The organism is Actinomycetospora aeridis, assembly GCF_037400275.1.
In the GTDB taxonomy this organism is placed as follows: Bacteria; Actinomycetota; Actinomycetes; order Mycobacteriales; family Pseudonocardiaceae; genus Actinomycetospora; species Actinomycetospora aeridis.
The window spans coordinates 507,565-621,907 of sequence record NZ_JBBEGL010000001.1 but is presented as its reverse complement, the minus strand read 5'-3'; the positions used below and the strand labels follow the sequence as shown (position 1 = coordinate 621,907).

103 protein-coding genes and 1 tRNA gene (2 of these 104 running past the window's edge) are annotated in these 114,343 nt (G+C 75.6%); 48 read left to right on the top strand and 56 right to left on the bottom strand.

Annotation, left to right across the window (positions count from 1 at the left end):
- From secA to ahcY, 8 genes are all read right to left on the bottom strand, one after another.
- Positions 1-405, bottom strand: partial view of a preprotein translocase subunit SecA gene (gene secA, locus WCD41_RS02955; protein WP_337711878.1) — the 5' end (the start) only. The gene continues 2,811 nt to the left of window position 1, outside the view; only the first 405 of its 3,216 coding nucleotides appear in the window; it begins with the start codon at positions 403-405; the stop codon falls past the left edge of the window.
- Between the two features lie 131 nt (positions 406-536).
- Entirely contained in the window at positions 537-1,208 is a 672-nt protein-coding gene (gene hpf / locus WCD41_RS02950; protein ID WP_337711877.1) for a ribosome hibernation-promoting factor, HPF/YfiA family, read from the bottom strand.
- A gap of 219 nt (positions 1,209-1,427) precedes the next feature.
- On the bottom strand, positions 1,428-2,174 hold the full coding sequence (locus WCD41_RS02945; RefSeq protein WP_337711876.1) for a ComF family protein: 747 nt from the start codon (positions 2,172-2,174) through the stop codon (positions 1,428-1,430).
- A 104-nt stretch (positions 2,175-2,278) separates the two neighbouring features.
- A complete protein-coding gene (locus WCD41_RS02940; protein ID WP_337711875.1) occupies positions 2,279-4,117 on the bottom strand; it encodes an LpqB family beta-propeller domain-containing protein in 1,839 nt (612 codons plus the stop codon).
- Positions 4,114-6,084: an MtrAB system histidine kinase MtrB gene (gene mtrB, locus WCD41_RS02935; protein ID WP_337711874.1), complete on the bottom strand. Its 1,971-nt coding sequence runs from the start codon at positions 6,082-6,084 to the stop codon at positions 4,114-4,116. The genes WCD41_RS02940 and mtrB overlap by 4 nt, the downstream gene beginning before the upstream one ends.
- 16 nt (positions 6,085-6,100) lie before the next feature.
- Complete coding sequence (gene mtrA, locus WCD41_RS02930; protein ID WP_337711873.1) at positions 6,101-6,778, bottom strand: MtrAB system response regulator MtrA; 678 nt, start codon at positions 6,776-6,778, stop codon at positions 6,101-6,103.
- A complete protein-coding gene (locus tag WCD41_RS02925; RefSeq protein ID WP_337711872.1) occupies positions 6,775-7,491 on the bottom strand; it encodes a dTMP kinase in 717 nt (238 codons plus the stop codon). Before WCD41_RS02925 ends, mtrA begins: the two co-directional genes overlap by 4 nt.
- A 294-nt stretch (positions 7,492-7,785) precedes the next feature.
- A complete protein-coding gene (gene ahcY / locus WCD41_RS02920) occupies positions 7,786-9,270 on the bottom strand; it encodes an adenosylhomocysteinase (RefSeq protein WP_337711871.1) in 1,485 nt (494 codons plus the stop codon).
- Positions 9,271-9,759: 489 nt separating this feature from the next.
- On the opposite strand from ahcY, the gene WCD41_RS02915 reads away from it, so the two are divergent.
- Positions 9,760-11,394: a long-chain fatty acid--CoA ligase gene (locus WCD41_RS02915; RefSeq protein ID WP_337711870.1), complete on the top strand. Its 1,635-nt coding sequence runs from the start codon at positions 9,760-9,762 to the stop codon at positions 11,392-11,394.
- A 54-nt stretch (positions 11,395-11,448) separates the two neighbouring features.
- Here the strand turns inward: WCD41_RS02915 and WCD41_RS02910 are convergent, their stop codons facing one another.
- The 7 genes from WCD41_RS02910 to WCD41_RS02880 form a co-directional block, all read right to left on the bottom strand.
- Positions 11,449-13,005, bottom strand: a complete 1,557-nt coding sequence (locus tag WCD41_RS02910; RefSeq protein ID WP_337711869.1) for an amino acid permease — start codon at positions 13,003-13,005, stop codon at positions 11,449-11,451.
- 164 nt (positions 13,006-13,169) lie between these two features.
- Entirely contained in the window at positions 13,170-14,120 is a 951-nt protein-coding gene (locus WCD41_RS02905; RefSeq protein WP_337711868.1) for a cation diffusion facilitator family transporter, read from the bottom strand.
- Between the two features lie 67 nt (positions 14,121-14,187).
- Positions 14,188-15,405, bottom strand: coding sequence for a mannose-6-phosphate isomerase, class I (gene manA, locus WCD41_RS02900; protein ID WP_337711867.1), 1,218 nt, complete (start codon positions 15,403-15,405; stop codon positions 14,188-14,190).
- A 39-nt stretch (positions 15,406-15,444) separates the two neighbouring features.
- A complete protein-coding gene (locus WCD41_RS02895; protein WP_337711866.1) occupies positions 15,445-16,566 on the bottom strand; it encodes a hypothetical protein in 1,122 nt (373 codons plus the stop codon).
- Between the two features lie 6 nt (positions 16,567-16,572).
- A complete protein-coding gene (locus WCD41_RS02890) occupies positions 16,573-16,794 on the bottom strand; it encodes a Trm112 family protein (RefSeq protein WP_337711865.1) in 222 nt (73 codons plus the stop codon).
- A gap of 23 nt (positions 16,795-16,817) precedes the next feature.
- Complete coding sequence (locus WCD41_RS02885; RefSeq protein ID WP_337711864.1) at positions 16,818-18,281, bottom strand: phosphomannomutase/phosphoglucomutase; 1,464 nt, start codon at positions 18,279-18,281, stop codon at positions 16,818-16,820.
- A gap of 104 nt (positions 18,282-18,385) precedes the next feature.
- Positions 18,386-18,859, bottom strand: a complete 474-nt coding sequence (locus WCD41_RS02880) for a DUF3499 domain-containing protein (protein ID WP_337711863.1) — start codon at positions 18,857-18,859, stop codon at positions 18,386-18,388.
- Positions 18,860-19,106: 247 nt separating this feature from the next.
- Between WCD41_RS02880 and WCD41_RS02875 the strand changes: the two genes are divergently transcribed.
- A complete protein-coding gene (locus WCD41_RS02875) occupies positions 19,107-19,511 on the top strand; it encodes a metallopeptidase family protein (RefSeq protein WP_337712323.1) in 405 nt (134 codons plus the stop codon).
- Here WCD41_RS02875 and WCD41_RS02870 read toward each other — a convergent pair.
- From WCD41_RS02870 to WCD41_RS02860, 3 genes are all read right to left on the bottom strand, one after another.
- Entirely contained in the window at positions 19,508-19,894 is a 387-nt protein-coding gene (locus tag WCD41_RS02870; protein WP_337711862.1) for a VOC family protein, read from the bottom strand. The genes WCD41_RS02875 and WCD41_RS02870 overlap by 4 nt on opposite strands.
- Positions 19,895-19,926: 32 nt before the next feature.
- Complete coding sequence (locus tag WCD41_RS02865; RefSeq protein WP_337711861.1) at positions 19,927-23,469, bottom strand: glycosyltransferase; 3,543 nt, start codon at positions 23,467-23,469, stop codon at positions 19,927-19,929.
- Positions 23,470-23,588: 119 nt separating this feature from the next.
- Positions 23,589-23,849 (bottom strand): WhiB family transcriptional regulator, encoded by a 261-nt coding sequence (locus tag WCD41_RS02860; RefSeq protein WP_337711860.1) that lies wholly within the window; start codon positions 23,847-23,849, stop codon positions 23,589-23,591.
- 325 nt (positions 23,850-24,174) lie between these two features.
- Between WCD41_RS02860 and WCD41_RS02855 the strand changes: the two genes are divergently transcribed.
- From WCD41_RS02855 to WCD41_RS02840, 4 genes are all read left to right on the top strand, one after another.
- Positions 24,175-24,939, top strand: coding sequence for a site-2 protease family protein (locus WCD41_RS02855; protein ID WP_337711859.1), 765 nt, complete (start codon positions 24,175-24,177; stop codon positions 24,937-24,939).
- An 82-nt stretch (positions 24,940-25,021) separates the two neighbouring features.
- Entirely contained in the window at positions 25,022-25,975 is a 954-nt protein-coding gene (gene cofD, locus WCD41_RS02850; protein WP_337711858.1) for a 2-phospho-L-lactate transferase, read from the top strand.
- Positions 25,968-27,338, top strand: a complete 1,371-nt coding sequence (locus WCD41_RS02845) for a coenzyme F420-0:L-glutamate ligase (protein WP_337711857.1) — start codon at positions 25,968-25,970, stop codon at positions 27,336-27,338. The genes cofD and WCD41_RS02845 overlap by 8 nt, the downstream gene beginning before the upstream one ends.
- The gene (locus tag WCD41_RS02840; RefSeq protein ID WP_373695065.1) at positions 27,335-27,916 is read left to right on the top strand and encodes an NUDIX hydrolase; all 582 of its coding nucleotides are present in this window, start codon (positions 27,335-27,337) and stop codon (positions 27,914-27,916) included. The genes WCD41_RS02845 and WCD41_RS02840 overlap by 4 nt, the downstream gene beginning before the upstream one ends.
- On the opposite strand, the gene WCD41_RS02835 is transcribed toward WCD41_RS02840, so the two are convergent.
- Positions 27,901-28,845, bottom strand: coding sequence for a DNA-3-methyladenine glycosylase family protein (locus WCD41_RS02835; RefSeq protein WP_337711856.1), 945 nt, complete (start codon positions 28,843-28,845; stop codon positions 27,901-27,903). The two genes, WCD41_RS02840 and WCD41_RS02835, sit on opposite strands and share 16 nt — an antisense overlap.
- Positions 28,838-29,947, bottom strand: coding sequence for a mannose-1-phosphate guanylyltransferase (gene manB / locus WCD41_RS02830; RefSeq protein ID WP_337711855.1), 1,110 nt, complete (start codon positions 29,945-29,947; stop codon positions 28,838-28,840). The genes WCD41_RS02835 and manB overlap by 8 nt, the downstream gene beginning before the upstream one ends.
- 123 nt (positions 29,948-30,070) lie before the next feature.
- On the opposite strand from manB, the gene WCD41_RS02825 reads away from it, so the two are divergent.
- Complete coding sequence (locus WCD41_RS02825; RefSeq protein WP_337711854.1) at positions 30,071-30,508, top strand: hypothetical protein; 438 nt, start codon at positions 30,071-30,073, stop codon at positions 30,506-30,508.
- Here WCD41_RS02825 and WCD41_RS02820 read toward each other — a convergent pair.
- On the bottom strand, positions 30,505-31,374 hold the full coding sequence (locus WCD41_RS02820; protein ID WP_337711853.1) for an alpha/beta fold hydrolase: 870 nt from the start codon (positions 31,372-31,374) through the stop codon (positions 30,505-30,507). The two genes, WCD41_RS02825 and WCD41_RS02820, sit on opposite strands and share 4 nt — an antisense overlap.
- Positions 31,375-31,502: 128 nt before the next feature.
- On the opposite strand from WCD41_RS02820, the gene WCD41_RS02815 reads away from it, so the two are divergent.
- Positions 31,503-33,701, top strand: coding sequence for a WD40 repeat domain-containing protein (locus WCD41_RS02815; RefSeq protein WP_337711852.1), 2,199 nt, complete (start codon positions 31,503-31,505; stop codon positions 33,699-33,701).
- Between the two features lie 71 nt (positions 33,702-33,772).
- On the opposite strand, the gene WCD41_RS02810 is transcribed toward WCD41_RS02815, so the two are convergent.
- Positions 33,773-34,969, bottom strand: coding sequence for an oxygenase MpaB family protein (locus tag WCD41_RS02810; protein ID WP_337711851.1), 1,197 nt, complete (start codon positions 34,967-34,969; stop codon positions 33,773-33,775).
- Positions 34,970-35,014: 45 nt separating this feature from the next.
- On the opposite strand from WCD41_RS02810, the gene WCD41_RS02805 reads away from it, so the two are divergent.
- On the top strand, positions 35,015-35,632 hold the full coding sequence (locus tag WCD41_RS02805) for a TetR/AcrR family transcriptional regulator (protein ID WP_337711850.1): 618 nt from the start codon (positions 35,015-35,017) through the stop codon (positions 35,630-35,632).
- A 1,869-nt stretch (positions 35,633-37,501) separates the two neighbouring features.
- Here the strand turns inward: WCD41_RS02805 and WCD41_RS02800 are convergent.
- From WCD41_RS02800 to rfbD, 4 genes are all read right to left on the bottom strand, one after another.
- A complete protein-coding gene (locus tag WCD41_RS02800) occupies positions 37,502-38,368 on the bottom strand; it encodes a glycosyltransferase family 2 protein (protein WP_337711849.1) in 867 nt (288 codons plus the stop codon).
- A gap of 17 nt (positions 38,369-38,385) precedes the next feature.
- Positions 38,386-39,297, bottom strand: coding sequence for a tetratricopeptide repeat protein (locus WCD41_RS02795; RefSeq protein WP_337711848.1), 912 nt, complete (start codon positions 39,295-39,297; stop codon positions 38,386-38,388).
- A 39-nt stretch (positions 39,298-39,336) separates the two neighbouring features.
- On the bottom strand, positions 39,337-39,582 hold the full coding sequence (locus WCD41_RS02790) for a hypothetical protein (RefSeq protein ID WP_337711847.1): 246 nt from the start codon (positions 39,580-39,582) through the stop codon (positions 39,337-39,339).
- Positions 39,583-39,652: 70 nt separating this feature from the next.
- Complete coding sequence (gene rfbD / locus WCD41_RS02785; RefSeq protein ID WP_337711846.1) at positions 39,653-40,579, bottom strand: dTDP-4-dehydrorhamnose reductase; 927 nt, start codon at positions 40,577-40,579, stop codon at positions 39,653-39,655.
- Between the two features lie 413 nt (positions 40,580-40,992).
- On the opposite strand from rfbD, the gene WCD41_RS02780 reads away from it, so the two are divergent.
- Positions 40,993-42,948 (top strand): LCP family protein, encoded by a 1,956-nt coding sequence (locus WCD41_RS02780; protein WP_337711845.1) that lies wholly within the window; start codon positions 40,993-40,995, stop codon positions 42,946-42,948.
- A 32-nt stretch (positions 42,949-42,980) separates the two neighbouring features.
- Entirely contained in the window at positions 42,981-43,700 is a 720-nt protein-coding gene (locus WCD41_RS02775; RefSeq protein WP_337711844.1) for a TIGR03089 family protein, read from the top strand.
- 90 nt (positions 43,701-43,790) lie between these two features.
- Here WCD41_RS02775 and WCD41_RS02770 read toward each other — a convergent pair whose 3' ends face one another.
- The 3 genes from WCD41_RS02770 to WCD41_RS02760 form a co-directional block, all read right to left on the bottom strand.
- Entirely contained in the window at positions 43,791-44,327 is a 537-nt protein-coding gene (locus WCD41_RS02770; protein WP_337711843.1) for a DUF805 domain-containing protein, read from the bottom strand.
- A 106-nt stretch (positions 44,328-44,433) separates the two neighbouring features.
- Positions 44,434-45,588 (bottom strand): acyl-CoA dehydrogenase, encoded by a 1,155-nt coding sequence (locus WCD41_RS02765; protein WP_444876293.1) that lies wholly within the window; start codon positions 45,586-45,588, stop codon positions 44,434-44,436.
- A gap of 96 nt (positions 45,589-45,684) precedes the next feature.
- A complete protein-coding gene (locus WCD41_RS02760; protein WP_337711842.1) occupies positions 45,685-46,965 on the bottom strand; it encodes an FAD-dependent oxidoreductase in 1,281 nt (426 codons plus the stop codon).
- A 79-nt stretch (positions 46,966-47,044) separates the two neighbouring features.
- On the opposite strand from WCD41_RS02760, the gene WCD41_RS02755 reads away from it, so the two are divergent.
- Positions 47,045-47,650, top strand: coding sequence for a TetR/AcrR family transcriptional regulator (locus WCD41_RS02755; protein WP_337711841.1), 606 nt, complete (start codon positions 47,045-47,047; stop codon positions 47,648-47,650).
- On the opposite strand, the gene purE is transcribed toward WCD41_RS02755, so the two are convergent.
- From purE to WCD41_RS02740, 3 genes are read right to left on the bottom strand one after another with little or no spacing between them, the layout of a single operon-like run.
- Complete coding sequence (gene purE / locus WCD41_RS02750) at positions 47,623-48,177, bottom strand: 5-(carboxyamino)imidazole ribonucleotide mutase (RefSeq protein WP_337711840.1); 555 nt, start codon at positions 48,175-48,177, stop codon at positions 47,623-47,625. The two genes, WCD41_RS02755 and purE, sit on opposite strands and share 28 nt — an antisense overlap.
- A complete protein-coding gene (locus WCD41_RS02745) occupies positions 48,159-49,358 on the bottom strand; it encodes a 5-(carboxyamino)imidazole ribonucleotide synthase (protein ID WP_337711839.1) in 1,200 nt (399 codons plus the stop codon). Before WCD41_RS02745 ends, purE begins: the two co-directional genes overlap by 19 nt.
- Positions 49,359-49,381: 23 nt before the next feature.
- Positions 49,382-50,287: a GGDEF domain-containing protein gene (locus WCD41_RS02740; RefSeq protein WP_337711838.1), complete on the bottom strand. Its 906-nt coding sequence runs from the start codon at positions 50,285-50,287 to the stop codon at positions 49,382-49,384.
- 142 nt (positions 50,288-50,429) lie between these two features.
- On the opposite strand from WCD41_RS02740, the gene WCD41_RS02735 reads away from it, so the two are divergent.
- Both WCD41_RS02735 and WCD41_RS02730 read left to right on the top strand, forming a co-directional pair.
- A complete protein-coding gene (locus WCD41_RS02735) occupies positions 50,430-51,974 on the top strand; it encodes a sigma-70 family RNA polymerase sigma factor (RefSeq protein ID WP_337711837.1) in 1,545 nt (514 codons plus the stop codon).
- Positions 51,971-52,456, top strand: a complete 486-nt coding sequence (locus WCD41_RS02730; protein WP_337711836.1) for a GtrA family protein — start codon at positions 51,971-51,973, stop codon at positions 52,454-52,456. The genes WCD41_RS02735 and WCD41_RS02730 overlap by 4 nt, the downstream gene beginning before the upstream one ends.
- On the opposite strand, the gene WCD41_RS02725 is transcribed toward WCD41_RS02730, so the two are convergent.
- Both WCD41_RS02725 and WCD41_RS02720 read right to left on the bottom strand, forming a co-directional pair.
- Positions 52,371-53,285, bottom strand: coding sequence for a DMT family transporter (locus WCD41_RS02725; RefSeq protein WP_337711835.1), 915 nt, complete (start codon positions 53,283-53,285; stop codon positions 52,371-52,373). The genes WCD41_RS02730 and WCD41_RS02725 overlap by 86 nt on opposite strands.
- A complete protein-coding gene (locus WCD41_RS02720; RefSeq protein ID WP_337711834.1) occupies positions 53,282-54,448 on the bottom strand; it encodes a cytochrome P450 in 1,167 nt (388 codons plus the stop codon). Before WCD41_RS02720 ends, WCD41_RS02725 begins: the two co-directional genes overlap by 4 nt.
- Before the next feature lie 54 nt (positions 54,449-54,502).
- Here WCD41_RS02720 and WCD41_RS02715 point away from each other — a divergent pair, with 54 nt between their 5' ends.
- From WCD41_RS02715 to WCD41_RS02690, 6 genes are all read left to right on the top strand, one after another.
- Positions 54,503-55,513: a 3-oxoacyl-ACP synthase III family protein gene (locus tag WCD41_RS02715; protein WP_337711833.1), complete on the top strand. Its 1,011-nt coding sequence runs from the start codon at positions 54,503-54,505 to the stop codon at positions 55,511-55,513.
- Positions 55,510-56,265: a glycosyltransferase family 2 protein gene (locus WCD41_RS02710; protein ID WP_337711832.1), complete on the top strand. Its 756-nt coding sequence runs from the start codon at positions 55,510-55,512 to the stop codon at positions 56,263-56,265. The genes WCD41_RS02715 and WCD41_RS02710 overlap by 4 nt, the downstream gene beginning before the upstream one ends.
- Positions 56,262-57,386 (top strand): cytochrome P450, encoded by a 1,125-nt coding sequence (locus WCD41_RS02705; protein WP_337711831.1) that lies wholly within the window; start codon positions 56,262-56,264, stop codon positions 57,384-57,386. Before WCD41_RS02710 ends, WCD41_RS02705 begins: the two co-directional genes overlap by 4 nt.
- Positions 57,376-58,887 (top strand): class I adenylate-forming enzyme family protein, encoded by a 1,512-nt coding sequence (locus tag WCD41_RS02700; protein WP_337711830.1) that lies wholly within the window; start codon positions 57,376-57,378, stop codon positions 58,885-58,887. The genes WCD41_RS02705 and WCD41_RS02700 overlap by 11 nt, the downstream gene beginning before the upstream one ends.
- Positions 58,884-59,804: an NAD-dependent epimerase/dehydratase family protein gene (locus tag WCD41_RS02695; RefSeq protein ID WP_337711829.1), complete on the top strand. Its 921-nt coding sequence runs from the start codon at positions 58,884-58,886 to the stop codon at positions 59,802-59,804. Before WCD41_RS02700 ends, WCD41_RS02695 begins: the two co-directional genes overlap by 4 nt.
- 142 nt (positions 59,805-59,946) lie before the next feature.
- Complete coding sequence (locus WCD41_RS02690) at positions 59,947-60,204, top strand: hypothetical protein (protein ID WP_337711828.1); 258 nt, start codon at positions 59,947-59,949, stop codon at positions 60,202-60,204.
- Between the two features lie 6 nt (positions 60,205-60,210).
- Here the strand turns inward: WCD41_RS02690 and WCD41_RS02685 are convergent, their stop codons facing one another.
- Positions 60,211-61,041: an SDR family NAD(P)-dependent oxidoreductase gene (locus tag WCD41_RS02685; protein WP_337711827.1), complete on the bottom strand. Its 831-nt coding sequence runs from the start codon at positions 61,039-61,041 to the stop codon at positions 60,211-60,213.
- 61 nt (positions 61,042-61,102) lie between these two features.
- Here WCD41_RS02685 and WCD41_RS02680 point away from each other — a divergent pair, with 61 nt between their 5' ends.
- A complete protein-coding gene (locus WCD41_RS02680) occupies positions 61,103-61,975 on the top strand; it encodes a LysR family transcriptional regulator (RefSeq protein WP_337711826.1) in 873 nt (290 codons plus the stop codon).
- 1 nt (position 61,976) lies between these two features.
- Here the strand turns inward: WCD41_RS02680 and WCD41_RS02675 are convergent, their stop codons facing one another.
- Positions 61,977-63,257 carry a sensor histidine kinase gene (locus tag WCD41_RS02675; RefSeq protein WP_337711825.1) on the bottom strand — a complete coding sequence of 427 codons (1,281 nt, stop codon included), beginning with the start codon at positions 63,255-63,257 and terminating at the stop codon, positions 61,977-61,979.
- A gap of 9 nt (positions 63,258-63,266) precedes the next feature.
- Positions 63,267-63,941, bottom strand: a complete 675-nt coding sequence (locus WCD41_RS02670; RefSeq protein ID WP_337711824.1) for a response regulator transcription factor — start codon at positions 63,939-63,941, stop codon at positions 63,267-63,269.
- Positions 63,942-63,990: 49 nt separating this feature from the next.
- Here WCD41_RS02670 and hisN point away from each other — a divergent pair, with 49 nt between their 5' ends.
- Positions 63,991-64,794 (top strand): histidinol-phosphatase, encoded by an 804-nt coding sequence (hisN, locus tag WCD41_RS02665; protein ID WP_337711823.1) that lies wholly within the window; start codon positions 63,991-63,993, stop codon positions 64,792-64,794.
- Here hisN and WCD41_RS02660 read toward each other — a convergent pair.
- Positions 64,791-65,045, bottom strand: a complete 255-nt coding sequence (locus WCD41_RS02660; RefSeq protein WP_337711822.1) for a hypothetical protein — start codon at positions 65,043-65,045, stop codon at positions 64,791-64,793. The two genes, hisN and WCD41_RS02660, sit on opposite strands and share 4 nt — an antisense overlap.
- Before the next feature lie 61 nt (positions 65,046-65,106).
- Between WCD41_RS02660 and WCD41_RS02655 the strand changes: the two genes are divergently transcribed.
- The gene (locus tag WCD41_RS02655) at positions 65,107-65,577 is read left to right on the top strand and encodes a MaoC family dehydratase (protein ID WP_337711821.1); all 471 of its coding nucleotides are present in this window, start codon (positions 65,107-65,109) and stop codon (positions 65,575-65,577) included.
- Here WCD41_RS02655 and WCD41_RS02650 read toward each other — a convergent pair.
- Both WCD41_RS02650 and WCD41_RS02645 read right to left on the bottom strand, forming a co-directional pair.
- Positions 65,531-66,217 carry a PH domain-containing protein gene (locus WCD41_RS02650; protein WP_337711820.1) on the bottom strand — a complete coding sequence of 229 codons (687 nt, stop codon included), beginning with the start codon at positions 66,215-66,217 and terminating at the stop codon, positions 65,531-65,533. The two genes, WCD41_RS02655 and WCD41_RS02650, sit on opposite strands and share 47 nt — an antisense overlap.
- A gap of 32 nt (positions 66,218-66,249) precedes the next feature.
- Positions 66,250-67,083 (bottom strand): biotin--[acetyl-CoA-carboxylase] ligase, encoded by an 834-nt coding sequence (locus WCD41_RS02645; RefSeq protein WP_337711819.1) that lies wholly within the window; start codon positions 67,081-67,083, stop codon positions 66,250-66,252.
- A gap of 116 nt (positions 67,084-67,199) precedes the next feature.
- Between WCD41_RS02645 and WCD41_RS02640 the strand changes: the two genes are divergently transcribed.
- The 3 genes from WCD41_RS02640 to WCD41_RS02630 are packed head-to-tail and all read left to right on the top strand — an operon-like array spanning position 67,200 to position 70,023.
- Positions 67,200-68,843 carry an acyl-CoA carboxylase subunit beta gene (locus tag WCD41_RS02640; protein ID WP_337711818.1) on the top strand — a complete coding sequence of 548 codons (1,644 nt, stop codon included), beginning with the start codon at positions 67,200-67,202 and terminating at the stop codon, positions 68,841-68,843.
- A 25-nt stretch (positions 68,844-68,868) separates the two neighbouring features.
- Positions 68,869-69,105, top strand: a complete 237-nt coding sequence (locus tag WCD41_RS02635; protein ID WP_373695064.1) for an acyl-CoA carboxylase subunit epsilon — start codon at positions 68,869-68,871, stop codon at positions 69,103-69,105.
- Between the two features lie 27 nt (positions 69,106-69,132).
- A complete protein-coding gene (locus WCD41_RS02630) occupies positions 69,133-70,023 on the top strand; it encodes a YceI family protein (protein ID WP_337711817.1) in 891 nt (296 codons plus the stop codon).
- A gap of 3 nt (positions 70,024-70,026) precedes the next feature.
- Here the strand turns inward: WCD41_RS02630 and WCD41_RS02625 are convergent, their stop codons facing one another.
- Positions 70,027-70,437: a MarR family winged helix-turn-helix transcriptional regulator gene (locus WCD41_RS02625; RefSeq protein ID WP_337711816.1), complete on the bottom strand. Its 411-nt coding sequence runs from the start codon at positions 70,435-70,437 to the stop codon at positions 70,027-70,029.
- Positions 70,438-70,532: 95 nt separating this feature from the next.
- Here WCD41_RS02625 and WCD41_RS02620 point away from each other — a divergent pair, with 95 nt between their 5' ends.
- The 3 genes from WCD41_RS02620 (at position 70,533) to WCD41_RS02605 (ending at position 73,144) form a co-directional block, all read left to right on the top strand.
- A complete protein-coding gene (locus WCD41_RS02620; RefSeq protein WP_337711815.1) occupies positions 70,533-71,432 on the top strand; it encodes an alpha/beta hydrolase in 900 nt (299 codons plus the stop codon).
- Between the two features lie 288 nt (positions 71,433-71,720).
- Positions 71,721-72,509: an SAM-dependent methyltransferase gene (locus WCD41_RS02610; RefSeq protein ID WP_337711814.1), complete on the top strand. Its 789-nt coding sequence runs from the start codon at positions 71,721-71,723 to the stop codon at positions 72,507-72,509.
- Positions 72,510-72,520: 11 nt separating this feature from the next.
- A complete protein-coding gene (locus WCD41_RS02605; protein WP_337711813.1) occupies positions 72,521-73,144 on the top strand; it encodes a Maf family protein in 624 nt (207 codons plus the stop codon).
- Between the two features lie 181 nt (positions 73,145-73,325).
- Here the strand turns inward: WCD41_RS02605 and WCD41_RS02600 are convergent, their stop codons facing one another.
- Positions 73,326-74,066: a hypothetical protein gene (locus tag WCD41_RS02600; RefSeq protein ID WP_337711812.1), complete on the bottom strand. Its 741-nt coding sequence runs from the start codon at positions 74,064-74,066 to the stop codon at positions 73,326-73,328.
- A gap of 212 nt (positions 74,067-74,278) precedes the next feature.
- On the opposite strand from WCD41_RS02600, the gene WCD41_RS02595 reads away from it, so the two are divergent.
- The 3 genes from WCD41_RS02595 to WCD41_RS02585 all read left to right on the top strand — a co-directional run bounded on the left by WCD41_RS02595 (position 74,279) and on the right by WCD41_RS02585 (position 78,201).
- Positions 74,279-76,087 carry an acetyl/propionyl/methylcrotonyl-CoA carboxylase subunit alpha gene (locus WCD41_RS02595; RefSeq protein ID WP_337711811.1) on the top strand — a complete coding sequence of 603 codons (1,809 nt, stop codon included), beginning with the start codon at positions 74,279-74,281 and terminating at the stop codon, positions 76,085-76,087.
- Positions 76,088-76,109: 22 nt separating this feature from the next.
- Entirely contained in the window at positions 76,110-76,535 is a 426-nt protein-coding gene (locus tag WCD41_RS02590) for a DUF1707 SHOCT-like domain-containing protein (RefSeq protein ID WP_337711810.1), read from the top strand.
- A gap of 175 nt (positions 76,536-76,710) precedes the next feature.
- Positions 76,711-78,201, top strand: coding sequence for an MDR family MFS transporter (locus WCD41_RS02585; RefSeq protein WP_337711809.1), 1,491 nt, complete (start codon positions 76,711-76,713; stop codon positions 78,199-78,201).
- Between the two features lie 9 nt (positions 78,202-78,210).
- On the opposite strand, the gene WCD41_RS02580 is transcribed toward WCD41_RS02585, so the two are convergent.
- Both WCD41_RS02580 and WCD41_RS02575 read right to left on the bottom strand, forming a co-directional pair.
- The gene (locus WCD41_RS02580; RefSeq protein WP_337711808.1) at positions 78,211-78,684 is read right to left on the bottom strand and encodes an anthrone oxygenase family protein; all 474 of its coding nucleotides are present in this window, start codon (positions 78,682-78,684) and stop codon (positions 78,211-78,213) included.
- Positions 78,685-78,770: 86 nt separating this feature from the next.
- Positions 78,771-80,471, bottom strand: a complete 1,701-nt coding sequence (locus WCD41_RS02575; protein WP_337712319.1) for a glycerol-3-phosphate dehydrogenase/oxidase — start codon at positions 80,469-80,471, stop codon at positions 78,771-78,773.
- 402 nt (positions 80,472-80,873) lie between these two features.
- Here WCD41_RS02575 and WCD41_RS02570 point away from each other — a divergent pair, with 402 nt between their 5' ends.
- The 3 genes from WCD41_RS02570 (at position 80,874) to WCD41_RS02560 (ending at position 86,190) form a co-directional block, all read left to right on the top strand.
- On the top strand, positions 80,874-81,596 hold the full coding sequence (locus WCD41_RS02570; RefSeq protein WP_337711807.1) for an MIP/aquaporin family protein: 723 nt from the start codon (positions 80,874-80,876) through the stop codon (positions 81,594-81,596).
- Positions 81,597-81,666: 70 nt separating this feature from the next.
- Positions 81,667-83,169 carry a glycerol kinase GlpK gene (gene glpK / locus WCD41_RS02565; RefSeq protein WP_337711806.1) on the top strand — a complete coding sequence of 501 codons (1,503 nt, stop codon included), beginning with the start codon at positions 81,667-81,669 and terminating at the stop codon, positions 83,167-83,169.
- Positions 83,170-83,439: 270 nt separating this feature from the next.
- Positions 83,440-86,190 carry a helix-turn-helix transcriptional regulator gene (locus WCD41_RS02560; protein ID WP_337711805.1) on the top strand — a complete coding sequence of 917 codons (2,751 nt, stop codon included), beginning with the start codon at positions 83,440-83,442 and terminating at the stop codon, positions 86,188-86,190.
- Here the strand turns inward: WCD41_RS02560 and WCD41_RS02555 are convergent, their stop codons facing one another.
- Complete coding sequence (locus tag WCD41_RS02555; RefSeq protein WP_337711804.1) at positions 86,191-87,588, bottom strand: NAD(P)H-quinone dehydrogenase; 1,398 nt, start codon at positions 87,586-87,588, stop codon at positions 86,191-86,193.
- A 145-nt stretch (positions 87,589-87,733) separates the two neighbouring features.
- Here WCD41_RS02555 and WCD41_RS02550 point away from each other — a divergent pair, with 145 nt between their 5' ends.
- Positions 87,734-88,204, top strand: coding sequence for a gamma-glutamylcyclotransferase family protein (locus tag WCD41_RS02550; protein WP_337705225.1), 471 nt, complete (start codon positions 87,734-87,736; stop codon positions 88,202-88,204).
- Positions 88,205-88,256: 52 nt separating this feature from the next.
- Here the strand turns inward: WCD41_RS02550 and WCD41_RS02545 are convergent, their stop codons facing one another.
- Together WCD41_RS02545 and WCD41_RS02540 are read right to left on the bottom strand one after the other, a co-directional pair.
- Positions 88,257-91,028 (bottom strand): Tex family protein, encoded by a 2,772-nt coding sequence (locus tag WCD41_RS02545; protein WP_444876295.1) that lies wholly within the window; start codon positions 91,026-91,028, stop codon positions 88,257-88,259.
- Positions 91,029-91,161: 133 nt separating this feature from the next.
- The gene (locus tag WCD41_RS02540; RefSeq protein ID WP_337711803.1) at positions 91,162-92,382 is read right to left on the bottom strand and encodes an amidohydrolase; all 1,221 of its coding nucleotides are present in this window, start codon (positions 92,380-92,382) and stop codon (positions 91,162-91,164) included.
- Positions 92,383-92,669: 287 nt separating this feature from the next.
- Between WCD41_RS02540 and WCD41_RS31085 the strand changes: the two genes are divergently transcribed.
- The 5 genes from WCD41_RS31085 to WCD41_RS02515 all read left to right on the top strand — a co-directional run bounded on the left by WCD41_RS31085 (position 92,670) and on the right by WCD41_RS02515 (position 99,000).
- Positions 92,670-95,660 (top strand): serine/threonine-protein kinase, encoded by a 2,991-nt coding sequence (locus WCD41_RS31085; RefSeq protein ID WP_373695062.1) that lies wholly within the window; start codon positions 92,670-92,672, stop codon positions 95,658-95,660.
- Positions 95,657-96,487: a purine-nucleoside phosphorylase gene (locus WCD41_RS02530; protein WP_337711802.1), complete on the top strand. Its 831-nt coding sequence runs from the start codon at positions 95,657-95,659 to the stop codon at positions 96,485-96,487. The genes WCD41_RS31085 and WCD41_RS02530 overlap by 4 nt, the downstream gene beginning before the upstream one ends.
- Entirely contained in the window at positions 96,484-96,945 is a 462-nt protein-coding gene (locus WCD41_RS02525) for a flavodoxin family protein (RefSeq protein ID WP_337711801.1), read from the top strand. The genes WCD41_RS02530 and WCD41_RS02525 overlap by 4 nt, the downstream gene beginning before the upstream one ends.
- Positions 96,946-97,061: 116 nt before the next feature.
- The gene (locus tag WCD41_RS02520; protein ID WP_337711800.1) at positions 97,062-97,997 is read left to right on the top strand and encodes a DUF559 domain-containing protein; all 936 of its coding nucleotides are present in this window, start codon (positions 97,062-97,064) and stop codon (positions 97,995-97,997) included.
- Positions 97,998-98,064: 67 nt separating this feature from the next.
- Positions 98,065-99,000 (top strand): NADP-dependent oxidoreductase, encoded by a 936-nt coding sequence (locus WCD41_RS02515; protein ID WP_337711799.1) that lies wholly within the window; start codon positions 98,065-98,067, stop codon positions 98,998-99,000.
- 23 nt (positions 99,001-99,023) lie between these two features.
- Here the strand turns inward: WCD41_RS02515 and rsmI are convergent, their stop codons facing one another.
- Positions 99,024-99,890: a 16S rRNA (cytidine(1402)-2'-O)-methyltransferase gene (rsmI, locus tag WCD41_RS02510; RefSeq protein ID WP_337711798.1), complete on the bottom strand. Its 867-nt coding sequence runs from the start codon at positions 99,888-99,890 to the stop codon at positions 99,024-99,026.
- 13 nt (positions 99,891-99,903) lie between these two features.
- Between rsmI and WCD41_RS02505 the strand changes: the two genes are divergently transcribed.
- Positions 99,904-101,466: a dolichyl-phosphate-mannose--protein mannosyltransferase gene (locus WCD41_RS02505; RefSeq protein ID WP_373695061.1), complete on the top strand. Its 1,563-nt coding sequence runs from the start codon at positions 99,904-99,906 to the stop codon at positions 101,464-101,466.
- 51 nt (positions 101,467-101,517) lie between these two features.
- Here WCD41_RS02505 and WCD41_RS02500 read toward each other — a convergent pair whose 3' ends face one another.
- Positions 101,518-102,366, bottom strand: coding sequence for a class I SAM-dependent methyltransferase (locus tag WCD41_RS02500; RefSeq protein ID WP_337711797.1), 849 nt, complete (start codon positions 102,364-102,366; stop codon positions 101,518-101,520).
- 54 nt (positions 102,367-102,420) lie between these two features.
- On the opposite strand from WCD41_RS02500, the gene WCD41_RS02495 reads away from it, so the two are divergent.
- On the top strand, positions 102,421-103,041 hold the full coding sequence (locus WCD41_RS02495; protein WP_337711796.1) for a PadR family transcriptional regulator: 621 nt from the start codon (positions 102,421-102,423) through the stop codon (positions 103,039-103,041).
- A 25-nt stretch (positions 103,042-103,066) separates the two neighbouring features.
- On the opposite strand, the gene WCD41_RS02490 is transcribed toward WCD41_RS02495, so the two are convergent.
- From WCD41_RS02490 to glp, 4 genes are all read right to left on the bottom strand, one after another.
- Positions 103,067-103,139 (bottom strand) — tRNA-Ala (locus tag WCD41_RS02490).
- A gap of 76 nt (positions 103,140-103,215) precedes the next feature.
- Entirely contained in the window at positions 103,216-104,403 is a 1,188-nt protein-coding gene (sepX, locus tag WCD41_RS02485; RefSeq protein ID WP_337711795.1) for a divisome protein SepX/GlpR, read from the bottom strand.
- Between the two features lie 223 nt (positions 104,404-104,626).
- Positions 104,627-105,298 (bottom strand): GNAT family N-acetyltransferase, encoded by a 672-nt coding sequence (locus WCD41_RS02480; protein WP_337711794.1) that lies wholly within the window; start codon positions 105,296-105,298, stop codon positions 104,627-104,629.
- 12 nt (positions 105,299-105,310) lie between these two features.
- Positions 105,311-106,564, bottom strand: coding sequence for a molybdotransferase-like divisome protein Glp (gene glp / locus WCD41_RS02475; protein WP_337711793.1), 1,254 nt, complete (start codon positions 106,562-106,564; stop codon positions 105,311-105,313).
- 79 nt (positions 106,565-106,643) lie between these two features.
- Here glp and WCD41_RS02470 point away from each other — a divergent pair, with 79 nt between their 5' ends.
- The 3 genes from WCD41_RS02470 (at position 106,644) to WCD41_RS02460 (ending at position 109,161) form a co-directional block, all read left to right on the top strand.
- Positions 106,644-108,011 carry a UTP--glucose-1-phosphate uridylyltransferase gene (locus WCD41_RS02470; RefSeq protein WP_337711792.1) on the top strand — a complete coding sequence of 456 codons (1,368 nt, stop codon included), beginning with the start codon at positions 106,644-106,646 and terminating at the stop codon, positions 108,009-108,011.
- Positions 108,008-108,586, top strand: a complete 579-nt coding sequence (locus WCD41_RS02465; protein ID WP_337711791.1) for a 5-formyltetrahydrofolate cyclo-ligase — start codon at positions 108,008-108,010, stop codon at positions 108,584-108,586. Before WCD41_RS02470 ends, WCD41_RS02465 begins: the two co-directional genes overlap by 4 nt.
- Positions 108,587-108,774: 188 nt before the next feature.
- The gene (locus tag WCD41_RS02460; protein WP_337711790.1) at positions 108,775-109,161 is read left to right on the top strand and encodes an FmdB family zinc ribbon protein; all 387 of its coding nucleotides are present in this window, start codon (positions 108,775-108,777) and stop codon (positions 109,159-109,161) included.
- A 241-nt stretch (positions 109,162-109,402) separates the two neighbouring features.
- Here WCD41_RS02460 and WCD41_RS02455 read toward each other — a convergent pair whose 3' ends face one another.
- The gene (locus tag WCD41_RS02455) at positions 109,403-110,314 is read right to left on the bottom strand and encodes a DMT family transporter (RefSeq protein ID WP_337711789.1); all 912 of its coding nucleotides are present in this window, start codon (positions 110,312-110,314) and stop codon (positions 109,403-109,405) included.
- 221 nt (positions 110,315-110,535) lie between these two features.
- Between WCD41_RS02455 and WCD41_RS02450 the strand changes: the two genes are divergently transcribed.
- The gene (locus WCD41_RS02450) at positions 110,536-111,273 is read left to right on the top strand and encodes an SAF domain-containing protein (protein WP_337711788.1); all 738 of its coding nucleotides are present in this window, start codon (positions 110,536-110,538) and stop codon (positions 111,271-111,273) included.
- A gap of 265 nt (positions 111,274-111,538) precedes the next feature.
- Here WCD41_RS02450 and WCD41_RS02445 read toward each other — a convergent pair whose 3' ends face one another.
- A complete protein-coding gene (locus WCD41_RS02445) occupies positions 111,539-112,057 on the bottom strand; it encodes a MogA/MoaB family molybdenum cofactor biosynthesis protein (protein ID WP_337711787.1) in 519 nt (172 codons plus the stop codon).
- A 97-nt stretch (positions 112,058-112,154) separates the two neighbouring features.
- On the opposite strand from WCD41_RS02445, the gene WCD41_RS02440 reads away from it, so the two are divergent.
- The gene (locus WCD41_RS02440; protein WP_337711786.1) at positions 112,155-113,213 is read left to right on the top strand and encodes an NAD-dependent epimerase/dehydratase family protein; all 1,059 of its coding nucleotides are present in this window, start codon (positions 112,155-112,157) and stop codon (positions 113,211-113,213) included.
- A gap of 84 nt (positions 113,214-113,297) precedes the next feature.
- On the opposite strand, the gene WCD41_RS02435 is transcribed toward WCD41_RS02440, so the two are convergent.
- On the bottom strand, positions 113,298-114,343 hold the 3' portion of the coding sequence (locus tag WCD41_RS02435; RefSeq protein ID WP_337711785.1) for a hypothetical protein. Its footprint extends 334 nt past the window's final position; the window shows 1,046 of its 1,380 coding nt (coding positions 335-1,380); its start codon lies beyond the right edge, outside the window — the gene reads right to left on this strand; its stop codon occupies positions 113,298-113,300.

Here is a 114,343-nt window from a genome sequence, read left to right as displayed (position 1 = left end):
GCGCTGGGCCAGGTAGTCGTTGACCGTGACGACGTGCACGGGGTCGCCGGAGATCGCGTTGAGGTACGCGGGCAGCGTCGAGACCAGCGTCTTGCCCTCACCGGTGCGCATCTCGGCGACGTTGCCCTCGTGCAGGGCGGCACCGCCCATGAGCTGCACGGGGTAGTGGAACTGGCCGAGCGTGCGGGAGGCGGCCTCGCGCACGACGGCGAACGTCTCGGGCAGCAGGTCGTCCAGCGACTCGCCCTGGGCGTAGCGCTCGCGGAACTCGTCGGTCTTGCCCCGCAGCTCGTCGTCGGTCAGCTCGGCGATCTCGTCGGCGAACGTGTCGACGTAGTCCGCGATCTTGCCGAGGCGCTTGACCGTGCGCGCCTCGCCGGCGCGCAGCAGTCGGTTCAGGACCACGGTGGTGACCTCGCTCGTCCTCGTCGGCGCCACGGTTCCCCGGGCCCGAGAACGCACCGCGGCGCACACAGCGGCACGGGCCCGTTCCCCATCGTAGGCGCTCGGGGAACGGGCCCTGTGGCCACTGCCCGCTACACCAGCGCGATCACGCCGTACGCGTAGCCGTGACGGCGGTACACGACGCTCGGGCGCCCGCTGGCCTTGTCGGAGAAGAGGAAGAAGTCGTGGCCGACGAGCTCCATCTGCGACAGGGCGTCGTCCACCGTCATCGGTATCGCGTGGTGCTCCTTGTGCCGCACCACCTGGCCGGGCAGGTACTCGTCGATCTCCTCGCCGGCCCCCACGCTGTCGTCGACCGGGAGGCGTGCGGTCGGGACCTCGATCTCCCAGTCCGGCATCTCGGGCATCTCGTGCTCGAGCACCTCCGTCACGGTGGCGGCCTCCGGCGTCGCGAGCCCGCCGGTGGCCCGCGCGACCGAGGTCGGCACGCGGCGTCCGTGGCTCACGCGGCGGCGGTCGTGCGCGCGGCGCATGCGGGCCTCGAGGCGCGCGACGGCCTGGTCCATCGCGCAGTAGAAGTCGGCCGAGCAGCCTTCACCGCGCACGACCGGGCCGCGTCCGCGACCGGTGATCTCCACGCGCTGGCAGTTCTTGGATCGACGGGGGTTCGGCTCGTGGGAGAGCTGGACCTCCATCCGGACGATCTTGTGGTCGTAGCGCTCGAGACGGCCCAGTTTGTCTGCCGTGTGCTCGCGGAAGTGTTGAGGGACCTCGACGTTTCGTCCGCAGACAACGATCTCCAAGACGACCTCCCGGTCTGGGGATACGGTGCGCGGCCCGCTCGTCGGGGAGGGATCGGATCGGCATGCCTCGCCGGGACCGGGACCGCGTCGAAACTGCGTTCGCGCCTCCTGTCGTTCACCGACTCAGGATGTGAGGCGTCACCGTAGTGACAACTCCCGTTCCCATGGAAGGTCCGATCCGTCCGGTGCGACCTCTCGGACGACACCCGGCCGGGCGGTTCACCCCGCGTGTCGGCGTCCGCCCGGGTGACCCGGCGGTTCCCCGCCGGCGCTCACCCGGACGAGCGACCGCCGGCCGCGCGCCCCGGCGACGGTGAGCACCACGACGACGTCGACCGGCCGGCCGGCGGCCGCGAGCAGCCCCGTCGCGGCCCGGGCCGTGGCCCCGGTGGTCAGCACGTCGTCCAGGAGCGCCACCGCGACGCCCGGCGGCGGCAGCCCGCGGGGTCGCAGGCGCAGGTGGCGGGCGAGGTTGTCCGCGCGGGCCGCGGCGTCCAGCCCCACCGCGTCGGCGGCCCCGCGCCCCAGGGCCAGCGCGCGGGACACGCAGGGGACGCCGCCGGTGACCGTACTGCCGGTGCCCGTGCTGCCGGCCACCACCGCCCGGGCCAGCCGCAGCACGTGGTCACCGCCGCGGGCCCGGGCCGCCGCGGGTCGCGACGGCGCCGGGACGAGCGCCGCGGGCGGCACCTCCCCGGCCCGCAGGGCGTCGGCGACCACCGTGGCGAGCGGGCGGGCCAGCTCGCGGCGGCCGCGCTCCTTGTAGGAGAGGAGGACCTCCCGCGCGGAGCCCGCGTACGGGGCGAGCGCGAGCACCGGCGGCAGCCCCGGCACGTCGAGCAGCGCCGGGGTGCGCCACCGGTCGCGGCACGCCGCGCACCAGCGCTCGCCGTCGCGCCCGCACCCGGCGCACGGCGCGGGCAGGAGGAGGTCGGCGAGGGCGAGCAGGGCGGGACGGACGGGCACGCGTCCAGCCTCGGCCCGCCCCGGCCGCGGGGCCAGGACCGGCCCCGCGCCCTGGGGACGCATCCGGACGATGGGGACGGCGTGTGGCGCCGAGCGCGCCCGCGCTAGCCCGGGTAGGCGGGCACGGTGGACGCCCCGAAGCCCGGCACGGCCTGCCAGACGTCGCCGCCCGAGGGGCTCCCGCCGTTGAGGGGCAGGGTCCAGGTGCCGCCCTGGTCGGCGACCACGAGCGGGCGTCCCGGCCGCGCGGCCACCGCCGTCACCGGCGGGGTGAGGTTGGTGGTCGACAGCGACTCGACGTCGAGCCCGTCGACCGAGACCAGCGTGACCGGGCGGTCGGCCCGGTTGCCGACGACGACGAGCTGGTCGGTGCGCGTCCAGCCCAGGTCGAGGACCTGGTCGACCGACTCGGGACGCAGGGAGAAGACCGAGCCCAGGCGGGCCCCGCCGGCGCCGTCTCGCGCGATCGCGCCGACCAGCACCCGCCCCCCGGCCACCAGCGCGATCCGCGACCCGTCCGGGGAGATGCGCAGGGCCGAGATCGAGCCGGAGATCGAGCCGGGAGCGCCCGGCGTCGTGCCCGCCCCGGTCGCGGCCAGGGCCGAGGTGTCCACCGCGACCGGCCGCACGGCCCCGCCGGGCCCCTGCCGGACGGCCCGCACGACGGTGCCGCCGTCGAGCACCGACCACACCTCGGTGCCGTCCGGGGTCCAGGACGGCCGTGCCAGCGACCGGCCCTCGATGCCGCTGGCGGCCAGCTCGGCGCCGCCGACGCCGGTGAGCAGGCGCGCGCGGGTGGCGTTCGGGTCGACGCCGGCGGTGTCCTCGGCGACCACGGCGACGTCGCCCCCGTAGCTCGACGAGGCCGACACGGCCCGGTAGGCGCCCCGACCGGCCGGGCCGCCCGCGGGCTCGCCCGAGAGCAGGCGCAGCCGCCCGCCGTCGGCCACGAGCACCGGCACCTCCGCGTCCCCCGGGCCACCGACCACCGGGTCGACCGGCAGGTCGGGGCGACGCGCGACCTCGGGGGGCAGGCCGGCGAGCGTGTCGCCGACGGTGACCTCCGGGGTCGCGACGAGCAGCGGCTCGCCGTCGACGAGCAGGCGGACCCGCGTGACACCGATGCCGGCGAGCGTCAGCGTCACCTGCTGGGCGATCTCGCGGCGCCGGGGCTCGTCGAGCGGGCCGGTGCGCGACAGGTCGACCACCGCCGTCCCGTCCGGGGTGAGCGTGACGTCGGAGCGCAGGGTCGTGCCGACGGGCAGGGAGCTCACCGCCGCCCCCGCCAGCGCCTCCGACGGCCCGGCGAGCAGGTACTGCAGGGTGCGGGTCGGCACCGACCGGGACGGGCTGGTGGCGAGGTACCGCGGGTCCGAGACCGGGCTCGCCCGCTGCGGGTCGAGGAACCACGCGCGCACCGGACGGGTGTTGGCCCGCAGGTCGGAGCGGCGCACGATCGTGCCCGTCGGCAGCGACGAGATGCGCCACTGGCCGTTCTGCTCGGTGAGGCCCACGTCGACCTCCACCGATCGCGGCCCGGCCACGAACGCGCCCTCCGGGGTGAGCACGCCCAGCGCGGTCGCCCGCACGCGCACCGCGGCCTCGCCGACCAGGCCCGGGCGGTCGGAGAACACGGTGTCGACCTGGTCGTTGACGACGACCGGCGCCGCGCCGTCGTCCCAGGTGCCCGCGGCGGCGGGCGTCAGGAACCCCCGGGCCGCCTGGTGGCGCTCGGCCGTCGACCCCGACGCGAGCACCCAGCCCCGCACGATCTCCAGCGGCCCCGCGTCGCGGGCCGGTCCGGGCGGGGCGGTCGGCTCGGCGGCGTCACCGACCCGGCGCAACACCGTGACGTCCGACGACCCGGGCACCGACGCGCAGCCCGCGAGCACCGCCAGCAGCACGGCGAGGGTCAGGACCGTGCGCGACGACCGGTGCCTCACCGGGTCACCGAGGTGCCGGGGTCGGACGGGGGCGAGGGTGCGGGGAAGACGGGGTCGTCGAGCTCGGGGTCGTAGCCGGTCAGGCCGTCGAGGTCGAGGTCGCCGTCGAGGTCGAGGTCGCCGTCGAGGTCGCTGTCGAGGTCGCTGTCCAGATCGCGGTCGAGGTCGCCGTCGGGACGGTCGCCGTCGGCCCCGTCGCCGTCGGCCCCGTCGCCCTCCTCCGCGCCGGGGGGCGGCAGCGCGGTGCCGGTGGTGGGCGCGGCGTCGTGGATGCCGGGCTCGGCGGCGGCGGGCGCGGCGGCCACGGGCAGCAGCGGCAGGGGGCTGGTGCGCAGGCGCTCGCCGTGGCGCAACGGCAGCGTCAGCCGGAACACCGCGCCGCGGTCGACCTCGCCCCACGCCTGCAGCCACCCGCCGTGCAGGCGGGCGTCCTCGAGGCTGATGGCGAGCCCGAGCCCGGTGCCGCCGCTGCGCCGCTGGCGCGACGGGTCCGCCCGCCAGAACCGGTTGAACACGAGCCCCGCCTCGCCGGGCTTGAGGCCGATGCCGTGGTCGCGCACCACCACCGCCAGCGCGCCCTCGTCGGCGGCCAGCCGGACCTCGATGGGCCGGCTCTCGCCGTGGTCGAGGGCGTTGGCGAGCAGGTTGCGCAGGATGCGCTCGACCCGGCGGGGGTCGACCTCGGCGAGCACGGGCTCGTCGTCGTCACCCAGGTCGAGCAGCAGGGGGGTGTCGGTGGCGTCGACGAGGTGCCGCACGGTCTCGGCGGCCCGGCGCACCACGGCGGCGACGTCGACGACCTCGAGCCCCAGCTCGGCCATCCCCGCGTCGAGGCGGCTGATCTCCAGCAGGTCGGCGAGCAGCACCTCGAAGCGGTCGAGCTCGTCGACGAGCAGCTGCGCCGAGCGCGCCGCGGTGGCGTCGGCGGGGTCGACCTGGGCGTGCAGCACCTCGGCGGCCATCCGCACGGTGGTCAGGGGCGTGCGCAGCTCGTGGCTGACGTCGGAGGTGAACCGGCGCTGGAGCGCCCCGAACTCCTCGAGCTGGCGGATCTGCGACTGGATGCTCGCCGCCATCTCGTTGTACGACTCGGCGAGCCGGGCGACCTCGTCGTCGCCGTGGACGGGCATGCGTTCGTCGAGGTGGCCGTCGGCGAACCGTTCCGCGACGTCGGCGGCCTGCCGGACCGGGCGCACGACCTGCCGCGTGACCACCGACGAGATCCCCGCGAGGAGCACGAGCAGCACCCCGGCCGCGAGCGCGAGCGTGCTCTGGACGAGCGCGAGCGTGCGCTGCTCGGCCGAGAGCGGGAAGAGCAGGTAGAGCTGCAGGTTGCGCCCCGCGGTGCGCACGGGCTGGCCGACCACGAGCGTCGGCACCGGCGCCGCCTGGCCCGCGGAGGCGACCGTGAGGTACTTCGTCGCGAGGAAGCCCTGCAGGACGGGCGCGCGCAGCTGCGGCGGGATGACCTGGGCGGGGCCGGCGCTGACCTCGCCGGTGGAGCCGCCCGACACCGTCGGCAGCGCGCCCGGCACCGAGCCGAGGGTGTCCGAGCCCGCGATGAGCACCGCGTCGAACGCGCCGGCGTCGCTCGTGGGGTCGCTGCCGCGCGTCACGCCGTTCGACCCGGCGTCCTGGCCGCTGGTGGACAGCCGGTCGAGGACGTCGTCGAGCACCGCCTGGGCGCCGTCGCGGTCCGGATCGATGCGGGCGAGGTCACGCTCGAGGGCCTGGCGGGAGATGTCGGCCTGGATGAGGGCGGCCTGCTCCTTGCCCTGGACGAGCCGGTCGGCGATCTGGGTCTGCAGCACGAGCCCGAGCACGGCGACCACGACGATCGACATCGCGAGTGTCGAGAGCACCACCCGCAGCTGCATCGAGCGTCGCCACAGCACGCGGACCTGGCCGACCCGCTCGGCGGCGAACCGGTCGAGGCGGCGCCGGACGCCGGTCAGCAGGGATGTCATGGGAGGGGCACGCCGATCAGGGTGGGCCGGCCTTGTACCCCACCCCGCGCACCGTCAGCACGACCTCGGGGTGCTCGGGGTCGACCTCGACCTTCGAGCGCAGCCGCTGGACGTGCACGTTGACCAGCCGGGTGTCGGCGGCGTGGCGGTAGCCCCACACCTGCTCGAGCAGCACCTCGCGGGTGAACACCTGGCGCGGCTTGCGCGCGAGCGCCACCAGCAGGTCGAACTCCAGCGGCGTGAGTGGCACCGTGCGCCCGTCGCGGCGCACCTGGTGGGCCGGGACGTCGATGGTGACGTCGCCGATCTGCATCTGCTCGGCGGGCTCGGAGGGGAACTGCCGCAGCCGCGCCCGGATGCGCGCGACGAGCTCCTTGGGCTTGAACGGCTTGACCACGTAGTCGTCCGCGCCGGACTCCAGCCCGAGCACCACGTCCACGGTGTCGGTCTTCGCGGTCAGCATGACCACCGGCACCCCGGACTCCGCGCGGATGGCCCGGCACACGTCGATGCCGTTCATGCCCGGGAGCATCAGGTCGAGCAGCACGAGGTCGGGCGCGCTCTCGCGCAGGGCGGGCAGGGCGGCGGGCCCGTCGTTGACCACCGTGGTCTCGAAGCCCTCGCCCTCGAGGACGATCGTCAGCATCTCCGCCAGCGAGGCGTCGTCGTCCACCACGAGGATCCGCGAGCTCATGTCTCAATGGTGTCACTTCTCACCGACGATCCGGAGGCGATCCCGCGCGACGTTCCGTCTCCGAGTCGTTCTGCGACCACCGACTCAGCCGTTCGGGTGAGCGCCGCGCGCCCCTCCTCGGCCCCGACCACGGACCAGGGCGCGAGCCATGTCCGCGCGACGAGCTCGTCGTACACCTGCGCACACCGCGCTTGGAGGGCGGCGTCGGACTCGTACCCGTCAGGAGTACGCGACGGATCCGCGGCGGCGCGCTCGCGGACGCGCCGCGCGGCGAGATCCCCGGGGACGCGGACCAGCACCTGGGCGTCGGGCACCGGCACGCCGAGCCGCGCGATCTCCAGCGCCCGCACCCACGCGACGAACCCGCCGTCCGCGTCCTCCTCCTGCCGCGCGGCCCCGTAGGCGGCGTTGGACGCGACGTAGCGGTCGACGAGGACGAGGTCGTGGGCGTCCCTCGCCGCGCGCAGCTCCGGCGCGGCACCGGACCGGTCGAGCGCGAACAGCACGGCCATCGCGTGCACCGAGGACCGCAGGTCGCCGTGCGCGCCGTGCAGGGCCTCGCCCGCCAGGGCGGCGTGGACGTCGGCGTCGTAGCGCGGGAAGGCGAACGTGCCGACCGTGGCCCCACGACGGGCGGCGGCGTCGGCGAGCGCGGCGACCAGCGTCGCCTTACCCGCGCCGTCGAGTCCCTCGACGGCCACCATCACGCCCACGCCGAGACCTTATGCGGGAGCCCCGTGCGTTCTGAGCGAAGGGCACCTTCGCTCGGATCGGGTGGGGATACCTGTCGCGAGACGGTCGCCGAGATGGAGATCAGCCCCCGCCACCCCCGGCCCCCAACACCCGGAACGACCGAAGGGCCCCTTCGCTCGGAAGAATCGAGCGAAGGGGCCCTTCGGTCAGTGCGGGACGGCGCCCCGCCCGCGATCACTCGGTGATCAACGGGGAGTTCGGACGCCTAGAAGCTGCGAACAGCGCGTTCGCTGCTCACCGCCGGGCGCGCCGCCTCAGTAGCGGTAGTGATCCGGCTTGTACGGGCCCTCGACGTCGACGCCGATGTACTCGGCCTGCTCCTTGGTGAGCTTGGTCAGCTCCGCGCCGAGCGCCTCGACGTGGACCTTCGCGACCTTCTCGTCCAGGTGCTTGGGCAGGCGGTACACGCCGATCGGGTACTCACCGGGCTTGGTGAAGATCTCGATCTGCGCGATCGTCTGGTTCGCGAACGAGTTCGACATGACGAAGCTCGGGTGGCCGGTGGCGTTCCCGAGGTTCAGCAGCCGGCCCTCGCTCAGCAGGATGATCGAGTGGCCGTCCTCGAACTTCCACTCGTCGACCTGCGGCTTGATGTTGATCCGGTTGGCGCCGGACTTCTCGAGCTTCTCGACCTGGATCTCGTTGTCGAAGTGGCCGATGTTGCCCAGGATCGCCTGGTGCTTCATCCGCTTCATGTGGTCGAGGGTGACGATGTCCTTGTTGCCGGTCGTCGTGATGACGATGTCGGCCTCCTCGATGACGTTCTCGAGGACGTTGACGTCGTAGCCCTCCATGAGCGCCTGGAGCGCGCAGATCGGGTCGGTCTCGGTGACCGTCACGCGGGCGCCCTGGCCACGCAGCGACTCGGCCGAGCCCTTGCCGACGTCACCGAAGCCGCAGATCACGGCCTTCTTGCCGGAGATCAGCACGTCGACGGCACGGTTGATGCCGTCCACCAGCGAGTGCCGGCAGCCGTACTTGTTGTCGAACTTCGACTTCGTGACCGAGTCGTTGACGTTGATCGCCGGGAAGAGCAGCTTGTCCTGGTCGAAGAACTCGTACAGGCGGTGGACGCCCGTCGTGGTCTCCTCGGTGACGCCCTTGATGCCGGACGCGACCTTGGTCCAGTGCTGCGGGTCGTCGGAGAGGCTGCGGCGCAGCGTCTCGAGCACGACCTGGTACTCGGCGGGGTCCTCGGCGGTGACGCTCGGGACGACGCCGGCCTTCTCGAACTCGACACCCTTGTGGACGAGCATCGTGGCGTCGCCACCGTCGTCCAGGATCATGTTCGGGCCGCGGGTCTCGGAGTCCTTCCACGCGAGCATCTGCTCGGCGCACCACCAGTACTCCTCCAGCGTCTCGCCCTTCCAGGCGAAGCAGGAGATGCCCTTCGGCTGCTCCGGGGTGCCGTGCGGGCCGACGACGACCGCGGCGGCCGCGTGGTCCTGGGTGGAGAAGATGTTGCAGGAGGCCCAGCGGACCTCGGCGCCCAGCTCCACCAGGGTCTCGATGAGGACGGCGGTCTGCACCGTCATGTGCAGCGAGCCGGAGATGCGCGCACCGTGCAGCGGCTTGGCCTCCGCGTACTCCCGGCGCAGCGCCATCAGACCGGGCATCTCGTGCTCGGCCAGCCGGATCTCCCGGCGCCCGAAGTCGGCCTCGCTGAGGTCGGCTACGGCGAAGTCGATGCCGTTCTTCTCGGCGTACTTCTCGTTGACGGTGCCCACTGCGTTCGTCATGACTCCTCGTCTTCTCGGGTGTGTCGGCGGCGGCGGACCGTGGTCTCGCCCGACCCTGCGGTGCGTCTCGACCGGTGGACGGGACACACCGGGAGGTCACGGGCTGGAGCGCACGGTTCACCACCATCCACAGGCGCCCTTGCGATGGTGCGGACCACTGCCGAGCGTGGCGGATGCCCCGCGGGACGTCCGTTGCAGCGCCACTCGACAGCTTCCGTTCGCACGAGGTGTGCGATCGATGCCGTGGAAGGAAGTCCAGCACAGGCCCCATGGACGGTCAACCGGAACGCGCCGCGACCGGGGCCGCTCGCCCGCGTCCGGTGACCCGTCCGCGCAGGTCTGGTCCGGAACGCCACGGAGTGCGTCAGCCGGGTCACACTGCGCATCCCGATTCCGGCGAGGGGGTGATTCCGGGCGCCGGTCCGTAGGATGCGTGACCGGAACCACAGGGACCGACCCAGAAGACCAGGCATCCAGGAGGCCACGGACGTGCTCGGACAGATGCAGGACTACCCACTCGCCCTGCCGCACGTGTTCCACCGCGCCGAGCAGCTCTTCGCCCACAAGCCGATCGTCGGCGTCGGCGCGGGCGGCACGGTGCACCGGACCGACTACGCGACCTGGGCCCAGCGGGTCCGGCGTGCCGCGGCGGCGCTCGACGCGCTCGGCGTCTCCGCCGAGGGCCGCGTGGGCACGTTCAGCTGGAACAGCCCGGCGCACCTCGAGCTCTACTTCGCGGTGCCGTGCAGCGGCCGCGTGCTGCACACGCTGAACATCCGGCTGTTCACCGAGCAGCTGATCTACATCGCGAACCACGCCGAGGACGAGGTCGTCTTCGTCGACCGGTCGCTGCTGCCGCAGTTCTGGCCGCACGTCGACGAGATGACGACGGTGCGCAAGGTCATCGTGATCAACGACGGCGCCGACACCGCGATCCCCGACGACGAGCGCATCCTCGACTACGACGAGCTGCTCGAGTCGGTGGAGCCGTTCGCCGGCCGCTTCGAGATCGCGGACGAGAACCAGGCCGCCGCGATGTGCTACACGTCGGGCACCACCGGCAACCCCAAGGGCGTCGTCTACTCGCACCGCAGCTCGGTGCTGCACTCCATCGCGGTGCTCATGGCCGACGTCGCCGGGCTCGTCGAGCGCGACACCCTGCTGCCGATCGTGCCGATGTTCCACGCCAACGCCTGGGGCACGCCGTACGCGGCGGTGTTCGCCGGCTCCTCGATCGTCTTCCCGGGGCCGAACATGACCCCCAAGGCGATCGCCGGCATCCTGCGCGACCACCACATCACGGTCACCGCCGGTGTCCCGACGATCTGGATGGGCGTCCTGCCCGAGCTCTCCGAGGGCGACCTGCCCGACCTGCGCCTGCTGCTCTGCGGCGGGTCGGCGGTGCCGAAGTCGCTGTCCGAGGCGTGGCGCCAGAAGATCGGCCTGCCCATCACGCAGGCGTGGGGCATGACCGAGACCAGCCCGATCGCGACCACCGGCGTCCTCAAGAGCGTCCACGACGGCCTGTCCGACGACGAGCTCGCCGACGTGCGGGCCACCGCCGGCACCCCGTCGCCGCTGGTCGACCTGCGCATCTGCGACCCGGACTCCGGCGAGGTCCTGCCCTGGGACGGCGAGACCTCGGGCGAGCTGCAGGCGGCCGGGCCGTGGATCGCGGCCTCGTACTACGGCAACGAGGACGGCGGCAAGCAGTTCACCGAGGACGGCTGGCTCAAGACCGGGGACGTCGCGGTGATCGACCGCTACGGCTACGTCAAGCTCGTCGACCGCACCAAGGACCTCGTCAAGTCCGGTGGTGAGTGGATCTCCTCGGTGGACCTCGAGAACGAGATCATGTCGATGGAGGGCGTCGCCGAGGCCGCGGTCATCGCGATCCCCGACGAGAAGTGGTCGGAGCGCCCGCTGGCGTGCGTCGTGCCGAAGCAGGGCGTCGAGCTGACCCGCGAGGCGGTGCTCGAGCACATCGCGACCCGCGTCGCGAAGTGGCAGGTGCCCGACGACGTCGTGTTCATCGACGAGGTGCCCAAGACCTCGACGGGCAAGTTCTCGAAGAAGACGCTGCGCGAGAAGTTCGCCGGCCACCAGGCGCCCGCGAAGGCCTGAGCGACGACAGCGCCCCCGGAGCCCGAGGCTCCGGGGGCGCTGTCGTGTGCGGGACTACTGCGGCTGGGTCGGCGGGGCGCTCGGGCCGCCGCCCGGGTTGGTCACCGAGGCCTCCTCGCCGCGCTCGCGCTTGCCGAGCACGGAGTTGCGGCGCGAGTAGGCGAAGTAGATGACCACGCCCAGGACCATCCAGACGATGAACCGGATCCAGGTCTCGACGGTCAGGTTGATCATCAGCCAGAGGCAGCAGATCACCGCGAGGGTGGCCACCAGGGGCAGGGCCTTGACGGTGAAGCCGCGCGGCAGGTCCGGGCGCCGGCGGCGCAGGTAGACCGTGCCCACCGCCACCAGCACGAACGCGAACAGCGTGCCGATGTTGACCATCGACTCGAGCTCGTCGATCGGGAAGAAGCCGGCGAGCACGGCGCAGAGCGTGCCGATGATGATCGTGATCTTCACCGGGGTGCCGCGGGAGCCCGTCTGGGCGAGGTTGCGCGGGAGCAGCCCGTCGCGGCTCATCGCGTAGAAGACGCGGCTCTGGCCGAGCATGAGCACCATGACCACGGTGGTGAGGCCGGCGAGGGCACCGATCGAGATGACCGTCGAGGCCCAGTTCGCGCCGACGAGCGAGAACGCCGTCGCCAGGGTCGCGCTCTCCTCGCTGCCGGGCGGGGTGGAGAGCTGGGTGTAGTTGACCATCCCCACCAGCACGAGCGAGACGGCGACGTAGAGGATCGTGACGACGCCGAGCGAGCCGAGGATCCCGCGGGGCAGGTCCTTCTGGGGGTTCTTGGTCTCCTCGGCGGTGGTCGACACCGCGTCGAAGCCGATGAAGGCGAAGAACACGAGCGAGGCGCCGGCGAGCAGGCCGTAGATGCCGAAGTTCGACCCGTCGCTGCCCGCGATCAGCGACAGCAGCGACGCGTCGCCCCCGCCGCCGCTGGAGCGCTCGCCCCCGGGCGGCGGGATGAACGGCGAGTAGTTCTGGGCCTTGACGTAGAACAGGCCGACCACGATGACGAGCAGCACCACGAGCACCTTGACCGAGGTGATGATCGTCGAGACCCGGCTCGAGAGCTTGATGCCCATGACGAGGACCACCGTCAGGGCGGCGATCACGAGGACCGCGCCCCAGTCGAAGGTCACCGGACCGACCTCGAAGGAGGCGGCAGTGCTGCTGCCGCCGAACAGCTCACCCAGGTACTGCGCCCAGCTCTTCGAGACCACCGCGGCGCCGAGGGCGTACTCGAGGACGAGGTCCCAGCCGATGATCCAGGCGATGAACTCGCCGAACGTCGCGTAGGAGAACGTGTAGGCGCTGCCGGCCACCGGCACCGTCGAGGCGAACTCGGCGTAGCAGAGGCCGGCGAACCCGCAGGCGATCGCGGCGATCACGAACGAGATCGCGATGGCCGGTCCGGTGATGTCACCGGCGACGCGCGCCGTGATGGTGAAGACGCCGGCACCGATGAGGACCGCGACACCGAAGACGGTGAGGTCGAAGGCACCGAGCTCGCGCCGGAGCTTGCTGCCCGGCTCGTCGGTGTCGGCGATGGACTGTTCCACCGACTTGGTCCGGAAGAGCCCGCCTTGCGGCTGGGTCGACGTCATGGGCACTCCTGAAGGTCCGACCGGTCGGTCCGTGGTCGGGCGGGACCTTACGCCCGGGAACCCCGCCGATGAGTACGCAGACGACCGAATCCGTGACGGCGTGTTCACCTCGCTGGGCCGAGCGGACGTGCTCCGGCGTCCGCCCGGTGGAGATCAGCGGGAGATCAGCGGGGAGTCGGGTCGAGTGCCTCGTCGACGGGTCCGGCGTCGGAGCGGTCGAGGTCGGGCTCGAGGTAGACCAGCCGCGCCTCGGGCACGGCGGCGCGCAGCCGGGCCTCGGCGTGGTCGATCGCCTCGGCCACCGTCTCGGTGGGCAGCGACGACGAGACCGCGATCTTCGCGGCGACGAGCAGCTCCTCGGGACCGAGGTACTGGGTGCGCAGGTGGATGACGCGCTCCACGGGGCCGCCGACCAGCGAGTCGGTGATCGTGCGGACCAGCGGCGGGCTCGCACCCTCGCCGATCAGCAGGCTCTTCGTCTCCACGATGAGGATGATCGCGATGACCCCGAGCAGGATGCCGATGCAGATCGTGCCCACCGCGTCCCAGATCGGGTCGCCGGTCAGCGTCGAGAGCCCCACGCCGCCCAGGGCGAGGACGAGCCCGATCAGCGCGCCGGTGTCCTCGAGCAGCACGACCGGCAGCTCCGGGTTCACCGACTGGCGGATGAAGCCCCACCACGTCGCGTCGCCCTTGAGCTCGCGGGACTCGTGCACCGCGGTGCGGAAGCTGAACCCCTCGAGCACGATCGCGACGACGAGGATGACCACCGCGACGATCGGGGACGTCAGCTCCTCGTGCGACGAGAGCTTATGGATGCCCTCGTAGATCGCGAACACCGAGCCGAGGCTGAACAGCAGCAGCGCCACGACGAACGAGTAGAAGAACCGGTCGCGGCCGAAGCCGAACGGGTGCTCCGGCGTCGCGGCGCGCTTGGCCCGCTTGCGCCCCAGCAGCAGCAGGCCCTGGTTGCCGGTGTCGGCGACCGAGTGGACGCTCTCGGCGAGCATCGAGGACGAGCCCGTGATGACGAAGCCGACGAACTTGGCCACGGCGATGCCGGCGTTGGCGGCCAGCGCGGCGATGATCGCCTTGCCGCCTCCGGATGCGGACACGGGGCACCTCCTGGGGATGGACTCGGCCGGGACGGATTTCGGGCGGTGTGTGAGTGCGGGGTGAAATCTACTGCCCGTCGCCCAGCCCGTCCGCAGCGGCGAACGCGAGCGCCGGGCCGTCCACCGCGCCGATCGTCACCGGCCCGTCGCACGCCGGCACCCAGGCGGCGGTGCCCCGGCCGACCTCCTGGGTCTGCCCCCGCGACGTGCTCACCCGCACGGTCCCCTCGACGGTGACGACGATCCGGGGGCCCTCGATGCCGAGGTCGGCGTCCTTCTCCTCGGTGCCGTCGAAGGAGCAGCGGGCCAGGCTGAAGTACTCGGACGGCGTGAACCGCGTGACCGGGCCGGTCCCCTCCCCGGGCAGCAGGGTCGGCGCCCCGGGCGCGAAGTCCAGCACCCGCAGCAGCTCGGGGACGTCGACGTGCTTCGGGGTCAGCCCGCAGCGCAGCACGTTGTCGGAGTTCGCCATGAGCTCGACCCCGGCGCCGGCCAGGTACGAGTGCGGCGAGCCGGCCGGCTGGTAGAGGCACTCCCCCGGGGCCAGCGCGACGCGGTTCAGCAGCAGCGCGGCGAGGACGCCCGCGTCACCGGGGTAGCGCTCGCCGAGGTCGAGCAGCGTGCGCGCCTCGGTGGTGAACTCGCCGTGCCCGCGGGCGTGGGCGACGCACCCGTCGAGCAGGGCGGGCACCAGCTCGTCGACGGCGCGCTGCGGCAGCGTGATCCACGTGGTGAACAGCGCCCGCAGGCCGTCGGCGTCGGGCTGGGCGGCGAGGAGCTCGGTGTGGTGGTCGAGGGCGCGCACGTCGAGCGCCCGCAGCAGCCGGACGGTCTCGGCGGGCTCGCGGAACCCGGCCAGCGCGTGGAACTCCGTGAGCGCGCACAGGAGCTCGGGCTTCGGCAGCGGGTCCGGGTAGTTGCGCTCGGCGGCCGTGCGCGGCACCCCTGCCGCCTCCTCGCGCGCGTAGCCCGCGGCGGCCTGCTCGGCCGACGGGTGCGCCTGCAGGCTCAGCGGCTCCTCGGCCGCCAGCACCTTGAGCAGATAGGGCAGGCGGTCCGACCAGCGTTGCCGGCGCCCGGGCCCGAGCGTGCCCGTCGGGTCGTCGCGCAGGGCGTCGACCAGGGTGCGGTCGCCGCCGGTCAACCGGGACGGCTCGTCACGGTGCGCGCCGAGCCACAGCTCGGCCTGCGGGTGGGGTGACGGGACCGGATCGCCGAGCAGCTCGGCGAGGTGCGTGCGCGACCCCCACGTGTACGTGCGCACGCTGCCCCTCAGGACCTCCACCTGTTCCTGCCTCCGTGTCGTGACCGCGCCGAGCGCGGATCAGGTCCGGACCCCGGTCGCCCGCGCCCCGAGGGCCAGACCGAGGTAGACCGCGGTGAAGTCGAGCCGGGTGGCCAGCACGGCCGCGCGCAGCGCGTCCGGCGCGGGCCCCTCCCCGGCCAGGTCGACGTCGTCGATCTCGAGGACGTCCGCGCCCGGGTGGCGGGCACCGACGTCGCTGACCAGCCGGCGCGTCATGAGGTCCTCACGCACCGCCAGCAGGACCAGCCGCGGCGGCGGTGCCGCCGGGGCCGGGTCGTCGAAGGGGTCGGCGAAGATCGACGCCTCCCCGGAGCTCTCGACCAGCCGCGCCCGCAGCGCCGGCTGGGCGGCGGCCGCGGCCGCGGTGGTGGCCTGGGCGACGACGCCCGCGTGCGTGGCCAGCACCGTCGCCCCGTAGCCGGAGAGCAGGCCCGCGACCGGGTCGGCACCCCACAGCAGCGGCGTGCGCTCGGCCAGGCGCAGGGCCAGGCTCTTGGCCGGGTTGACGAACGCCTCCCCGCGCGGGCCGTCGCGCTCGGCTTCGGCGTCGAGGCGGTCGGCGAGATCGTCGAGGTCGAGGTCGAGCAGGTCGAGCGCGCGGGCCACGGCCAGGCCGGTGGCGAGCACGGTGGCGGTGTCGAGGCCGTCGGCGTCCTCGCCGGGCACCGCGAGCGTCAGGCGCGGCGTGACCGCGAGCGCGCGACCCGCGCCCGCGGCGGCCGCCGGCCCCTCGGCCGGGCCGGCGAGCACGACGTGCGCGCCGCGGCGCACCGCCCGGTGGACCGCCTCGGCGACGTCGGCCTCGACCGGGTCGCCCTCCCGCCCGCGGTGGGTGCCCACGACGACGTCGAGCGGGCCGAGCCACGGCGGCGCGACCCCGCTGACGATCACCGGGAGCGGCGCCGTCGGGGTGATCAGCGCGGCCATGAGGCGGCAGGCCGACTCGGTGGTGCCGGGCCGGGTCAGCAGCACGAGCGCGCGGGGGCGCAGGCCCGCGAGCTCGGTGAACACGCCGGCCTCACGGGCCGCCTCCGCGGTTGCCCGCACCTGGGCGCCCGCCGTCGCGACCGCGCGCAGGATGCCGTCGTGGTCGGCGGCGAGCAGGCGGGTCTCGTCGGAGAGCAGGGCGTCGTCGAGCATCACGCCTCACCCCTGCCGGTCGTTCGACTCCGGTCCCCCGGTCGCCTCGGACAGCAGGAGCACCGGGATACCGTCCGTGACCGGGTAGCGCCGGTCGCAGACGGTGCAGGTCAGCACGGGGCTGACCGCGTCGTCGGCGTCCTCGGGCGTGCCCGGGCGCAGCGCCCCGTGATCGGGCGCGGGGCACGCGAGAATCTCGAGCAGGTCGTCGTCCAGACCGAGCGGCATGTGCGGTCTCCTCCCCGGTCGGTTCAGCCTCGGACGAGGTCGAGGACCTCGTCGCGCAGCGCGGCCACGGCGTCGTCGTCGGCGGCCTCGACGTTGAGCCGCAGCAGCGGCTCGGTGTTGGACGGGCGCAGGTTGAACCACGAGCCCGGCTGGTCTCCTGTGGCCGGGAGCGTGACGGTCAGACCGTCCAGGTCGTCGGTGGTGACGCCGTCGCGGTCGCCGAAGGTCTGCTCGACCTCGGCCATCACCGCGCGCGGGTCGTCGACCGTGGAGTTGATCTCGCCGGACGCCGCGTAGCGCGAGTACTGCGCCATGAGCTCCGAGAGCGGCCGGTCCTGCTCGCCCAGGGCCGCGAGCACGTGCAGGGCCGCGAGCATCCCCGAGTCGGCGCGCCAGAAGTCGCGGAAGTAGTAGTGCGCCGAGTGCTCGCCGCCGAACACGGCGTCGGTCTCGGCCATCGTGCCCTTGATGAACGAGTGCCCGACCCGCGAGCGCACCGGCGTCCCGCCGGCCTCGGTGACGATCTCGGGCACGGCGCGCGAGGTGATCAGGTTGTGGATGATCGTCGAGCCGGGGTGCTTCGCCAGCTCGCGGCTCGCGACCAGCGCGGTGATCGCGCTGGGGCTGACGGCGTCGCCCTTCTCGTCCACGAGGAACACGCGGTCGGCGTCACCGTCGAAGGCGAGCCCGGCGTCCACCCGGCCGAGGGTGATGACCTTGCGCTGCAGGTCGCGCAGGTTGTCCGGGTCGAGCGGGTTGGCCTCGTGGTTGGGGAACGAACCGTCGAGCTCGAAGTAGAGCGGCTCGACCTCGATCGGCAGCGGGTCCAGCACCGCGGGCACCGTGTACCCGGCCATGCCGTTGCCCGCGTCGACCACCACCGAGAGCGACCGGACGCCCGCGAGGTCGACCAGCGAGCGTAGGAACGCGGCGTAGTCCTCGAGCATGTCGCGCTGCGTGACCTCGCCGCGCTCGCCCGCGTCCGCGCCGGAGGTCACCTCGCCGGGTCCGCGGTCGAGCAGCGCGGCGATCTCGTCGAGTCCGGAGTCCTGCCCCACCGGAGCCGCACCCGCGCGGCAGAGCTTGATGCCGTTGTAGGTCGCCGGGTTGTGGCTCGCGGTGAACATCGCGCCCGGCATCTCGAGGGCACCCGAGGCGTAGTAGAGCATGTCGGTGCTGGCCAGACCGATGGCGACCACGTTCACCCCCAGCGCCGTGACGCCCTCGGCGAAGGCGTCGGCGAGCTCGGGCGAGGACTCCCGCATGTCGTGGGCGACGACGATGCCCTTGCCCCCGCCGAGGCCGGACCCGGTGCCCTTCGCGTCCTCGTCCTGCAGCACGTGGGCGAACGCGGCCCCCACGTCGCGCACGAAGGCCGCGTCGAGCTGACTGCCCACCAGGCCGCGGATGTCGTAGGCCTTCACGACCTGGTCGATCACCTGGGCCCGGTCGGGCGCGGTGCCCTGCTGTGTCCCCTGCTGCGCCACGTCGCCAGCCTATCGGCGCGCCGGGGCCGCTGCGCCCGCCGGGCGGACACGTCCGCCGATGGGTGAACGGTGGTCCGCGACCGATCCGGCTGTCCCGGTCCGGGTCAGCCCGAGGCCGGGTCGGGCAGCACGCGCAGGTGCCCCCGTCGCCCGGTCGGGGCGCTCGCCACACCGCCCGCGACCCCCGTCGCCATCCCGGTCGCCATGCCCGGCGGCGGGACCGGCGGGAACCCGCCGGTGCCGTGGGAGCCGGCGCCGGACCCGGCCGTCACCCGCGGGCGTCCGTCCGAGCCGTCGAGCGGGCGGTCGGCACGACCGGCCTCGCGCACGGCCTCGGCGAGGGCGGTGAGGTCGTCGGCGGTGGGCTCCGCCGGGAAGTCACCCTCGTAGCGCACGACCTCCCACCCGCGCGGAGCGGTGAGACGGACGGCGTGGCGTTCGCACAGGTCGTAGGAGTGGGGCTCGGCACTCGTCGCCAGCGGACCGACCACGGCGGTCGAGTCCGAGTAGACATAGGTCAGGGTGGCCACGGCCGCGTGACCACACCCGGTCCGTGAGCACTTCCGCACTCCTCGCACGAAGCAGGACAGTAGTCCGCCGAACGGCCCTGACGGCGCAGGCGCGCGCGGCGCGTCGGGGGCCCGGTACCCGCCCACGGTCTTCCGGGACGTCCCACGGCGGCGGCCGCACGCGGCGGGTGCCAGCCGCGCTCCCGGGCCGCGCGTAGGCTCCGGGGCCGTGACCAGGAGCGCGAGCCGCCGCGGCGGCACGCCGGCCCCCGGGCCGCGCCGTCGTCGCCGGGACCGTCGCGGGCGGGGCCTGCGGATGCCGCTCTACCCCTCGGGGTCGCCTGCTTCGCGCACGCGCGCGGAACGCTTCGACGCCCTGGTGCTCGAGGCCCTCGAGCCGATCGAGGAACGGTGGAGCATGGAGCTCGCCGACCTCGACGTGGCCGTCGACGACGTGCCCGAGGTGCCGTCGGGCACGCGCTCACCGGTGGACGACGAGGCCGTGCTCGGCGACGGCGAGGTCCCGCTCGCGCGTCTCGTGCCGGCCGGCATGGACCGGCGCGGCGCCGTGACCCGCGCGCGCATCGTGCTCTACCGCCGCCCCCTCGAGGCCCGGGCGCTCGACGGCGAGGACCTCGCCGACCTGCTCCACGACGTGCTCGTGGAGCAGGTGGCGGGCTACCTGAACGTCGAGCCCGACACCATCGCCGGCGAGGACTAGCCCCAGGTGTGGTGCACGGCCTCGACGTTGTGGCCGTCGGGGTCGCGCAGGAACACCGCGTAGTAGCCGGGGTGGTACTCGGTGAAGATCCGGGGCGCGTGCAGCACCTCCGCCCCGTGGGCCTGCGCGGCCTCGTGCACGGCGTCGACGGCGGCGCGGTCCGGCGCGGTGAAGGCGACGTGCAGCTCCTGCTCGACGCCCTGGCCGGGCGCGAGCCAGAAGCCCGGGTGCCCGCCGGCGCCGAGGCCCACGACCTCGGGCGCTCCGGGCGGACCGGTCGGGATCCGCACCGCGGCCGCGAGGCCGAGGGGCGCGAACACCGACGTGTAGAAGGCGACGGAGGTCTCGACGTCACCGCAGGGGAATCCGACGTGGTCGAACATGCCGGGGAGCCTAGGGCGACCCCCCGACAGCGCTAGTCCAGCCGCGTCCGCGACGGCAGCGCCGAGATCGCCGTGAACAGCACGAGCGCGAGCTGCAGGAGCAGGAGCAGCAGCCGCACGGTGTCGTCGCGGTCGACGACGACGGCCCCGCCGCCGGTGGGCACCGCGACGCCGACGAGGTGGCCCCACGCGGGCACGACCTCCGCCGGCGCGCCGCCGACGCTCGCGGTCCACCCCGACTCGAGCTCCGCCGCCACGACGAGCAGGCGGCGGTCGGCGCCCGGGGACACGCGCACCGCGACAGTGGGCAGGTCCGACGGCACCGTCGTCAGGCCCGCGGGACGGCGCGGGGCGGCCCGGGCCTCGGTGGCGTCGTCGGAGACCGGCGGCTCGAGCAGGACCGCGCCGGCCACGGGCAGCGCGACCCGCGCGGTCGGGCGGCCGTCGGAGACCGGCGGGGCGTCGGTGAGCAGCGGGCCCGCGGCGAGGCGCACCGAGCGCGCGGTCTCGGCGTCGGGCAGCACCACCAGGCCGGTGCCGCCGGTGGCGAGCTCGGCGACGCCCGCCTGGGCCGTGGCCGGGTCGCCGGAGAGCAGCGCGCGCACGTCGCGCTGCAGCCGGGCGGGGGACGCGCCGACGGGCGCGAGGTCGTCGTCGCCGTAGCGCGGGAGCTCCGGGCCGGCGCGGCGGGTGGTGTCCGGGTCGCCGGTCACGACGACCACCCGGGCGCCCGACGCCGCGAGGTCCTCGGCGAGCCGGGGCGCGAGAGCGGGCGCACCCGTGTCGGCGAGCGGCCCCGCGCCGCCGCGCAGCACCGTCAGCACCGCCAGGGCCACCACCGCCGTCGCGACCACCGGCACGGCGACCCCGCGGGCCCTGGCGCTGCGGTCGGTGCCGGAGGCGCGCGGACGGAGGCGGCCGGCCAGGCCCTCGAACGCCCCGGAGAGCCGCCCGCCGAGACCCGCCCCGCCCAGGTCGAGCTCCGAGTCACCCCGTCGCGCCGGGGCCCGGTCGGCCGGGTCGCGCCGCCCCAGGAGCCGGCCGAGCGGCTCGGCGCGGGCCGCCGCGACCTGGGCGAGCAGGCTCCACAGCGCCCCGCAGGTCGCGACGGCGAGCGCGGGGCCGGTCCAGCCGGGCCGCGCATCACCGCCCGCGAGCGGGGGCAGGGCGAACGACCCGACCACGCCGGCGGCGACGATGCCGAGCAGCAGCAGGGCGAGCCCGGGCACCGCCGCCCGCCGCGGTGCGACGAGCGCCCCGCCGACCGCGAGAAGGACCAGCAGCAGGCCCACCCAGGGGATGGTCGCGGCACCGCCGGGATCGAGCGACAGGACGTCGAGGGCGCCGACGAACCGCTCGGCCACCGGCGACCCGGTGCCGTGCAGGAGCACCTCGGGTGCGGCGAGCAGCACCGTCGGCCACGGCAGGAGCAGCAGCACCGGCAGCACGACGATGACGGCCAGGGACATGGCGCGCCGTCCCGCCGCCCGGGGCGGCGCCGGGACCAGCACGAAACCGATCACCACGACGACGAGCACCAGCGCGTGCACCAGCGGCGCGAAGGCGCTGACGACGCCGAGCGCGAGCGCCGTGCCCGCGGCGGTGCTCCACCAGGACCCGCGCCGGCCCGCCACCCGCACGCCGCGCAGCACCGCGACGACGCCGGCCAGCACCAGGGGCAGCAGGATCGCGGCCACCACGCCGTCGAGGCGGCCCTGCGCGACCGCGCCCGCGGTGGTCCCGAGCAGCGCGTAGACGGCGGCCGCGAGAGCGCGCAGCACGCGCCCCACCCGCAGCTCCCGGGTCGCGAGGTACGCGGACAGCCCGGCCAGCGGCAGCGCCGCGACCAGCAGGAGCGACACGGCGGCGGGCGGACCGCCCAGCGGCACCACCGGCCCGCCGAGCACCCCCACGACGGCGAGCGCGGCCGGGGCGGGCGCACCCGTGCCGCCCGCGATCGGGTGCCAGCCCGCGAGGTAGGACGACCAGAGCTCGCGCAGGCCCGGCACCTCGGCGATGCGCCCGCCGGCGAGGCCGAGCCCGAGGCGGGCGCGCTGGGTGAGCACCGAGACCAGGGTCAGGCCGACCACCAGCAGCAGCGGCGGCGCGAGCAGCAGCTCGCGCGCCACCCGGCCCGGGGTGATGGGGACGTAGACGACGCGTTCCCCGTCGGGCGCGGGCCGGGGATCGCTCGGCCGGACCGGCGCGACGGCCTCGGTGGGCGGCTCGGTCGACGAGAGGGCGTCGGCGGGCGCCCGCGGCCCGGGCAGCGCCACCGCGAGGGACTCGCCGGGACGCCGCAGACCGGCGGTCCGCCGGCGCCGCAGGGCCGCGCCGGCGGGCAGGGCCTCGGGGCCGACGGCGCGGCGGCGGGCGGCGCCCTCGTCCCCGTCGTCCGCGGCGCTGTCCTCCCGCGAGCTGCGCTCGGCCCACTCGGGCAGGCGCCCGAGGTCGAGCTCCTCGCGCAGGCGGCCCCGCACGAGGGAGGTGAGCCCGCCGCGCACCGCGTTGCGCAGGCGGGTGGTGCGGCTGGTGAGGAGCCCGCGCAGCTCGCGGGGCAGGGCGGTCGCGCCGGTGCTGCGCCGTCGGCGGGCGTCCGCGAGATCGGCCAGCCCGGGTCCGGAGCCGAGCACCCGGCCGAGGCCGGCGACCTCGGCGCCCGCCGCGCGGGCGCGCCGGACCAGCAGCAGGCCCAGGGCCCGCAGCGCCGCGAGCACCGGCAGCCGCAGGAGCCCGAGCACGAAGGCCGGGCTGGAGCAGTTGGCGAGGAAGGTCCGGACGCCGTGGGCGCGGTCGGTGGCCCGGTAGCGCGGGTCGACGCCCGCCGTGTCGAGCGTGCGGACGCGCGTGGTCAGCGCGCGGGCGTGGCGCAGGCGCGCCGAAGGCGCGCACAGCACGAGCCCGCCGGCGCGGTTGACCCGCCAGCCGTAGTCGACGTCCTCGCGCAGCAGGCCGAGCGCGGTGTCGTAGCCGCCGAGGGTGTCCCACTCGCGCCGGCGCACCAGCGAGCCGGCGGACCCGACCGCGAGCACCTCGGAGTTCGTCGCGAACTGGCCGAGGTCGAGCTCGTCGGCCCCGATGCCGGTCTGCCGCGAGCCGGACGCGTCGATGGAGACACCGGCCTCGACGACGAGCCGCGGGTCGTCCCAGTCGAGGCAGAGCGGCCCGAGGACCGCGGCCGACGGGGAGGTCGCGGCGACCGAGAGCAGGACCCCGAGGCAGTCCGGCGCGGGCGCGGCGTCGTCGTGGAGGACCCAGATCCAGTCCCCCGACCCGTTCGCACCCACCTGGGCGTTCCGGCCCCAGCGGCGGTCGGCATCGTCCACGGCCGTGTGGACGGCCTCGGCGAACCCGGTGTCGCGGGGCATCCGCAGCACCACGTCGACCTGGTTGCTCGCGGCGAGGACGCCGGCCGTGCCGTCGGCGGACCCGGTGTCGACGGCGATCACCCAGCGCGGACGTCGGGTCAGGCGGGCCAGCGCGTCGAGCGTGGCCGGCAGCCAGGTCTCACCGTCGTGGCATACGAGCACCGCGAGCACGGGCGCCGGTCCAGCCACCGGGGAAGGTCGAGCCACGGGCGCCGTCCTTCCCCTCGGGCCACCACCCGAGGGCGCCCACGCTGCGGTCGGCGTCCGAGACTAGGACCCGTCCCGGAGCCGGGACGGTGGGGGTCGGGCGCCGCCCTGCCCAGCGCTCAGACGGCGCGGCGCTTGAGACGCCGCCGCTCGCGCTCGGAGAGCCCGCCCCAGATACCGAAGCGCTCGTCGTGCCCGAGGGCGTACTCGAGGCACTCGCTGCGGACGTCGCAGCTGTTGCAGATCTGCTTCGCCTCCCGGGTGCTGCCGCCCTTCTCGGGGAAGAACGCCTCCGGGTCGGTCTGCGCGCAGAGCGCGCGTTCCTGCCACTCCTGCTCGTCCTCGGTCACCATCGCGAGCTCGGAGAGGACGTCCCTCATCCCGACCTGGCTCCGGCCAGCCGCGAATCCTTCGCTACCCAGCACCACCGACCCGCTCTCCGCACCGTTCACGACGCCTCCCTCGCCTCGACTCCCCCCGGCCCCCACTGAGTGGACGAGGCGCCGGCCCCGCACCGACGTGTCATCGCGTAGGAATTACACCGGTGTCGTTCCATCCGGGTCAAGCCGGGGGCCCCGTGTGGCCGCATGTCGCGACGACCGGTCGTCACATGCGGTGAGCGTCATGCGCTATCCGTAGCAATGCCGCGGCTTTTCGCTCTCCGGCTGCTCCGACCGGCCCTGCCGGGTCGGGGACACTGGAGCCGTGACCCCCCGCACGTCCCGGCTGCGCTCGCCGGTCAGCCCCATCTTCCTGGCCCTCCTGGTGCTCACCGCGGCCGGGGGTGCCCTGACGCTCCTGCCCGCCGAGGGCGCCGTCGTCGGCGGCACCGTGCTGCTCGTCCTCGCCGGCTGGGCGGTGTCGCTGTGCCTGCACGAGTTCTCGCACGCGCTCACCGCCGACCGGTGCGGCGACCACTCCGTGCGCGCCGCGGGCTACCTCACCCTCGACATCCGCCGCTACGCCAACGTCGGCCTCACCCTCGTGCTGCCGCTGCTGTTCCTGCTCCTCGGCGGCATCCCGCTGCCCGGCGGCGCCGTGTGGATCCAGCGGGCCGCCCTGCGGTCGCGGGTCGCGATCAGCGCCGTGTCGCTGGCCGGGCCGCTGGCCAACCTCGTGCTCGCCGGCCTCATCGCCCTCGGCGTGGCGCTCACCGCGCCCCCGCTGCCGCTCGCCGCCGCACTGACGTTCCTCGGCCTGATCCAGGTGCTGACGTTCGTGCTGAACCTGCTGCCGGTGCCGGGCCTCGACGGCTGGGGCGTCCTCGACCCCTACCTGCCGTGGCGCACGCGCACCGCCGCCGCGCGGATCGCGCCGTACGCGCCGCTCGGCTTCATCCTGCTGCTGTTCCTGTTCGCCCCCGCGGCCTCGGTGCTGTTCACCGTCGCCGACGCCCTGTTCACGCTCGTCGGCGGCGACTCGGGCCTCGCGGCCGTGGGGCAGGACCAGTTCGTCTCCCTGCTGCGCTGAGCGGGCGCCGACCCGGGGCGGCCCGCCGTCGGTGGCGGGGAGGACGATCGGTCGGGCACGGCACGCACGAGAGGAGCACCCGGTGCAGGTCACCGTTCTGGTCGGGGGCGTCGGCGGCGCCCGCTTCCTGCAGGGCGTCAAGGCCGCCGCGGGCCCCGGCGACAGGATCCGCGCGGTCGTCAACGTCGGCGACGACATCTGGCTGCACGGGCTGCGCGTCTGCCCGGACCTCGACACCTGCATGTACACGCTCGGCGCGGGCATCGACACCGAGAAGGGCTGGGGCCGCGCCAAGGAGACGTGGTCGGTGCGCGAGGAGCTCGAGGCCTACGGCGCCGACCCGACGTGGTTCGGGCTGGGCGACCGCGACGTCGCGACCCACCTCGTGCGCACCCGCATGCTGCGCGCCGGCTACCCGCTCTCCCAGGTGACGACGGCCCTGTGCGACCGCTGGGCGCCGGGGGTCGAGCTGATCCCCGCGAGCGACGACCGCATCGAGACCCACGTCGTCGTGGACGACCCGGCCGACGGTCAGCGCAAGGCCATCCACTTCCAGGAGTGGTGGGTGCGCCACCGCGCCGCGCTGCCGGCGCTGTCCTTCGCCTCCGTGGGGCGCGAGCAGGCCACCGCCGCCCCCGACGCGCTCGCGGCGGTCGCCGAGGCCGACGTCGTGCTCGTCGCGCCGTCCAACCCCGTCGTCAGCGTGAACACCATCGTCGACGTCCCCACGATGCGCCCCGCCCTGACGGCGGCGCCCGGCAGGGTGGTCGGCGTGTCGCCGATCGTCGACGGGCACGCGGTGCGCGGCATGGCCGAGGCGTGCCTCGCCGCGGTCGACGTCCCGGTCAGCGCCGAGGGCGTCGGGCGCTGGTACGGCTCGCGCACCACCGGCGGGCTGCTCGACGGCTGGCTCGTCGCGCCGGGCGACGGCGCGCAGGTGCCGGGCGTCGAGGTCCGCGAGGTGCCTCTGATGATGACCGACCCGGACGCCACCGCGGCCATGGTCCGCGCGGCGTACGAGGTCGCCGGTGTCTGACCATGCCGATCACGCGTCGGAGGGGCTGACCCTCTGGGGCGTCACCGGGCTGCCCGAGTTCCGTCCCGGCGACGACCTCGCCGCGGCGCTGGTCGAGGCCCTCCACGGATCGCTCGCCGACGGCGACGTCCTCGTCGTCACCTCGAAGGTACTCTCGAAGGTCGAGGGCCGCCTGGTGACCGTGCCCGCCGACCCCGAGGCGCGCGACGCCGCCCGCCGCGCGCTGATCGACCGGGAGACGGTCCGGCTGCTCGCCACCAAGGGCCGCACCAAGATCGTCGCCAACCCGCTGGGGATCGTGCAGGCCGCGGCCGGGATCGACGCCTCGAACGTCGCCGGCGACGAGGTCGCGCTGCTCCCCGAGGACCCGGACGGCTCCGCCGCCGCCCTGCGCGCGGCGCTGCGCGAGCGGCTCGGGGTCGACGTCGCCGTCGTCGTCACCGACACCATGGGCCGCACCTGGCGCACCGGCCAGACCGACGCCGCGATCGGCGCCGCGGGACTCGAGGTCGTGCACGCCTACGGCGGCGCGATCGACGCGCAGGGCAACGAGCTCGTCGTCACCGAGGTCGCCGTCGCCGACGAGGTCGCGGCGGCCGCGGACCTCGTCAAGGGCAAGCTCGGTGGGGTGCCGGTCGCCGTGGTGCGGGGCCTGCCCGCGGCGCTGCGCTCGGAGACCGCGCGGGGCGCCGATCTCGTCCGCCCGGTCGAGGAGGACCTCTTCTGGCTGGGCACCGACGAGGCCCTCGCGCGGGGTCGGACACAGGGCCGGCGCGAGGCGGTGCCCGCCCGGCGGTCGGTGCGCTCGTTCGCCCCGGACCCGGTCGACGCGGAGGCGCTGCGCCGCGCCGGGGCCGCGGCGCTCACCGCGCCCGCCCCGCACCACACCCGGCCCGTGCGGTTCGTGCACCTCACCTCGCCGGGGGTCCGGACGCGCCTGCTCGACGCCATGGCCGAGGCGTGGCGCGACGACCTGCGGGGCGACGGGTTCGGCGAGGACGCGGTCGCCCGGCGCGTCGCCCGCGGCGACATCCTGCGCGCGGCGCCGGAGATCGTGCTGCCGTTCCTCGTGCCCGAGGGCGCCCACCCCTACCCGGACGCCCGGCGCGCCGCGGCCGAGCACACGATGTTCACGGTCGCCGGCGGCGCCGCGGTCCAGGGGTTCCTCGTCGCGCTGGCCGCCGAGGGGCTCGGGTCGTGCTGGGTGTCGTCGACGATCTTCGCGGCCGACGTCGTGCGCGCGGAGCTCGCGCTGCCCGCCTCCTGGGAGCCGCTCGGTGCCGTCGCGATCGGGCACCCGGAGGCCGCGCCCCCGCCGCGCGGCGCGCTGTCCGTGGACGATCGCTGGGTGGAGATGTCGTGAGTTCGGAGCCGACCCTCGCGTCGACCACCAGGGCGGCCGTCACCACGGCCGCCGCCCACGCCGACGCCCGCGCGGTGCTCGACCGCTGGCACCCTGCGGCCCGCGAGGTCGACTCGGTGCGCCTGGCGCTGGTCTCGTACCTCGACGCCCGGCCCGACGCCTGCGCGCGCTCCTGCGCGCCGGGCCACCTCACGGCCTCCACGCTCGTGCTCGACGCCACGGGCGAGCGGGCACTCCTGACGCTGCACCCCCGGGTCGGCGCGTGGATCCAGCTCGGTGGGCACATCGAGCCCGGCGACACCACCCTCGCGGGCGCCGCGCTGCGGGAGGCGACCGAGGAGTCCGGCATCGAGGGCCTCGTGATCGACCCCGAGCCGGTGCACGCCGAGGTCCACGCCCTGACCTGCTCGCTCGGCGTCCCGACCCGCCACCTCGACGTCCGCTTCGTCGCCCACGCCCCGGCGGGTGCCGTCGAGACGATCAGCGCGGAGTCGCTGGACCTGCGCTGGTGGCCGCTGCGCGAGCTGCCGGACGAGGTCGCGTTCGGGCGGGATCTCGTCGGTCAGTACGTCCGGTAGTCCTTCGGCGAGAAGCGCGGCCCGAAGCGCGGGCGGCGGAACCCCGACGCCTCGATGTAGCGCACGGCCCGCTGGCGCTGGGGCGCGTAGCAGGCGAGGACCTCGAGCATCCCGGCGTCGTCGAGCTTGTGCCCCACGAGCGCCCAGCCGACGGTCGACGGGATGTGGAAGTCGCCGACGCTCACGGCGTCCGGGTCGCCCCAGGAGCGCTGGGCGACCTCGGCGGCCGTCCAGATCCCGATGCCGGGGACCTTCTGCAGCAGCGCCCGCCCCTCCTCGCCGCGCATCTCGGCCGCCTTCTCCAGCCGGTGCGCGACGGTGGCGCAGGCGAGGATCGCGCGCCGCCTGCTCTGGTCGACGCCGGCACGGTGCCACTCCCAGTCGGGCACCTCGCGGATGCGCCGCGGGGTCGGCGGCAGCTTCATGCGCCGCGGCGTCGGTCCCGGCGCGTCCTCGCCGAAGCGCCAGCACAGCTCCCGGAACGACCGGCGCGCCTCCGTGCCGGTGACCTTCTGCTCCAGGATCGCGGGCAGCAGCTGGTCCCACACCGTGCGCGTGGCGCCGAGACGCAGGCCCGGCATGCGCCGGCGCGTCTCGGCGACCAGCGGGTGGTGGCCGACGAAGCCGGCGTCGTCGTCCTCGGCGCCCAGGAGTGCCGGCACCCCGTCGACCACCCACGCGGCGCCGGGCCCCCACGCCCGCGCGCGGACCACGCCGTCACGGCGCGAGAGCGCCAGCGTGGCCGGGCCGTCGGGGGTCGGCGTGGCGCGCCACAGCACACCACCGTCCGGCGAGTCCAGCTCGGTGTGGAAGCTCGGGTCGCCCTTGCCGCGGCGCAGCGGGGCGACGAGCGCGCGCAGGTCGAGGACGAAGTCGGGTCGCCAGGTCCGTTCCGCGGCCGGGCTCCCCCGGATGAGCGCCTCAGGCACCACCCGAGAATCGCAGACCGCCGTCGGGGATCACGAGACCGGGCCAGATGCGCACGCCGGCGAGCAGCTCGCAGGACGCCCCGATCGAGGCGCCGTCGCCGACGACGGCGTCGGTGACCACGGTGTCCTCGCCGATCGACGCGCCCGGCCCGATCACGGAGCGCTCGACGAACGCGCCGTCGCCGATCCGCGCGCCGTCGAGGAGCACCGAGCCGGAGACCCGAGCGCCCTCGCCGATCTGCACGTCCGCACCCACGGTCGTCCCGTCGGTGAGCGACGCCGAGGGCGCCACCTTCGCGCCGGGCAGCAGCAGCGCCGTGCCGACCGGCCCGGGCAGCGCCGCGGTGGGCGCGGCCCCCTGCACGAGGTCGGCGCTGCCGCGCACGAACGACGCGGGCGTGCCGAGGTCGAGCCAGTAGGACGACTCGACGTGGCCCTGCAGCCGCGCGCCGGCCGCGAGCAGGCCGGGGAAGGTCTCGCGCTCGACCGACACGGGCCGACCGGCCGGGATCGCGTCGAGGACCTGGCGCCGGAACACGTAGCACCCGGCGTTGACCTGGTCGGTCGGGGGCGTGAGCGTCTTCTCCAGGAACGCCGTGACGCGCCCGTCCGCGTCGGTGGGGACGCAGCCGAAGGCGGTGGGGTCGGGGACCCGCACGAGGTGCAGGGTCGCCTCCGCGCCCGCGGCGCGGTGCTCGGCGACGACGGCACGGACGTCGACCCCCGAGAGGATGTCGCCGTTGAAGACGACCACCTCGTCGACCTCCGGCCCCAGCGCGTCCGCGGCGTGCCGGATGCCGCCGCCGGTGCCGAGCGGCTCGGGCTCGGGGCGGCACACCAGGTCCAGGCCGAGGGAGGCGCCGTCGCCCAGGAAGCCCTCGAACACCTCGGCGCGGTAGGCGGTCCCGAGCACGACCCGGCGGATCCCCGCCGCGGCGATGCGCGAGAGCAGGTGCGCCAGGAACGGCACCCCGGCCGTCGGCAGCATCGGCTTCGGCGTGGAGAGGGTGAGCGGGCGCAGCCGGCTGCCCTGCCCGCCGACGAGGACGACCGCCGCCGTCCGGGCGGGGTCGATCACCGCCGCGTCACCTGCCTGGTTCACCCGTTGACCCCCCTCGTCGATGACGAATCGTGACCGCGGGCGATAGTGTGGACCCTCCCGGGGCTGTCGGGCGCACGACCCCGCCCAGGTCCCGCCGTCGGGGGAACGAGCAGGAGGGGTGCGGTGGCCTCGAATGCGTGGGAGCGCGCCCAGGACGCCATCGCGCACGCCCACCAGCGGGCCACGGAGCGTGACGAGGACGTCGTCACGCCCGACACGGCCGTCTCCCCGTTCGACGCGTCGAGCACGACGGTGCTGCCCCACGCGATGACCTCGCGCCACGGGCGCGGGCAGGACCCGGACCTCACCCAGCGGCTGCCGCAGGGCGAGGGACGCCGGACCAACGGGCATCACCGCGCCGGTCCCGACCAGGACGGCGAGGCGACCACCGTGCGCTTCGACACGCGCCCGAGCACCCACCCGGGCACCTCGCCGTTCCCGGCCAACCCGTTCCCCGGCGGGCCCGGGCCCGAGCGGCGCGACGAGCGGGACGCCCCCGTGGACGAGACCCCGGTGGCCGAGGCCCCCCGCCCGTGGTGGCGGCGCCTCTTCGGGCGTTAGGTCCCGGCCCGGGCGAGGAAGGCCGCGAGCCGGGCGTCGACGGCGTCGGCGTGCGAGCTGGGCAGGGCGTGGCCGGCGTCCGGCCACACCTCGACCTCGACGTCGGGGATCAGCGCCCGGGCCCGCCGTGCCGCGCGGTCGGCCCGCAGCACCGTGCTGCGCCCGCCCAGCAGCGCCAGCACCGGCATCGCCAGCGACCGGAGCGCGGCGTCGGACGGGTAGCCGGGCGGTGCGAGGGCCATCCGGTAGGTCCGCGCGCCGAGCTCCATCACCGGGGTCAGTGGGTCATCGGCCGGTGGCTCCTCGCCGCCCGCGTAGCGCAGGAAGAACCGGCGGCCGCCCACCAGCGAGGCGATCGAGGCGAGGACGAACCCCGGCCGCAGGCGGGCGAGCGTGTGCGCCGGCTCGAGCAGCGCCAGCGAGCGGACGGCGTCCGGGGACCGCGCCGCGAGCTCGAGGCCCCACCGCCCGCCGAGCGAGGCCCCGACGACGTGCACGGGACCGCCGATCGCGTCGACGACCTCGGCGAGCCAGGCCGCCTGGTCGGCGTCGGAGGTGAGCGGCGCGGTCTGCACGCTCGCCCCGGGCTCGCCGAGCAGGTCGACGGCCCACACGGTGTGCCGGGCCGCGAGCGCCGGCAGGTTCGGCGCCCACATCGCCGTCGTGCCGATGCGGCCGGGCACGAGCAGGAGCGAGGTCCCGCCGGCGTCCCCGAACCGGTGGGCGCGGACCGTGCCGAAGGCCGTGGCGACGTCGCGGGAGACGTGCGGCGGCAACCCGGCCATGGCCCGCTCCAGCGCCGCGGCGTAGCGCGCCCGGGCCTCCTCGTCGACGAACCCTCCGACGGTCGTGCGTGCTGTGGTCATGGGATCGAGGAGATCGCGGGCGACGATCGACGCGCCACGGCCGTCCGGCCATTCCCGGTCGCCGGGTGGCCATCGCGGTGTAACGGGCACGTGCGGGGCGTCGACGGGCGGGTGTGGATGGGCCAAGAGTGATCGACGGGTCGTTCTGGTCCGGGCTGGAGACGCGCGTCGCGACCGAGGGGGTCGACGCCGTGCTGGCGTCCCCCGGGTCGCTGCCCGAGGGTCTGCGCCACGTGCTGGACCTGGAGGCCCACCACCTGCGCGGCTGGGACCGGGCCGCCTCCCCGGAGCTGCTGGCGCAGCAGGTCCTCACCCGCGCCCACGCCCTCGGCCTGCCGGACCTCCCGACGGCCGCCCGTGACCGGATCGACGCGCAGCGGTGGACGGTGCTCGGGGAGCGCTGGCGCACCCAGCCGTTCTCCCCCGCGCTCGTGCGCACGCTGTCCGGGCACCGGGGCGGCATCGTGGACGCGGCCTTCGCGCCCGAGGGCCGCCTGTTCGCGGTGTCGGAGGACGGCGAGCTGCGGGTCTGGGACGTGGCGACGGGGACGTCGCGGACCGTCGACGTCGGCACCGGGACGCGCCCGACGAAGCTCGCGGTCTCGTCGGACGGCGGGCTGCTCGCGGTGGCGTGTCTCGACCGGTCGGTCGTCGTCGCGGAGATCGCGGACCTCCCCGACGGGGCCCTCCGGACCGTGGGTCGGCACGACGGCTGGATCCACCGGCTGCGCTTCCTCCCCGGGAGCCCACGGCGTCTGGTGTCGGCCTCGGAGGACCGCACGGTGGTGATCCACGACGTGGAGACCGGCGTGGCCGTCCACGTGCTGACGGGGCACCCCGGGGAGGTCGTGGCGCTGGCGGTCTCGCCCGACGGCGCGACGGTCGTGTCCGGGGCCGGCCGGACGGTGCGGGTCTGGGATGCGGCGACCGGGGTGTGCCGGCAGGTCGTCGAGGAGCCCGACGACGTCTTCGCGGCGACGTTCGTCGACGACGGCACCCTGGTCGCCACCTCCCGGCTCGGACCCGTCCACCGCTGGGACGTGCGTCATGGCGAGCTGCGCGACCGCACGCGGCTGGACGTCCCCCGACCCGACCGGTACGGACCGGGTTGGCCCAAGAGCGTGGTCGCCCTGCCCGGCGGGCGGGCGCTGGTGGCGAACGACGACGCGGTGGTCGACGTCTGGCGCGTCCGTCCCGACGACCCGGCGCGGGCGCGGGTGGCGTCGCTGACCGGCCATCGCGACCACACGTCGGTCGCCGCCGTGAGCGCCGACGGGCGCCTGGCGGTCACGGGGGACGAGGCCGGGATGCTGCTCCTCTGGGACCTCGAGGCGGTCGACGACGTGCCCGACACCCCGCTGGGCCTCTACCTCGACGTGGAGGAGATCGCGGTGTCCCGCGCCGCGGAGACGGTGGTCGTCTGCCCGCAGCAGGCGCTGCGGCTGGTCGCCCGGGACACCCGGACCGGGGAGGAGCGCTGGACGGTGGCGGACGAGGACGACGGGACCCGCGTCGACGTCCTGTGGTTCTCGCCGTCGGGGCGCACGCTGCACACCGCGGACCACCGCACCGTCGAGCACCGCTCGGTGGAGACCGGCGAGGTGGTGTCCCGCGAGGAGATGCCGGGGGTCGTCAAGGCCGGGCGCGGTGACCACGCCGTGGTCGTCACGACCTCCTACCGGCCCGTCGAGCGGCACCACCTCGCCGTCGTCGGGGCGTCCACCGGCGCCGTGCAGGCGTCGGTGGAACTCCCGCCGGAGGTCGGCTGGCCGCGCGCTGTCGCCACGGCGCCGGGCCTGCGCAGCATCGCCGTCGCCGGCGACGACCACCTCCTCGTGTGGGACCCGCTGTCGGGCCACACCGCCACCGTCGCCCTCGACGTCCCCGGGCGGTCCGTCCGCCGCGTCGCGATCGACGACGAGTGCTGCCACGTGCTCGCGACCGACGACGCGGGGCGGGTGCACCCCTGGGACGTCGCGTCGGGCGAGGTGACCGCGGTGCCCACCGGTGGGCGCCTCCTCGCCGTCGCCGGCCTCGCCGGGCACCGCGCGGTGACCGCCGGTCGCGACGGCGCCGTGACGCTGTGGGACCTGGCGCGCGCACGGGCGGTCGGCGCCGCGCCGCTCGACAGCACGCTGGAGGCGATCGCCGTCGACGGCCTCGACGTCGCCGTCGGCGACGGGGCGGGGAACACCCACCTCCTCGCGCTCGTGGTGGGCGCCCCGGCGCCGGCGGTGCCGGAGTCGTCGCGGGCGCCGGTGCCGCCTCCCCCGCCGCCGGGGCCGGCCCGCCCGTCGCTGCTGCGGCGGCTGTTCGGGCGGGGCTGACGCCGGCGAGCGAGTGAGTGGCGTGACGGACGTTGAGTGTCTGCGGAGCCACTCCGCGGACACGACACGCGCTACTCCGGGAGGGGCGACACGCCGGGGCGGGCGCCGGCGAAGCGGCGGGTGATCTCCGCGCGCGTCCAGGCGTCCCCCCGCCGCTCGAGGGCGCGGCGCCCGGCGCGGGTGCGCGCCACCACGCCGGAGAGGACGAGGTTGCGCAGGAGCGTGGGCGGGACGGTCCAGGGCAGCGCGGCCGGCCCCGTGTCGGGCAGGCCGAGGTCCGTCAGCGCCTCGCGACCGAGGAACCACCGCAGCAGGCCGAGCACGTGCTGCCGGCGCCGCGGCGACTGGCCGTCGACGAGGGCCCCGGCGAGCGCCGGGCCGGCGGGGGTCACGTCGTCCTGGACGAGCAGGACGTGGTGCAGGAACCGGTTCTGCTCGCGTTCGGTGGCGAAGAGCCAATCGTCGTCGACGCCCATGAGCCAGCCGACGTAGCGCCACAGGTGCATGACGGCGCGGGACTCGGCGGGCGTCACCACCCACCCCAGCGCCCGGGCCCCGAGCAGGCCGGTGCTGCTGAACAGGCCGAGGGTGGCCGCCTGGTCGGCCTGGTTCACCGGCAGCCCCCAGTGCCCGACGTCCCAGCGCCCGTTGGTCTCGAAACGCCGGTTGACCAGCGCGTGCATGGCCCGCACGTGGACGGTCAGGCGCCAGCCCTCGCCGTCGCGGCGCATCCCGCCCGGGGCGATCACCGCCCGCGCCCACTCGGTCGTCTCCCCGAGCCGGCGCACCGCCGTCGACCCGGTCAGCCCGCCGGTCGCGACGAGCAGGTCGGCGGGGCCGCCGAAGCGGTAGCCGCCGATCAGCGACAACGTGAGCAGGACGTCGTCGAGCGTGCGGCCCATCCGGCGCAGCGCCCGGCCCCCGCGTTCGACCTCGTCGAGGTCGACCCACGTCGGCGTGTCCTCGACCGCCGCGAAGAACCGCGCCAGCGCCGGCGTCTCCGGCTCCCCGCCGGCGAGGGCCCGGTGGAACGAGGCCATCGTGACCCGCTCGGCGTCACCACGGGCGCGGCCCATCGCCGCCGCGAGGTCGGCCCCGAGCTCGTCGCGCGCGAACATCCGCGTGCCGATGCGGTCGAGCAGCTCCTCGTCGACCCCGCGGACCCGGGCCACGACGCCCAGGGGCCGGGCGATGCGCCGTGACCGCTCGGGGGCGGCCCGGAAGCGTCCCGGATAGCGGGTCTGCTGCTCCTGCGCGCGTGCCACCATGACGTCCATGCTGAGACGAGTTCCTGCTCGCGTTCAAGTCGCGTCGTGACCGCACCCCGCCGGCGCCGCGAGCCGCGGCAGGAGCGCTCGCGGGTGATGGTCGAGCGGATCGTCACCGCGGGTCGGGCCGTCCTGCTCGAGCGCGGGGTCGACGGCCTGACCACCAACCACGTCGCCTCCGCCGCCGGCATCAGCCCCGGCTCGCTCTACCAGTACTTCCCCGACAAGGACGCGGTCGTCGACGAGGTCGTCGCCCGGTACGCCGACGACCTCGAGGAGCGCGTCACGCAGGCGTTCGTCGACACTGCCGCGGAGCGCGACCCCGCGCTCGCGGTCCACCGGGTCGTCCTCGCCCTGGTCGACGCCCTCGCCGAGCACCCCGCGCTGCTGCGGGCCGTTGCAGAGCGGCTCCCCCGGGCCGGCGACGACCGGCGCGCGGCGTTCGCGCGGCGGGTGGACGCTCTGCTGACGAGCACGTTGTTGGCCCGTCACGGCGGCGAGCTGCGCCACCCGGCGGGCACGGTGGCGTGGCTGCTGGTGCGCACCGTCGAGAGCCTCGCCGTCGGCTACGTGCTCGAGGAGCCGCCGATCCCCCGCGAGGCCTTCGCCGACGAGGTCAGCGCCCTGGTGCTGGGGTACCTCGGGCGAGCGCTCGACGGATAGCGCGCCCGGCTTCTTCCGATCCCGCCCGCGCTGTCGGGGGTGGGCGCTACGCTCGTCCCGTGTTCGAACAGGTGTTCGCTTCGTTGCCGGAGGGGCTGGCCACGGCCCCGCCCGGCGCGGCGCTGGGCGCCCTGCTCGAGCAGGTCGATCCCCGCGAGGTGTCCCCGCACGACACCGTGGTCCTCGCCGCCGCGTGGCGCCGCCAGCTCTCCCACCACGAGGCCCGCTTCGCGCTCGCGGCCCGGGAGGTCGCCCGCGCCGACCCCGCCCGGCCGGGTGGGCGCTGCCAGAGCTACGGCGAGTTCTGCACCGACGAGCTGCGCGCGGTGCTCAGCGAGTCCCGCACGCGGGTGTCGAAGCTCCTGGGCCAGGCCGAGACGGCCCTCGCCGCGATCCCCGAGCTCTGGCACGCCTGGGACGCCGGACTCATCGACACCGACCGGGTCCGCCTCTGCGCCACGTGGACCTCGTCGCTGTCCGCCGAGCACGCCCGCCAGGTCGTGGTGCGGGTGCTGCCCGAAGCGCCCCGTCTGACCTTGTCCGCGCTCATCGCACGGTTGCAGCAGCTCGCCACGGCGATCGACCCCGACTGGGCCGCCCGGCTCTACGACAACGCCCGCAAGCAGCGACGCGTCCGCGCGCGGCGCACCGACTCCGGCACCCTCAACCTCTCCGGGCTCGACCTCCCTCTCGACGCCGGCGCCCTCTCGGTCGCCCACGTCGAGACCCTCGTCCTGCGCGCCAAGGCCGCCGGGCACCCCGGTCTGCTCGACACCATCCGCGCCGACATCTACCTCGCCCTGCTCAGCCCCCGCCCGCAGGGGTGGGACGACGACGCCCTGGTCGCCCACGTCGTCGCGCACGCCGACCCCGCCGACCCACCCGGCCGCAGCACACCCCGCCACGTCGGCGCCGACGGCCCCGCCCCCGGCGGCGGCGACCCCACCCCCGAGCCGGTCGTCCCCGACCCGGACGACCCCGAGCCCGACGAACCCGAGCCCGCGGCAGGGACGGCGGCACGGGGCTCGCGGCGGGCGCGGATCGAGATGCGCATCGGGCTGCTCACGCTGCTCGGTCACGACGAGAAGCCCGGCACGATGCCCGGCTACGGCATCGTCCTCGCGCCGTTCGCGCGCCAGTTCGCCCGCCGGCTCGCCCACGCGCAGTGGCGGGTCGCGGTCACCGACGACGACGGACACCTCGTCGCCGCCCTGGTCACCCGACGCCGCCCCCGCAGCTTCGCCACGGCCCCACCCGGCGCCACCTCACCCGCCGCCCGCCCGGTGCTCGAGCTCCACATCAGCGAGACCGACCTGATGCGCCCAGGCATGGTGCCCGGAGAGTGGATCGGCGTGCTCGACGACCTACGCGCCCAGCTCCGGACCTGGACCGCGCCGCCGGACGGCGCCGACCAGGCACGCCGCCGCTTCCCCTCCGCCGCCCTCGCCCGCTGGATCCGCACGCGCGACCGCTCCTGCGTCTTCCCCCCGTGCCGGGCGTCGTCGCTGGTCGCCGACATCGACCACACCGTCGCCGTCACCGACCACGGTCCGACGCTCGAGCACAACCTCGACGCGCTCTGCCCCCACGACCACCGCCTCAAGCACGACGGCGGCTGGCGCCTCCACCAGCCGTCACCGGGCAGCTTCGTCTGGACCAGCCCCACCGGCCACCGCTACCACCGCCCACCACGACCGGTCCGGCCCGACCTGCCCGAACCCGCCCCCGGACACCACCGATCCAGCACCTCGCCGGCAGAGTTCGCCTCGGATGCACCGATGTGGACCAACGACCCCTACCCCGACGGCCGCCCGACCGGCAGGCCACCGCCGCGAGCCCCCGGATCAGCGAGGAGGACGACCCGCCGTTCTAGAAGGCGCTGCGGGCGCCCGAGCGCGCCCGCAGCCGCAGCCCCACGCGCAGCACGCCGCGCAGCGGGGCCCAGCGCACGCCGCGGTATCGGTCGGCGAGGAAGCGGTAGGCGCTGCGGTGGTGCTCGGCGAGCATGCGCGCCGAGGTGGGGGCGTCGCGCTCGGTCGCGTGCCCACCGGCGTGGACCACCTCGGCGTCGGGGACGTAGACGTTGAGCCACCCGGCGCGTCCGAGCCGGTCGCCGAGGTCGACGTCCTCGAAGTACATGAAGTAGCGCGGGTCGAAGCCGTCGACCGAGTCCCACGCCTCGCGGCGCAGCAGCACGCACGAGCCCGAGAGCCAGCCCGCGGTCCGCTCGGCGACCGAGCCCTCCTGCCGGTAGGAGCGCGTCCACGGGTTCGTCGGCCACACCGCCGAGAACAGCGCGTGCCCGATCCCGCGCCCGAGGCCCGGCTGCAGGCGCGCCGAGGGGTAGACCTCGCCGCCCGTGCGGATCAGCGGGCCGAGGGCGCCGGCGCGGGGCCAGCGGTCGACGGCCTCGACGAGCGTGTCCAGGGCACCCGGGGTGAACACGATGTCGGGGTTGGCGACGAGCACCCACCCGACCTCGGGGGGCAGCCCGGCCACGCCCCGGTTAGCCGCCGCGCCGTAGCCCACGTTCTCGCCGATGCGCAGCAGCTCGACCCGCTCGTCGGCGGCGGCCGCGGCCTCCGGGGCCCCGTCCACGGAGCCGTTGTCGGCGAGGATCACCCGGTAGGGCCGGGCGGTGGCCTTCTCCAGCGACGAGACGAACTCCGCGAGGGAGTCCCCCGGCGAGTAGGTCACGCAGACGACGGCGAGCGCGGAACCGTAGGGATCGGGCACCGCCGCATTGTCGCGGTTCAGTCGTCGTACTCGTCGACCAGCCCGCGGTACTGCGTCTCGAGCAGGGCGACCGCGTCCGGGTCGCCGCGGCGGGCGGCCTCCTCGACGTAGGGCGCGGCCTCGTCGGCGCGGCCGACGTCGAACAGGAACCGCCCCAGGTGGAACGCCGCGCCGGGCTCGCCGACCTCGTGGGCCCGGCGCAGCTGCTCCTCGGCACCGCGGTGGTCGTCGCGGCGGTCGCGCAGGAACCAGCCGTAGTAGATGTGCCCGCACGGCGCGCCCCCCTCGGCGGCGCGGCGGTAGAGATCGGCGGCCTCGTCGACGCGCCCGGCGGCGAGCCGGCAGTCCGCGAGCGCGAGCAGCGTCGCGGGCCTGGTGTCGTCGAGCAGCTCTTCGGCGAGATCGGTGGCGGTCACCGGGTCGTCGAGCTCCTCGAGGTGCAGCGCGACGAGGTTGAGCGCCGCGAGCTCGTCGCCGAGCCGCACGGCGCGGTCGAGCACGTAGAGCGCCTCCTGCGTGCGTCCGCGACCGCGCAGGAAGACGCCGTAGTCGTTGGTCGCGGCCGCGTCGCCCCCGTCGAGGCCGACGAGGAACGCGGCCTCGGCACTCTCGTGGTCGCCGATGGCGGCGAAGGTCTCGCCCAGCAGCCCGGCGTGCTCGCTCTCGCGGCGGCCCATCACGACGGGGGTCAGGAGGTCGACGGCCTCGCGGCGCTCGCCGCGGTCGAGGTGCGCGACAGCGAGCATCGCGGGCGCCGAGGGCTCACCGCTCGCCAGCGCCCGGCGCAGCAGCACGATGCGGTCCTCGATGCCCGCCGCGGTGGCGCCGCCGGGCGCGGCGGCGAGGTCGCGGGCCTGCGCGCAGAGGGGCTCGTCGTGCGGCTCGCCGCCGGATGCTGCGGTCGCCCCCGACGCGGCCTGCTCCGTCATCGGATCAGTGTGCGCGTCCGGGGACCACGGCGGAACCGTCTAGAGACGGGGCCCGCTCGGGCCGTCGTCGACCGACGGCAGCGTGAGCGGCCAGTAGCGCCAGGCGTCCGGCGCCGCGGCGCGGGCGTCGCGGGCCTCGCCGCGCATCCGGCGCCGGTGCTCGGCGCGCCAGCGCTCGTCGCGGGCGACGCGCGCCCGCAGCCGGTGGCGCTCGCGCCCGGCGTCGATCACCAACCACACGGCGACGAGACCGAGCAGCGCCAGGAGCACCGTCTCCACTGCCATGACCGCTCAACGCGCGACCCGCCCCGGAGGACACGCAAATGACATCGATGGGATTAAGCGATTAGTCCGTTCAGCCGAGCAGTAGCTCCGGATGGTGGCGCACCGCGGTGTGCAGGGCCTCCCGCCAGGGTGGTAGCGGGGCCAGCCCGGCCGCGCGCCACGACGCGTCCGAGAGCACCGACCACGCCGGGCGCGGGGCCGGGCGCGGAAAGGACGCCGTGTCGCAGGGGCGGACCCGCTCGGGGTCGGCGCCGAGCTCGTCGAACACCGCGCGCGCCAGGCCCCACCACGTCGTCCCCCCGCCGCCCGCGGCGTGGAGCGTCCCGGCCGGCGCCGACGACCGGCCCAGCGCGATCAGGCCGTCGGCGAGGTCGGCCGTCCACGTCGGCGAGCCGTGCTGGTCGTCGACGACGTCGAGCGTGTCGCGCTCGCGCGCGAGCCGGGCCATGGTGCGGACGAAGTTCGCGCCACGCGCGCCGTAGAGCCAGGCGGTGCGGACGACGTGGTGGGCGTCGGGCAGCGCCTCCCGCACCCGCTCCTCGCCGAGCCACTTGCTGCACGCGTAGACCCCGGCGGGCGCCGTCGGGTCGTCCGGCTCGAGGGGCCGTCGCGCGCCGTGGGGCAGCGGGCCCAGCACGTAGTCGGTGGAGACGTGCACCATCCTCGCGCCGACCTCCGCGCACGCGGCGGCGAGCAGGCCGGGGGCGTCGGCGTTGACGGCGTGCGCCTGCGCGGCGGCGTCCGGGTCGGTCTCGGCGCGGTCGACGGCGGTGTACGCGGTGGCGTTGAGCAGGACCGCCGGCCCGTCGCCCGCCCCGTCACCGGACGCCGACGCCCACGCGCGCACCGCGGCACGCACCGCCGCGGGGTCGGTGACGTCGAGCTCGGCGCGGGTCAGGCCGACGACCGCGTCCCCGGGCTCGCCCGGCGGAGTCCCCGGCGCGCCGAGCCGGGTCACCAGCTCCGCCCCGAGCGCTCCCCCCGCACCGGTCACCATCCACCGCACCGGAACCCACCCCCCGTCGATCACCCCGGCGCAGTCTCGCAGCCGCGCCCGGGGCCGACTCCCCCGCGGTGGGCGTGTCCGCGTGACCACGCCCCGCCCCTCCCGCGCGGACCCGCCCTGCTCGGGCCCCGTTTCCGGGGTCCCGTCGTGACCAGGAGTCGTCGCGACGCGCCGACGAGCCGTCCAACGGGTGAGAGCACCCGAACGGTCCAGACGCCGTCTAGCCTGCGAGACACCGGGACCCGGCCGTGGCGGCCGGGTTCCGGCGAGAGCACCCAACCGCGCGCCGGGGGCCGCGCGAAGGTGATCGCGAGGCGGTGCGCGTCGCCGAGCAGCGACGGACCAGGATCGACCCGGAGCGACCGACCCGGTGCTCGGGCCCGACGGCGGAGGGAGGCGTGGCGATGGACCGTGACGACCCGGGCCCGCCGCGCCGTGACCCGGCCCGCCGCTTCGGGCCCTCCGCCGCGCGACGCAGCCCCGGTCGCGCCGGCGGACCGCCGGTGGACGAGGCGCCGCGGCCCGACGACAGCATCACCGAACCGGACCGCCGCCCGAACAGCAACGGGAACGGGAACGGGCGGCGCCCCCACGGCGACGGTGCGGCGCCGGCGGGCGCCCGCCTGCGCCGCCGCGACCTGGCCGAGCTCTCGGCGTCCCCGTCCGCCGCGCCGCCCGGCGCCCGCGGGAAGACCCGGAGGGACGCCCCGCCCCGGGACAGGCCCGACCGGCCCGAGCGAGGCGACCGTCCCGAACGGCCCGACCGGCCCCGCCGCGAGCCGTCCCGGGACGCCGCTCGTGACACCGCTCGCGACCGGCCGCGGGACGGCGAGCGGCGCCCGCCACCGCCACCGGGACGGCCGCGGCCGCCGCGGGAGGTCCCGGAGCCGCCCGACGGGGGCGGCCGGCGCCGCGCGATCGCCCGCAGCGTCCGGCTCGGCCTCGTCGTGCTCTCGGTGCTGGTGTTCGCGCTCTCCGGCACGGCGTGGGCCGCGCTGTCGGGCAGCATCAGCGGCACGAGCGCGCTCGGCGACGGTCCGGTCGGCAACGCCGCGGACGGCGCCACCGACATCCTGCTCGTCGGCGTCGACAGCCGCAGCGACGCCCAGGGGCAGCCGCTGCCCGACGACGTCCTGCGCGAGCTCGGGGCCGGCGCCGCGGACGGCGTCGTCAACACCGACACGATGATCCTGGTGCGGGTCCCCAACGACGGCAGCCGCGCGGTCGCCTTCTCGATCCCCCGCGACAGCTACGTCAGCATCCCGGGGGCCTTCCGCCGCGACAAGATCAATTCGGCGTACCCCGGCGCGAAGGCCGAGGAGGCCAACCGGCTCGTGCAGTCCGGCGTCACCGATCCGCGCGAGGTCGACGTCCGCTCCTCCGAGGCGGGCCGCCAGGAGCTCGTGAGCGCGGTCGGTGACCTCACGGGGCTGACCGTCGACCACTTCGCCGAGGTCAACCTCCTCGGCTTCTACACGCTGACGAACGCGATCGGCGGCGTCGACGTGTGCCTGAAGAACCCCGTCGACGACGACCTCTCCGGCGCCCGCTTCCCGGCCGGCCCGCGCACGGTCGCCGGGCACGACGCGCTCGCCTTCGTCCGCCAGCGCCACGGCCTGCCCAACGGCGACCTCGACCGCGTCCGCCGCCAGCAGGCGTTCCTCGCCTCGATGTCGCGCAAGGTGCTCTCGAGCGGCACGCTCGGCGACCCGATCACCCTGACCCGCCTGCTGGACGCCGTGCGCCAGTCGGTGGTGCTCGACGGCAACTGGGACCTGCTGCAGTTCGCGCAGCAGATGCAGGACGTCAGCGCCGGCGCCGTCGCGTTCCTCACGATCCCGACCAACGGCACCCGCAACATCGACGGTCGCGGCGAGGTGCTCGACGTCGACCCCACCGAGGTGCGGACCTTCGTCAACGACGCCATCGGCCCCGAGGACTCCGCCGACGCCAACGACGACGGCCCGGCGCCGGCCACGATCCCCGTCGACGTCCGCAACGCCTCCGACGCCCAGGGCGTCGCCGCCCGCGTCGTCGCGGTCCTGGGGGCCCAGGGCTATGCGCGGACCGTCGCGGGCAACGCGGAGGCGGCCGCACCCCGCTCCGAGGTGCTCTTCGGCCCGGCCGGCGACGGCGGCGGCGCGCGCGTGGCCCGCAGCCTCGGCGACCTGCCGGCCCGCTTCGACCCGACGGTGCCACCGAACTCGGTGCGGGTCCTGCTGGGCGCCGACTACCGCGGGCCGGGCGCCGCCGCGGCGCCCCCGCCGCTGCGCAGCGACGACGACGCCGAGGTCGCCGCCGTCGCGGCCCCGCCGCCCGCGCCGGCGATCACCGCCGAGGGCGTGCCCTGCATCGACTAGGGACGGCGCCGACTGGGTAGCGTCGTCCACCGATGACCACCGTCACCGACGCCCTGCTCGCGCCCCTGCTCGCGGGCGACCCGGCCCGCCCGCTGATCACCTTCTACGACGACGCCACCGGCGAGCGCATCGAGCTCTCCGGGGCGACGTTCGGCAACTGGGTGGCCAAGACCGCGAACCTGCTGCGCGACGAGTGCGACGTCGAGCCGGGCTCGACGGTCGCCGTGCTGCTGCCCGCGCACTGGCAGACGGCGGCGGCACTGTGCGCGGTGTGGGCGTGCGGCGCCCGGGCCGTCACCGAGCCCGACGGCGCCGACGTCGCGCTGGCCGACGGGAGCACGCTGGAGGCCGCCGCGGCCGCGGGCCTGGTCGTCGGGTTCTCCCTCGACGCGTTCGGCCGCGCGCTCGAGGGGCTGCCCCGCGGCGCCGTCGACTACGCGACCGAGGTCCGCGTGCACGGCGACCACTTCGACCCCCTCGCCCTCGTGCCCGACGACGCGCCCGCCCTCGCGGACGCGGACGCCGCGTCCGTCGTCGCCACGGCCCGGGCCCGGGCCGCCGAGCTGGGGCTGGGCGCCGACGACCGCGTGCTCTCCACCGCGGCCTGGCCGCTCGCCCTGTCCGGTGGGCTGGTGGACGGCTTCCTCGCCGTGCTCGCCGCCGGCGCCTCGCTGGTGCACGTCCGCCACCCCGCGGGCGACCAGGAGCGCCGGGCCGGCACCGAGAAGGTCACGCGGGTCCTCGACGCCTGACACGCCCGCCCAGGAACGGACGAACGGCGCCCTCGCTGCCGGGGCAGCGAAAGCGCCGTTCGTGTCATCGAGGGCCGCAGGCCCGACCGGTCACGCCTGGGGCGCGCCCGGGTACTGCTGCTGCGGCGGGTACTGCTGCTGCGGCTGCTGCGGGTAGCCCTGCTGCTGGTAGCCGCCCTGCGGGTAGCCCTGCTGCGGGTACTGCTGCTGCGGGTAGCCGCCCTGCGGGTAGCCGCCGGCCACCTCCTGCTTCGGGTTCATGCCGTACTCGTTGGCACCCGGCTGGCCGTCGGTCGCCCACCACACGATGAGGATGATCGCGCCGACGAGCGGGATCAGGGCGAGCAGCTGCCACCAGCCCGAGCGGCCGGTGTCGTGCAGGCGGCGGGCACCGACCGCGAGCGACGGCACGAGCACGGCGAGCTGGTAGATCGTGGTCAGCAGACCGCCGCTCGTGGAGAACCCGGTGCTCGTGGTCGAGAAGCTCGCGGTGCCGATCAGCACGTCGATGATGCTGAGGACGATCACGGCGAGGATGTTGAACAGCACGAACATCCAGAACTCGGTGCGACGCGCACGCCCGCTGAAGTCGGCGTACTGCTTGAGCACCTTCAGGTACCACTGCATTTGGGGGGCCTCTCACGGAGCGTCGTGGGGACCAGTCCCGTCGACGGGTCCTTTCGCCCGGCTAGGCTAGCTCCCCATACGCTCTGTGACGAGTACCCCGAACGGGCTACTTCTTCAGCAGGGACCGCGCCATGACCATGCGCTGGATCTGGTTGGTGCCCTCGTAGATCTGGGTGATCTTGGCGTCGCGCATCATCCGCTCCGCCGGGAAGTCCACCGTGTAGCCGGCGCCGCCGAAGATCTGCACCGCGTCGGTGGTCACCGACATCGCCGTGTCCGAGGCGAAGCACTTCGACGCGGAGGCGATGAGGCCCATCTTCTCCCCGCGCTCGGCGCGGGCCGCGGCCGCGTAGACGAGGTGGCGGGCGGCCTCGGTGTTCATGGCCATGTCGGCGAGCATGAACTGGACGCCCTGGAAGTCGGCGACGGCCTTGCCGAACTGGTGACGCTCGCGGGCGTAGTCGACGGCCGCGTCGAGCGCGCCCTGCGCGATCCCGACGGCCTGCGCCCCGATGGTCGGGCGCGTGTGGTCGAGGGTCGCGAAGGCGGTCTTCAGCCCGGTGCCGGGCTCGCCGATGATCCGGTGACCGGGGACGCGGCAGTTCTCGAAGTAGATCTCCGTGGTCGGCGAGCCCTTGATCCCGAGCTTGTGCTCCTTCGGGCCGACCGAGAAGCCCGGGTCGTCCTGGTGGACGACGAACGCCGAGATGCCGTTGGCGCCCTTGTCCGGGTCGGTCTTCGCCATGACGGTGTACCAGTCGGAGATGCCGCCGTTGGTGATCCAGCACTTGGTGCCGTTGAGCACCCAGTCGTCACCGTCCCGCTCGGCGCGGGTGCGCATCGAGACCGTGTCCGAGCCCGCCTCCCGCTCCGAGAGGGCGTAGCTGATCATCGACTCGCCCGAGGCGATCGAGGGCAGCACGGCCTGCTTGAGCTCCTCGGAGCCGGACAGGATGATCGGCATCGAGCCGAGCTTGTTGACCGCCGGGATGAGCGACGCCGACGCGTCGACCCGGGCGACCTCCTCGATGACCATGCACGCCACGATCGAGTCGGCGCCCTCGCCTCCGTACTGCTCGGGGATGTGGATCGCGTGGAAGCCGTTCTGCGTCAGCGCCGTGCGGGCCTCGACCGGGAAGCGGGCCTGCTGGTCGACCTCGGCCGCGTACGGCGCGATCTCCTTCTCGGCCAGCGCGCGGATCGACTCGCGCAGCGCGTCGCGCTCCTCGCCGAGGCTGTACAGGTCGAAGTCCGGGTCCACGGCGTTCCTCCACACACGATTGCGTTCCGAGGTCACGATACTCGGACGTCCTACCGTCGGGGGACCTCGCGATCGCCCCTCGGCGTGTGGTTCCCGCTACCCCCGGTCAGCAGCGACCGGTTCGGGGGCGCGCCACGCGAAGGCCGGCGCCCGCTCGGGGCGCAGGCCCACGCCGATGAGGTAGGCGGGCACGATCGTGGCCGGCGGGAACGCGGCCATGAGGCGCCGGATCGCCCGCGGCGGGCCACCGCGCCGCCCCGCGAGGACCGGCACGACGATCCCCCGGTGCATGATCCGCTGGAGGGTCTGCACCGCGACCGTCGGCCAGAGCCGGCGGCGCCGCACGCGGTCCAGGTCGTCGTCGGTCGTCGTCCCGTTCCGCAGCGGCTCGGCGAGCAGCGTCGCGGCCGCCACCGCGTCCTGCACGGCGAGGTTGATGCCCACGCCGCCGATCGGCGACATCGCGTGGGCGGCGTCGCCGAGGCAGAGCAGGCCGGGGACGTGCCAGCGGCGCAGCCGGTCGAGCCGGACGGACAGGAAGCGGACGTCGTCCATGCTCTCGAGGGCGTCGACCCGGTCGGCGAGGTCGGGCGCGATCGCCGCCACGTCGGCGCGGAAGGCCTCGATGCCGCGCGCCCGCAGCGCGTCCTGCTCGCCCTTGGGCGTCATGTACGCGATCTGGAAGTAGCCCTCGCGCGGGATGACGACGGCCATGCGGCCCGGGCCGATGCGCGGGGTGAGCGCGGGCGCCTCCTCGTCGGCCCGCCGGGGCAGCCGGAACCACCACGCGTCCATCGGGCACGGGAAGTCGACGACCTCGAGACCCGCCTCGGCGCGCGCCGTCGAGCCGCGGCCGTCGCAGGCCACCACGAGGTCCGCGGCGAGCTCGCCGGTGCCGCCGTCCGGGGTGCGCCACGTGACACCGGTGACGGCGCCGCCGTCACCGTGCACCAGCCCGGCCACCTCCGTGCTCATCCGCAGCGTGAACGCCGGCTCGGCCGCGCCCGCGTCGGCGAGGAGGTCGAGCAGGTCCCACTGCGGGACCATCGCGATGTACGGGTGCCCGACGCGGCCCGCGAGGCGGCGCAGGTCGCCCACCACGAGCGTCTCGCCGTGCTCGCCGACCGGGAACCCGACCCGGTCGAGACGGCTCTGCGGCAGCGCCGCGAAGCGCTCGCCGAGCCCCAGCTCGTCGAGCAGGTCGAGCGTCGTGGGGTGCACGGTGTCGCCGCGGAAGTCCCGCAGGAAGTCGGCGTGCTTCTCGAGCACCGTGACCTCGACACCGGCCCGGGCCAGCAGCAGCCCGAGCACCATCCCCGCCGGGCCGCCCCCGGCCACACACACCGTCGTGCGCTCCACGGTCCCCACCTCCGACATCTCAACGTCTGTTGAATCCGAGTGTGGACCCGTGCGTCGCAGAAATCAACGGTCGTTGAAACACGGGTAGGATCGCCGCGTGCCCGCCACCGAGAGCCCCCGCCGCGGCCGCCGCCCCGGCGACTCCGGGGCACGGGACGCGATCCTCGGCGCGGCGCGGGCGCGCTTCAGCACCGCGGGCTTCCGTGACGCGACGGTCCGGGCGATCGCGGGCGACGCCGGCGTCGACCCGGCCCTGGTCATGCACTACTTCGGGTCGAAGCAGGGCCTGTTCGTCGCCGCCATGGAGTTCCCGCTCGACCCCTCGCAGGTCGTGCCCCGGCTCCTCGCGCCCGGGGTCGACGGGCTGGGCGAGCGGCTCGTCGGCTTCCTCCTGCAGGTCATCGACGAGCTCGGCGAGGCCAACCCGATGCTCGGGCTGGTGCGCTCGGCCGTCGGGCACCCCGACGCGGCGCGGATGATGCGCGAGTTCCTGGGCGAGGCGATCCTCGACCGCATTGCGGCCGCCGTGCAGGCCGACCGTCCGCGCCTGCGCGCCGAGCTGTGCGCGTCGCAGATCGTCGGCGTGATCATGGCGCGCCAGATCCTCGCGCTGCCCGAGCTCGCGGCCGCGGACCGGGCGACGCTGGTCGCCGCCTACGGCCCCACGATCCAGCGCTACCTGACGGGGTCGCTGGCCCCCTGAGTCTCGCCGTGGGCCCGCGCCGCGAGGGCCTCGTCCTTCGCGGCGACAGTCTCGGCGAGCCCGGCCTGGAACCGCTCCATCGCCCGCGCGAGCGACGGGTCGGACGCCCCGAGGATCCGCACCGCGAGCAGGCCGGCGTTGCGCGCCCCGCCGATCGACACCGTCGCGACCGGCACGCCCGCGGGCATCTGCACGATCGAGAGCAGGGAGTCCATGCCGTCGAGGTGGCGCAGCGGCACCGGGACGCCGATCACCGGCAGGACCGTCGCCGACGCGACCATGCCGGGCAGGTGCGCCGCGCCGCCGGCGCCCGCGATGACGGCACGCAGCCCGCGCCCGGCCGCCGCGGCGGCCCAGTCGAGCATCACGCGCGGGGTGCGGTGGGCCGAGAGCACCCGCGCCTCCCACGGCACGCCGAACTCGTCGAGGGCCTCGGCGGCCGCCTGCATCGTCGGCCAGTCGGAGTCGCTGCCCATGACGATGCCGACGACGGGCGCCTGCTCGCTGCTCACTGGTGGGGGTCCCATCCGTCGCTCCACACGCCGGTGGAGAGGTGGTCGGCGGCGAGGCGGGCGCGGGTGCGGACGTCGTCGACGTCGTCACCGCGCACGGTGACGTGCCCGACCTTGCGACCGGGACGCTCGGCCTTGCCGTAGAGGTGCACCCGCGCGTCGGGGAAGCGGGCGAAGGTGTGGTGCAGGCGCTCGTCGACGGCCATGGCCGGCGCCGTCCCGCCCAGGACGTTGGCCATCACGGTGACCGGGGCGGTGGTCGCCGTGGAGCCCAGGGGGTAGTCGAGCACGGCCCGCAGGTGCTGCTCGAACTGCGAGGTCACCGAGCCCTCGATCGTCCAGTGCGCCGAGTTGTGGGGGCGCATGGCGAGCTCGTTGACGACGAGGCCCCCCTGTCCGTCGACACCGTCGGTCTCGAACAGCTCGACGGCGAGCAGCCCGACGACGCCCAGGGCGGCGGCGACGCGCAGCGCGAGCTCACCGGCCTCCTCGGCGCGCTCGAAGTCGAGCCCCGGTGCGGGGGCGAGCACCTCGGTGCAGATGCCCTGCTCCTGCACCGTCTCCACCACCGGCCACACCGCCGCCTGCCCGAACGGCGAGCGGGCCAGGACCGCGGCGAGCTCGCGGCGCAGGGCCACCTTCTGCTCGACCATGAGCGGCGTGCCCGCGGCCAGGAGCTCGGTGACCGTGGTCGCCGCGGCGTCGGCGTCGTCGAGGATCCACACGCCACGCCCGTCGTAGCCGCCCCGGACGGCCTTGAGCACCACCGGCCAGCCGTGCTCGCCCGCGAACGCGGTGACGTCCTCGACGGTCGACACCGCCGCGAACGGGGGCACCGGCTCGCCGAGGTCGCGCAGGCGCGTGCGCATGACGAGCTTGTCCTGGGCGTGCAGGAGGGCGTCCGGGCCGGGATGGACGTTCACGCCCTCGGCGACCAGGGCGCGCAGGTGCTCGCCGGGGACGTGCTCGTGGTCGAAGGTCAGCGCCTCGGCACCCCGGGCGGCACGGCGCAGGGCGTCGAGGTCGGTGTGCTCGCCGAGCACGACGTCGGGTGCGACGAGCGCGGCGGGCTCGTCCGGACCGGTCGCGAGCACCCGCAGCGACTGCCCCAGGGCGATCGCCGCCTGGTGGGTCATCCGCGCGAGCTGGCCCCCGCCGATCATCGTCACCACGGGCAGGCCGGTGCGCTGGTCCACGGTCGGAGGACCATACGGGCAGCTCAGGTGTGATCGGGGTCCGGCTCCTGCCCCCGCAGCCGTTCGAGGAGCGCGCACGCGCCCTCGTGCGTGGCGGGTAGGCGCGCGATCCGCACCGACGGCGAGCCGACGATCCCCTCGGCCGCCGCGAGCCTGCGGGTCAGGAGGCGCCGCAGCACCGCGGCGCGCTCGGGGAGGCCCTCGCGGGGGGCGAGCACGACGACCGTGCCGCGCCCGACGACGGCCAGCGACTCCCCGGCGTCGAACACGACCCCGGCGGCGTCGCCGGCGATCGACAGCGGCACGACGCGGCGCCAGTCGCGGACGTCGAGCGCGAGCACCACGAGCGCGTGGTCGTCACCGGCGGCGCGGCCGTGCGCGCGGGCGGCGCGGTAGATCTCGGCGAGCCGGGTGCGCAGGTAGCGGACGCTCGCGAGGCCGGACAGCGGGTCGACGGCCGCGGTCTCGGCGATGTCACCGCAGGCCACGTCGGTCCACGCCAGCGACACCGCGCGGAGCAGGCGGACACCGTCCGGTCCCCGGTGGGAGGCGCGCGCCTCGACCACGGCGGACCCGTCGGTGTCGGTGGCGCCCGAGGCGGCGGTGCTGAGCGCGGCCAGGTCGGTGAGGGTCTCGGCCAGGCCGACGCCGGCGCTCGCGCGGGCGCCCGCCCACCGGGCGAGGGCGCGTTCGACGGCCCGCTCACGGGCGGCCTGGCTGTCGTAGCGCGCGGTCGCCGCGGCGCACACCGCCTCCACCTCGGGGTCCGGCCACTCCGCCGCGGCCGCCCAACCGAGGGCGCTGCTGCAGGCGAACCAGCGTTCCCGCAGCACGGCGGCGCGCTCGGGCCGGGGGCTCGCGCGGTCGGGCGCGGCACCCGCGACCCGGCCGTCCGCACGTGTCGCCGTGCCGATGCTGCTGACGTCCATCCACGACCTCTCGTGCGGAGTCCCCGTGCGCTTCCGGGAGAAGAGACGCGCGGGGCCGTCGCCCATGACGGTGACGCTCACCGATTCGGCCGTAGGGACCACGCGACACTCGACCGGACGGGTGAGGGGGAGGTGAGCGCGGATGTCGGTCAACGGTCTCGGGGACGGCGACGGGGACGACTCCCGCAGCGACGCCGAGCTCATCGCCCGCCTGCGGGGACGGGGCGCCGACCGCGACTCCACGGAGGCCTTCGCCACGCTCTACGCGCGTCACCAGCAGGCGGCCCGGGCCCTCGCGCGCCAGCTCGCCCGCTCCCCCGCCGACGCCGACGACCTCGTCGCCGGGGCCTTCACCCGCATGCTCGAGATCCTGCGGGCCGGGCGGGGACCCACCGAGGCGTTCCGCGCGTACCTGCTGACCTCGGTCCGGCACCTCGCCTACGACCGCACCCGCGCCGAGCGGCGCCTCGACCTCACCGACGACATCGTCGACGTGCACGGCATCGACCCCGACGGCACCGTCGTCCCGTTCACCGACCCCGCGCTCGCGGGCCTCGAGCGGACGATGGCCGCGAAGGCGTTCGCGACGCTGCCGGAGCGCTGGCAGGCCGTGCTCTGGCACCTCGAGGTCGAGGGCGACAGCCCGGCCGACATCGCCCCGCTGTTCGGGCTGACCGCCAACGCCGTCTCCGCGCTCGGCTACCGCGCGCGGGAGGGTCTGCGGCAGGCCTACCTGCAGGAACACCTCGACGCCGGCTCCCGGCGCTGGGACCGCCGGCACCGCGAGACCGGCGAGAAGCTCGGGGCCTACACGCGCGGCGGGCTCGCGAACCGCGAGGCGCAGCGCGTCGAGACCCACCTCGCCGAGTGCGCCGAGTGCCGCGCGCTGGCCGCCGAGCTGCGCGACGTCAACGCCGGCATGATCCGCTCGGTGGTCGCCCCGCTCGTGCTCGGCGCCGGGCTCGTCGGCTACCTGGCCTCGCGCGGCTCGACGGGCCCGCTGGCGTTCCAGGCCAGCACCGGCGAGCTCGCCGTCGCCGGCGGCGGCGCGCTCGGCGTGCTGGGGGCCCTGACCGGCCTCACCCCGCGTCCCGTCGCCCCGACCCGGGTGCGCACCGCCGGCGCCCTGGGGCTCGCCGGTGTCGTCGGCGTGGCGGCGTTCGTGATCGGCGACGTGGTGGAGCCACCGGCCCTGCCGCCGATGCAGGCAGCGCCGGCCCCGGCGCTGCCGCCCGTCCTGCCGCCCGTCCTGCCGCCCGTCCTGCCGCCGGCGCTGCCGTCCCCGGTCCTCCCGCCGGGTCCGGCGGTGCCCCCGCGCGTTCCCGCGGCGCCGGACGCGGTGCTCGCGCTGCCCGGGCTGCTCGACGACGAGACCGGCGACGCCGCGGGCGCCGGACCGCGCCGGGGGGATCGTCCCGCCGCGGCCGCGGAGAGCACGTCGGAGCCGTCCGTGTCCGCCACCCGGCGGTCCCCCCGGACCGCGAGGACGGCACCGGCGACCCCAGCGCCCGCCCGCGCGCGGGATGCGGACGGCGGCGGGCTCACGCTGCTGGCGTCGCGGGACGAGGTCCGGCGCGACGGCACGAGCTGCCTGATCACCGCGCGCCTGCCCGTCGTCGACGCCGGCGGCGTGATCTGCGGGACCGGCACCGGGGCGCGGAGGTCCTCACTAGACTCGCGGCGATGACGGGGGTCCGCGACGTGCCGGGGTGGGCCGGCCGGCTCGTCGGGGGACACGGCGAGCTGGTCAAGTTCGCGACGGTCGGGGCGATCACCTTCGTGGTCGACACCGCCGTGTTCGTCACGGCGAAGTCGACCGTACTCGAGCCCAAGCCCGTCACCGCGAAGATCGTGGCGGTGCTGGTCGCGACCATCGTCGGCTACGTGCTCAACCGCGAGTGGTCGTTCCGCCTGCGCGGCGGCCGCGGCCGGCCCCACGAGGCGCTGCTCTACTTCGTGGTGTCCGGCATCGCGCTCGCGATCAACGCCGCGCCGCTCGGCGTCTCGCGCTACGTGCTCGACCTCGCCCAGCCGGCGGTGTCGTCGCTGACCGAGCACGTGGCCGACCTCGTGAGCGCCCAGGTCATCGGGACCCTCCTCGCGATGGTCTTCCGCTGGTGGGCGTTCCGCCGGTGGGTGTTCCCCGACGAGGTCGGTCCGCTGCGGTAGACGCGTCGCCGACGCCGCGGGCGAGCACGACCACCGCCCCGCAGGCGGCCACCGCCGCCACGACGACGGGCGGGCCGAGCCCCGCGAGCGTCTCGGCGAGCACGGCCACACCGAGCACCGCCGCGACCACCGGCTCCCCGGCCGCCACCACGGGCAGCGACGCCGGCAGCGGACCCGCGCGGTAGGCCAGCTGCTGCGCGGCCGTCCCGGCGAGCAGCACCACGGCCGCCGTCGCCGTCTCCCACGCCCCCAGCACCGCCGCGGGACCCGCCGGGACGAGCGCGACCACCGTCGTCGTCAACGCCGCCCCCAGCCCGTAGAGCAGCGCCGCCGGGACCCCGAACAGCACCGCCCGCGCCGGTCCCGGCCGGGCGCGACGCGCCCCGGCGAGCGCCGCCACGGTCATCACGGCCAGCACGAGCAGCGCCGGCGCCCAGGTCGCGAGCGGGACCCGGTCGAGACCGCGCACCGGCCGCCCCAGCGCCACCAGCACCGCCAGCGCCGCCGCGAGCACCACGCCCGCCACGACCTCGCCGCGGCGTGGGCGGCGCCCGGCGGCCCGCGCCCCGCCCAGCAGCGCGACGAGCACGGACACCGCCATGATCGGCTGGACGAGCAGCAGCGGCCCGAACGCCCGCGCCGCGAGCAGCACGACGAACCCCGCCGTGTCCGCGGCCGCCCCGGCGAGCCAGCGCCGCCGCTGCACGAGGGCGGCGAAGAACCCGGCGCCGCGGTCGGGCGTCGTCGCGGCCGCCGTCTGCTGCAGCACGGCGGAGACGCCGACGAGCAGGGCCGCGACCAGCGCCAGCAGGGTGGCGAGGGCGGTCACGCGGTGACGATCCGCAGCTCGGCGTACGCCGGCACCAGCACCCGGCGTGCCGCACGGCGTCCCGTGACCCGCCACGGCTCGCCCGTCGCGATCAGCGCCCGCAGGAGCGCGGCGAGCACGGCCTTCGCGAGCGCCGACCCGAGGCACTGGTGGCGTCCGGCGCCGAACCACAGCTGACGGGTGGCCGGGTCGTAGGGGCGGTCGAGGTCGAAGCCGCCCGCGGCGTTGTCCACGGTGTGGGTCAGGACGAGCAGCCGGTCCCCGGCCCGCAGGCGCGCGGACCCGAGGGCGATGTCGCCGGTGACGTGCCGGCCGACGACGGGGGCGGGGGTGCTGACGCGCAGGCCCTCGCGCACCGCGTCGGGCACGAGGCCGGGCTCGGCGACCAGCCGCCCGGCGCTGCCGGTGTCGGCGACGAGCGCGACCGTGCGGGCCATCGCGCTCGCCGCCGTGCCGGTGCCCGCGACGGCCATGAGGACCGCCAGCCCCTCGGTCTCGCGCCGGCCCAGCCCGAGCGCGCGGCAGCGACCGAGCAGCCGGTCCTCCCCCGCGTGCGCCCACCCCTCGGCCACGCCCGCGGTCAGCGTGGCGACGAGCTCCCGGGCCGTCGCGACCGTCGCGGGGTCGAGGTGGGTGGAGGCGCCGGTGCCGAGCGCGAGGGAGGCGAGACGTTCGGCGGTCCCGAACCGGGTCCGGGCCTGCTCGTCGGTGGTGTCCGGCAGGCCCAGCAGGTCGGCGACGAGCCGGCCGGTGAGCACGCGGGCGAGGTCGGCGACGTCGAGCTCCGCGCCGCTGCGCAGCGTGGCGGTCGCCGCGGCGAGGGTGGGGGTCAGCACCCGGTCGACGTGGGCGCGGGCCGACGCCTCGGTGAACACGTCGCGCACCCGCGCGCGCAGGGCGGCGTGCCCCGAGCCGTCGAAGAGGTCGGTGACCCAGTCGCCGAGGACCTGGGCCCACAGGTGCCCGACCCCGCCCTCGCCGAGCACGCTGGTGTTCCGGTGGTCGCCGAGCGCCCGCCGCGCGAGCACCGGGTCGGCCACCAGCCACCCCACGCGTGGCACCCGGCGCACCGGGCCGGTCCAGCGCCCGGCGCGCAGCAGCACCCAGAGTGCCGGGCGTGAGCTGAACAGCAGCCAGGATTCGTGACGCTGTGCGGTCGTCATGTCAGTATTTCTCCCCTGCCGGGGTGGGCCCGGGGAAGGGTGAGATCACTCGGTATGACCACCCTTCTCGCCGGTGCCGCGGTGCACCTGCCCGGTGAGCTGCTGACGACCGCCGAGACCGAGGCCCGCATCGCCGCGGCGAGCGACGGGTTCGTCCCGCGCCCGGGCATGATCGAACGCGTCACCGGCATCACGCAACGTCATGTCATGCCGGACGACGCCCAGGCCTCGGACCTCGCCGTCGCCGCCGTCCGCAAGCTGCTCGCCGATCAGGGGCGGCGCATCGAGGACGTCGACCTGCTGATCTTCGCCTCGGCCAGCCAGGACATGGTGGAGCCCGCGACCGCCCACATCGTGGCCGCCGGGCTCGGCGCCCGGTGCCCCGTCATGGACGTCAAGAACGCCTGCAACAGCGTCCTGAACGCGGTCCAGGTGGCCGAGGCGCTGATCGACGCCGGCCAGTACGCCCGGGTCGTCGTCTGCTCCGGCGAGACGCCGTCGCGGGCGACGCGGTGGGCGATCCGCGACACCGCCCAGTTCGTCGAGGCCTTCGCCGGCTTCACGATGTGCGACGCGGGCGCGGCGCTGCTGCTCGAGCGGCACGACGCCGGCGACGGCCGGGGCGTCTTCCACCGGGCGTTCACCGCCGACTCGCGGCACTGGGAGGTCGGCACGCTGCCCGCCGGCGGCTCGGCGTACCCGCGCGACCCGGACGCCGGCCACTTCCGGCTCGATGGCGCCCGGCTGCGGGCGGCGTTCGAGGCGCTCGGGCCCGGCCTGCTGCACGACGCCCTCGACGCCCACGGGCTGACCTGGGCCGACTTCGCCGTGGTGTGCGTGCACCAGGTCGCGATGCCCGCGCTGCGGGTGTTCGCGCGCGGGGCGGGCGTGCCCGCCGACAAGCTCGTCGTCACCCTCCCCGAGCACGGCAACGCGGCGTCGGCGACCCTGCCGCTGCAGCTCGTGACGGCGATCGAGCAGGGCCGCGCCGGGCCCGGCGACCGGGTCGCGCTCGTCGGGCTCGCCGGCGGCATCTCGCTGGGTGTCGTGCTGGTGGTGCTGTGAGCCCGCCGGTGGATCTCTGGGTGGTGGTCCCCGCCTACGACGAGGCACGCGGGATCACCGCGACGCTCGACGCGCTGGCCGCCCAGCACGACCGCGCGTTCACCGTGCTCGTCGTCGACAACGGCAGCCGCGACGGCACCGGTGACGTGGTCCGGGCCCACGACCGGGGGCTCGACCTGCGGGTGATCGGCGAGCCGGTGAAGGGCACGGGCGCCGCGGCCGACACCGGGATGCGCCACGCCATCGACGCCGGCGCGACGCTGCTCGCGCGCACCGACGCCGACTGCCTGCCCGGCCCGGGCTGGACCGCGGCGCTGCGGGCGGGGTTCGCCGACGGGCTCGAGCTGATCGGCGGGCGCCTGGTGCCGCGCACCGACGAGGTGCGGCTGCGGCTCTGGGAGCGCCGGGGCCTGCCGGCCGTCGTCGCCGTCGCGGCGGCGTTCGGGCGGCTGCGGCCGTCGAACCGGGGTCCGGCCTACCGCGGGCCCTACGTCATGTGCGCGGGCTGCAACCTCGCGATCACCGCGGAGCTCTACCGGCGCAGCGGCGGCTTCCCGCGCACGGCGATCGAGGACGTCCACGAGGACCGCGCGCTGGTCAACGCCGTGCGCCGGGTCGGCGGGCGGATCGGGCGGCGCCGCGACGCCGTCGTCGCCGGGTCGGTGCGGCGGGTGCGCGCGTACGGGCTGGTGGGGACGCTCGGCTGGTACGCCGACCACCGGCACCGTCCCGACGTGGTGGACGTGCGGTGATCACTGATCGGCGGTTGATCGACGCCGCGCACCCCGTCGCGGCCCCCCTGGCGCGGCTGGCCGCGCGGCGCCCGGTGGTGCGGGTGCCCGGGGTGGGCGCGGTGGTCAGCGACGCCGCCCTGGCCCGCGCGGTGCTGACCGACACCGAGCGCTTCCGCAAGGACGGCCCCGGCGGGCCCGGTGCGCTGTGGACACCGGTGCTGGGCGAGGCCGTGCTGCTGGGGATGGAGGGCGAGCGGCACCGGGCGATGCGCCGGGCGCTGGCCGACCTGTTCACCGCGGGGGCGTCGCGGCAGCTGGTCGACGTGGCCGTGGGCCCCCGGCTGGCGTCGCTGGCCGCGCGGCTGCGCTCGGGGGCGGAGGTCGACCTCGTCGACGAGATGCGGGTGGTGGCCGGTGCGGTGATCGCCGCGCTCGTGGGCCTCGACGGCGGGCCCGGGGAGCACCGCGCGATGAGCCTGCGGGCGACGCGGGTGGCCGCGACCGTCCGCCCGACCACCCGCACGCTGTCCCCGCGCCGCGCCGCCCGGGCCCGTGCCGAGCTGGCGCCCGTGGTGGACGCGGCCTCGGCGTCGTGGCGCTCCCGGCGCCCCGGGACGGTGATGGCGCGGCTGCGCGACGCGGGCGTGGACCACGACGCGGCGTGCGGGGCGGCCGCGGCGCTGTTCCTCACCGGCACCGAGACCGTCGTCGCCCTGCTGCCCCGGCTCGTCGCGCTGCTGATCGACACCGGCCAGCAGGACGCCGACCTCGACGCCGCCGTCGACGAGGCGCTGCGCTTCACCGCGCCGTCGCCGGCGATGCTGCGCCGGGTCGCCGCGCCCGCGACGGTCGGCGGGTGCCCGCTGCGCGCCGGCGACCGCGTCCTCGTGCTCACCCACGCCGCCGTGGGGGCCGGCTCCGACTTCCGGGTGGGCGCGCCGGTCGACCCGGCGGCGCGGTCGCTGTGGTTCGGCGCGGGCCCGCACCACTGCCTCGGCGCGGCCCTGGCCCGAGTCGAGGTGCGGGCGACGGCCGCGGCCGCACTGTCCGCGGGCTCCCTGCGGGTGGTGCGCCGGCGTCCGTCGCGGCGGGTGCTGGTCCCGTCCTGGCGCGAGCTGGTGGTGGCCCGTGCCCGCTGACCTGGCCCGCACCGTCCTCGAGGCCTGCGCGCGGCACCCCGACCGCGTGGCCCTGCTCGACGGGCTCGGGCGCCCGGTGCGCTTCTCCGCGCTGCGCTCGCGGGTGCTCGCGGTGGCCGCCGGTCTCCGTACCCGGGGTCTGGAGCCCGGCGACCGGGTGCTGTTCGCGGTCCCGCCCTCGCCGACGTCGCTGGCCCTCGCCCTCGGGGTCGTCACCGCCGGCGGTGTCCTCGCCTTCGCCGACCCCCGCGCGGGCGAGGCGGTGCTCACCGCCCGGGCCGCGCTGCTGGCGCCGCGCTGGGCGATCGCCGCCTCGCCGGTCCACGCGCTGGCCGGTCGCCCCTGGCGCAGGCTGGGCGACGTCACCCACGTCCGCGTCGGCCCCTGGCTCCCCGGCGTCCCCCGAACCAGCGTGTCGTGGCGCGGCGTGTCGTGTCAGCGGCGTGGCGTCGCTGACACTGAGCGTCCGTATTCTTCCGTCGATCATGAGGCGTACGGCGACCACGACGCGCCGGCACTGATCATCCCGACCTCCGGCACGACCGCCGCGCCCCGACTCGTCGTGCACTCCCGCGCCGGGCTCGGGGCGGGGCTGGCGGCGTTCGCGGCGCGGGTGCCGTTCGGGCCCGGCGACGTCGTCCACACCGACCAGCTCATGATCGGCCTGCCCGCCCTCGCCGGCGGGGCGACGTGGTCGCTGCCCGCCCTCGGGGCCCGCGCGTCGCGGCTCGGGCGGGTGCTGCGCCGCCGCGGCGCGACGCACACCTTCTGCGTGCCGGCCGACGTCGAGACCGTCGTGCGCGGCGGGCTGCCGCCCGGGCTGCGAGGGGTGCTGCTCGGCGCGGCGCCCGTGCTCCCGGGGCCCCTGCGGCGGCTGCGCGCGGCGGCCCCCGACGCCGAGCTGCTCGCGATCTACGGGATGACCGAGCTCGCGCCCGCCTGCCTCGCCACCGCCGAGGAGAAGATCGCGCACACCGACGGCGGCGCGGAGGGCGACCTGCTCGGCACGCCCCTGCCGGGCGTCGACGTCCGGGTGGTCGACGACGAGCTGCGCTTCCGGGCCCCGCACCAGGCGGTGGGCTACTACGGGACCGGCGATGAGAGTGGAGTTGCGGACACTCAACGTCTGCGGCGCCGCGCCGCTGACATCGCGAGCGGGGATCTGGGGCGGGTGCTCGACGACGGGCGGGTGGTGCTGACGGGGCGGCGCAAGGACATGATCATCCGGGGCGACCGCAACATCTACCCCGGGTTGTACGAGGCCGCGGTCACCGACCTGCCGGGGGTGCGGGAGGCGCTGCTCGTGGGCGTGCCGACCCCGGCGGGCGACGAGCACGTCGTCCTCGCGGTCGCGGGCACCGCGCCGAGCGCCGCCACCGTCCGGCGTCTGTTCGGCGTCGACGCGCCCGACGAGGTGGTCGTGCTCGACGAGCTGCCCCGCGGCGGGCGGTCCCGCAAGCCCGACCGCGCCGCGCTGCGCGACCGGCTGACGCGCCGGTGAGGATCGCGGTCACCGGTGCGTCCGGGTTCGTGGGCGGGGCGGTGTGTCGCGCGGCGGTGGCGGCCGGTCTCGACGTCCTCGCCCTCGGGCGGCGCCCGCACGTCGACCCCGCGCACGTCGCCGGGGCGCCCTACCGCGCCCACGACCTCACCGACGGTCCCCCCGACCTCGCCGGCGCCGACGCCGTCGTGCACGCCGCCGGCCCGGCCTCGGACGCGCTCACGGCGCAGCAGCAGTGGGACGCCCACGTCGGCGGCACCCGGGCCGTCCTCGCCGCTCTCCCCCACGGCGCGCGGCTCGTGCACCTCTCGACGGCGAGCGTCTACGACCCGCGCCGCCCGACCGTCCGCGCCCGCGAGGACGCCGCTCCCGTCCCCTGCCACCCTGACGCGTACGGCGCCGCGAAGGCCCACGCCGAGCGGCTGGTGCGCGCCAACCGCCCGGACGCGGTGATCCTGCGCCCGCACGCGGTCTACGGGCCGGGCGAGAGCACCCTGCTCCCCCGGCTCCTCGCCGCCCTGCGGGCGGGACGGCTCGTCGTGCCGGGGCGCGGGTCCCGCGCGATCAGCCTGACGCGGATCGACACCCTCGTCGGGGCCGTGCTCGCGGTCCTCGACGGACCGGCCGGCACCTACAACGTCGCCGACGCCGAACCCGTCGACCTGCTCGCCACCCTCGAGACCGTGCTCGCCGCGCGGGGCGTCCGGGCCCGGCCGCTCGGCGTGCCGACCGCGCTCGCGTACGCGATCGCGTTCGTCGCGGAGGCGAGCGGCCGCATCCGCGGCACCACGCCCGTGCTCAGCCGCTACGCGGTCCGCCACCTCGCCGTGGAACGAACGCTGGACGTGAGCGCGCTGAGGGCCCGATCGGGGTACGCGCCTGCACCGACGGACGTCCTCGACGCGGCCATCTGGTGATCGCGACGACCGCCGGTCTCCGGTGACGGGCCGGTCGTCGCCCGATCGCGCTGAGTGTTCCAAGGTTCTTGATACCTTCGGTACCGCTCGACCGCAGGGGCCTCAGCAGGTCGGGCTCGAAGGACGCGGAGGAGGACCAGCTGTGCCGAAGCTGCCGTGCCCGCATCGACCCACCGGCCGGGGTGTCCCCGCCGATCCCCTCCTCGAACCCGACGAGTTCGAGCAGTGCGACGGCCTCATGGTCCTCGTCCTCGACCCCGTCACCGGTGCCGCCGACACCTACGGCCCCTACCCCGCCGGGCGGGCCCGCGAGGAGGCCCACGGACGCCGTCAGGAGCTCGACGCCGAGGACCTCACCGAGGTGACGGTGGCGCTGGTGCGCCACCACCGTCCCCGCTGACCCGACTCAGAGGTCCGTGCCCGCCGACACCGGCTCCCACCGCTCGAGGTCGTCGGCGATCCCGGCCAGACGGGTCCGGATCCCCGCCACCGCGTCGCCGCCCAGCGGCAAGCGCAGCGGCGCGTCGTCGGCGTCGAGGGCGTGCAGGATCGCGGCGGCCGCCTTCGCCGGGTCGCCGGGCTGGCTGCCGTCGCCGCCGGTCACGAACGCCCGGGTGGGCCCGACGGTGTCCTCGTACTCCGGCATCGGCGTCGACATCACCGCCGCGCCCGGACGGAACAGCTCGGTGCGGAACGCGCCCGGCTCGACGATGAGGAACCGCACGTGCGGGCACTCCTGCGCGACGGTCTCGGTGAGCCCCTCGAGGGCGAACTTGGTCGCGCAGTAGGCCCCGAAGCCCGGGACGCAGACCTGGCCGCCCACCGACGACATCTGCACGACCGCGCCCGCACCCTGCGCCCGGAGGTGCGGCAGCGCGGCGCGGGTGAGGAACGCCGGCCCCAGGACGTGCAGGTCGAACAGTGCCCGCAGCTCGTCGTCGGTGGTCTCCTCGAGGGCGCCGACCTGGGTGCGGCCGGCGTTGTTGACCAGCACGTCGAGACGCCCGTGCCGGGCGACGACGTCGTCGACGGCGGCGGTGAGGTCGGCGGACGGGCCGGTGACGTCGAGGGCGAGCGGCTCGACGCGGTCGGGGTGGGCCCCGGCGAGCTCGGTCAGGGCGTCGGTGCGGCGAGCGGCGGCGACGACCGTGTCGCCGGCGGCGACCGCGGCCTCGGTGATCGCGCGGCCGAACCCGCTGGAGGCACCGGTGACGAGCCAGACGCGTGGGGAGGTCATGGCGACGATCCTGGCCGCGGCGCCGCTGGACGTCCAAGAGCAGCTGTGATCACCATCGGCTATGGACGTCCACACCCGCGACCTGCGCTACTTCCTCGCGGTCGCGCAGGAGCGTCACGTGACGCGCGCGGCCGCCCGGCTCCACGTCAGCCAGCCGGCGCTGAGCAAGCAGCTGCGCGCCCTCGAGCGCCAGGTCGGGGCGGTCCTGCTGCACCGGCTCCCGCACGGCGTCGAGCTGACCCCGGCGGGCGAGGCACTGCTCCCGCACGCCCGCGCGATCACCGAGCGCACCGACGAGGCCGCCCGGGACGTCGCCGCGGCCGGTCTGCGTCTGGTGGTCGGCGTGAGCACCGGGGTCGGGCGCGGGCTGCTGCCGGCGGTGCGCTCGCGGGTCGCCGCGCAGGATCTGGACCCGCGGGTGCGGCTGGTGGCGTGGGACGACGCCACCGCGGGTCTCGCCGACGGCACCAGCGACGTGGCCGTGGCGTGGGCGCCGGTGCCGGGGCGGGTGCGCACCCTCGTGCTCGCCCGCGAGACCGTCTGCGCCGGGCTGCCGCCGGGGCACGACCTCGCCGGGCGGGGCTCGCTGTCGTTCGCGGACCTCCGCGACGAACCCTTCCTCGCCCTGCCGCTCGCCGCCGGCCCGCTGCGGGCGGCGTGGCTGGCCGAGGCGCAGCGCGACGGACGCCCGGCCCGCATCGGCGGCGAGGTCCGCTCGGTCGAGGAGACCCACGAGGCGCTGCTCGACGGGCGCGGGGTCGTGCTGCTCGCCGCGGGCAACGCCGACGCCCTGGCGCGCGGCGGTGTCGTCGTGGTCCCGGTGACCGACCTGCCGCCCTGCACGCTCGTGCTCGCCTGGCGCGCCGACGACCGCAGGCCCGCCGTGCGCGCCTACGTCGACGCGTGCCGGGAGGTGCTGGCCGCGCGCGGGTGACCTACCGCGGGCCGGTCGTGGGCAACGGCCGGGGCGCGGCGACGGCCCGGTCGGTGCGGGGCACGGGCAGGAAGATCGAGAACGTCGCCGGCCGAGTGCGGGCGAGCTCGAGGCGCCCGCCGTCGGCCTCCACCAGCGCGCGGGCCAGGGCGAGGCCCACCCCCGTCGAGGCGGCCCCGGACACCCCGCGGTCGAAGACGTGAGGGGCGAGCTCGGGCGGGACGCCGTCCCCGTGGTCGCCGACCTCGACGACGATCGTGTCGTTGTCGCCGAGGCGGGCCGTCAGCGTGACGCCGCCCTTGCCGTGGCGCAGGGCGTTGTCGACGAGCACGCCCAGCGCCTCGCGCAGCCGCCCGGAGGTCGCGCGCGCGACGAGCCCGTCCGGGGTCCGGACCCGGATCGTGCGGCCCTCGGAGCGCAGCGGGTCGCGCCACTCGTCGGCGACGGCCTCGAGCTCGCCGGCCACCTCGATGGGCGCCGCCCCGGCCGCGCGGGCCTCGCGGGCGGACGCGAGGAGCTCGTCGAGGACCTCGGCGAGGCGCTCGGCCTGCTCGAGCGCCGCCGCGCCCTCCGAGGACACGAACTCGTCGGGGTGCGCCGCGAGCTCGTCGAGGCGCAGCTGCAGGGCGGTGAGCCGGCTGCGCAGCTGGTGGGACACGTCGCCCACCAGCTCGCGCTCGCGCTGGACGAGCTCGGCGAGCGCCGTGGCCGAGGAGTCCAGGACGTCGGAGACCCGGTCGAGCTCGGGGATGCCGTGGCGGTGCGGCGCCGGCCGGAAGTCGCCGGCGCCCAGTCGGGCGGCCCGCCCCGCGACCTGTTGCAGCGGGTCGGCCAGGCGCCGGGCGGTCAGCGTCGCCACCACCGCCCCGACCGCCACCGACAGCAGCACCGCGGCCAGCACCAGCGCCGTCGCCTGCAGCTGGCGCGCCCGCATCTCGGTGATCGGCTCCGAGAGCACCGCCGAGCCGCTCAGGCCGAACGGCAGCGTCTCGCTGACGGTCGGGCCCGGCGCGAGCTCGCCGAGGCTGCTCACCCCGCGCGGTGTGCGCACCACCAGTGACCCGCCCGGCGGCACCGCGATGCCCACCGCACTGAGGTCGACGGGCCGGTCGCCCGAGACCTGCGAGTCGAGCGTCGCTACGACCTGCCGGAGCCGGGAGTTGATGTCCGCGCGCGTGAAGTCCTCGACGAGGCGCCAGGTGGTCAGCGCGAGCGGCCCGCCCAGCACCGCCACGGTGATCGTGACGACGATGAGCGTGGAGACGAGGATCCGGCGTCGCACCAGGAGGTCCTAGGTGTTGAAGCGGAACCCGACCCCGCGCACCGTGCTGATGCGCTTGCCGCCCGCGGCGCCCGCGCTGTCGTCGGCGAGCTTGCGGCGCAGCCACGACATGTGCATGTCCAGCGTCTTGGAGGTCTTCATCTCGGGGTCGTTCCAGACCTCGCGGAGTATCTCCTCGCGGGACACCACCTGCCCGGCGTGGGCCATGAGCACCCGGAGCAGCTCGAACTCCTTGTTGGCCAGGCCGACCTCGACCCCGTCCACCGTCACCCGCCGCGCCGACGGCTCGAGGCGCACCCCACCGGCGTCGAGGACCTCCGGCGCCCGCCGCCGCAGCAGCGCCCGCACCCGGGCCAGGAGCTCGGCCAGGCGGAACGGCTTGCCCACGTAGTCGTCCGCGCCGGCATCGAGCCCGACGACGAAGTCGACCTCGTCGGTGCGCGCCGTGAGCATGAGGACCGGGAGGTCCGGCTGGTCGGCCCGCACGCGGCGGCAGACCTCGAGGCCGTCCATCCCGGGCAGGCCGAGGTCCAGCACCATGAGGTCCGGCCCGCCCGCGCCCGCCTGGTGGAGCGCGGCCTGGCCGTCGCCGACGACGTCGACCTCGTAGCCCTCGCGCTGCAGCGCACGGGAGAGGGGTCCGGCGATCGCCGCGTCGTCCTCGACGAGCAGCACGGTGGTCACCGCGCCACAGTAGCCCCAGCACGGACCCCGCCTGGCACGATCGCCCGCCATGAGCTCCGGCGGTTCCACCGACCCCAGCGACGACCTGGATCTGGCCCTCTCGCTCGCCGACGCCGCCGACGCGGTGACCCTGCCCCGCTTCCGCGCGGTGGATCTGCGCATCGACCGCAAACCGGACCGCACCCCCGTCACCGACGCCGACACCGCCTGCGAGGACCGGCTGCGCGAGGTGCTGGCGAGCGAGCGCCCCGACGACGCCGTGCTGGGCGAGGAGCGCGGCGGGAGCCTCGGCGACGGCCGCGTCTGGGTGATCGACCCCATCGACGGCACCAAGAACTTCTCCCGCGGCGTGCCCGTGTGGGCGACGCTCGTCGCCCTCGTCGAGGGCGGGCGACCCGTCGTCGGCGTGGTGAGCGCCCCCGCCCTCGGGCGGCGCTGGTGGGCCGCGGCGGGCCTCGGCGCCCACACCAGCGACCCGGCCCGCGGCGTCGGGGACGGCACCCTGGGGGTGTCCGGGATCGGGGCCCTCGAGGACGCCTACGCCTCCACCACCGACCTCGACCACTGGCGCACCCTGGGCCGCCAGGACCAGTGGCTCGCGCTGACCCGGGCGTGCTGGGAGAGCCGGGCGTTCGGCGACTTCTGGCACCACTGCCTCGTGGCGGAGGGCGTGCTCGACGTCGCCGTGGAGCCCGAGGCCAACACCTGGGACCTCGCGGCCGCCCAGATCCTCGTCGAGGAGGCCGGCGGCCGGCTCACCGACCTCACCGGGGCCGCGCGCCCGGACGGCGGCGACTCCCTGACCACCAACGGACGCCTGCACGACGCCGCTCTGGAGATCGTCCGCCGTTAGCGGGACCCCGCGAGCCACGCCCACACCAGCCGCCCGAACAGCGAGAAGCAGGCGGCCGACTCGTCGTCGAACCGCGTCCACTCGAAACGCCCACCACGCTCGCACCAGAACACCTCCCAGCCCTCGTCCCCCGCGTCATCCCCCGGCACCGGACGCACGCACCACGCCCGCTCGACCTCGGCGTCGACGCTGACCGCCGCCCCGGTCACCCCGGCGGCGGCCAGCCAGCCCGCCAGCTCACCGGCTCGCACACGGGGTTCGACGCAGCCGGGCGCCGTGCGGTTCCCCCGACATCAGGGCACGATCACCGCCGTGACCGCCCCCGAGGTCTGGTTCGAGGATCTGCCCGCCGGTCGGCGCATCGCGCTGGGTCAGGTGGTCGTCGACCGCGACGAGATGCTCGCCTTCAACCGCCGTTTCGACCCGCAGCCCTTCCACGTCGACGAGGAGGCCGCGCGCGCCTCGCTCTTCGGTGGGCTCTGCGCGTCGGGCTGGTTCACCGCGTCGCTGTGGATGCGCTGCTACGTCGACGGCCTGCTGTCGCGCGCGGCGTCCATGGGCTCGCCGGGCGGCGACGAGATCGCCTGGCCCGCGCCGGTGTTCCCCGGCGACCGGCTGGAGGCGTCGATGGAGATCGTCGCCGCGCGGGTCTCGGCCAGCCGGCCCCAGCTCGGGCTGATCACCCTCACCGGCTCGCTGGCCCGCGACGGCGGCACCGAGGTGTTCCGGTCGCGCTTCACCGGGATGTTCGGGCGGCGCGAGACCGCCGGCGCCAGCGGCTGACGCGCCGGGGCGGCGCCGGCTCCTCGAGATCGTCGTCCAGCTCGTCCGGATCCTCGTCGAGCTCGTCGTCGAGGTCCTCGAGATCGTCGGGCTCCTCCGGGTCCGTCCACGCCCCCCAGCGCTCGTCCGGGACGCGGTCGAGCCCGCCGCGCTCGTCCGCCACGCCCTCGACCAGCGACGCGAGACGCTCGACGTCCCCCAGCCCGGCGAACTCCCACGGCTCCTCGGTGCCCGCGGTGGACACGACGAGCGTCCCCGCGCCGACCAACCGCTCGGCACCGCTGCTGCGCGTGCGCACCCCCGTGATCGTCGCCGCGGCGACCTCGACGCTCTCCCGCGAGAGCACGCCCTCGCGCACGAGCAGCCGCCGGTCGGTGACGACGAGGTGGGTGCAGCGCCAGCGCACGAGCGGCAGCACCGCGAGCCAGACGACCGCGAGCACGGCGAGCAGCACGAGCGCGAGCCGCACGGCCGTGCGCGTCGACCCCTCGCCGACGCCGGCGGCGAGGGCCGCGAGCAGGGCCGCGAGGAACGCCGCGACCGGCGGCACGACCGCGGGCACGACGAGCATGCGCCAGTGCGGGCGGCGGTGGGCGAGGACGTGCTCGCCCCGCCGCAGCACACCGTCGGGGTACGCCACGCCCACCCCCTCCCCGCGGGATCGACCCGAGGCTAGCGAGCCGTCGGCCGGACGTGGACGACGTCGCCCGCCGACACGACGGTGGTGTCCCCGTCCGGGGTACGGACGGCGAGGCGGCCGTCGCGGTCGACGTCCACGGCCCGCCCCTCGAGACGACGGTCGCCGGGCAGCATCACCGACACCTCGCGGCCGAGCGTGGCGCAGCGGGCGCGGTAGTCCTCGACGATCCCGGCGGCGACGACGTCCCCGTACGCCGCGCGCCACCGGTCGTCGAGGTCGGCGAGGGCCCGCAGCACGGCGACGAGCACGGTGTCGCGGTCGAGGTCGGCGCCCTCGGCGACGAGCGAGGTGGCGCCGGCCGGGAGGTCGGCGACCGGCGTCGCGACGTTGAGGCCGATGCCGACGACCAGGGCCCTGCCGCCGTCCGCGTCGCTGCCCGAGCCACCGCCGACCTCGGCGAGGATGCCCGCGCCCTTGGCGGCGGGCTCGGCGCCGAGGAGGAGGTCGTTGGGCCACTTCAGCGCGGCCGGCACGCCGCTGACCCGCCCGACGGCCTCGACGAGCGCGAGCCCCGCGAGCAGCGGCGCCCACCCCCACCGCTCGGGGGCGATCTCGCGTGGCCGCAGCAGCACCGAGAAGGTCAGGCCCTCGCCGGCGCGGTCCTCCCAGACCCGCTCGCGGCGCCCGCGTCCGGCGTCCTGGTGCTCGGCGACGAGCACCGTGCGGTCCGGCGCGGCGTCGGGGCCGGTGGCCCGCGCGAGGAGGTCGGCGTTCGTGGAGCCGGTGGCGGCGACCACGTCGAGTGACGCCCAGGGTCGCGGAACGAGGGTGCGTCGCAGCGCGTCGGCGTCCAGGGGTGCGGTCACGAGCGCGCACGGTAGTGCCGCTGGTCACCTCACCGGCAGGAAGCCGGGCCGTGTCGGTGCCGATCGCTACAGTGCCGCGTCATGCACGACACGCAGCGAAGCGGAGCTGGAGCCGGATGACCGCCGCGACGGAGCCGTTGCCGGAGCCCGAGGACTCGTCGGAGGAGCCCGACGTCCACACCTCGGCGGGCAAGCTCGCCGACTGGCACCGGCGACAGCAGGACGTGGTGCACGCCGGCAGCGAGCGCGCCGTCGAGCGCCAGCACGCCAAGGGCCGCAAGACCGCCCGCGAGCGCATCGACCTGCTGCTCGACGAGGGGTCGTTCCTCGAGTTCGACGCCATGGCGCGCCACCGCTCCACCAACTTCGGGCTCGACGCCAACCGTCCGTACGGCGACGGCGTCGTCACCGGGCAGGGCACGGTCGACGGCCGCCCGGTCTGCGTGTTCTCCCAGGACGCGACGGTGTTCGGCGGGGCGCTCGGCGAGGTCTACGGCGAGAAGATCGTCAAGGTCATGGACGTGGCCATGAAGATCGGCTGCCCCGTCGTCGGCATCAACGACGGCGGCGGCGCCCGCATCCAGGAGGGCGTCGTCGCCCTCGGGCTCTACGGCGAGATCTTCAAGCGCAACGTGCACGCCTCGGGCGTGGTCCCCCAGATCTCGCTGGTGATGGGCCCGGCCGCGGGCGGCGCGGTGTACTCCCCCGCGCTCACCGACTTCACGGTCATGGTCGACGAGACGTCGTTCATGTTCATCACGGGTCCGGACGTGATCAAGACCGTCACCGGTGAGGACGTCGGGTTCGAGGAGCTGGGCGGCGCGCGCACCCACAACGCCACCTCGGGCAACGCCCACTACCTGGCCTCCGACGAGGAGGACGCGATCTCCTACGTGCAGGAGCTCCTGGGCTACCTGCCGTCGAACAACCTCACCGACCCGCCGCGCATCCCGGGCGAGGAGGAGAGCGGCTCGGTGCCCGACGGCATCGGCGAGACCGACCTCGAGCTCGACACGCTCGTGCCGGACTCGCCGAACCAGCCCTACGACATCCGCGAGGCGATCACGCGGGTCGTCGACGACGAGGAGTTCCTGGAGATCCAGGCGCTCTACGCCGCCAACATCGTCACGGGCTACGGCCGCATCGAGGGCCGCCCGGTGGGCATCGTCGCCAACCAGCCCACCCAGCTCGCCGGCTGCCTCGACATCGGGGCCAGCGAGAAGGCCGCGCGGTTCGTGCGCACGTGCGACACGTTCAACATCCCGGTGCTGACCTTCGTCGACGTGCCGGGATTCCTGCCCGGCACCGACCAGGAGTACAACGGCATCATCCGCCGCGGCGCGAAGCTGATCTACGCCTACGCCGAGGCCACGGTCCCGCTGGTCACGGTCATCTGCCGCAAGGCCTACGGCGGCGCGTACGACGTGATGGGCTCCAAGCACCTCGGCGCCGACGTCAACATCGCCTGGCCCACCGCCCAGATCGCCGTCACCGGCGCGTCGGGTGCGGTGAGCATCCTGTACCGCAAGGAGCTCGCGAAGGTCTCCGACGACGGCGGCGACGTCGAGGCCCGCCGCGCGGAGCTGCAGCAGGAGTACGAGGACACCCTGGCCAACCCCTACGTCGCCGCCGAGCGCGGCTACGTCGACGCCGTGGTCCCGCCGTCGCACACCCGTGGCTACGTCGCCCGCGCCCTGCGGATGCTGGAGACCAAGCGGGAGACGCTGCCGCCGCGGAAGCACGGGAACGTGCCCCTGTGAGCGCAGCGAACGACGAGGTGCGGCTGTGAGCGAGGAGAACGACGGCGAGGCTCCGGCGCGTCCGATGCTGCGGGTGGTGCGGGGCGAGCCCGACGCCGCCGAGCTGGCGGCGCTGGCGGCCGTGCTCGCCAGCGCGGGCGGCGGGGAGGACGAGGCCCCCGACCCGACGCCGACGTCGGGCTGGGCGCGCCGCGTCGACCTCGTGCGGGGGCCCGTGCACCCCGGCCCCGGTGGCTGGCGCGCCTCGGCCCGACCACGATGACCCTCCTCCGACCCTGCGGGTGATGTCATGGCCCTGTTGCGCCGACGCCGTCGCAGCCTCGTCGGCGGCGAGACCTACCGCGACGCCGACCACGCGCTGATGCCGATCCCGCCCACGGGCGGGCTCGTCAGCGCGCAGCTGCGCAACGTCGAGGGGCGGCCGCTGCCGGGAGTCACGGTCGCCGTCATCGAGACCGAGGGCCTGCGTCGGGTGGTCACCGAGTCGGTCACCGACCCGTTCGGCTTCTACACCGCGGCCGTGCCCAGCGGGACCTACACGCTGCGCGCCGGCCTCGGCGGCTACACGACGCTGACCCGCGACATCATCGTCGGGCGGGGTGACCACGCCGCCCTCGGTGCCCTGACGATGTCCGCCGACCAGGGCAGCACGCGCCCCTCGCCCGGCGAGTGGGTGATCGACGACGCCCACAGCAGGCTCGGCTTCGTGGCGCGCCACATCGCGCTCTCGCGGGTGTACGGGCAGTTCACGCGGTTCCGCGGGTCGATCCAGATCGCCGAGGACATCGAGGACTCGAGCATCGACGTCGTCATCGACGCCGCCAGCATCGAGACCCACAACGCCCAGCGCGACGCCCACCTGCGCTCGCAGGACTTCCTGGCCGTCGACGAGCACCCGCAACTGCAGTTCTCGAGCACGCGCTTCGTGGTGCGCTCGGGCAACTCGTGGACGATCGACGGCGAGCTCTCGATCCGCGGGCGCACCAACGACGTCCGGCTCGACACCACCTACCTGGGCACCCAGTCGTGGAACGGCACGCGCATCGGCGCCACGGCCACGACGTCGCTGCACCGCGAGCACTTCACGCTCAACTGGCAGCAGATGGTCGCCCGCGGCATCCCCGTCGTCGGGTCGACGATCCAGATCCACCTGGACGTGCAGGCGGTCCTGCAGCTCTGAGGATCAGGGCCCGAGCAGGTCACCGAGGATCCGCGCCAGCTCGGAGCGGTCGCGCGGTGTGATCCTCTCCAGTCGGCGCCCGAACGCGTCCGCGAGCGCGGCCAGTGCGCGGTCGCGAGCCGTCTCGCCCGCAGCGGTGAGGACGAGCCGGTGGCGCCGCAGGTCCTCGTCGTCGATCTCGCGGCGTAGGAAGCCCTTGGCGACGAGGCTGCGCACGTAGGCCGTCACGCTCGCCTTCGGGATCACCAGCGTCGCCGCCAGCTCGGCCGGGTACGGCGAGGCGCCGACCTCGGCGAGCACGAAGAACTCCTTCGTCTCGAGCCCGAGCTCGGCCATCTCGGAGCTGCACGCGTCCAGCACGGCGGTCAGGAGGCGGTGGTTCAGCGTCCACAGCTGCGCGGCGTCGACCGGCACGGAGCCCCTCCACCCAGGTGGTACCGTCTCGTACTAGTTCGAGAACGAACTAGCAGTCATGTCGAACCGAACCCTACGCGAAGGGTGGCGTCGCCGTGCTCGAGCACATCGCGATCCCGCGCGGGCCGATCGAGCTCGCCGCCGACCTCCACCTCCCCGACGACCACGACCCGGCGTCGCCGCGCCCGGTCGTCGTCCTCTCCACCCCCGGCAGCAGCGTGAAGGAGCAGATCGGCGCCAACTACGCCTCCCGCCTCGCCGCCCGGGGCCTCGCCGCCCTGGTGTTCGACCCCGCCCACCAGGGCGCGAGCGGCGGCGAGCCCCGCGACCTCGAGGACCCGTACCGCCGTGGCGAGGACATCTCCTACGCCGTGGACGCGCTCGCCACGCTCCCGGGCGTCGACCCGGAGCGCGTCGGCGTCCTCGGGATCTGCGCCGGCGGCGGGTACGCGGTGCACACCGCACGCACCGACCACCGCATCAAGGCCGTCGGCACCGTCGACCCGGGCAACATGGGCACGTCGTTCCGCGGCTTCGCGCCCGACGGCCCGGCCGTGGCACTCGACGCCCTCGCCGCGGCGCGCACCGCGGAGGCCCGCACCGGGGTGCTGACCCGCGAGCGGTGGCTGCCCGACACCACCGACGGAGTCGACGACGACGACCTCGCCCAGGCGATCACGTACTACCGCTCCCCGCGCGGCGGACACGAGCACTCCACCAACCGCCGCCTCACGCGCGGTGACACGCTGCTGCTGGGCTACGACGCGTTCCACCTGGTCGACCGGTTGATGACGCAGCCGCTGCAGCTCGTGCTCGCCGAGCACCTCGACGGCACCGGTTTCGACGTGTCCGGCGCGGCGCTCTGGGAGATGGCCCCGAACCCCGTCGACCGGATGGTCGTCGAGGGCGCCCGCCACTACGAGATGTATGACGTGCCCGAGTACGTCGACGCCGCCGTCGACCGCCTGGCCGGTTTCTACGCTGACCACCTGTGAGCACGGAGCCCGCCGTCTTCCCCGGGCCGACCGACCCACGCGCCGACCGTGCCGTGGTGTTCCTCGGGCTCCCCGCGGACGAGGCGATCCGCAGCCGGCTGCCCTCGGGTGGTCGCCGCTGGAGCGCGTGCTGTTCCATCTGGTGCAGGAGTACGCCCGCCACCTCGGGCACCTCGACGTGGCCGTCGAACTCGCCGGAGGAGACTCGGGCGAGTGAGCGGCGACATGAGCACCGACCGGAGCGACGCCGTGGCCCGGTTACGGTGGCGCCGTGCGCGGGGGCCTGCGGTGAGCGAGGGGTTCGACAGCGACGTGCCGTCGCCGGCCCGGATGTACGACTACTACCTCGGCGGGCAGGACAACTTCGCCGCCGACCGCGAGGCCGCCGAGGCGGTGATCGCGAGCCACCCCGACCAGCGCCAGCTCGCGCGCAACAACCGTGCGTTCCTCGTGCGGGCCGTCGAGCACCTCGCCGCGGCCGGCATCACGCAGTTCGTCGACATCGGCACCGGGATCCCGACCGCCCCGACGGTGCACGAGGTGGCACGCCGGACCCACCCCGACGCCCGCGTCGTCTACGTCGACGACGACCCCGTCGTGCTCGCCCACGCCCGCGCGCTGCTCGCCGAGGACCGGGCGGTCGCGGTGGTCGAGGCGGACATGCACGACCCCGACGCGATCACCTCGCACCCCGACGTCGAGCGGCTGATCGACTTCGACGAGCCGGTGGGCGTCCTGCTCGTCGCCGTCCTGCACTTCTCCCCCGGCGACGAGCCGCGGCGCATCCTCGAGCACTTCCGCCGCCGGATGGTCCCGGGCTCGTTCCTGGTGCTCTCGGCGGGCAGCTCCGAGGGCCTCACCGACCCCGAGCTCACCGAGATCCACGAGGCCTACGCCCGCACCCCGCGGGGCGGTCACCTGCGCTCGCGCGAGGAGATCACCGCGCTGTTCGACGGCTTCGAGCTCGCCGATCCCGGCGTCGTCGACGTCAGCCGGTGGCGCGGGTTCGAGCGGCCGACCCGCATCTCGATCCTGGCGGGGGTCGGCCGACGGGTCGGGTCGGAGCCGCCGACGTAGGGTGCCGCCCCGTGCGTCTGGTGCTCGCGTCCGCGTCCCCCGCCCGTCTGGCCATCCTCCGCGGCGCGGGGGTGGAACCCCTCGTCGAGGTGTCCGACGTCGACGAGGACGGCCTGGTCGCCGAGCTCGGCGACCAGGCCACCCCCGCCGACACGGTGTCCGCCCTGGCGCTGGCCAAGGCGCGCACCGTCGCGGTCCGGGTGGCCGCGGCCGTCCCCGAGTGCGTGGTGGTCGGGGCCGACTCGATGCTCTTCCTCGACGGGGAGATGGTCGGCAAGCCCGGCAGCGTCGACGCCGCGCGCGGCCGGTGGGACCAGATGGCCGGCCGGACCGCCGAGCTGTTCACGGGCCACGCGCTGGTGCACGTCACCGGGGGTGTCCCGGGTCAAGAGGTCGCCGGGCACGCCACGACGGCCGTCGCCTTCGGGAGCCCGACGACCGGCGAGCTCGAGGCCTACCTCGCGAGCGGCGAGCCGCTGGCCGTGGCCGGCGCGTTCACCCTCGACGGTCGCGGTGGGTGGTTCGTCGAGGGCATCGAGGGCGACCCGTCGAACGTGGTCGGCCTCAGCCTCCCGCTGACCCGCCGCCTGCTCGCCGAGGTCGGCGTGGGCGTCGACACGCTCTGGGCCGGCTGACCCCGCCCCCGCTGACCCCGCCCCTCGTGGAGCGAGGGACTCCCTGACTGCATGGCACGCGCCGAACGAGTCCCTCGCTCCCCACCTCGCTCGCCGACCTGTCGCGGCGAGGGACTCCTCGAGTGCCTGGTGGGCAGCGAACGAGTCCCTCGCTCCCGAAGGCTCGGGATCGGCGCAGTGATCAGGCGGGATCGGGCCGCACCGAGCGCACCACCTCGTCGGCGGCGGCCCCGTCGGCGCCGACGGTCGGCGACGGGCGGGCGACCGCGAGCACCGAGAGCGTCCGGCCGGGCGCGGCGATCGTGCTGACGCGCACCAGCGCCCCGTCCAGCCCGCCGCCCTCGACGCGGCGCACCGAGGTGCGGGTCGGGAGGCCGGCGATCGCCCCGTCGTTGTCCGCCACGGCCGTGGCGTCGGCGCCCGGGGCGAGCTGGTCGACGTAGGCGTCGACGAGGCGCCGCGCCTCCGCCTCGAGGGCCGCGTCCCCGGCGGGGTCGGGCCCGTCCGTGGCCCGCGGTGGCACGCGGGCGGGGTCGGCGACACCGATCAGCACCACCGTGTTCGCGCCGCGACGCAGGATCGTGGCGCCGTCGAACCGGCCGGCGGGCACCTCGATGACGTCCTGCGTCGGCACGACCCGCCAGCCCGGCAGCAGGGCGACGGTGGTCGCCGAGGCGGCGTCGGGCACCCGCCGATCCGGGGCCGCCGCGGGCGCCGGGGCGTCATCGTCGGGCGACGGCGACGGGGCGGGTGACGACGACGGCGCGGGGGACGACGAGGGCGGTGTCGCCGCCTCGACCGACGCCGACCGCACCGCCGTGGCCCGGTCGGCCCCGACCGCTCCGGCGAACACCGCGACGAGGCCCGCGAGGACCAGCACGGACGCGCACGCGGCCACCGACCGCCACCACCAAGGCTGCATCGATCGCCGACCGTAGCCGCGTCCCCGGTGTGATCCGCAGGCGGGCGAGCACACCAGGCGTCACGATCGGTGCGTGTGGTCATGGCCACGCCCGTGGCCGCGACGCCCGCGCGTCGAGTACGAGAGAGTGACCCGACCGGGCACCCGTTCGGTCGCCCTTACACTGCCCCGACCGTCCCCGGTTCAGCGAGGATCCCCCAGGAGGTCAACCGATGGCCGCGTCCGCCCCGACGGGGTTCGACCCGCTGCACACCGTCCTGGTCGCGAACCGCGGCGAGATCGCGGTGCGCGTGGTGCGTGCGTGCGCCGACGCCGGCCTCGCGAGCGTCGCGGTCTACGCCGACCCCGACCGCGACGCCCCGCACGTGCGGCTCGCCGACCAGGCGTTCGCCCTGGGTGGGGAGACCGCCGCCGAGTCCTACCTGGACATGGAGAAGCTGATCAAGGCGGCGCGCGACTCGGGCGCGAACGCCGTGCACCCCGGCTACGGCTTCCTCTCGGAGAACGCCGACTTCGCCCAGGCCGTCATCGACGCCGGGCTGATCTGGATCGGGCCGAGCCCGCAGGCGATCCGCGACCTGGGCGACAAGGTCACGGCCCGCAAGATCGCCGAGCGGTCGGGGGCGCCGCTGGTGCCCGGCACGAAGGACCCGGTCGCCGACGCCGACGAGGTCATCGCGTTCGCCGACGAGCACGGGCTGCCGGTGGCGATCAAGGCGGCGTTCGGCGGCGGCGGGCGCGGCATGCGCGTGGCCCGCGAGCGCGACGAGATCGCCGAGATGTTCGACGCCGCGGTGCGCGAGGCGGTGTCGGCGTTCGGGCGCGGCGAGTCGTTCGTCGAGCGCTACCTCGACCGTCCCCGCCACGTCGAGGCCCAGGTCCTGGCCGACCAGCACGGCAACTGCATCGTCGTCGGCACCCGCGACTGCTCGCTGCAGCGCCGCCACCAGAAGCTCGTCGAGGAGGCGCCCGCGCCCTTCCTGTCCGACGAGCAGCGCAAGCGCATCCACACCTCGGCGCGCGACATCTGCGTGGAGGCCGGCTACTCCGGCGCCGGCACCGTGGAGTTCCTCGTCGGCGAGGACGGCACGATCTCGTTCCTCGAGGTCAACACCCGCCTGCAGGTCGAGCACCCCGTCTCCGAGGAGACCAGCGGGATCGACCTCGTGCTCGAACAGTTCCGGATCGCCGCGGGCCAGCAGCTGCGCTTCGCCGGCGACCCCGAGCCCCGCGGGCACTCGATCGAGTTCCGCATCAACGGCGAGGACGCGGGCCGCGGCTTCCTGCCCGCGCCCGGCACCGTCACCCGCTTCGTGGCCCCCGACGGCCCCGGCGTGCGCGTCGACTCCGGCGTGGAGACCGGCACGGTCATCGGCGGGCAGTTCGACTCGATGGTCGGCAAGCTCATCGTCACCGGCGAGGACCGCGAGCAGGCCATCGCCCGGTCGCGGCGCGCGCTGGAGGAACTGGTCGTCGAGGGCCTGCCGACGGTCATCCCGTTCCACCAGGCCGTCCTGCGCGACCCGGCGTTCGTCGCCGCCGACGGCGCCGAGTCGTTCGTCGTGCACACCCGGTGGATCGAGACCGAGTTCGACAACCAGATCCCGCCGTACCAGGCCGAGGGTTCGGAGGACGACGAGGACACCGCGCCGCGCCAGACCGTCGTGGTCGAGGTGGGCGGCAAGCGCCTCGAGGTCTCGCTCCCGGGCGACCTCGCGCTCGGTGGCGGGGGTGGTGCGCGCGCCGCGGCACCGAAGAAGAAGTCGCGCTCGCGCTCCGGCGGTGGCGCGAAGGTCTCCGGCGACGCGGTCACCGCGCCCATGCAGGGCACGGTCGTCAAGGTGGCCGTCTCCGAGGGCGACACCGTCGCGGCGGGCGACCTCGTCGTGGTGGTCGAGGCCATGAAGATGGAGAACCCGGTCACCGCCCACAAGGACGGCGTCGTCACCGGCCTGACCCTCGAGGCGGGGGCCAGCGTCAACCAGGGCGCCGTGATCTGCGAGATCCCCGACGCCGGGTAGGACGCGCGCGCATACTGGCGGCATGGACGTCGGGGCACACGAGCGCGAGCTCGCCATGGAGGCCCTCGACGAGCACCGGCGCGCCGGCCGGCTCGAGCGCACGGAGCACGCGACCCGCTGCGCGACGGCGTCCCGGGCCACCTCGCGGCGCCAGCTCGAGGCGCTCTTCGACGACCTCCCCGAGCCGCACCCCGACTACCCGAGGACGCCGGCGGGTCCGGCCCCGACCACGGCCCGCACCGCCGGCGACCCGCCGCCCGAGCTGCCGGAGCTCGTGGCGCCCACCGGCGCGACCATCGCCCGGCACGCCGGTCTGATCTCGCTGCTGACGCCGGCCGTGGCGGCGCTGCTGTTCGCCGTCAGCGGCGGGCGCTTCCCCTGGATCTTCATCCTCGTGCCGATCGTCATCGCGGGCGTGGCCTTCATCTCCCACCGCCACGAGCGCTGAGGCCGGTCCCGGGGAACAAGGCGTCCGGACCCGGCGTTGGGCACCTCGTCGGCCGGTCGCCCGCTGTCGCGCGCCCGGTTCCGCCCCCGGCGAAACCCGTTCGCCTGTCAGGGGGCCGTGTGATGCTCTGGAGACCGGCTCGTGACCGTCACGGCCGCCGCCCTGAGGGGGAACGATGACCGGCCAGATCGACGCCGGAGCGAGCCGTGCCGCGCCGCCCGCGCGTCCCATGGTGATCATCATGACGCTGGTCGTCTCGGCCTTCGTCATGATCCTCAACGAGACCATCCTCAGCGTGGCGCTGCCGCACCTCACCGGCGACCTCGGGGTGTCGGCGACGACGGTCCAGTGGCTGACCAGCGGGTTCCTGCTGACGATGGGCGTGGTCATCCCGACCACGGGCTACATCCTCAACCGCTTCACGCCGCGCCAGGTGTTCCTGGCCGCGATGACGCTGTTCAGCCTCGGCACGCTCATCTGTGCGCTGGCGCCGGGGTTCGCCGTGCTGTTCGTGGGCCGCATCGTGCAGGCCTCGGGCACCGCGGTCATGATCCCGCTGCTGATGACGTCGGTGATGCGGCTGATCCCGCCCGAGCGTCGCGGCGCCACGATGGGCACGATCTCGATCGTCATCGCCGTCGCCCCCGCCGTCGGCCCGACCATCGGCGGGCTGATCCTCTCCACGCTCGACTGGCGCTGGATGTTCTGGAGCGTGCTGCCGCTGTCCGTGGCCGCGCTGCTCGTCGGCGTCGTGCTCTTCCGGCTCTCGAGCGAGACGCGTCGCTCGCCGCTCGACCTGCTCTCGGTGGCCCTGTCGTTCCTGGCCTTCGGCGGGATCGTCTACGGCCTGTCCACGCTGGGCCACGGCGGCGACGCCGTCGTCCCGCCGTGGGCCGCGCTCGTCGTGGGCGCGGTAGCGCTGGCGGCCTTCGTGCTGCGCCAGCGGCAGCTCCAGCGCAGCGAGTCCGCACTGCTCGACCTGCGGCCGTTCAGCCACAAGCCCTTCGTGATCGCGATCGTGCTCTCGGCGCTGCTGTTCATGTCGCTGCTCGGCGCCGGGGCGATCCTGCTGCCGATCTACCTGCAGAACGTGCTCGGCGTCAGCGCCGCCACCACGGGGCTCGCGGTGCTGCCGGGCGGGCTGGTGCTCGGCTTCATGGGCCGCCCGGTGGGTCGCCTGTTCGACCGCGTCGGCGCCCGCCCGCTCGTCATCCCGGGCGCCATCGGGCTCGCGACGTCGATGTGGCTGCTGGCCCTGCTCGGCGCTGGTGCGGCGCTGTGGATGGTCATCGCGGTGCACATCCTGCTGATGATCTCGCTCGGCCTCATGATGACGCCGCTGCTCACCGAGGGGCTCTCGGTGCTGCCCGAGAACCTGTACTCGCACGGCAGCGCGATCCTCACGACGCTCCAGCAGGTCGCGGGCGCGGCCGGCACGGCGGGGTTCGTCACCATCGCGGCCATCGGGTCGGCCGACGCGGCCGGCACGCCGGACGCGTCCGGGCTGCGGCTCGCGTTCATGGCCGCCGGGGTCATCGGCCTGGCCGCGGTGGCGGTGTCGTTCATGGTGCAGCGCAAGCCCGCCGGCGGGCCCACGGTGCCCGACGGCGAGCCCGCACCGGTCGCCGGCGACGACACCCCGTCCACCCCGGTGGCGGGGCGCTGACGCCGCGCCTCAGAGCAGCGGCGCGGCCAGGAGGGCGACGGCCCCGAGGGTCGTGACCGCGGTGCGCACGCCGTGCGCGCGCACCCAGGGGCGCTCGAAGGCCTCGCGGGCCCGGGCGACGTCGCCGGCGTCTCCCGGGTCGGCGCGGTCGAGCGCGATGTTCAGCGGGATGTTGACCACGGCCGTGATGACGATCGACGCCACCTGCAGCGCCGCGCCCACGAGCACCGCCACCACCCCGGCGCCCGCCACCAGCGCCAGCACCGCGGCCGCCACGGCGACCAGCGGCGCGCCCAGGAAGAGCACCACGAAGCCGGGTTGCACGATCACGCGGTTGATCGTCTGCATGACCGACACCAGCACGGCGTCGGGCAGGCGGGCGAGCGAGGGCATGACCGTCAGCGAGAACGCGAGGTAGAGGCCCGCGAGCAGCGCCGACAGCACGCCCGCGACCAGGGACACCGCCGGGACCAGGATCGTCATGCGACGAGTCCAGCGCCCTCCACCCGTCGCGGCCAGTGCCGGGCGTCCGGCGTCCCTGCTCGCCCGTCCGTGGGCGCCGGGGTCGCTCAGCCGGTGCCGAGCGCCGCGAGCCGGGGGGCCCGCGGGTCCGGCGCGGCGACGCGCAGCTTGTCGGCCTCGATGTCGGTGTCCACCGACTGCGACTCGCGCTCGGCCTGCACGCGCTCGACGTACGACCGCACCTCGAGGTCGCGCTGCTCGTCGGTCCAGCCCAGCAGCGGCGCCATCTGTGCGCCCACGGCCTCGGCCGAGTCGACGCCGCGGTGGGCGTACTCGATCGAGATGCGGGTGCGCCGGGTGAGGACGTCGTCGAGGTGCAGGGCGCCCTCGTAGGCCACCGCGTAGGCGATCTCCACGCGCAGGTAGTCGGGCGAGGAGGGCACGGGCTCGAGCAGCGACGGGTCGTCGTCGGCCATGGCCAGCAGGCCGTGGAGCAGCGAGCCGTAGCGGTCGAGCAGGTGGCGCACACGGTGCGGGTGCAGCCCGTGGCGCACGCCCAGCTGCTCCGACTGGTTGACCAGCGCGAAGTAGCCGTCGGCGCCGACGAGCGGCACCCGGTCGGTGACCGACGGGGCGACGCGGGTCGGGATGTCCTCCGACGCCGCGTCGATCGCGTCGGCGGCCATGACGCGGTAGGTCGTGTACTTGCCGCCCGCGATGGCGACCAGACCCGGCATGACCCGCGAGACGGCGTGCTCGCGGGAGAGCTTCGAGGTCTCCTCGCTCTCGCCGGCCAGCAGCGGGCGCAGGCCCGCGTAGACGCCCTCGATGTCGTCGTGGGACAGCGGGGTGACGAGCACCGAGTTGACGTGCTCGAGCAGGTAGTCGAGGTCCTTGCGCGTGGCCGCGGGGTGCGCCAGGTCGAGGTTCCAGTCGGTGTCGGTGGTGCCGACGATCCAGTGGTTGCGCCACGGGATGACGAAGAGCACCGACTTCTCGGTGCGCAGGATCATGCCGGTGTCCGACGGGATCTTGTCGCGGGCGACGAGGAAGTGGACGCCCTTCGACGCCTTGACGCGGAAGCGCCCGCGGGTGCCGGCGGCGTGCTGCATCTGGTCGGTCCAGACGCCGGTGCAGTTGACGACCACCGAGGCGCGCACCTCGGCCTCGGTACCGGTCTCGACGTCGCGGACCCGGACGCCGGCGACCCGGTCGACCTCGTGGAGGAAGTCGACGACCTGGGTCGACGTGCGCACCACCGCGCCGTACTGCGCCGCCGTGCGCCCGACCATCATCGTGTGGCGGGCGTCGTCGGCCTGGGCGTCGTAGTAGCGGATCGCGCCGACCAGGGCGCTGCGCTTGAGCGCCGGCGCCATGCGCAGCGCGCCGGACCGGGACAGCTGCTTCTGGTGGGGCAGCGAGCTCTTGCCGCCCATCGTGTCGTAGAGCGTGACGCCGGCCGTGACGTACGGACGCTCCCAGTGCTTGGTCAGCGGGTAGAGGAAGCTGACCGGCTTGATCAGGTGTGGGGCGAGCCGCGTCAGGTTGAGCTCGCGCTCCCGCAGGGCCTCGCGCACCAGCCCGAAGTCGAGCTGCTCGAGGTAGCGCAGCCCGCCGTGGAAGAGCTTCGACGAGCGGCTCGATGTCCCCGAGCCCAGGTCGCGCGCCTCGACGAGGGCGACCTTCAGGCCCCGGGTGGCCGCGTCGAGCGCCGCGCCCGTGCCGACCACGCCTCCGCCGACCACGACGACGTCGAACTTCTCCGACGTGAGGCGTTCCCACGCGCGTGCCCGCGATGCCGGCCCCATCCGGGCCGGCTCGGCCGCCGCGTCGAGTGCCTCGGCCTCCACGCCTGCGCCCTCCGCACTCTGTCCAGCGCCCACGTCCGACCCCTCTCTCGTTTCGCTCTCGTGCTGCGTCGTCGTCTCCCCAGCGTGCCGGGCCGCCGCTACCGGCGCCCCGTGGGCGCTGTCCATCACGCTAACGCGGTAACCGGGAGCCCGGCACCGAGCACGCGGGGCAGCCGACTGCTCCGTCCTGGTGTCCGGATGCCCGGCGAAACACCTCGTCACCCCCGAGATCCGCCCGGAACGTGGACACACGGTGAACCGCGCCACTAGCGTTCGCGATCACGCACGCCCGGAGCCCGACGGGGATCTCCGACAGGAGCGTGCAACAGGGGCCGGGTCGCCGTCGACAGGAGTCCTTACGTGGGCGCTGGAAGCATCATTCTCTCGGAGTTCCTCGGCACCATGGTGCTGCTCCTCTTCGGCTGTGGGGTCGTGGCCAACGTGCTGCTGACCCGCACCAATGCCGACGGGGACACGGCGTCGTGGGTGCTGATCACCTTTGGGTGGGGGTTCGGCGTGTTCGCCGGAGCGAGCATCGCGGACGCCTCGGGCGGCGCGATCAACCCCGCCGTCACCCTCGCCAGCGCGATCAACGGCGGTACGCCGTGGGGGCAGGTGCCGTTCTACCTGATCGGCCAGTTCCTCGGCGCCTTCGTCGGTGCCGCCCTCGCGTGGCTGGTCTACAAGCTGCAGTTCGACGCCAACGAGGACAACTCGGGCACGCTGAACATCTTCTCGACCAACCCGCCGATCAAGAAGCCGGCGTGGAACATGGTCACGGAGATCATCGGGACGTTCGCCCTGGTGCTGTTCCTGCTGGTCAACCCCTACGGCAGCAGCCCGGCGATCTACGGTGCCGCGGCCGCGGTCGTCATGGGCATCGGCCAGGCCCTCGGTGGCCCGACCGGCTACGCCATCAACCCGGCGCGTGACCTCGGGCCGCGCATCGCCTACGCGGTCCTGCCGATCCGCGGCAAGGGCCGGCCCGACTGGGGCTACTCGTGGGTGCCGGTCGTGGGCCCGCTGATCGGCGCCGTGCTCGCGGCGCTCGTCGCCTTCGTCGCCCCCGTCTCGGCCGGCTGACCCGCCCGTCGCCGACGGGCGGCGGGCCACCCACCAGGACACCGAACCCGACATCGCCAGGAGTACAGGCATGACGCAGTACGTCGCCGCGATCGACCAGGGCACCACGTCGACCCGGTGCATGATCTTCGATCACTCGGGCCGCGTGGTCGCGGTCGACCAGCTCGAGCACGAGCAGATCTTCCCGCGGGCCGGGTGGGTCGAGCACAACGCCGCGGAGATCTGGGGCAACACACGCCAGGTCTGCGGCGGCGCGCTGGCCCGGGCCGACATCAACGCCGACCAGGTCGCGGCGGTCGGCATCACCAACCAGCGCGAGACCACGGTCATCTGGGACAAGGCGACCGGCGAGCCGATCCACAACGCGATCGTCTGGCAGGACACCCGCACCCAGGCGATCTGCGACGAGCTCGGCGCGCTCGGCGGCGGCGCCGAGCGCTACCGCGCGAAGACCGGCCTCCCGCTGGCCACGTACTTCGCCGGCCCCAAGGCCCGCTGGATCCTCGACAACGTCGAGGGCGCCCGCGAGCGGGCCGAGCGCGGCGAGCTCGCGTTCGGGACGATGGACACCTGGGTGCTCTGGAACGCCACCGGCGGCAACGAGGGCGGCCTGCACGTCACCGACCCGACCAACGCGTCGCGCACCCTGCTGATGAACATCGACACCCTCGAGTGGGACCCGCAGCTCTGCGAGGAGATCGGTGTCCCGATGGCGATGCTGCCGGAGATCCGGTCGTCGTCGGAGAACTACGGGCCGATCCGCGCCCGGGGCACGTTCTCCGACGTGCCGGTGGCCGGCATCCTCGGCGACCAGCAGGCCGCGACGTTCGGCCAGGCCTGCCTGAGCCCCGGAGAGGCCAAGAACACTTACGGCACCGGCAACTTCGTGCTGCTCAACACGGGCACGGAGAAGGTCGAGTCGAAGAACGGCCTGCTCACCACCGTCTGCTACAAGATCGGTGACGCGCCGCAGGTGTACGCGCTCGAGGGCTCGATCGCGGTCACCGGATCGCTCGTGCAGTGGCTGCGCGACAACCTCGGGCTGATCTCGTCGGCCCCGGAGGTCGAGACCCTCGCGAAGGGCGTCGAGGACAACGGCGGGGCCTACATCGTGCCCGCCTTCTCGGGCCTGTTCGCCCCGTACTGGCGCGCCGACGCCCGCGGCGTGATCGTCGGGCTGACGCGCTACGTCAACAAGGGCCACATCGCCCGCGCGGTGCTCGAGGCCACGGCGTTCCAGACCCGCGAGGTCATCGACGCCATGAACGCCGACTCGGGCGTGCCGCTGACCGCGCTCAAGGTCGACGGCGGGATGGTCGGCAACGAGGTCCTCATGCAGTTCCAGGCCGACCTGCTCGGCGTGGACGTCGTCCGCCCCGTCGTCGCGGAGACCACCGCGCTCGGTGCCGCCTACGCCGCGGGGCTCGCGGTCGGGTTCTGGGACTCCGAGCAGGACATCCGCGACAACTGGGCCCAGGACAAGGTCTGGTCGCCGAACATGGACGAGAAGCTCCGCGACGAGACCTACGCGGAGTGGAAGAAGGCCGTCACCCGCACGTTCGACTGGGCGTAGCGGGCTCGGCGGGACGCCCTCGGGAGAGCGTCGCCCGAGCGGCCGGTCCCGGCGCACGGGCGCCGACGCGGGCACACCGCGCCGGCGCCCGCGTCGGTGCCGGTCCGACCTCCGCGTTCCCGCCCCAGGGGGGTCAGGGCGGGACGAGCTGTCGTCGGCGGCCGCTCGGGCGACGTCCTCCACTATCGGCGCCTTCCCCCGGGGCTCGCCCCAGGCAGAATCCCTAGTCGTGGCGCGGGTGTGCGGGCCGATGTCCGGGGGGTGGGGCGCGTGGCGGAGGCCCTCGTGCGTCGCGGTTCCGACGGCGTCGGGCGGGCGGCCGAGCTCGCCCGGCTGCTGGAGCTCGTCGACCGGGCCCGCGTCGGGACGCCGCCGCCCGTCCTGATCATCGGACCGCCGGGGATCGGCAAGTCCGAGCTGGTCGACCGGCTGCGCGCCCGGGTCGCCGGGGAGATGGCGGTGGTCCGGGCCGTGGCTCCGGACGTCGGGGTCAGCCGCCCCGGGGCGCTGCTGGAACGCTGTCTCGCCGCCGCGCGCGCGGCCGACGGCGCGGCCGGGCCCACGCCGCAGGACGACGCGCCGCCGCCCGACGTGTCGGCGCTGCTCACCAGCCTGGACGCCCTCGACGACCACCGGCCCGTCCTGCTCGTGGTCGACGATCTGCAGCGTGCCGACCCGGAGTCGCTCGCGAGCCTGCGCCGCCTGGTGCGCCGCCTCCACCCGCTGCGGGTGCTGGCGGTGCTGGTCGGCCACGACCGCCCCGACGACTGGCTCGAGCCGCCGCCCGGGGACGACTGGCCGGAGGACACGGTGCGGATGACCCTGCCCGGGCTCACGGTCGACGACGTCGCCGACCTGGCCCGGGAGGTCGACCCGGACGTCACGCCCTGGACCGCGCGGCGCCTGCACGAGGAGACCGACGGCAACCCGATGTACCTGCGGGCGGTGCTGGCCGACACCGACCTCGCGGGGCGCTACCGGCTCGGCCGGCCGCGCCCGCCGGGCTCGCTGGCCGGCACCCTGCGCCGGCGGCTGGCCCGGCTCGCGGACGCCCCGCGGGAGGCGCTCGAGGCGCTCGCGGTGATGGGCGGACCGACCCCGGTGCGGGTCCTGCGCGCGCTCACCGGGCGCGACACCGTCGCCGAGGACTGCGCGCCGCTCGTGCGGGAGGGCCTGCTCGAGGCGCAGGTCGACGAGACCGACGAGATCCTCGCCTACCGGTCGGCGCTGGTCCGCGACGCCGTGTACGGGAGCGTGCCGGCCGCCCGCCGTCGTGCCCTGCACCGCCGCGCCGCCGACCACACCGTCGGCGCCGCGCGCTGGCGCCACCTCGTCGGGAGCACCGACGGCCCCGACGCCGCCCTCGCCGACGACCTGGCGCGGGCGGCGGCGGAGGAGTTCGCGCGCGGCGGGCTCGTCGCGGCGGCCGAGTACCTGTTGTGGGCCGCGGCCCGCAGTACCGACGAGGACGTCCGCGCCGAGCACCTCACCGAGGGCGTCCGGCTGCTCGTGCACGCGTCCCGCGAGGGTCACGCGCTGCAGCACGCGGCCGAGATCGAGGCCCTCCCCGACAGCCCCGGCCGCTCGGAACTGCTCGGGCTGCTGGCCTTCGCGCGTGACGAGGTCACCGCCGCCCGCGACCTGCTCATCACCGCGCGGGCCGGCCTCGACGGCGACGACCCGCCCGAGACGATCGCCCGCCTCGACCTCGAGCTGGCCTTCGTCCACTGCCAGCTCGGCGCCGGCGGACCCGCGCAGGCCGCCGCCCTCGACGCGCGCGGCCAGGTGCCCGCGGGGCACCGGCTGGTCGCGGTCGCCGACGCCTTCCTCGCCGCCGGGACCGCGTTCACCGACGGCCCCGCCGCCGCCCTCGAGCACCTCGCGTTCCTGCCGGCGGCCCCCGCGCAGGCCACGCCCTACGAGCTCGCCGCGGTCACCTACCGCGGCGTCCTGCGGGGCCTGCTCGGCCGGCTGGAGCCCGCGTGCGCGGACCTCACGGTCGTCGCCCGGCGCCGGCACACCCCGCTCGCCCACCTGCTCGGGGTGTCCGCGCAGGTCCACCTGATCTGGTGCGACTACCTGCTCGGCGAGTGGGACGCCGCTCGTCGCGAGCTCGAAGGCGCGGTCGAGGCCGTCACCCGCCACGGCCGCAGCGTCGACCACGCCGCGCTCTGGTCGCTGTCGGCGATCCTGCACGCCGGGCGCGGCGAGCTGGACGCCGCCGGTACCGATCTGCGCCGCGCCACCGACCTGGCTGCGCCCGCCGACTTCCTGGGGCCCCGGGTGCACCTCACGCTGGCCCGGGCGGCGATCGCGCAGGCCGAGGGGCGCGCCGGGGACGTCGTGGGCGCCCTCGGCTCCCTGACCCCCGAGGTGCTGGAGCCCGACCGGGCGCGGCTGTACGCGGGGTGGTGGCTGCCGAGCCTCGCGGAGAGCCAGCTCGACACAGGCCACCTCGAGGACGCCGCCCGCACGCTCACCGCGCTCGAGCGCGTGGCGTCCGCCGGTGCCTGCCTCCCCGTGGCGCGGGCCTGGCTGGGCGGGCGGCTGGCCGCCGAGCTCGGTGACCTCGCCGGCGCCCGGCGGGCGCTCGAGGCCGGGCTGGCGCTGCCCGCCGACGGCGGCGAGCCCGGGTGGTACCGGACCCGGCTCCGGCACACCTACGGCGCGGTGCTGCTGCGGGCCGGCGAGCGCGCCGCCGGCCGCGCGGCGCTGTACGCCGCCGCCGACGTCTACAGCAGGCTCGGGGCGCGCCCGTTCCTCGAGCGCTGCCTGGCCGACCTCGACGGCCCGCCCGACGCCGTCGACGTCGCCGTCGCGGTGCAGCAGCGCTGGGCGGACGGCCTCACCGACCGCGAGCGGGAGGTCACCACCCTCGTCGGGCGGGGGTGGACGAACCCCGAGATCGCTGCGGAGCTGTTCGTCTCGACCAAGACCGTCGAGTACCACCTGCGCAACGTCTACGGGAAGCTCGGGCTGCGGAGCCGCCGGGCGCTGCGCGATCGCGTCCAGCGGGCGTGATCAGTCCAGGTCGTCGTGCTGCATCAACCGGCGCCCCGCCTCGGTCACCGACCCGGACAGGGACGGGTAGATCGAGAACGTGTGGGCGAGGTCGCCGACGGTGAGGTTGTTCTGCACCGCCATGGCCAGCGGGAGGATCAGCTCGCTGGCCACCGGGGCCACGACGACGCCGCCGATCACGACGCCGGTGGCCGGCCGACAGAAGATCTTGACGAAGCCCTCGTGCAGCCCGGACATCTTGGCGCGGGGGTTGGTGCCCAGCGGCATGATCACCTCGCGGGCCGAGAACTCGCCGCTCTCGACCTGGGCGTGGCTGATGCCCACCGTCGCCACCTCGGGGCGGGTGAACACCGCCGACGCGACGGTCTTGAGCCGCAGCGGCGCGACGCCCTCGCCGAGCGCGTGCCACATCGCGATCCGGCCCTGCATCGCCGCGACCGAGGCCAGCGGGAGCAGCCCCGTGCAGTCACCGGCCGCGTAGACGCCGGGCACGTCGGTGCGCGAGACGCGGTCGACGGTGATGTGGCCGCTGTCCTGCAGCGTGAGGCCGATGTTGGCGGCGCCGATGTCGTCGGTGTTGGGCACCGAGCCCACCGTCATCAGGGCGTGCGAGCCCTCGACCTCGCGGCCGTCGGTGAGCGTGACCCGCACCCCGTCGGCCGTGGCGACGACCTTGTCCGCGCGGGAGCGGGGCTCGATGCGCACCCCGCGCTCGGTGAAGACCTCCTCGAGCGTGCCGGCGGCGTCGGGGTCCTCGTGCGGGAGCACCCGGTCGCGGCTGGAGATCAGCGTCACGGGGACGCCCAGCTCGGCGTAGGCGGACACGAACTCGGCGCCGGTGACACCGGACCCGACGACCACGAGGTGCTCCGGCAGCGTGTCCAGGTCGTAGATCTGGCGCCAGGTGAGGATCCGCTTGCCGTCGGGCTGGGCGTCGGGCAGCACGCGCGGGGAGGCGCCGGTGGCGATGAGGGCGACGTCCGCCGTGATCGTCTCGGTCGCACCGTCCGGGTGCGCGATGCAGACGTCGTGGGTCGCGCTGGTGCGGTCGCTCTCCTCGAACCAGGCCCGCGCCTGGATCACCCGCACGCCCGCGGCCTGCAGCGTCGAGTGGACGTCCGCGGACTGGGCGAGCGCCAGGCCCCGCACCCGGCTGTTCACGCGCGGCAGGTCGACCCGCGGGTCGTCGACGTCCACCCCCATCTCGGCGGTGCGGCGGAACCCGGCCCGCACCCCCGCCGAGGCGATGAAGGTCTTCGACGGCACGCAGTCGTAGGCCACGCAGTTGCCGCCGAGGCTGTCCTGCTCGACGACCGTGACGTCGGCCTCGTGCTGGGCGGCGACGAGCGCCGCCTCGTACCCCGCCGGTCCTCCGCCGAGGATGACGATGCGGGTCATGGTGGTGGTTCCCTCCTGTTTCGTCACCCGACATCGTCCACGACGGGGATGACGACCGCGCGCCGGTCGTGTTCCGGCCGATCGTGTCCGGACCGCCGGGCCCGGTCGGGGCCGAGGCGCGCCCGTCCTGGCTACCCTGTCCGCCGTGCCGCTCTACGCCGCGTACGGATCCAACATGGAGCCCGCGCAGATGATGCAACGGGCGCCCCACTCGCCCATGTCGGGCACGGGCTGGCTCGAGGGCTGGCGCCTGACCTTCGGGGGCGAGGACTTCGGCCTCGAGGGCGCCCTGTCGACGGTCGTCGAGGACCCGTCGTCGCGGGTGTTCGTCGTGCTCTACGACGTCAGCCCGCTCGACGTCGACCAGCTCGACCGCTGGGAGGGCGGCGAGCTGGGGATGCACAAGAAGCTCCGCCTGCGCATCCAGACGATGGACGGGCCGCAGCTCGCGTGGGTCTACGTGCTCGACGCCTACGAGGGCGGCCTGCCGTCGGCGCGCTACATCGGGGTGCTCTCCGACGCCGCCGAGGCCGCCGGGGCCCCCGACGACTACGTGCAGGCGCTGCGCGAGCGGCCCTGCCGCTCGGTGGGCCCGGGGCCGGGCTCGGAGCTCTGAGGACGCGGGAGACGACCCGTGTCCTCGGGACACGGGTCGCCATCCGGAGAGCTCAGCTCTTGTAGCCCGCGCGGCGCAGGGCCTCGGCCATGGCGTCGTTGGTGGGCGCCGGACGCCGGTCGCGGTTGCCCTGCGGGCGCCCGCCCTGACCACCCTGACCGCCTTGGCCCCGCTTGTCCTGGCTGCGCTTGTCCTGACTGCGCTTGTCCTGGCTGCGACCGCCGCCCTGGCGCTCGCCCCCGTCCTGCGGACGTCCGCCACGACCGCCGCCACGGCCCTCACCGCCGCCACGGCCCTCACCGCCACCACGGCCCTCGCCGCGCGGAGCCCCGCCGCGCTGGCCCTGGCCCTCGCCGGGACGACCGCGTCCGCCCCGGCCGCCACGGCCACCGCGCCCGCCCTGGCGCTCGCCGGTCTCCGCCGGCGCCTCCGGCGGCGTGGCGGCCGGCGCGCTCGACGTGGCCACCGCCTCGGTCGCTCCGGTCGCCGGGGTCTCCCCCGGCGTGCCCTGCCGCCCGCCGCGGCCCCGGCCGCCCCGGCTGCGGCCGCCGCGCCCGCCGGCTCGTCCACCCTCGGACCGCCCGCCCTCGGGGCGCGCACCGTCGCCGCCGCCAGGAGCGGTCTCCTCGTCGAGCCGCAGCGTCAGCGAGATCCGCTTGCGCTCGACGTCGACGTCGAGCACCCGCACCCGCACGACGTCGCCCGGCCCGACCACCGCGCGGGGGTCGGAGACGAAGTCCTTGGACATCGCCGAGATGTGCACGAGACCGTCCTGGTGCACGCCGACGTCGACGAACGCGCCGAACGCGGCGACGTTGGTGACCTGGCCCTCGAGGACCATCCCCGGCGTCAGGTCGGTGATCTGCTCGACGCCCTCGGCGAACTCGGCGGTGGTGAACTCCGGGCGCGGGTCGCGGCCGGGCTTGTCGAGCTCGGCGATGATGTCGAGCACCGTCGGGCGCCCGAAGCGCTCGTCGGTGAAGTCGTCGGCGGTGAGCCCGGCCAGCACGGTGCTGTTGCCGACCAGCGCGTCGACGTCGTCCCCCGTGGCCGCCACGATCCGGTGCACCACCGGGTAGGACTCCGGGTGCACCGCCGAGCGGTCGAGCGGGTCGTCGGCGCCGGGGATGCGCAGGAAGCCCGCGCTCTGCTCGAACGCCTTGGCCCCCAGACGCGGCACCTCGCGCAGCGCGGTGCGCGAGGCGAACGGCCCGTGCTCGTCGCGGTAGCCGACGATCGTGGTGGCGAGGCCGGCGCTGATGCCCGACACCCGTCGCAGCAGCGGCGCCGACGCGGTGTTGACGTCGACGCCGACGGCGTTCACACAGTCCTCGACCACGGCGTCGAGCGAGCGCGACAGGGCCGTGCCGGCGATGTCGTGCTGGTACTGGCCGACGCCGATCGACTTGGGGTCGATCTTGACGAGCTCGGCCAGCGGGTCCTGCAGGCGCCGGGCGATCGACACCGCGCCGCGCAGGGACACGTCGAGCTCGGGCAGCTCGGCCGAGGCCTGCTCGGACGCCGAGTACACCGACGCGCCCGCCTCGGAGACGACCGCGGCGGTCAGCCCCAGCTCGGGCTCGCGGGCGATGAGGTCGCGCACCAGGGCGTGGGTCTCGCGGGAGGCCGTGCCGTTGCCGATGGCGACGAGCTCGACGCCGTGCTCGCGGGCCAGCTCGCCGAGACGGGTGCGCGAGGCCTCCCACTGCCGGCGCGGCACGTGCGGGTGGATCGTGTCGGTGGCGACGACCTTCCCGGTGCCGTCGATCACCGCGACCTTCACGCCGGTGCGCAGGCCCGGGTCGAGCCCCATGGTCGGGCGGGCGCCCGCGGGGGCGGCGAGCAGCAGGTCGCGCAGGTTGCCCGCGAACACCAGCACCGCGCCCTCCTCGGCGACCTCGCGCAGGCGCACCCGCAGGTCGACGATCAGGCGGGACAGGATGCGCGTGCGCCAGGCCCAGCGCACGGCCTCGCCCAGCCAGCGGTCCGCGGGGCGACCGCGGTCGGCCACGCCCACCGCGCTCGCGATGCGCGCGAGGTAGACCTCGTTGATCGCGGACTCGTCGTCGTCGGCGGCCAGCGGGTCGAGCGTGAGGGCGAGGACCTCCTCGGTCTCGCCGCGCAGCACGGCGAGGATCCGGTGCGACGGCAGGCGGGTGAACTTCTCGTCGAACGCCCCGTAGTCGGAGAACTTCGCCGCCGCGGTGTCGCCCTCGCCGCCCCGTCCGTCGCGGTAGGTCGCCGTCAGACGGCCGCGGCGCCACATCTGCTCGCGCAGCTCGCCGACGAGATCGGCGTCCTCCGCCCAGCGCTCCACGAGGATCGCGCGCGCGCCCTCGAGCGCGGCGTCACGGTCGGGCACGCCCTTGTCCGGGTCGACGTACGCGCCCGCGGCGGTGCGCGGGATGTGCGTCGGGTCGGTGACGAGCGCGTCGGCCAGCGGCTCCAGCCCGGCCTCGCGGGCGATCGCCGCCTTGGTGCGCCGCTTGGGCTTGTAGGGCAGGTAGACGTCCTCGAGGCGGCTCTTGGTCTCCGCGCCGAGGATGCGCGCTCCGAGGTCGCCGTCGAGCTTGCCCTGGGAACGCACCGACTCGAGCACCGCCGCGCGGCGCTCCTCGAGCTCGCGCAGGTAGGTGAGGCGCTCCTCGAGCGTGCGCAGCTGGGCGTCGTCGAGCCCGCCCGTGGCCTCTTTGCGGTAGCGCGCGACGAACGGGACCGTCGCCCCGCCGTCGAGCAGCTCGACCGCGGCGCTCACCCGGCCCTCGCCGACGGCGAGCTCGTCGGCGATGCGACGCGTGACCGGGGGCAGGACAGGGGTGGGCAGACTGCCCTCGACCGGGGTCGGGACGTCCGTGGCGGTCACCGTCGCATCGCTCACGGCCGCCATCGTGCCCGACGGGTCCGACGGCGTGCGACGAGGATTGCTTCTGGCCGGGTTCGGGCCGGTTCGGCGCGGTTCAGCCGCCGAGCGCGGCCAGCGCCGCGTGCACCAGCGTCCGCACGCCGACGGGCAGGGCACGCTCGTCGAGGTCGAAGGTGGGCTGGTGGATGTCGGACATGGGCCCGACCCCCGACCAGACACCGAGACGGCCCATGGCGCCGGGCACGTGCTCGAGGTACCAGCCGAAGTCCTCGCCGCCGCTGGACTGCTCGGTGCCCACCGCGGCCGCCGGGCCGCCCGCACGCTCGGAGGCGCAGGCCAGGAGGTCGGCCGACACGGCGTCGTTGACCACCGGCGGGACGCCCCGGCGGTGCTCGAGCACGTAGCCGACGCCGGTGGGCGCGAGCAGCGCGGTGACCAGCGAGCGCACCAGCGGCTCGAGCTCGTTCCACGTCGCGTGCTCGGCCGTGCGCAGCGTGCCGGCGAGCATGCCCTGCTGGGGGACGGCGTTCGCGGCGTGACCGGCCTGCACCGTGCCCCAGACGAGCACGGTGCCCGAGCGCGGGTCGACCCGGCGGGACAGCAGGTCGGGCAGGCCCGTGATCACGGTGCCGAGGGCGTGCACGAGGTCGGCCGTGAGGTGCGGGCGCGAGGTGTGGCCGCCGGGCGAGGTGAGGCGCAGCTCGAGCATGTCGCACGCCGAGGTGATGGCCCCGGTGCGCGTACCGACCTTGCCGACCTCGAGCCGCGGGTCGCAGTGCAGCGCGAAGATGCGGTCGACACCCTCGAGCCCGTCGGCGGCGATGACGTCGAGCGCGCCGCCGGGCTGCACCTCCTCGGCCGGCTGGAAGATCAGCCGCACCCGGCCGGGCAGCGACGGCGCCGACGCGAGCGCCAGGCCCGCGCCCAGCAGCATCGCCGTGTGGGCGTCGTGACCGCACATGTGCGCGACACCGGGCACGCGGGACGCGTAGGAGGCGTCGGTCTGCTCGGTCAGCGGCAGCGCGTCGAGGTCGGCCCGCAGCGCGACGGTGCGCGGCCCCTCGCCGATGTCGCAGATCAGGCCGGTGCCGGGCAGCAGGCGGGGCTCCAGGCCCGCAGCCCGCAGGACTTCGGCGCACATCCGCGTCGTCTCGAACTCGCGGCGGGCCAGCTCCGGCCGGGCGTGCAGCGTGCGTCGCCAGCCGACGACGTCGTCGGCGTGGGCGGCGAGCCACCCGTCGATCCACTCCGGGCCGTTGCCGGCGCCGAGGTCGACCACCGGGGCCGACGCAGGGCGAGGCTCCGCCAGAGTCATCGAACACACCTCCCGTGTCGAACCCGTGGCGAGCCCGACTGTCCGGACCAGCATGCCTGCGCCGGACGGCGGTTGCGGGCGATCGCGGCGGCTCGGCGCCGAGGCGTCGCGATCGCGCTGTCAACGGCGACCTGCGTCACCGGCCGGACCGACGAGCGGACGGTCCGTGCAGGTCACCGGCGTGACGGCCCGCTGCTCGGCGTCCGTCGGCCGTCCGGCGCACCTCATGGGACACCGGGTACCCCGGGGGCGACCCGCCCAACGGTCGGCGTTGCCATGATGGTCGGGTGAGCCCCGCACCCACCGACGCCGCCGGCCCCCGCCGGATCGTCGGTCGCTACCGCCTCGAGCACGAGCTCGGTCGCGGCGCCATGGGCACGGTGTGGTCGGCGTACGACGAGGTCCTGCACCGCTCGGTCGCGGTGAAGGAGGTCCGTCTCTCGTCGGTGCCGGTGAACGAGCGGGCCATCGTCCGCGAGCGCACGCTGCGCGAGGCGCGGGCGACGGCGATGCTCAGCCACCCGAACGTCGTCACCCTCTACGACGTCGTCGAGGTCGCCTCCGAGCCCTACGTCGTCATGGAGCTGCTGCCGTCGCGCAGCCTCGCGAGCTACATCGGCGAGCGCGGGCGGCTGACCCAGCCCGAGGCCGCCGAGATCGGGTCCGCCGTCGCGTCCGCGCTGACCACGGCCCACCGCGCCGGCATCACCCACCGCGACGTGAAGCCCGGCAACGTCCTCATCGGCGAGAACGGGCAGATCAAGCTCACCGACTTCGGCATCGCCCGCAACGCCGCCGAGCAGTCGATGACCCAGACCGGCACGGTGCTCGGCTCGCCGCCCTACATCGCGCCCGAGGTGGCGATGGGCCGCGCCGTCGGGCCTGCCGCCGACCTCTGGGGGCTCGGCGCCACGCTGTTCGCCTGCCTCGAGGGTCGGCCGCCCTACGACGCCGGCGACCCCGTCGGCACGGTCACCGAGGTCGTGCACGGCGAGGTGCCGGTGCCCGCCGGGCGCGGCCCGGTCGTCGACGTGATCCGCGGCCTCATGGTGAAGGACCCGGCGCTGCGCATGCCGCTGGCCGCCGTGCGTCGCCGGCTGCGCCCGCTGCTGTCCGACCCCGAGGGCCCGGTCCTCGCGACGTCCTCGGCGCCGCGCACCGCGGCGTTCCGCGTGCCCCGCCCCGGCCCGGCCAGCGACGCCGCGGGGCTCATCCCGGCGTCCTCGTCGTCGTCCTCCCGGGGCCCGACGGGCACCCTCGCCGACGGCACCCCTGCCACGCCGGCCACGCCGGCCACCCCGGAGCAGCCGCCCGCGCCGCGCCCGCGCCCCTCGCCCGGCCCGCGCACCGGGCCGGAGACGCCGGCGCAGTCCCCCGGGAAGGAGCCGGCGGCCGAGGTCGAGGCGCCCGCGGCGGAGAAGCCCGCGGCGCCGGAGGCCGGTGACGACGCCCCGAGCGGCGAGGTCGCGGCCGGTGCCGCGGTGGCGGCAGCGGCGGTGGTCGGTGCGGCCGCGGCGAAGGACGAGCCAGAGAAGGCCGAGCCCGGGAAGGACGCGCCCGGGAAGGCCGAGGAGGACGACTCGGCCGACCCGGACGGCGAGACCCGCGACGGTGGGGAGCCGGAGGCCGCGGAAGCCGCGGAGTCCCCGGAGTCCGCCGCCCCGTCGGCCGGGGAGCAGCCCGCCGCGGTGGAGGCGGCCGAGGACGCCGACGCCGAGCCGGAGGCCGAGGGCGGGGCGGCGCCGGACACCGCGTCTGACGAGGACGGCACCGACGAGCCCGCGGTCGCGTCCGAGGTCGCAGGGACGCCCGCGGAGGACGCCGCCCCCGCGCCGGAGACCGGCGAGAGCGACGTCGCGGCGGCACCCGGGAAGCCCGACGCCGAGCAGCCGGAGCAGCTCGCGGGCGAGGAGGTCGCCGACGAGGAGCCGGCCGAGGAGGCCGACCCGGCCGTGGAGGAGCCCGGGACCGACGAGGCCGGCACCGACGAGGCCGGCGGCGGCGAGTCCGTCGCGGACGCGGTCGACGGTCCCGAGCCGGCCGGCGGCACCTCCGACACTCCTGACACCCCCGATACCGGCGACGAGGACGCCGCCGCCGAGAGCGACGCACCCGGCGCCGACGAGCGCGACACCGACGAGCCCGCCTCGGGCAAGGGCGCCCAGGACAAGCCCGCCAAGGACAAGCCCGCCAAGGGCAAGCCCGCCCCGGAGAACGCCGCCTCGGACACCCCGGACACCGGCGGGTCCGGCTCCGCGGCGAACGGCACCGGCAACGGCCGCACAGCGATCGGCTCCTCGTCACCGTCCACCACCCCGCCGTCCACCACCCCACCGCCGCGCGAGCCGCCCCCGTCGGACGCGGAGACGACCATGGTCGGGCCGCGGGTGTCGGCGTCGGAGGACGTCACGCGCACCGTGCGGCGCCCACCGCCCCCGCCCCGCACCGGCCCGCCGACCGGCGCGCGCTGGACGCCGCCGGGCGGGGCGCCGGCGCCCGGGTGGCGCCCCGCACCGCCGCGTCCCGGTGCACCCGGCCCCGGCACGACGGGCGGGCCCGGCCAGCCGCTGGCGCCGGACCCCGGCCCCTTGCCATTCGCGCCGACACCGCGTCCGCCGGCACCGAAGCGCTCGCCGTGGGTCGTGGCCGCGGTCGTGGCGCTGCTGGTGCTCATGGCGGCGATCGGCGCCGTCGGGGCCTACGCCCTCACCCGCTCGCTGGCGGGCCAGGGCGCCACGACGACGACGCTCACGCCGTCCGGGCCGGAGGTGGCGGGCACGGTGCTCATCGCGCACGCCGACTCCGACGAGCGCTACAGCGGCACCGGGCTCGGCTTCAGCGCGCTCGTCCCGGCGGGCTGGCAGCAGTTCCGTCTCGAGCAGGCCGGCGGGGACATCACGGTGCGCTTCGTGTCGCCGGACGCGACCCGCGAGCTGCGCGTCGACCGGGTCGCGGACTTCTACCCGTCGCAGACCGCGGCGGACTACGTCGCCCTGCTCGGTCGCGCCGCGAACCTCGGCGTGGACGGCAGCAGCGTCGGGCCGGTGGAGACGGTCGGCGCGGCCGCCCCGGGCGCCGAGGCGCCGCAGCAGACGGTTTACCGCACCACCTCGGGGCCGGACGACCGGACGACGTGGGCGCGCCTGGTGCCCTCGGGCAACGACCTGTGGGTGGTCCGGCTGACCGCGCCGAGCGCCGACCCCGTGGGCGCGCCCGACCAGTTCCGCGCGGTCGCCGACAGCTTCGCCGTCCCGCCGCCCGAGGCGGCCCCGCGGTGACGACCACCGAGCCGCCCCTGCCCCTCCCGCCGACGCCGGAGGAGGCGGCCGCCGAGCTGGCGAAGCGCACCGGTGCGCTGACCCACGACGTCGCCGTCGTGCTCGGGTCCGGCTGGCGCCCGGCGGCGGACGCGTTCGGCCCGCCCGTCGTCGAGCTGCCGTTCTCCGAGCTGCCCGGCTTCACCCCGCCCGGCGCCCCCGACCACGCGGGGGTGGCGCGCTCGGTGGACGTCGCGGGGCACCGCGTGCTCATCCTGCTGGGCCGCACCCACCTCTACGAGGGCCACGGCCCGGAGCAGGTCGTGCACCCGGTGCGCACCGCGTGCGCCGCCGGCGCCCGCACCGTCGTGCTGACCAACGCGGCCGGTGGGATCGACCCGTCGTACGGGGTGGGGCAGGCGGTGCTGGTCGCCGACCACCTCAACCTGACCGCGACGTCCCCGCTCCTCGGACCCGCGTTCGTCGACCTCACCGACGCCTACGACCCGGACCTGCGCGCGCTCGCCCGCGAGATCGACCCCGAGCTGGCGGAGGGCGTCTACGCCGGGCTGCGCGGACCGCACTTCGAGACGCCCGCCGAGATCCGGATGCTGCGCGCGCTCGGCGCCGACCTCGTGGGCATGTCGACCGTGCTCGAGACGATCGCCGCCCGCGCGGCCGGGGCGCGGGTGGCCGCGGTGGCGCTGGTCAGCAACCCCGCGGCGGGCACGACCGACGACGCGATCGACCACCTCGCGGTGATCGACGCCGTGCACGCCGCGGCGGCGCGCACCGGCGAGCTGCTGCACCGGCTCGTCCGCGCCGCCCTGGAGACGCCCGCCCCGTGACCCGGCTGCTCGTGGTGCACCACACGCCGTCGCCGACGCTGCACGAGCTGCTCGCGGCGGTGCTCGAGGGGGCAGGCACCGACGAGATCGACGGTGACGTCGAGGTGGTCAGCCGCCCGGCGCTCGTCGCGGGCGCGGCCGACGCGCTGGCGTGCGACGGCATCGTCCTCGGCACGCCGGCGAACATCGGCACCATGTCCGGGGCGCTCAAGCACTTCTTCGACCAGGCGTACTACCCGTGCCTCGACCAGACCGCCGGGCGGCCGTTCGGCCTCTACGTGCACGGCGGCTCCGACACGGCGGGCGCGGTCCGCGACGTCCTGAAGATCACCGGGGCGCTGGGCTGGGAGCAGGCCGCGGAGGTCTGCGAGGTCACCGGTGCGCTCGGGGCGGCCGAGCGCGAGGCGGCGTGGGAGCTGGGCGCGACGGTGGCGCTCCGCGCCGTGGAGCGGGCCTAGCAAGATCTCGGATTCCGGAGCGCGCGCTCCGCTGAGCGGAGCGTCCGCTCCACGAACCCGGATCTTGCCCGGAACAGCGATGGATCCGCGGGGCCGGCCGCTGCGTCGAACCCGACATGACCACCGATGCGCAGCGCACAGAGTTCCGACGCCGGATTCGTCGTCAGCACGGGGTGCTGAGCCTCGAGCAGGCGGTGGAAGCCGGCTACACGAGGCAGTCCGTGGCCCGCAAGGTCAAGGAGAAGGCGTGGTTCCCGGTCGGACCCCGGACCTATCAGGTGGCCGAGCACGCGAAGACCCCGCTATCGCGCGCCGTCGCCGCCCTGATGTCCCTGGGCCCGGATGCGACGCTCGTCGGTGACTCGGCGGCCTGGTGGTGGGGCCTCCTCGACACCGCGCCGGCCAGGACCCGTGCGGCCGTGCCGCCGGAGCGACGCCCGCGACCGCGGGACGAGGTCGACGTCGTCCGCCGCGCCATCGCGTCGGTCGACCGGGTCCGGGTGTCCGGGCTCGCCGTGACCGCCCGGGCCCTCACGGTGCTCGACGCCGCGGCGGTCCTCGGGCTCGACGCCGGGGCGGAGGTGGCCGACCGGGCGCTGCAGAAGGAGATGGTCACCGTCGACAAGCTCCGCGAGACGCACACGAGGACGGCGGGCCGCCACGGGACCACCATCGGCGGCGAGCTCATCGCGCTCGCGGCCGGCGGCGCCGCGTCGTGGGCGGAGCGGACGCTCCACGCGGAGATGTACGCGGGGGGCCTCGTCGGATGGTCCGCCAACAGCGAGGTGGTCCTGCCGGGCTACGGACGCGCTGTCGGCGACGTCGTGTTCGAGGCGGAGAAGGTGATCGTCGAGGTCGACGGGTGGGCGTACCACCGTGATCTGCGCGCCTTCCTGCGCGACGGCCCGCGACAGTCGGCGCTCGTGGCTGCCGGGTGGGTCGTCCTGCGGACGCACTGGTACGAGCTGCGCCGGCAGGCCGGCGTCTTCCTGGCGCGGTTGCGGGAGACGCTGCGGGCAAGATCCTGCTTCGTGGAGCGGACGTTCCGCTGAGCGGAGCGTTCGCTCCACGAACGCGGATCTCGGGCATGCGCGGCCGCCTGGGGACGTTGCGCGGGGCATGACATCGCGAGCCGTGCAGTACCGCCGCTTCGGAGGACCCGAGGTCCTCGAGGTCGTCGAGCGCGAGGACCCCGTCCCCGGCGACGGCCAGGTGCTCCTCGCCGTCCGCGCCGCGGCGGTGAACCCCCTGGACTGGAAGCTGCGCACCGGCGCCATGGCGGGCACCGACGCGCCGCCGGAGCCCACGGTGCCGGGCTACGACGTGGCCGGCGTCGTCGAGGCGGTCGGCCCGGGCGTCGCCGACCTGGCCGTCGGTGACGAGGTGCTCGGGAAGGGCGCGAACGGCTCGTACGCCGAGAAGATCGTCGCCGACGCCGTGCGCCTGGTCCGCAAGCCCGCCGCGCTGGCGTTCGAGCAGGCGTCCTCCGTGCCGGTGGGGGCCACGACCGCCTATCGGGTGCTCGACCTCCTGGGCCTCGGCGAGGGCGACCACACCGGCACGACGCTGGTGGTCGACGGGGCGTCCGGTGCCGTCGGCGTCTACGCCGTCCAGCTCGCCGTGGCGCGCGGGGCGACCGTGATCGGCACCGCGAGCGAGAAGCACCAGGACGACGTCCGCGCGCTCGGTGCGACGCCCGTGGTCTACGGGGACGGGCTGGTCGAGCGCGTGCGCGCCCTCGCGCCGCAGGGCGTCGACGTCGCGCTCGAGACGGCCGGAAAGGGCGCGCTGCGCGACCTCGTGGAGCTGACCGGTTCCCCGGACACGGTTGTCACCATCGCGGACTACCCGGGCGCCCAGGAGCTCGGGGTGACGTTCAGCTCGGGCGGCGACCCGCAGGACGAACGCCGCTGGCTGGCCGACGCCGTGGTGCGCCTCGCCGACGGCCGGTTCCGCACCACCACCGTCGTCACCTACCCGCTCGACGAGGCCGGGACGGCGCAGGACGACAACCAGCACGGCCGTGTGGCGGGCAAGCTCGTCCTGGTCCCCTGACCCCATGTGAGTGAAATTCCCGGCTATGGGCGGGAATTTCGCTCACGGAGGGCGGCGTCGTAGAGCGCCTTCGTGGAGACGCCGTGGGCCTCGCCCACCTCGCGGGCCGCGTCGCGCAGCTTGCGGCCCTGTCCGACGAGCCCGAGGACCTCCGCCGCCAGGTCCTCGGGCTCGGGAGCCGCGAGCACCGCCGGACCGAGCACCACCGTGATCTCGCCACGGACCTCGCGCTCGCGCGCCCACGCCGCGAGCTCGGCGAGCGGGCCCCGCACGACCTCCTCGTGGGTCTTGGTCAGCTCGCGGCAGATCGCGCCCCGGCGCTCGCCGCCCAGCTCCGTGACGGCGACCCCGAGCAGGTCGGCCAGCCGCCGCGGTGACTCGAAGAACACGACCGTGCGGGGTTCGCGGGCGAGCTCACCGAACCAGGCGCGGCGCTTCCCGTCCGCCCGCGGCGCGAACCCCTCGAAGCAGAAGCGGTCGGTGGGCAGCCCGGACACCGCGAGCGCCATGAGCACCGCCGACGGGCCGGGCAGGCAGCGCACCGGCAGGCCGGCCTCGAGGCAGGCCGCGACGGCCCGGTAGCCGGGGTCGGACACGCTCGGCATGCCGCCGTCGGTGACGAGCAGGACGGTGGCGCCGCCGCGCACGTCGTCGACGAGGCCGGGGGTGCGCGCGACCTCGTTGTCCTCCCGGAACGTGACGACACGCCCGGCGACGCGCACGCCCAGGTCGGACGCCAGCCGCCCGAGCCGGCGGGTGTCCTCGGTGGCGACGACGTCGGCGGTGGCGAGGGCGTCGCGCAGCCGGGCGGAGGCGTCGGCGGGATCGCCGAGCGGGACACCACCCAGCAGGAGCACCCCGTCCGAACCCGCACGCACGCCCGAGACCATACGATCGGTGCCCGTGACGGCCACCATCGCGCGCCCCGCCCCGACCGGGCACGCGCGCCCGGCGCCCCAGGACGCCCCGGCCGTCGCCCAGCTGCTCGGGCGGCCGATGCCCGTCGACCGCGTCCGCGGCTGGGTCGTGACGCTCGTCCTCACCCTCGTGGGCGGGGTCGTCCGGTTCTGGGACCTCGGGTGGCCCACCGACCAGGGCACGCCGATCTTCGACGAGAAGCACTACGTGCCGCAGGCCTGGCAGGTCCTGCGCAACGGCGGGTACGAGGACAACCCCGGCTACGAGCTGGTCGTCCACCCGCCGCTGTCGAAGCAGCTGATGGCGGTCGGCCAGTGGGTGTTCGGCTACGACCCGGTGGGCTGGCGGGCGGCGTCGGCGCTCGCGGGCACGCTGTGCATCCTCGTGATCATCCGCGTGGCCCGGCGGATGACCCGGTCGACGCTGCTCGGGGCCCTGGCCGGGGTGCTGCTGATCGCCGACGGGGTCAGCCACGTCTCCGCCCGCGTCGGCATGATCGACGTCTTCCCGGCGCTGTTCGTCCTGCTCGCGTTCGCGGCGCTGCTCGTCGACCGCGACGACGTGCGGGCCCGGCTCGCCCGGGTCGTCGCCGAGGGCCGCATCACCGACACCCTCTACGGGCCCCGGCTCGGCGTGCGCTGGTGGCGCCTCGCGGCCGGTGCGTGCCTGGGCCTCTCGCTGGCCGCCAAGTGGTCGGGCCTGTACTACATCGTCTTCTTCGGGCTGCTGCTCGTCGGCTTCGACGCCGCGGCCCGGCGCGCGGCCGGCGTCGCCCGCCCGTTCGTCGGGACGCTGGTGCGCGACGTCGCGCCCGCGCTGTGGGCGTGCCTGGCCGTGCCGGTCCTGTTCTACCTGGCCAGCTGGCTGCCCTGGATCGCCAGCGAGACCGGCACCGACCGCCACGCCGTTGGCCAGCAGCTGCCGCTCGGCGGGCCGCTGGGCTTCCTGCCCGACTGGCTGCGCGGCCTCGCCTACTACAGCACCAAGGTCCTCGAGTTCCACGCCACGCTCGACACGCCCCGCGGGTCGCCGCACCCGTGGGAGTCGAAGCCCTGGACGTGGCCGATGGGCCTGCGCCCGATGCTCTACTACTACGAGTCGGGCACCGCCGAGCTCGGCTGCGGCTCGCCGTCGTGCGTGTCGGCGGTGATGCTCATCGGTACGCCGGCGCTGTGGTGGGTCTCGCTGCCGGTCCTCGGCTGGTCGATCTGGCGCGTGGTGACGACGTTCGACTGGCGCCACGTCGCGGTGCTCGTCGGCTACGGCGCCGGGTTCCTGCCGTGGTTCACCAACCTCGACCGGCAGATGTACTTCTTCTACATGACGCCGGTGGCGCCGTTCCTGGTGCTCGCGGTGGTGCTCGCGCTCGGGGAGTTCCTCGGGCGCCGCGAGCAGGGGCTCGAGCGCCGGCGCACCGGCACGCTCGTCGTCGGCATCTACACCGGGCTCGTCGTCGCCAACTTCGCGTGGCTGTGGCCGATCCTCGTCGGCACGTGGATCACCGCCGACCAGTGGAACGCGCAGCTGTGGCTGCCGTCGTGGCGGTGAGCGTGTTCCTCCACAGCACCACCGACACGGCGAGCCGGAGGACCGCGGCGGTCAGCCCCGACGGGCCGTGACCAGCCAGGCCGCGGACCCCAGCGTCACGCCGTCCGGGCCCTCGTGGGCCGCCAGCGTGCGGTGCAGGGCCTCGACCCGACGGTCGCGCTCGGCCGGCGTGAGGTCGGCGACCATCCACCCGAGCAGGCCGAGCACGAACGCCAGCGCGTCGTCCGCGTCGCGCCCGTAGACCTCCGGCTCGGCCAGACCGTCGAGCGCGACGGCGGTGAACCCGGCCCCGGTCAGCACGTCGCGGACGTGATCGGGGTCGCTGAGCGAGAACGGGCCGGGCGACCCCAGCGGCGACGGCGGCAGCTCCCGCCCCGCGAGCGTCCCGGCGAACACCCCGATCCACTCGTTGCGGTCCGCGGGCTGCCACGTCAGGAGCGTCAGCCGGCCGCCGGGGCGGAGCGCCCGGGCCAGGTTGGCGAACGCGACGTCGGGCCGTCCGAAGAACATCGAGCCCGTCCGGCTGATCACTCCGTCGAACTCCGCGGTGACGAACGGGTGCACCTGGGCGTCGGCCCGGCCGAAGCGGGCGTTGGTGACGCCCTCGGCCTCGGCCGTGGCCCGGGCGACCTCGATCATGCGTGCGGAGAGGTCCACGCCCCACGCCTCCCCGCCGGGGGCCGCGCGCGCCGCCGTGCGGGTGGTCAGCCCGGTGCCGCACCCGACGTCGAGCACCCGGTCTCCGGGCCCGATGTCGGCCGCCGCGTGGAACGCGGGTTGGTAGCGGGCGAGCGCGGTGTCGAAGCGGTCGGGGTGCGCAGCCCAGTACTCGCCCTCGGTCCCGTCCCAGGCCTGTGCCTGCTCGCGGTTGGTGGGGTCGACGTGCGCGGTCGTGGTCATCGCCATTCTCCGATACTCTCCTGGGGAGTATCAATGTCGTCCCCTGGGGAGTACATGTCAAGCCCACACCTGTCGAGCACGTCGTACGCCGTCCTCGGCCTGCTCGGGGTGCAGCCCTGGAGCACCTACGAGCTGACCCGGCAGATGGATCGCAGCCTGGGCCGGATGTGGCCGCGGGCGGCCAGCAAGCTCTACGAGGAACCGAAGAAGCTGGTCGCGCACGGCTTCGCGGCGGCCGAGACGGAGACGGTCGGGCGCCGCCCGCGCACCGTCTACTCGATCACCGACGACGGCCGGGCCGCCCTGGCGCGGTGGCTCGCCGAGCCCGGGGAGGGGCCGGTGCTGGAGTTCGAGGGGCTGGTGAAGCTGGGGTTCGCCGAGCACGGCACGCGGGAGGACGCCCTGCGCACCGTCGCCGCGGCCCGTGCCTGGGCCGCGGAGCGCAACGTCGTCAACGAGGAGGCGGCACGCGACTACGCCGCCGGCGCGGGCCCGTACCAGCACCGCGCCGCCCAGGGAATGATCGCCGGGGCGTTCTTCACCGACCTCTACGCGATGGTCGCGCGCTGGGCCGACTGGGCCGAGGAGCAGATCGAGACCTGGCCGGAGGACCCGGGCGAGGCCACGGCCGACCCGCGCGCACTGGAGGAGATCGCCCGGCGGGCGAACTGGTGATGCCGGGTCGGGAACGGAGAAAGGGTGGAGCTGAGGGGAATCGAACCCCTGACCTACTCGATGCGAACGAGTCGCGCTACCAACTGCGCCACAGCCCCTGGTGCGACGCCAACTCTAGCAACGCCGCGGATCAGCCCCGGACATCGGGTGGGACGGATCAGGTGGGACAGCCGGTCAGGCCCCGGCCGCCCGGCGGTACCCGTAGGTCCGCTCGCCGTCGAGGTCGTGGAACGCCGGGTCGTCGTCGGTGTCGTCGACCAGCTCGAGGTCGTCGGGCACCGGCGGCGGCGGCGTGCGCGGGGCGGCCCAGCGCGGGGCGTCCTGCTCCTCGAGCTCGGGCTCGTCGTCGTCGTACTCGCCGTACTCGACGTCCTCGTCGCGGTCGTCCCGCGCCTCGTACTCGCCGTCGATCCACTCGGTGTCGCGGTACGACGCCATCCGCGCCTCGTGCTCGGCCTGCCGCTCCCGGCGGGCCTCCAGCGCACGGCGCTCGCCGGACAGGCGCGCGGCACGGCGGACCCGCACCTCCTCCTCGATCCGCGTCTGGCGGCGCAGAAAGACGAGGTAGCCGACGAGCGCGACGTCGGCGACGGCGTGCAGCCACCACATCGCGCTGGAGACGACCAGCGCGGCGAGGGCGGACAGGATCGCGACGGCGATCACGCCGAGGGCGACACGCTGCCGGAACGCGTACCGGGCGTGCGCGGCGGCGGCCGCGGCGTCGGGGTCGAAGCCGCCCCGCCCCGGCCGGTAGGGACGCAGCTCACGGGCGGGCTCGACGGGCGGCTCGAACCCGTCGTCGTCGAGGTCGTCGAGGTCGTCCAGCTCGTCGTCGAACTCGTCGTCGAGGTCGTCGTCGTCGAGGTCCTCGATGTCCTCGACCTCGTGCGCGGGGCGGCGCAGCACGCGCTCGCGTCCGCCGGCGGGGCGGTCGCGCCCGTCGCCCGCGATCTCGCGGGTGGGCTCGTCGTCGAGGGCCCGGTCGTCCCGGTCGTCCCCGTACCCGTCCTCGTCGCGGTCCAGGTCGTCGCGGTCGGCGTCGAGGTCGAGCTCGGCGTCGAGGGCCTCCTGGGTCTCGTCCGGGCGCTCGGCCCGCTCGACCAGGGCCGTGCCGCCCCGGCCCGGCGTCGTGGCGCCGGCCCCGGCCGCGACCGCCGCGCGCGCGCCGCCGCGTCCGTCCGTCTGCGCTGTGGCCACGGGGACCTCCTCGATCAGGGGCACGCCGGCACTCCTCGGCAGCACCCGGGCACTCAGGTCGGCCTCGGCGGGACGCGGCACCATCTGGCGACGGCGCGCGACGACGGGGACGAGCACGACCAACCACGCCAGGACCAGGGCGGCGAAGACGACCGAACTCGGCACCGCAGACCTCCTGCCCCGACGACTGCGACGCCCGGACCCGGCTCGTCGCAGACGCCACGCTAGTCACACGAGTCCCGCGCGCCCCGCAGCCCGAGCGGCGTGTCGTGTGCGAGCGGTGACGAGATCCCTCCAGTAGGGGAACCTCGACCCCCAGGGTTTAGGCCGATTACCACTCGACCGGATGGCGCGCCAGGCTCGACCTCTGGGCCATGTGGGTGTCATGTCACGCGCGCTCGGCCCGACCGGCCCGCAGGAGCCGCGCGACCAGGCCGTCGGGGAGCACGTCCTCCTCGGTGACGGCGAGGACGAGGTGGTCGCGCCAGTCGCCGTCGACCTCCAGGTAGCGGCGCAGCAGCCCCTCCTCGCGGAAGCCGAGCTTCGCGAGCACCCGCAGGCTGCGGGCGTTCTCCGGGCGCACCGTCGCCTCGATGCGGTGCAGCCCGACGCGGGAGAAGCAGTGGTCGACCGCGAGGGCGACGCCGGCGGTGGCCGCACCGCCCCCGCCGACGTGCGCCCCGACCCAGTAGCCGACGTAGGCCGAGAGCAACGGCTCGCGCACGACGTTGCCGATCACGACCTGCCCGGCGAACTCGCCGTCGACGAGCAGCGTGAACGGCAGCGCCTGCCCCGAGCGCCCCATCGACCGCAGGGCGCTCCAGCGCGCGGGCCACTCGGCGAGCGCGTTGCGCTCCGACCACGGCCCCGGCAGCGTCGGCTCCCAGGGCGCGAGGTGCTCCTCGTCGCGCAGCCGCGTCCGTGACCACGCGGCGCCGTCGCGCAGCCGCACCGGGCGCAGCTCGACGACACCGGCCGGGACGCGCAGGGCCCGGGTCCGGGCCGGCCATCCGGGGTGGCGGCCGGTCGGCCGCGCCCCGCCCCACGGGGGTCGGCCCACGTCAGCGGCCCGTCAACTGCGCGGCGCGAGGAACGACACGCGCACGGGCGCGTCCATGCCGAGCTCGGTCGTCTCCTCGTCGACGACGATCAGCGCGTTGGCCTCGGCGAGCGACGAGAGCAGGTGCGAGCCGGAGCTGCCCAGCGGCTGGGCGAGGTACTCGCCGCTGGCGCGGTCGCGCAACAGGCGCCCGCGCACGTAGCTGCGGCGCCCGGGGGGCGAGACGACCGGCGAGATCAGGGCAGCGGTCACCTCGCGACGGTGCAGGTCCTGCTTGCCCAGCGCCAGGCGGACGAGCGGGCGCACGAGCACCTCGAACACCACGAGCGCCGAGACCGGGTTGGCCGGCAGCAGGAAGGTCGGGACCTCCTCGCCGCCGAGGCGCCCGAAGCCCTGCACCGAGCCGGGGTGCATGGCGACCCGCGAGACGTCGACGGGCCCGAGCTGGGACAGGGTGTCCTGCACGTCCTCCCCCAGCCGCCCGCCGACCCCGCCCGCGATGACGACGATCTCCGAGCGCGCCATCGCGGACGCCACCGCCTCGCGCAGCGCCGCCGGCTCGGTGGACGCGATGCCCAGCCGCGTGACCTCGGCGCCGGCGTCGGACGCCGCGGCAGCGAGGGCGTAGGAGTTGACGTCGACGACCTGGCCGGTGCCCGGCGTGCGGTCCAGGTCGACCAGCTCGTCGCCGACGGCCAGCACCGACACGCGCGGGCGCGGGTGCACGAGCACCTTGGTGCGTCCCACCGCGGCCAGCAGCCCGACCTGCGCGGGCCCGACCGGCGCGCCCCGGCGCACGACCACGTCGCCGGGCGCCACGTCCTCGCCGACGCGGCGCACCCAGGCGGCCGAGGGCACGGGGGTCTTGACGGTCAGGCGCGCGCGGTGGCCCGTCACGCGGCTCGACGGGTCGTCGGCGGCGTCGGTGTGGTCGTGCGGGGCGACGGCGTCGGCCAGCGTCGGCAGCGGCGCGCCGGTGGCCACGCGCACCGCCTGGCCCGGCTGCAGCCGGTGGGCCTGGCGGGAGCCGACCGCGACCTCGCCGACCACCGGCAGCTCGACCGGCTCCTCGGCCGCGGCCAGCACGTCGACGCTGCGCACGGCGAACCCGTCGACGGCCGCCTGGTCGAAGCCGGGCAGCGCGCGGTCGGCCGTGACCTCCTCGGCGCAGAGCAGCCCCTGGGCCGACGAGATGTCGACCCGGATGGGAGCCGGACGGACCGCGGCGTCGAGCACGCGGCGCAGCTGGGCCTCGACCGTCCTCATGCGCCTCATGGTCCTACGCCGGACGTGTTCGGGTGGGTTCCGACGCGCCCGGGAGGGCCCGTTGGGGACCATGGGCGTCATGTCCTACGTCGACGACGCCCTGGCCGCCCTGACCGAGCGCTCCGATGTCACGGCGCACCCCGCCGAGGTCGAGGCCTTCCGCCGCCGCCTCGAGCAGCTCGCGAAGCCCGAGAGCGCGGTGCTGCCCGGGGAGGACCTCGCGCCGGTGGACGACCTGCCGACCCTCGACGCGCTCCCGGAGCCCTCCGCCGACGACGCGCGCCGTGCCCTGGACGCGCTCGCGGTGATCAAGCTCAACGGCGGGCTCGGCACGAGCATGGGCCTCGACGGGCCCAAGTCGCTGCTCGAGATCAAGCCGGGCACGAGCTTCCTCGACGCCGTCGCCGTGCAGACCCTCGCGCTGCGCGAGCGCCACGGGGCGCGGCTGCCGCTGCTGCTCATGGACTCCGAGGGCACCCGCGAGCCGTCGCTGGCCGCGCTGCGCCGCCACGCGGGGCTCGAGGACGACGAGCTCCCCCTGGACTTCCTGCAGGGCGCCGAGCCCAAGCTGCGCGCCGACGACTGGCGGCCCGTGTTGTGGCCCGACGACCCGCGCCTGGAGTGGTGCCCGCCCGGCCACGGCGACCTCTACACGGCGCTGGCCGCGTCCGGCGCGCTCGAGAAGCTGCTGGCAGCCGGGGTGCGCTGGTGCTTCGTGTCGAACTCGGACAACCTCGGCGCGATCCCCGACGTGCGCATCGCGGCGTGGATGGCCGCCGAGCAGGTGCCCTTCGCGCTCGAGGTCGCGCGCCGCACGGCGATGGACCGCAAGGGCGGGCACCTCGCCTCGCAGGGCGGCTCGCTGGTGCTGCGCGAGACCGCCCAGGTGCCCGAGGGCGACGACTCGTTCACCGACATCGAGCGGTTCTCCTACTTCAACACCAACAACCTCTGGTTCGACCTCGAGCACCTGCGTGCCCTGCAGGAGGCCGACCCCGCGGCGCCGTACCTGCCACTGATCGTCAACAAGAAGACCGTCGACCCCACCGACAAGGCCTCGACGCCGGTGCTGCAGCTCGAGACGGCGATGGGCGCGGCGATCGGGTCGGTCGAGGGGGCGCGGGCCCTCGAGGTGCCGCGGACCCGCTTCGCGCCGGTGAAGACCACCGACGACCTGCTCGTCGCCCGCTCCGACCTCTACGACCTCACCGACGACGGACGAATGGTGCCGACCGGCGCGGCGCCGGTGGTCAAGCTCGACAAGGCGGAGTTCGGGATGCTCGGCGACTTCGAGCGCCGCTTCGCCGGCGGCGCGCCCTCGCTGGCGCGGGCGACGTCGCTGACGGTCTCCGGGGACGTCACGTTCGGCGCGGGCGTGGTCGTCGAGGGCGACGTGACGGTGGACGGACCGCGCCACGTCGCCGACGGCGAGACGCTGCGGGGATGACGGCCTCGAAGGCCGACCTGCGCCGCGAGCTGCTGGCCACGCGACGGGCGCGGCCGGACGAGGCGCGCCGTGCCGACACCACCGCCCTGGTCGCCGGGGTGCCGGCGCTGCTCGAGGGCGTCGACGGCGCCGTCGCCCTGTTCGTCGCCGTGGGCGGCGAGCCCGGGGGGCCGGCGCTGCTCGACGCCGTCCGCGTCCGCGGGCACCGCGTGCTCCTGCCCGTCGTGGTCGGCGCCGCGCCCCTCGACTGGGCGGAGTACACCGGTGTCGCCTCGCTGGGTCCCGGGCCGCACGGGCTGCTCGAACCGACCGGACCGCGGCTCGGCGTGGGCGCGATCGCGGACGCCGGGCTCGTCGTCGTCCCGGCGCTGGCCGTCGACCACCGCGGCGTGCGCCTGGGCCGCGGCGGCGGGCACTACGACCGCTCCCTGCCCCTCGCGGGCCCACGGACCCGTCTCGTGGCGCTCGTGGGCGACGACGGCCTCGTCCGCGACGACCTGCCCGCCGAGCCCCACGACGTCCGCGTCCACGCCGCCTGGCGCCCGTCGTCCGGGGTGACCTGGCTGGCGGGGTGAACCAGCCTGGCGGCCACGCTGACGTTCAACGTCAGGAAATCCCCCAGCTCGAGTCGGCGGCCGGGGTGTGTCGGATCGGAACAGCCGTGACGCTGTCGGTGTTGGCACTCTCAGCGTGCGAGTGCCATCTACACTGCGCGCGAACATCACCACCCCCGGCGCGGGGGCGGACGAGATCAGGAGTGCACGTGCCGACCTATCCCTACGCCTGCACCGCCTGCGACCACCGCTTCGAGCAGGTCCAGGCGTTCTCCGACCCGTCGCTGACCGAGTGCCCGGTGTGCGGCGGCCGGCTGCGCAAGGTGTTCTCGTCGGTGGGGATCGTGTTCAAGGGCAGCGGCTTCTACCGCAACGACGCCCGTGCGGGCTCCGGGTCGTCGTCGGAGAAGGCGTCGTCGTCCTCGTCGTCGGAGTCGTCGTCGGGCTCGGGTGAGTCCAAGAGCGAGACGAAGAGCGACTCCACGAGCACCTCGGGCTCGGGATCGGGCTCCTCCGGCTCGTCGACCGCCGGGTCGAGCACCGCGGGGTCGAGCTCCTCGGGGTCCGGCTCCGGCTCGTCGGCGAAATCGGCCTGAGACGCACGACGGCCGGGCCCTGCAGCAGGGCCCGGCCGGGTGGTTCGGTGCGAGGGGTGGTCCGGGGCGCCGACCCCGAGTCGGCGTCCCGGACCTACCTGACGCCCACCCGCTCCCCAGCGGTCGGCGTCGAGGGCCTCACACCCTCTATGACGTCCCGGGAGACGGGAATGTTGCCGCTTCTCCCGCACATCACCCTTTCGGGTGATACGAGTGAGGTTTCGGTCTCCGGAGCCGTGGGTCACAGCGGGCGGCGACGGCCGCCGGGACTGTGACGGGAGGCCGCCGACCCGTCCCGCGGCCCGCCCTCCTGGGCCGCCAGCAGCGGCGAGCGCGACAGCAGGAAGACCCCGATCACCATGAGCACCGCGCCGACCAGCCCGCCGAGGAGCGCGAAGCCACCGTTGATCTCCTCGCCCAGCAGACCGATGCCCCAGGTCGACGACAGCAACGGGTTGCCCAGGATGAGCCCCGGCTGCGACGCGAGGAGGCGCCCGGCCCGCAGGGAGTGCTGCAGCACCAGGAACGCGGCGGGGGCGACCGGGATCAGCAGGTAGCTCTGCCAGGTGGTCAGGACGCCGCCGATGCCGTCGCGGACGAGCGCCTCGGACATCGCCTTGACGATCACGGCGACGAAGCCGGACCCGATCCCGGCGGCGATGCCGTAGAACGCGGCCCGGGCGACGGTCCGGGACCGCTTCGCGATCCAGCTGGTGAGCCCGAGCAGGCCCAGGGTGACGATCGTGCCGAGCACCCAGACGAGCGTGCTCGCGCCGAGCGCGTCGCCACCGCTGGGCTGCAGGGTGACGAGCAGGACGACGAGGCCGACGGACATGATCGCGACCGCGATCCACTCCCGGCGCCGCAGCGCCCCGCCGAGCACCCACCACCCGAGCAGCAGGGTGAAGGGCAGCTCCATGACGAGCACCGGCTGCACGAGGGCGATCGACCCGAGGCTCAGCGCCGTCGCCTGCAGCGCGATCGCCACGGCGAAGATCGAGGTCCCGATCAGCCAGGCCGGCCGCTGGACCATGTCGCGCAGGGTGCCGGCGCTGACGCCGCGGGCCCGCGCACTCTCCTGGGCCGCCTTGCGCTGCAGGACCAGGGCCGTGGCGTTGGCGATGGTGGCGAGCAGCACGAGCACCACGGCCATGCCAGCGCCCGCCCTCTTTCGATCGTCCACGACCCGACGGCGGCAAACTACCGTTCGTCCCGGCGCGCCCGCCGTGCCGGGCCGCCGGGACGCCCCGATCGCGCTGCGCCGTCCGCTGCTCCGTCCGCTGCTCCGTCCGCCGTCCCCATCGGCCGAACGCCTCCACGGCCGTCCGAGGGACCTGCGGGACCCGGCCGGCCCGCCGCCCTAGCGTCGACGACGTGCGAGAACGAGACGGACCCACCCGCGGGAAGGGGCGACGGCGACGGTCCTGGCGCCTCCCGCCGCCGGGGTGGCGGCGCGCGGTGGCGGTGCGCCGGGCGGCGGCCGGGCTGCTCGTGGCGCTCGCCGTGGTCTTCCTCGCCGTCCCGCGCGTCGCCCCGGCCGGCACGCCGGTGCTCGTGGCCGCGCGGGACCTGACACCCGGCGTCGCGCTGGGCCCGGCCGACGTCGCGGTGCGGACGCTGCCGCCGGGGCTCGTGCCGGCCGGAGCCCTCGGCGAGCCCGCGGCGGTCGCCGGCCGTCAGGTGGTCGGCGGGGTGCGGGCGGGCGAAGCGATCACCGACGTGCGGCTCCTGGGCACGGTCGCGGCGGTCGCGGCCGCCGGCGTGCCCGACGCGGCGGGGGTGCCGGTGCGGCTCGCCGACGCGGGCGTCGCGGCGCTGCTCACGCCCGGTGTCCGGGTCGACCTCGTGGCGGCGGGCGGCGGCGCGCCGGGTCGGGTCGGTGCGGCCGACGTCACGACGGCGGGTGCCGACGGGGCAGGTGACGGGGCCGGCGGGGCGGCCCCGAGCGTGCTCGCCCCCGGCGCGGTCGTGCTCGCCGTGCTCCCGGCACCGGAGCGCACGGCGGGCTCGGCGGGCTCGGCGCCGGTGGTGGTCGTGGCGCTGCCCGCGGCGCTGGCGGCGCGGGTGGCGACGGTGTCGCTGCGGGAGGAGGTGACCGTCACGCTGCGCTGATCACCGGCCGGACGCCGGGCTCAGGGGCGGTCGTGGTGCGGGGGCCGCTCGGCGTCGTACCGGCGACGGTCGTCCTCGTCGCGCGACGGGTCCCGCCCGCCGCCAGGGCCGGGGTCGCGCTCGTCCGAGTATGCCGCCGTGTCGTCCCCGAAGATCGCCGCGCGCAGCGCCGCCCGCCGCCGGGCCTCGGCACGGGGGTCGGGCGGCGGGTCGGGCGGCGGGTGCTGCTCGGAGTCGGCCCCGGTGTCGTCGCCCCGCCCGGAGCTCAGTGCTCCTCCATCCCCGACAGCTCGGCGATCACGTGCGAGATCATCGGGGTGAGCGTGGCCATCCCGTCGCGGACGGCGGCGCGCGAGGACGCGAGGTTCACCACGAGCGTGCTGCCCGAGACGCCCACCAGGCCGCGGGAGAGTCCGGCGTCTACGGCGCCGGCCGCGAGGCCCGACGCGCGGATGGCCTCGGCGATGCCCGGGATCGGGCGGTCGAGCACGCCGGCGGTCGCGTCGGCGGTGACGGCGCGGGGCGACACCCCGGTGCCGCCGACGGTGACGACGAGGTCGACGCCGCCGATGACGGCGGTGTTGAGCGCGTTGCGGATGGCCACCGACTCGCCCGGCACGACGATCGTCCCGTCCACGACGAGGTTCGCCTCGCCGAGGAGCTCGGTGACCAGCGGGCCGATCGTGTCCGCGCTCTCGCCCCGGCTCACGCGGTCGTCGACGACCACGACGAGCGCCCGTCCCAGAATCTCCTCCGTGCCGCCGTGCAGCGGCTGGTTCTCCATGGTCACCAAGGTAGACGGGGCCCGCGCCGGGGCACGAAGCGGACGCACGGCGACGGCCCGTCACGGCGAGGGCACGGGCAGCGGCTAGCGTGCGCGCGTGCGCGTTCTCCTGACGGGTGGGGCCGGGTTCATCGGCTCGCACATCGCCGACCTCCTGGCCGAGCGGGGCCACACCCCCGTGCTCCTCGACGCCCTGCTGCCCCAGGCGCACGCGGCCGGCAAGGCACCGGAGTGGCTGGACCGCTACGAGCTCGTCCACGGCGACGTCCGGGACGCCGGACTGCTCGACCGCCTCCTGCCGCAGGTCGACGCGGTGTGCCACCAGGCGGCGATGGTCGGGCACGGCGTCGACCCCAACGACGCGCCGGACTACGCCGAGAACAACGACGTCGCCACGGCGGTGCTGCTCGCGGCGATGTACCGGTCCGGTCACCGCGAGCTGGTGATGGCGAGCTCGATGGTCGTCTACGGCGAGGGTCGCTATTCGTGCCCGGAGCACGGGATCGTCCCGCCGCCGATGCGGCGCCAGGCCGACGTCGACGCCGGCCGCTACGACCTGCCGTGCCCCCGGTGCGGGCGCGACCTCTCCGGCGAGCTCATCCCCGAGGACGCCGCCCTCGAGCCGCGCAGCACCTACGCCGCGACGAAGCTCGCGCAGGAGCACCTCGCGGTCGCGTGGGCCCGCGCGACCGGCGGACGGGTGTGGGCGATGCGCTACCACAACGTCTACGGCCCGCGGATGCCGCAGAACACGCCGTACGCCGGCGTCGCGTCGATCTTCCGGTCGTCGCTGGAGCGCGGCGAGGCCCCGCGCGTGATGGAGGACGGCCGCCAGCGCCGGGACTTCGTGCACGTCGGTGACGTCGCGGCCGCCAACCTCGCGGCCCTCGAGACCCCGGCCGAGGAGGGCCGCTGCGTCTCGGTCAACGTGTGCTCCGGCGAGGTCCGCACGATCGGCGACCTCGCCACCACGCTCGCCGGCGCCATGGACGGACCCGCGCCGGAGGTCGTCGGCGGTGCCCGGCCCGGCGACGTCCGCCACGTCACCGCCGATCCCGCCCGCGCCGCCGAGCTCCTGGGGTTCCGCGCCCGCACGAGCTTCGCCGACGGGATCACGGCGTTCGCCACCGATCCGCTGCGCGACGCCGTCGGCTGATCACCCCGCCCCCGCGGTGATCAACGGGGACTTCGCGCGCCTAGAGGCAGCGAACAGCACGTTCGCTGCACGAGGGGGCGAGCGCTACCAGACCGTCGCGAGCAGATGGTTGACGGCGAGCGCGAGCACCGCCTGGGCGAGCAGCCACCACCGCACCGAGGGCCGGGGCAGCAGGGCCGCGAGCGGGACGATCCACACCGCGAACGGCAGCCAGATGCGCTCGACCTCGGACTTCGAGAGCCCGGACAGGTCGGCGACGAGCACCGCGGTCAGACCGGCCGCGGCCAGGGCGAGCACGACCAGCGGGGCCGCGCGGGGGCGCCACGCGGCCCGGCGCAGGCCGGCGATCACCGCGGGTCCGAGCACGAGCACCAGCGCGGCGAGGTTGCCCCACACCCAGTACTCGTAGGGACGCAGGAGCCCGTACTCGCCCGGCTGGTAGTAGCGGACCTTGACCTGCTCGTAGCCGTCGAACCACCAGAACCCGGCGACGGTGAACGCCGCGACCACCGCCGCCGCGCCGAGGCCGCCGGTGAGCAGCGGGGCCACGCGCCGGCTCAGCAGCGCCACCGCGACCGGCAGGAGCCCGGCGAGCACGAGCCCGTACGAGAGGTACAGCGACAGCCCCAGCACCACCCCGCCGGCGACGCACACGGCGTGCCCGAGCACCCCGCGCCGCACCGCGCCGAGGGCGAGCAGCGCCACACCCCACGCGAGCACCGCGGCGAACATCCCGTCCGCGGAGACGCCGACCCACACCGCGCCCGGGAAGAGCACGCCGAACGGCAGGTACGCCCGGGCGAGGTCGCGGTCGCCGAGCGCGCCGATCGTGAGCGCGACGGCGACCACGGCGGTGGCCCCGATCGCGCCGGTGACGGCACCGGCGTACTCCCCGCCGGGGAACCCCGCGCGGTCGAGCAGCACGTAGAACAGGGTCGCCGCGGGCGGGTGCCCGGAGGAGTGCGTGACGAGGGTGTCGGGGGTCGTGCCCGCGATGCGGTCGGCGAAGGTCGACAGGAAGACCGACAGGTCCCCCGTGCGTGGGATCTCCGCGAGGTACTCGGTGGGGGTCGCCAGCCGTTCGGCGACCCCGACGATCCATCCGTCGATCGTCGCGAGCGCGAACGTCC

Bases quoted from the DNA above. Each gene is read 5' to 3' on its own strand.
- WCD41_RS02730 (WP_337711836.1), top strand. From the start codon at position 51,971: ATGACGGGGGTCCGCGACGTGCCGGGGTGGGCCGGCCGGCTCGTCGGG.
- WCD41_RS02735 (WP_337711837.1), top strand. From the start codon at position 50,430: ATGTCGGTCAACGGTCTCGGGGACGGCGACGGGGACGACTCCCGCAGC.
- mtrB (WP_337711874.1), bottom strand. From the start codon at position 6,084: ATGACATCCCTGCTGACCGGCGTCCGGCGCCGCCTCGACCGGTTCGCC.
- WCD41_RS02495 (WP_337711796.1), top strand. From the start codon at position 102,421: ATGTCAAGCCCACACCTGTCGAGCACGTCGTACGCCGTCCTCGGCCTG.
- WCD41_RS02890 (WP_337711865.1), bottom strand. From the start codon at position 16,794: ATGCCGCTCGGTCTGGACGACGACCTGCTCGAGATTCTCGCGTGCCCC.
- WCD41_RS02445 (WP_337711787.1), bottom strand. From the start codon at position 112,057: ATGGAGAACCAGCCGCTGCACGGCGGCACGGAGGAGATTCTGGGACGG.
- WCD41_RS02715 (WP_337711833.1), top strand. From the start codon at position 54,503: ATGACCACCCTTCTCGCCGGTGCCGCGGTGCACCTGCCCGGTGAGCTG.
- WCD41_RS02465 (WP_337711791.1), top strand. From the start codon at position 108,008: ATGACGGCCTCGAAGGCCGACCTGCGCCGCGAGCTGCTGGCCACGCGA.
- WCD41_RS02595 (WP_337711811.1), top strand. From the start codon at position 74,279: ATGGCCGCGTCCGCCCCGACGGGGTTCGACCCGCTGCACACCGTCCTG.
- WCD41_RS02680 (WP_337711826.1), top strand. From the start codon at position 61,103: ATGGACGTCCACACCCGCGACCTGCGCTACTTCCTCGCGGTCGCGCAG.
- WCD41_RS02860 (WP_337711860.1), bottom strand. From the start codon at position 23,849: ATGAGGGACGTCCTCTCCGAGCTCGCGATGGTGACCGAGGACGAGCAG.
- WCD41_RS02770 (WP_337711843.1), bottom strand. From the start codon at position 44,327: ATGCAGTGGTACCTGAAGGTGCTCAAGCAGTACGCCGACTTCAGCGGG.
- WCD41_RS02810 (WP_337711851.1), bottom strand. From the start codon at position 34,969: ATGGTGGCACGCGCGCAGGAGCAGCAGACCCGCTATCCGGGACGCTTC.
- WCD41_RS02685 (WP_337711827.1), bottom strand. From the start codon at position 61,041: ATGACCTCCCCACGCGTCTGGCTCGTCACCGGTGCCTCCAGCGGGTTC.
- WCD41_RS02540 (WP_337711803.1), bottom strand. From the start codon at position 92,382: ATGACTCTGGCGGAGCCTCGCCCTGCGTCGGCCCCGGTGGTCGACCTC.
- WCD41_RS02500 (WP_337711797.1), bottom strand. From the start codon at position 102,366: ATGACCACGACCGCGCACGTCGACCCCACCAACCGCGAGCAGGCACAG.
- mtrA (WP_337711873.1), bottom strand. From the start codon at position 6,778: ATGAGCTCGCGGATCCTCGTGGTGGACGACGACGCCTCGCTGGCGGAG.
- WCD41_RS02740 (WP_337711838.1), bottom strand. From the start codon at position 50,287: ATGGACGTCAGCAGCATCGGCACGGCGACACGTGCGGACGGCCGGGTC.
- WCD41_RS02870 (WP_337711862.1), bottom strand. From the start codon at position 19,894: ATGTTCGACCACGTCGGATTCCCCTGCGGTGACGTCGAGACCTCCGTC.
- purE (WP_337711840.1), bottom strand. From the start codon at position 48,177: ATGGGACCCCCACCAGTGAGCAGCGAGCAGGCGCCCGTCGTCGGCATC.
- WCD41_RS02575 (WP_337712319.1), bottom strand. From the start codon at position 80,471: ATGGGGCCGGCATCGCGGGCACGCGCGTGGGAACGCCTCACGTCGGAG.
- WCD41_RS02820 (WP_337711853.1), bottom strand. From the start codon at position 31,374: ATGACCACAGCACGCACGACCGTCGGAGGGTTCGTCGACGAGGAGGCC.
- WCD41_RS02455 (WP_337711789.1), bottom strand. From the start codon at position 110,314: ATGGCCGTGGTGCTCGTGCTGCTCGCCACCATCGCCAACGCCACGGCC.
- WCD41_RS02790 (WP_337711847.1), bottom strand. From the start codon at position 39,582: ATGGCAGTGGAGACGGTGCTCCTGGCGCTGCTCGGTCTCGTCGCCGTG.
- WCD41_RS02875 (WP_337712323.1), top strand. From the start codon at position 19,107: ATGCCGCTCTACCCCTCGGGGTCGCCTGCTTCGCGCACGCGCGCGGAA.
- WCD41_RS02760 (WP_337711842.1), bottom strand. From the start codon at position 46,965: ATGTCGGAGGTGGGGACCGTGGAGCGCACGACGGTGTGTGTGGCCGGG.
- WCD41_RS02520 (WP_337711800.1), top strand. From the start codon at position 97,062: ATGACCACCGATGCGCAGCGCACAGAGTTCCGACGCCGGATTCGTCGT.
- WCD41_RS02795 (WP_337711848.1), bottom strand. From the start codon at position 39,297: ATGACGGAGCAGGCCGCGTCGGGGGCGACCGCAGCATCCGGCGGCGAG.
- WCD41_RS02630 (WP_337711817.1), top strand. From the start codon at position 69,133: ATGGCCCTGTTGCGCCGACGCCGTCGCAGCCTCGTCGGCGGCGAGACC.
- ahcY (WP_337711871.1), bottom strand. From the start codon at position 9,270: ATGACGAACGCAGTGGGCACCGTCAACGAGAAGTACGCCGAGAAGAAC.
- WCD41_RS02470 (WP_337711792.1), top strand. From the start codon at position 106,644: ATGTCCTACGTCGACGACGCCCTGGCCGCCCTGACCGAGCGCTCCGAT.
- hisN (WP_337711823.1), top strand. From the start codon at position 63,991: ATGAGCTCCGGCGGTTCCACCGACCCCAGCGACGACCTGGATCTGGCC.
- WCD41_RS02580 (WP_337711808.1), bottom strand. From the start codon at position 78,684: ATGACGATCCTGGTCCCGGCGGTGTCCCTGGTCGCGGGCGTGCTGTCG.
- WCD41_RS02780 (WP_337711845.1), top strand. From the start codon at position 40,993: ATGGACCGTGACGACCCGGGCCCGCCGCGCCGTGACCCGGCCCGCCGC.
- rsmI (WP_337711798.1), bottom strand. From the start codon at position 99,890: ATGGTCTCGGGCGTGCGTGCGGGTTCGGACGGGGTGCTCCTGCTGGGT.
- glp (WP_337711793.1), bottom strand. From the start codon at position 106,564: ATGAGGACGGTCGAGGCCCAGCTGCGCCGCGTGCTCGACGCCGCGGTC.
- WCD41_RS02555 (WP_337711804.1), bottom strand. From the start codon at position 87,588: ATGACCCGCATCGTCATCCTCGGCGGAGGACCGGCGGGGTACGAGGCG.
- WCD41_RS02585 (WP_337711809.1), top strand. From the start codon at position 76,711: ATGACCGGCCAGATCGACGCCGGAGCGAGCCGTGCCGCGCCGCCCGCG.
- WCD41_RS02590 (WP_337711810.1), top strand. From the start codon at position 76,110: ATGGACGTCGGGGCACACGAGCGCGAGCTCGCCATGGAGGCCCTCGAC.
- WCD41_RS02775 (WP_337711844.1), top strand. From the start codon at position 42,981: ATGACCACCGTCACCGACGCCCTGCTCGCGCCCCTGCTCGCGGGCGAC.
- WCD41_RS02720 (WP_337711834.1), bottom strand. From the start codon at position 54,448: ATGACGACCGCACAGCGTCACGAATCCTGGCTGCTGTTCAGCTCACGC.
- glpK (WP_337711806.1), top strand. From the start codon at position 81,667: ATGACGCAGTACGTCGCCGCGATCGACCAGGGCACCACGTCGACCCGG.
- WCD41_RS02895 (WP_337711866.1), bottom strand. From the start codon at position 16,566: ATGCTCGACGACGCCCTGCTCTCCGACGAGACCCGCCTGCTCGCCGCC.
- WCD41_RS02515 (WP_337711799.1), top strand. From the start codon at position 98,065: ATGACATCGCGAGCCGTGCAGTACCGCCGCTTCGGAGGACCCGAGGTC.
- WCD41_RS02910 (WP_337711869.1), bottom strand. From the start codon at position 13,005: ATGACGTCGACCCAGCCGCAAGGCGGGCTCTTCCGGACCAAGTCGGTG.
- rfbD (WP_337711846.1), bottom strand. From the start codon at position 40,579: ATGGTGACCGGTGCGGGGGGAGCGCTCGGGGCGGAGCTGGTGACCCGG.
- WCD41_RS02600 (WP_337711812.1), bottom strand. From the start codon at position 74,066: ATGCAGCCTTGGTGGTGGCGGTCGGTGGCCGCGTGCGCGTCCGTGCTG.
- WCD41_RS02640 (WP_337711818.1), top strand. From the start codon at position 67,200: ATGACCGCCGCGACGGAGCCGTTGCCGGAGCCCGAGGACTCGTCGGAG.